This is a genomic window from Parabacteroides johnsonii DSM 18315 (assembly GCF_025151045.1).
Classification (GTDB): Bacteria; Bacteroidota; Bacteroidia; order Bacteroidales; family Tannerellaceae; genus Parabacteroides; species Parabacteroides johnsonii.
This window is the reverse complement of the sequence record NZ_CP102285.1, coordinates 3,229,604-3,344,946: the sequence shown is the minus strand read 5'-3', so window position 1 is coordinate 3,344,946 and position 115,343 is coordinate 3,229,604. Positions and strand designations below refer to the sequence as shown.

93 protein-coding genes and 1 tRNA gene (2 of these 94 running past the window's edge) are annotated in these 115,343 nt (G+C 45.8%); 64 read left to right on the top strand and 30 right to left on the bottom strand.

Annotation, left to right across the window (positions count from 1 at the left end; all coding sequences use genetic code 11):
* The 4 genes from NQ564_RS14005 to NQ564_RS13990 form a co-directional block, all read left to right on the top strand.
* Positions 1 to 1,275, top strand: partial view of a TonB-dependent receptor gene (locus NQ564_RS14005; RefSeq protein ID WP_227963162.1) — the end only. 2,037 nt of this gene lie to the left of the window's left edge; 1,275 of the gene's 3,312 nt are visible here — the last part of the coding sequence; its start codon lies off the left edge, out of view; the stop codon is at positions 1,273 to 1,275.
* 17 nt (positions 1,276 to 1,292) lie between these two features.
* The gene (locus NQ564_RS14000) at positions 1,293 to 2,774 is read left to right on the top strand and encodes a RagB/SusD family nutrient uptake outer membrane protein (protein WP_008146203.1); all 1,482 of its coding nucleotides are present in this window, start codon (positions 1,293 to 1,295) and stop codon (positions 2,772 to 2,774) included.
* A gap of 14 nt (positions 2,775 to 2,788) precedes the next feature.
* A complete protein-coding gene (locus NQ564_RS13995) occupies positions 2,789 to 4,168 on the top strand; it encodes an FAD-dependent oxidoreductase (protein ID WP_039848017.1) in 1,380 nt (459 codons plus the stop codon).
* Between the two features lie 137 nt (positions 4,169 to 4,305).
* Entirely contained in the window at positions 4,306 to 7,002 is a 2,697-nt protein-coding gene (locus tag NQ564_RS13990) for a glycoside hydrolase family 2 protein (protein ID WP_008146199.1), read from the top strand.
* 84 nt (positions 7,003 to 7,086) lie between these two features.
* Here the strand turns inward: NQ564_RS13990 and NQ564_RS13985 are convergent, their stop codons facing one another.
* The gene (locus NQ564_RS13985) at positions 7,087 to 8,856 is read right to left on the bottom strand and encodes a T9SS type A sorting domain-containing protein (RefSeq protein ID WP_008146197.1); all 1,770 of its coding nucleotides are present in this window, start codon (positions 8,854 to 8,856) and stop codon (positions 7,087 to 7,089) included.
* Positions 8,857 to 8,928: 72 nt separating this feature from the next.
* On the opposite strand from NQ564_RS13985, the gene hflX reads away from it, so the two are divergent.
* Together hflX and NQ564_RS13975 are read left to right on the top strand one after the other, a co-directional pair.
* Positions 8,929 to 10,140 carry a GTPase HflX gene (gene hflX / locus NQ564_RS13980; protein ID WP_008146196.1) on the top strand — a complete coding sequence of 404 codons (1,212 nt, stop codon included), beginning with the start codon at positions 8,929 to 8,931 and terminating at the stop codon, positions 10,138 to 10,140.
* The gene (locus NQ564_RS13975; RefSeq protein ID WP_008146194.1) at positions 10,137 to 12,134 is read left to right on the top strand and encodes a DUF4954 family protein; all 1,998 of its coding nucleotides are present in this window, start codon (positions 10,137 to 10,139) and stop codon (positions 12,132 to 12,134) included. The genes hflX and NQ564_RS13975 overlap by 4 nt, the downstream gene beginning before the upstream one ends.
* On the opposite strand, the gene xerD is transcribed toward NQ564_RS13975, so the two are convergent.
* Both xerD and NQ564_RS13965 read right to left on the bottom strand, forming a co-directional pair.
* On the bottom strand, positions 12,131 to 13,036 hold the full coding sequence (xerD, locus tag NQ564_RS13970; protein WP_008146192.1) for a site-specific tyrosine recombinase XerD: 906 nt from the start codon (positions 13,034 to 13,036) through the stop codon (positions 12,131 to 12,133). The genes NQ564_RS13975 and xerD overlap by 4 nt on opposite strands.
* Before the next feature lie 103 nt (positions 13,037 to 13,139).
* A complete protein-coding gene (locus NQ564_RS13965) occupies positions 13,140 to 13,271 on the bottom strand; it encodes a hypothetical protein (RefSeq protein WP_021862341.1) in 132 nt (43 codons plus the stop codon).
* Positions 13,272 to 13,349: 78 nt separating this feature from the next.
* Between NQ564_RS13965 and aroQ the strand changes: the two genes are divergently transcribed.
* The 23 genes from aroQ (at position 13,350) to NQ564_RS19375 (ending at position 46,915) form a co-directional block, all read left to right on the top strand.
* Positions 13,350 to 13,769 (top strand): type II 3-dehydroquinate dehydratase, encoded by a 420-nt coding sequence (aroQ, locus tag NQ564_RS13960; RefSeq protein WP_008156574.1) that lies wholly within the window; start codon positions 13,350 to 13,352, stop codon positions 13,767 to 13,769.
* A gap of 293 nt (positions 13,770 to 14,062) precedes the next feature.
* Positions 14,063 to 15,514, top strand: a complete 1,452-nt coding sequence (gene pyk / locus NQ564_RS13955) for a pyruvate kinase (protein ID WP_008146186.1) — start codon at positions 14,063 to 14,065, stop codon at positions 15,512 to 15,514.
* An 84-nt stretch (positions 15,515 to 15,598) separates the two neighbouring features.
* Entirely contained in the window at positions 15,599 to 16,222 is a 624-nt protein-coding gene (locus NQ564_RS13950) for an O-methyltransferase (protein ID WP_008146184.1), read from the top strand.
* A gap of 13 nt (positions 16,223 to 16,235) precedes the next feature.
* On the top strand, positions 16,236 to 16,571 hold the full coding sequence (rbfA, locus tag NQ564_RS13945; protein ID WP_008146182.1) for a 30S ribosome-binding factor RbfA: 336 nt from the start codon (positions 16,236 to 16,238) through the stop codon (positions 16,569 to 16,571).
* Between the two features lie 11 nt (positions 16,572 to 16,582).
* Positions 16,583 to 17,818 (top strand): FtsX-like permease family protein, encoded by a 1,236-nt coding sequence (locus NQ564_RS13940; RefSeq protein ID WP_021862342.1) that lies wholly within the window; start codon positions 16,583 to 16,585, stop codon positions 17,816 to 17,818.
* 94 nt (positions 17,819 to 17,912) lie between these two features.
* Complete coding sequence (locus NQ564_RS13935; RefSeq protein WP_008146174.1) at positions 17,913 to 18,869, top strand: Rpn family recombination-promoting nuclease/putative transposase; 957 nt, start codon at positions 17,913 to 17,915, stop codon at positions 18,867 to 18,869.
* 579 nt (positions 18,870 to 19,448) lie between these two features.
* Entirely contained in the window at positions 19,449 to 22,793 is a 3,345-nt protein-coding gene (locus tag NQ564_RS13930; protein WP_195485474.1) for a DUF6383 domain-containing protein, read from the top strand.
* Between the two features lie 413 nt (positions 22,794 to 23,206).
* Positions 23,207 to 24,139 carry a 16S rRNA (cytosine(1402)-N(4))-methyltransferase RsmH gene (rsmH, locus tag NQ564_RS13925; protein WP_008146167.1) on the top strand — a complete coding sequence of 311 codons (933 nt, stop codon included), beginning with the start codon at positions 23,207 to 23,209 and terminating at the stop codon, positions 24,137 to 24,139.
* Between the two features lie 40 nt (positions 24,140 to 24,179).
* Positions 24,180 to 24,530 carry an FtsL-like putative cell division protein gene (locus tag NQ564_RS13920; protein ID WP_008156584.1) on the top strand — a complete coding sequence of 117 codons (351 nt, stop codon included), beginning with the start codon at positions 24,180 to 24,182 and terminating at the stop codon, positions 24,528 to 24,530.
* Between the two features lie 2 nt (positions 24,531 to 24,532).
* Positions 24,533 to 26,734, top strand: a complete 2,202-nt coding sequence (locus NQ564_RS13915; protein WP_021862865.1) for a penicillin-binding protein — start codon at positions 24,533 to 24,535, stop codon at positions 26,732 to 26,734.
* A gap of 3 nt (positions 26,735 to 26,737) precedes the next feature.
* Positions 26,738 to 28,210 carry a UDP-N-acetylmuramoyl-L-alanyl-D-glutamate--2,6-diaminopimelate ligase gene (locus tag NQ564_RS13910; protein WP_008146162.1) on the top strand — a complete coding sequence of 491 codons (1,473 nt, stop codon included), beginning with the start codon at positions 26,738 to 26,740 and terminating at the stop codon, positions 28,208 to 28,210.
* Positions 28,211 to 28,301: 91 nt separating this feature from the next.
* On the top strand, positions 28,302 to 29,561 hold the full coding sequence (mraY, locus tag NQ564_RS13905) for a phospho-N-acetylmuramoyl-pentapeptide-transferase (RefSeq protein WP_008146159.1): 1,260 nt from the start codon (positions 28,302 to 28,304) through the stop codon (positions 29,559 to 29,561).
* Positions 29,562 to 29,650: 89 nt separating this feature from the next.
* The gene (gene murD / locus NQ564_RS13900; RefSeq protein WP_204246110.1) at positions 29,651 to 30,988 is read left to right on the top strand and encodes a UDP-N-acetylmuramoyl-L-alanine--D-glutamate ligase; all 1,338 of its coding nucleotides are present in this window, start codon (positions 29,651 to 29,653) and stop codon (positions 30,986 to 30,988) included.
* A gap of 14 nt (positions 30,989 to 31,002) precedes the next feature.
* Positions 31,003 to 32,355 carry an FtsW/RodA/SpoVE family cell cycle protein gene (locus NQ564_RS13895; protein WP_008146156.1) on the top strand — a complete coding sequence of 451 codons (1,353 nt, stop codon included), beginning with the start codon at positions 31,003 to 31,005 and terminating at the stop codon, positions 32,353 to 32,355.
* Positions 32,352 to 33,458 (top strand): undecaprenyldiphospho-muramoylpentapeptide beta-N-acetylglucosaminyltransferase, encoded by a 1,107-nt coding sequence (murG, locus tag NQ564_RS13890; protein WP_129650186.1) that lies wholly within the window; start codon positions 32,352 to 32,354, stop codon positions 33,456 to 33,458. Before NQ564_RS13895 ends, murG begins: the two co-directional genes overlap by 4 nt.
* A 179-nt stretch (positions 33,459 to 33,637) precedes the next feature.
* Positions 33,638 to 35,056: a UDP-N-acetylmuramate--L-alanine ligase gene (murC, locus tag NQ564_RS13885; protein ID WP_008146151.1), complete on the top strand. Its 1,419-nt coding sequence runs from the start codon at positions 33,638 to 33,640 to the stop codon at positions 35,054 to 35,056.
* Positions 35,057 to 35,059: 3 nt separating this feature from the next.
* Positions 35,060 to 35,788, top strand: coding sequence for a cell division protein FtsQ/DivIB (locus tag NQ564_RS13880; protein ID WP_008156592.1), 729 nt, complete (start codon positions 35,060 to 35,062; stop codon positions 35,786 to 35,788).
* Positions 35,789 to 35,793: 5 nt separating this feature from the next.
* Positions 35,794 to 37,221, top strand: a complete 1,428-nt coding sequence (gene ftsA, locus NQ564_RS13875; protein WP_008146147.1) for a cell division protein FtsA — start codon at positions 35,794 to 35,796, stop codon at positions 37,219 to 37,221.
* Between the two features lie 26 nt (positions 37,222 to 37,247).
* On the top strand, positions 37,248 to 38,591 hold the full coding sequence (ftsZ, locus tag NQ564_RS13870; RefSeq protein ID WP_008156597.1) for a cell division protein FtsZ: 1,344 nt from the start codon (positions 37,248 to 37,250) through the stop codon (positions 38,589 to 38,591).
* Positions 38,592 to 38,693: 102 nt separating this feature from the next.
* Complete coding sequence (locus NQ564_RS13865) at positions 38,694 to 39,143, top strand: GatB/YqeY domain-containing protein (protein ID WP_008146143.1); 450 nt, start codon at positions 38,694 to 38,696, stop codon at positions 39,141 to 39,143.
* A gap of 121 nt (positions 39,144 to 39,264) precedes the next feature.
* On the top strand, positions 39,265 to 40,683 hold the full coding sequence (locus tag NQ564_RS13860) for a carbon starvation CstA family protein (protein ID WP_008146142.1): 1,419 nt from the start codon (positions 39,265 to 39,267) through the stop codon (positions 40,681 to 40,683).
* 249 nt (positions 40,684 to 40,932) lie between these two features.
* Positions 40,933 to 43,044: a hypothetical protein gene (locus tag NQ564_RS13855; RefSeq protein ID WP_129650184.1), complete on the top strand. Its 2,112-nt coding sequence runs from the start codon at positions 40,933 to 40,935 to the stop codon at positions 43,042 to 43,044.
* Positions 43,045 to 44,209: 1,165 nt separating this feature from the next.
* Positions 44,210 to 46,915: a DUF6383 domain-containing protein gene (locus NQ564_RS19375; RefSeq protein ID WP_008146131.1), complete on the top strand. Its 2,706-nt coding sequence runs from the start codon at positions 44,210 to 44,212 to the stop codon at positions 46,913 to 46,915.
* Between the two features lie 369 nt (positions 46,916 to 47,284).
* Here NQ564_RS19375 and NQ564_RS13845 read toward each other — a convergent pair whose 3' ends face one another.
* Complete coding sequence (locus NQ564_RS13845) at positions 47,285 to 47,983, bottom strand: M48 family metallopeptidase (RefSeq protein ID WP_008146128.1); 699 nt, start codon at positions 47,981 to 47,983, stop codon at positions 47,285 to 47,287.
* A gap of 192 nt (positions 47,984 to 48,175) precedes the next feature.
* On the opposite strand from NQ564_RS13845, the gene gpmI reads away from it, so the two are divergent.
* Complete coding sequence (gpmI, locus tag NQ564_RS13840; RefSeq protein WP_008146126.1) at positions 48,176 to 49,693, top strand: 2,3-bisphosphoglycerate-independent phosphoglycerate mutase; 1,518 nt, start codon at positions 48,176 to 48,178, stop codon at positions 49,691 to 49,693.
* A gap of 74 nt (positions 49,694 to 49,767) precedes the next feature.
* Entirely contained in the window at positions 49,768 to 50,352 is a 585-nt protein-coding gene (locus NQ564_RS13835) for a DUF3109 family protein (protein WP_008146125.1), read from the top strand.
* Positions 50,353 to 50,439: 87 nt separating this feature from the next.
* Here NQ564_RS13835 and NQ564_RS13830 read toward each other — a convergent pair whose 3' ends face one another.
* Together NQ564_RS13830 and NQ564_RS13825 are read right to left on the bottom strand one after the other, a co-directional pair.
* A complete protein-coding gene (locus NQ564_RS13830; RefSeq protein WP_008146124.1) occupies positions 50,440 to 51,411 on the bottom strand; it encodes a GNAT family N-acetyltransferase in 972 nt (323 codons plus the stop codon).
* 13 nt (positions 51,412 to 51,424) lie between these two features.
* Entirely contained in the window at positions 51,425 to 52,249 is an 825-nt protein-coding gene (locus NQ564_RS13825) for a 1-acyl-sn-glycerol-3-phosphate acyltransferase (protein ID WP_008146121.1), read from the bottom strand.
* A 315-nt stretch (positions 52,250 to 52,564) separates the two neighbouring features.
* On the opposite strand from NQ564_RS13825, the gene NQ564_RS13820 reads away from it, so the two are divergent.
* From NQ564_RS13820 to NQ564_RS13785, 8 genes are all read left to right on the top strand, one after another.
* The gene (locus NQ564_RS13820) at positions 52,565 to 54,118 is read left to right on the top strand and encodes a sensor histidine kinase (RefSeq protein WP_008146119.1); all 1,554 of its coding nucleotides are present in this window, start codon (positions 52,565 to 52,567) and stop codon (positions 54,116 to 54,118) included.
* 2 nt (positions 54,119 to 54,120) lie between these two features.
* Complete coding sequence (rprY, locus tag NQ564_RS13815) at positions 54,121 to 54,852, top strand: response regulator transcription factor RprY (protein WP_005634267.1); 732 nt, start codon at positions 54,121 to 54,123, stop codon at positions 54,850 to 54,852.
* 325 nt (positions 54,853 to 55,177) lie between these two features.
* Positions 55,178 to 55,954, top strand: a complete 777-nt coding sequence (surE, locus tag NQ564_RS13810) for a 5'/3'-nucleotidase SurE (protein ID WP_195280909.1) — start codon at positions 55,178 to 55,180, stop codon at positions 55,952 to 55,954.
* A gap of 104 nt (positions 55,955 to 56,058) precedes the next feature.
* Positions 56,059 to 57,192 carry a lipid-A-disaccharide synthase gene (lpxB, locus tag NQ564_RS13805; protein WP_129650182.1) on the top strand — a complete coding sequence of 378 codons (1,134 nt, stop codon included), beginning with the start codon at positions 56,059 to 56,061 and terminating at the stop codon, positions 57,190 to 57,192.
* An 89-nt stretch (positions 57,193 to 57,281) separates the two neighbouring features.
* Positions 57,282 to 58,016: a NigD1/NigD2 family lipoprotein gene (locus NQ564_RS13800; RefSeq protein ID WP_008146108.1), complete on the top strand. Its 735-nt coding sequence runs from the start codon at positions 57,282 to 57,284 to the stop codon at positions 58,014 to 58,016.
* Between the two features lie 279 nt (positions 58,017 to 58,295).
* The gene (locus tag NQ564_RS13795) at positions 58,296 to 58,844 is read left to right on the top strand and encodes an RNA polymerase sigma factor (protein ID WP_008146105.1); all 549 of its coding nucleotides are present in this window, start codon (positions 58,296 to 58,298) and stop codon (positions 58,842 to 58,844) included.
* Positions 58,837 to 59,388 carry a hypothetical protein gene (locus tag NQ564_RS13790; RefSeq protein WP_008146104.1) on the top strand — a complete coding sequence of 184 codons (552 nt, stop codon included), beginning with the start codon at positions 58,837 to 58,839 and terminating at the stop codon, positions 59,386 to 59,388. Before NQ564_RS13795 ends, NQ564_RS13790 begins: the two co-directional genes overlap by 8 nt.
* Positions 59,389 to 59,424: 36 nt before the next feature.
* Complete coding sequence (locus NQ564_RS13785) at positions 59,425 to 60,564, top strand: hypothetical protein (protein WP_008146102.1); 1,140 nt, start codon at positions 59,425 to 59,427, stop codon at positions 60,562 to 60,564.
* 93 nt (positions 60,565 to 60,657) lie between these two features.
* Here NQ564_RS13785 and NQ564_RS13780 read toward each other — a convergent pair whose 3' ends face one another.
* Entirely contained in the window at positions 60,658 to 61,512 is an 855-nt protein-coding gene (locus NQ564_RS13780) for a 3-keto-disaccharide hydrolase (RefSeq protein WP_008146099.1), read from the bottom strand.
* A 23-nt stretch (positions 61,513 to 61,535) separates the two neighbouring features.
* Positions 61,536 to 63,023: a Gfo/Idh/MocA family protein gene (locus NQ564_RS13775; RefSeq protein ID WP_008146098.1), complete on the bottom strand. Its 1,488-nt coding sequence runs from the start codon at positions 63,021 to 63,023 to the stop codon at positions 61,536 to 61,538.
* A gap of 287 nt (positions 63,024 to 63,310) precedes the next feature.
* Between NQ564_RS13775 and NQ564_RS13770 the strand changes: the two genes are divergently transcribed.
* The 7 genes from NQ564_RS13770 (at position 63,311) to NQ564_RS13740 (ending at position 68,696) form a co-directional block, all read left to right on the top strand.
* Entirely contained in the window at positions 63,311 to 63,538 is a 228-nt protein-coding gene (locus tag NQ564_RS13770; protein WP_008146096.1) for a DUF4492 domain-containing protein, read from the top strand.
* Between the two features lie 12 nt (positions 63,539 to 63,550).
* Positions 63,551 to 65,101: a cytochrome ubiquinol oxidase subunit I gene (locus tag NQ564_RS13765; RefSeq protein ID WP_129650180.1), complete on the top strand. Its 1,551-nt coding sequence runs from the start codon at positions 63,551 to 63,553 to the stop codon at positions 65,099 to 65,101.
* Between the two features lie 98 nt (positions 65,102 to 65,199).
* Positions 65,200 to 66,348, top strand: coding sequence for a cytochrome d ubiquinol oxidase subunit II (locus tag NQ564_RS13760; RefSeq protein WP_008146090.1), 1,149 nt, complete (start codon positions 65,200 to 65,202; stop codon positions 66,346 to 66,348).
* Positions 66,349 to 66,644: 296 nt separating this feature from the next.
* Entirely contained in the window at positions 66,645 to 67,559 is a 915-nt protein-coding gene (locus tag NQ564_RS13755; RefSeq protein ID WP_008146089.1) for a ribonuclease Z, read from the top strand.
* Between the two features lie 165 nt (positions 67,560 to 67,724).
* On the top strand, positions 67,725 to 67,976 hold the full coding sequence (locus NQ564_RS13750; protein WP_008146085.1) for a hypothetical protein: 252 nt from the start codon (positions 67,725 to 67,727) through the stop codon (positions 67,974 to 67,976).
* Positions 67,973 to 68,299, top strand: a complete 327-nt coding sequence (locus NQ564_RS13745) for a type II toxin-antitoxin system RelE/ParE family toxin (protein ID WP_008146084.1) — start codon at positions 67,973 to 67,975, stop codon at positions 68,297 to 68,299. The genes NQ564_RS13750 and NQ564_RS13745 overlap by 4 nt, the downstream gene beginning before the upstream one ends.
* A gap of 67 nt (positions 68,300 to 68,366) precedes the next feature.
* Positions 68,367 to 68,696 (top strand): T9SS type A sorting domain-containing protein, encoded by a 330-nt coding sequence (locus tag NQ564_RS13740; RefSeq protein WP_008146082.1) that lies wholly within the window; start codon positions 68,367 to 68,369, stop codon positions 68,694 to 68,696.
* A gap of 6 nt (positions 68,697 to 68,702) precedes the next feature.
* Here the strand turns inward: NQ564_RS13740 and NQ564_RS13735 are convergent, their stop codons facing one another.
* Positions 68,703 to 69,056, bottom strand: a complete 354-nt coding sequence (locus NQ564_RS13735) for a hypothetical protein (protein ID WP_008146080.1) — start codon at positions 69,054 to 69,056, stop codon at positions 68,703 to 68,705.
* A gap of 225 nt (positions 69,057 to 69,281) precedes the next feature.
* Positions 69,282 to 69,791 carry a glucosaminidase domain-containing protein gene (locus NQ564_RS13730; RefSeq protein WP_008146078.1) on the bottom strand — a complete coding sequence of 170 codons (510 nt, stop codon included), beginning with the start codon at positions 69,789 to 69,791 and terminating at the stop codon, positions 69,282 to 69,284.
* 73 nt (positions 69,792 to 69,864) lie between these two features.
* Between NQ564_RS13730 and NQ564_RS13725 the strand changes: the two genes are divergently transcribed.
* A complete protein-coding gene (locus NQ564_RS13725) occupies positions 69,865 to 70,089 on the top strand; it encodes a DUF4248 domain-containing protein (protein ID WP_005634231.1) in 225 nt (74 codons plus the stop codon).
* Between the two features lie 97 nt (positions 70,090 to 70,186).
* Here NQ564_RS13725 and NQ564_RS13720 read toward each other — a convergent pair whose 3' ends face one another.
* Positions 70,187 to 70,627, bottom strand: coding sequence for an HU family DNA-binding protein (locus NQ564_RS13720; protein WP_008146074.1), 441 nt, complete (start codon positions 70,625 to 70,627; stop codon positions 70,187 to 70,189).
* 186 nt (positions 70,628 to 70,813) lie between these two features.
* Here NQ564_RS13720 and NQ564_RS13715 point away from each other — a divergent pair, with 186 nt between their 5' ends.
* From NQ564_RS13715 to NQ564_RS13700, 4 genes are all read left to right on the top strand, one after another.
* On the top strand, positions 70,814 to 71,134 hold the full coding sequence (locus NQ564_RS13715; protein ID WP_008146070.1) for a hypothetical protein: 321 nt from the start codon (positions 70,814 to 70,816) through the stop codon (positions 71,132 to 71,134).
* 5 nt (positions 71,135 to 71,139) lie between these two features.
* A complete protein-coding gene (locus NQ564_RS13710; protein WP_008146069.1) occupies positions 71,140 to 71,772 on the top strand; it encodes a hypothetical protein in 633 nt (210 codons plus the stop codon).
* A gap of 135 nt (positions 71,773 to 71,907) precedes the next feature.
* Positions 71,908 to 72,174, top strand: coding sequence for a hypothetical protein (locus NQ564_RS13705; RefSeq protein ID WP_008146065.1), 267 nt, complete (start codon positions 71,908 to 71,910; stop codon positions 72,172 to 72,174).
* Positions 72,165 to 72,494, top strand: coding sequence for a type II toxin-antitoxin system RelE/ParE family toxin (locus NQ564_RS13700; RefSeq protein WP_008146064.1), 330 nt, complete (start codon positions 72,165 to 72,167; stop codon positions 72,492 to 72,494). Before NQ564_RS13705 ends, NQ564_RS13700 begins: the two co-directional genes overlap by 10 nt.
* A gap of 139 nt (positions 72,495 to 72,633) precedes the next feature.
* Here the strand turns inward: NQ564_RS13700 and NQ564_RS13695 are convergent, their stop codons facing one another.
* The 3 genes from NQ564_RS13695 to NQ564_RS19370 form a co-directional block, all read right to left on the bottom strand.
* A complete protein-coding gene (locus NQ564_RS13695; protein WP_008146062.1) occupies positions 72,634 to 74,898 on the bottom strand; it encodes a DUF3987 domain-containing protein in 2,265 nt (754 codons plus the stop codon).
* A gap of 184 nt (positions 74,899 to 75,082) precedes the next feature.
* Complete coding sequence (locus tag NQ564_RS13690) at positions 75,083 to 75,427, bottom strand: hypothetical protein (RefSeq protein ID WP_008146057.1); 345 nt, start codon at positions 75,425 to 75,427, stop codon at positions 75,083 to 75,085.
* Between the two features lie 969 nt (positions 75,428 to 76,396).
* Positions 76,397 to 79,234: a DUF6383 domain-containing protein gene (locus NQ564_RS19370; RefSeq protein WP_278737004.1), complete on the bottom strand. Its 2,838-nt coding sequence runs from the start codon at positions 79,232 to 79,234 to the stop codon at positions 76,397 to 76,399.
* Between the two features lie 687 nt (positions 79,235 to 79,921).
* Here NQ564_RS19370 and NQ564_RS13680 point away from each other — a divergent pair.
* The 7 genes from NQ564_RS13680 to NQ564_RS13650 all read left to right on the top strand — a co-directional run bounded on the left by NQ564_RS13680 (position 79,922) and on the right by NQ564_RS13650 (position 87,451).
* Complete coding sequence (locus NQ564_RS13680) at positions 79,922 to 80,242, top strand: type II toxin-antitoxin system RelE/ParE family toxin (protein WP_039847979.1); 321 nt, start codon at positions 79,922 to 79,924, stop codon at positions 80,240 to 80,242.
* A gap of 8 nt (positions 80,243 to 80,250) precedes the next feature.
* Positions 80,251 to 80,571 carry a HigA family addiction module antitoxin gene (locus tag NQ564_RS13675; RefSeq protein ID WP_008146047.1) on the top strand — a complete coding sequence of 107 codons (321 nt, stop codon included), beginning with the start codon at positions 80,251 to 80,253 and terminating at the stop codon, positions 80,569 to 80,571.
* A gap of 501 nt (positions 80,572 to 81,072) precedes the next feature.
* Complete coding sequence (locus NQ564_RS13670; protein ID WP_008146044.1) at positions 81,073 to 81,837, top strand: ParA family protein; 765 nt, start codon at positions 81,073 to 81,075, stop codon at positions 81,835 to 81,837.
* A gap of 79 nt (positions 81,838 to 81,916) precedes the next feature.
* Entirely contained in the window at positions 81,917 to 82,804 is an 888-nt protein-coding gene (locus NQ564_RS13665) for a ParB/RepB/Spo0J family partition protein (RefSeq protein ID WP_008146042.1), read from the top strand.
* Entirely contained in the window at positions 82,801 to 83,559 is a 759-nt protein-coding gene (locus tag NQ564_RS13660) for a DUF5683 domain-containing protein (protein WP_008146040.1), read from the top strand. The genes NQ564_RS13665 and NQ564_RS13660 overlap by 4 nt, the downstream gene beginning before the upstream one ends.
* Before the next feature lie 4 nt (positions 83,560 to 83,563).
* Positions 83,564 to 85,069 (top strand): lytic transglycosylase domain-containing protein, encoded by a 1,506-nt coding sequence (locus NQ564_RS13655; protein WP_008146038.1) that lies wholly within the window; start codon positions 83,564 to 83,566, stop codon positions 85,067 to 85,069.
* Positions 85,070 to 85,156: 87 nt separating this feature from the next.
* Positions 85,157 to 87,451 carry a RelA/SpoT family protein gene (locus tag NQ564_RS13650; protein ID WP_008146036.1) on the top strand — a complete coding sequence of 765 codons (2,295 nt, stop codon included), beginning with the start codon at positions 85,157 to 85,159 and terminating at the stop codon, positions 87,449 to 87,451.
* Between the two features lie 93 nt (positions 87,452 to 87,544).
* On the opposite strand, the gene NQ564_RS13645 is transcribed toward NQ564_RS13650, so the two are convergent.
* The 3 genes from NQ564_RS13645 to NQ564_RS13635 form a co-directional block, all read right to left on the bottom strand.
* Positions 87,545 to 87,940: a DUF3127 domain-containing protein gene (locus NQ564_RS13645; RefSeq protein ID WP_008146034.1), complete on the bottom strand. Its 396-nt coding sequence runs from the start codon at positions 87,938 to 87,940 to the stop codon at positions 87,545 to 87,547.
* An 87-nt stretch (positions 87,941 to 88,027) separates the two neighbouring features.
* Positions 88,028 to 88,384, bottom strand: coding sequence for a MerR family transcriptional regulator (locus NQ564_RS13640; protein ID WP_005634196.1), 357 nt, complete (start codon positions 88,382 to 88,384; stop codon positions 88,028 to 88,030).
* A gap of 15 nt (positions 88,385 to 88,399) precedes the next feature.
* The gene (locus NQ564_RS13635; RefSeq protein WP_008156653.1) at positions 88,400 to 89,383 is read right to left on the bottom strand and encodes a M23 family metallopeptidase; all 984 of its coding nucleotides are present in this window, start codon (positions 89,381 to 89,383) and stop codon (positions 88,400 to 88,402) included.
* Positions 89,384 to 89,480: 97 nt separating this feature from the next.
* Here NQ564_RS13635 and alaS point away from each other — a divergent pair, with 97 nt between their 5' ends.
* The 3 genes from alaS to NQ564_RS13620 all read left to right on the top strand — a co-directional run bounded on the left by alaS (position 89,481) and on the right by NQ564_RS13620 (position 93,455).
* Positions 89,481 to 92,108: an alanine--tRNA ligase gene (alaS, locus tag NQ564_RS13630; RefSeq protein ID WP_008146026.1), complete on the top strand. Its 2,628-nt coding sequence runs from the start codon at positions 89,481 to 89,483 to the stop codon at positions 92,106 to 92,108.
* A 172-nt stretch (positions 92,109 to 92,280) separates the two neighbouring features.
* Entirely contained in the window at positions 92,281 to 93,345 is a 1,065-nt protein-coding gene (gene aroB, locus NQ564_RS13625; protein ID WP_008146024.1) for a 3-dehydroquinate synthase, read from the top strand.
* A gap of 35 nt (positions 93,346 to 93,380) precedes the next feature.
* Positions 93,381 to 93,455, top strand: a tRNA-Pro gene (locus tag NQ564_RS13620).
* 73 nt (positions 93,456 to 93,528) lie between these two features.
* Here the strand turns inward: NQ564_RS13620 and NQ564_RS13615 are convergent.
* The 3 genes from NQ564_RS13615 to NQ564_RS13605 form a co-directional block, all read right to left on the bottom strand.
* On the bottom strand, positions 93,529 to 93,804 hold the full coding sequence (locus NQ564_RS13615; protein ID WP_008146023.1) for an HU family DNA-binding protein: 276 nt from the start codon (positions 93,802 to 93,804) through the stop codon (positions 93,529 to 93,531).
* A gap of 116 nt (positions 93,805 to 93,920) precedes the next feature.
* Positions 93,921 to 94,796, bottom strand: a complete 876-nt coding sequence (locus tag NQ564_RS13610) for an AraC family transcriptional regulator (protein WP_039847978.1) — start codon at positions 94,794 to 94,796, stop codon at positions 93,921 to 93,923.
* Positions 94,797 to 95,135: 339 nt separating this feature from the next.
* On the bottom strand, positions 95,136 to 95,525 hold the full coding sequence (locus NQ564_RS13605) for a response regulator (RefSeq protein WP_008146019.1): 390 nt from the start codon (positions 95,523 to 95,525) through the stop codon (positions 95,136 to 95,138).
* Between the two features lie 287 nt (positions 95,526 to 95,812).
* On the opposite strand from NQ564_RS13605, the gene NQ564_RS13600 reads away from it, so the two are divergent.
* Positions 95,813 to 96,076 carry a hypothetical protein gene (locus NQ564_RS13600; RefSeq protein WP_008146018.1) on the top strand — a complete coding sequence of 88 codons (264 nt, stop codon included), beginning with the start codon at positions 95,813 to 95,815 and terminating at the stop codon, positions 96,074 to 96,076.
* Positions 96,077 to 96,163: 87 nt separating this feature from the next.
* On the opposite strand, the gene rpsA is transcribed toward NQ564_RS13600, so the two are convergent.
* From rpsA to NQ564_RS13585, 3 genes are all read right to left on the bottom strand, one after another.
* Complete coding sequence (gene rpsA / locus NQ564_RS13595; protein ID WP_008146017.1) at positions 96,164 to 97,957, bottom strand: 30S ribosomal protein S1; 1,794 nt, start codon at positions 97,955 to 97,957, stop codon at positions 96,164 to 96,166.
* 153 nt (positions 97,958 to 98,110) lie between these two features.
* Positions 98,111 to 98,470 (bottom strand): hypothetical protein, encoded by a 360-nt coding sequence (locus tag NQ564_RS13590; RefSeq protein WP_008146016.1) that lies wholly within the window; start codon positions 98,468 to 98,470, stop codon positions 98,111 to 98,113.
* Between the two features lie 2 nt (positions 98,471 to 98,472).
* On the bottom strand, positions 98,473 to 99,030 hold the full coding sequence (locus tag NQ564_RS13585; protein ID WP_008146015.1) for an RNA polymerase sigma factor: 558 nt from the start codon (positions 99,028 to 99,030) through the stop codon (positions 98,473 to 98,475).
* 150 nt (positions 99,031 to 99,180) lie between these two features.
* Here NQ564_RS13585 and NQ564_RS13580 point away from each other — a divergent pair, with 150 nt between their 5' ends.
* A complete protein-coding gene (locus tag NQ564_RS13580) occupies positions 99,181 to 99,597 on the top strand; it encodes a DUF6249 domain-containing protein (protein ID WP_008146014.1) in 417 nt (138 codons plus the stop codon).
* Between the two features lie 148 nt (positions 99,598 to 99,745).
* Here NQ564_RS13580 and NQ564_RS13575 read toward each other — a convergent pair whose 3' ends face one another.
* The 7 genes from NQ564_RS13575 to NQ564_RS19365 all read right to left on the bottom strand — a co-directional run bounded on the left by NQ564_RS13575 (position 99,746) and on the right by NQ564_RS19365 (position 113,583).
* A complete protein-coding gene (locus NQ564_RS13575; protein ID WP_008146013.1) occupies positions 99,746 to 100,834 on the bottom strand; it encodes an NAD(P)H-dependent flavin oxidoreductase in 1,089 nt (362 codons plus the stop codon).
* Positions 100,835 to 101,178: 344 nt separating this feature from the next.
* The gene (locus NQ564_RS13570; RefSeq protein ID WP_008146012.1) at positions 101,179 to 101,997 is read right to left on the bottom strand and encodes a phosphate ABC transporter substrate-binding protein; all 819 of its coding nucleotides are present in this window, start codon (positions 101,995 to 101,997) and stop codon (positions 101,179 to 101,181) included.
* An 81-nt stretch (positions 101,998 to 102,078) separates the two neighbouring features.
* A complete protein-coding gene (locus NQ564_RS13565) occupies positions 102,079 to 103,374 on the bottom strand; it encodes a porin family protein (RefSeq protein WP_008146011.1) in 1,296 nt (431 codons plus the stop codon).
* Positions 103,375 to 103,458: 84 nt separating this feature from the next.
* The gene (locus NQ564_RS13560; protein ID WP_008146010.1) at positions 103,459 to 105,360 is read right to left on the bottom strand and encodes a beta-N-acetylhexosaminidase; all 1,902 of its coding nucleotides are present in this window, start codon (positions 105,358 to 105,360) and stop codon (positions 103,459 to 103,461) included.
* Positions 105,361 to 105,405: 45 nt separating this feature from the next.
* A complete protein-coding gene (locus NQ564_RS13555) occupies positions 105,406 to 105,969 on the bottom strand; it encodes an ORF6N domain-containing protein (RefSeq protein ID WP_008146009.1) in 564 nt (187 codons plus the stop codon).
* 186 nt (positions 105,970 to 106,155) lie between these two features.
* The gene (gene purL, locus NQ564_RS13550; RefSeq protein ID WP_008146008.1) at positions 106,156 to 109,848 is read right to left on the bottom strand and encodes a phosphoribosylformylglycinamidine synthase; all 3,693 of its coding nucleotides are present in this window, start codon (positions 109,846 to 109,848) and stop codon (positions 106,156 to 106,158) included.
* A gap of 420 nt (positions 109,849 to 110,268) precedes the next feature.
* A complete protein-coding gene (locus NQ564_RS19365; protein WP_008146006.1) occupies positions 110,269 to 113,583 on the bottom strand; it encodes a DUF6383 domain-containing protein in 3,315 nt (1,104 codons plus the stop codon).
* Between the two features lie 1,002 nt (positions 113,584 to 114,585).
* Between NQ564_RS19365 and NQ564_RS13540 the strand changes: the two genes are divergently transcribed.
* On the top strand, positions 114,586 to 115,343 hold the 5' end (the start) of the coding sequence (locus NQ564_RS13540; RefSeq protein ID WP_008146001.1) for a sulfatase family protein. It continues 781 nt past the right edge of the window; the window shows 758 of its 1,539 coding nt (coding positions 1-758); the start codon lies at positions 114,586 to 114,588; its stop codon lies beyond the right edge, outside the window.

Sequence of the window (115,343 nt, the reverse complement as noted above, 5' to 3'; positions counted from 1 at the left end):
TGGGGATATTTCCCTTCTGCGGCTTTGGCATGGAGAGCTTCTGAAGAACCTTTTATTAAAGATTTGAATATCTTTAGTAATTTGAAACCTCGTGTAAGTTTCGGTATCACAGGTAACCAAGATGGAATTGGTACTTATCCGGCGTATGCTTTATTGGGCTCGAATGGTTATGTGGCAGGTGGAGATAAGGTGACTGGCTATTATCCGTCGCAAGTTGCCAATACGAATCTGAAGTGGGAAACAACTTCCCAGTTCGATGCCGGTATCGATTTCGGTTTCTTTAATAATCGTTTGACTGTAGTTATCGATGGTTATTACAAGAAAACCCGTGACTTGCTGTTGAAAGTGAAAGTGCCGGGGTCTTCAGGTTTCTCTTCTGGCCTGAAAAATATTGGAGAAGTCGAAAATAAAGGTTTTGAATTGGCTATCAATGCAACACCGATTGAAGGTGATTTTACTTGGAATACGAGTTTAAACCTTACTTATAACAAGAATAAAGTATTGGATTTGGGTGATGTCTCGTTTATTTATCCAAGCCAGCCGGGCCAGGATGAAACCGGAATACATTTAGGACGTATCATACAGGTCGGACAACCTTTAGGAACGTTCTACGGATATGTGTATGACGGACTTTTCAGTACGACGGATGATATAGCTTCTTCTGCCCAGCCGACCGCTAAACCGGGTGATATTCGCTATAAAGATATTAGCGGCCCGGATGGCGTTCCTGACGGAGTGATCAACGACCTTGACCGTACGATTATCGGTTGTGCACAGCCAAAACTCTTTGGAGGATTCAATAACACATTCTCTTACAAAAATTTTGATTTGAATGTAAATACGATTTTTACGATCGGAAATGATGTTTATAATGGTACGAGAGTTACTATGGAGAATATGCAGGGATCAACAAATATGTTTGCTTCAACAATGAATTATTGGACGCCTGATAATCAAAACGCTCCGTTGCCACGTCCGCTCCGTTCAAAGGCTGTGATGCGTGTTTCCAACCAATATGTGGAAAACGGTTCTTATTTGCGCTTCCAGAATATTACGTTAGGTTATAATGTACCTGCTGAGTTTTTGAACTTTACAAAGTATGTATCGGGATTACGGGTGTATGCGTCTTTGCAGAATTTCTTTACAATAACAAGCTATTCCGGTGATAACCCAGAAGTTAGTAAATATGGTCAAGATAACTTGGGAGCCGGATATGATGCATTCTCTTATCCATTTGCAAAATCTGTATTGTTTGGTTTGAATGTTAAATTCTAAAAGAGTCTAAGTAGTTTATGAAAAAAATAGCATTTATAATATTGAGTTCGCTCATGATGAGCTCATGTACGGATATGGATCTGATACCGGAGTCCAATCTGAGTCCTGAAAACTTCTTTAAATCCGAAGAAGATGCAACTGCTGCTGTCTATGGAACGTATTCTGTTTTTACTGATAATGATATTTATAATCAGTTTTGGGAAGTATTGCAAAGCCAGGGAACTGATGATTGCGAGTGGAGTGGTGGTCGCACAACGACCAACCTGGACAAAAATGCTTTAGATAAATTTGAGTATGATGGAAATACGAATTTGGTTTATTCCGTTTGGATTAAGCACTATGTCGCAGTTAATCGCTCTAATTTCGCAATAGAAAATATTTCGAATATGGGGAACGACCAGATAAAGGATGATGCCAGAAAGAGACTGATTGGAGAAGCTAAATTTTTACGTGCATTAGCCTATTTTAATTTGGTCCGCGTATACGGAGGAGTTCCTTTAGTATTGAAACAAACTACTTCGTTGGATGGTTTGGAAGTTCCCCGGAATACAGTTGACGAGTGTTATGAACAGATTATTTCAGATTTGCAAGAAGCGAAATCTGTTCTTCCTACTATCGATCAACTTCCGGAAGGATACTTAGGACGGGCAACGAAAGGTTCCGCTTCTGCTATGTTGGCAAAGGTGTATTTGACTCGTGAAGATTACCAAAATGTAGTGAAGGAGACATCTGAAGTAATGCAGATGGGTTATAAACTATGGGATAACTATGCTGATAACTTTGATGTAGAAAAAGAAAATGGACAGGAATCTATTTTTGAAATTCAGTTTAAACGAAATACACCGGGTGTGTCTGGTAGTAATTATAACGGATATTACCGTCCTCCTTTCGTAAATATAAACGGATGGGTAGGATATGGTGATGACCCTGTGACCCGTAATCATTATGAATGTTACGAGGAAGGTGATTTGCGTCGGGATATAAATGTTCGTCTTTATACGAAAGAAGAGTATCCGAATATGTCTTCCAACTATGAGTTTCCTTGTTATGTAAATAAATTTCAGGATCCTTCGCCGTTGGCTGTAAGATCTCAAGGAGGGGAAAATAATTATCCGATATTACGTTATTCGGACGTCTATTTAATGCGTGCGGAAGCCTTGAATGCAATTAATACTTCTGATGCAGAGGCGTATGAGTGCTTAAATGTCATACGTCGTAGGGCTTTTGGACTTAATATGAACGAGGCTTCTGCTATTGATATTAAGCCTGGATTGAGTAAAGAAGATTTTTTGGATGTAATTCTTTTGGAACGTCGTAAAGAATTTGCATTTGAAGGACAACGTCGTTTTGACTTGGTACGTACGCATAAGTTGAAGGAAGCCATGATGGCACAGAATCCGACTATTGGTGCTGTGGTAGAGGAAAAACATTATCTGTTGCCTATACCTGTGACAGAATTGGATGCAAATAAGTTATTGGAGCAAACTCCAGGATGGTAAATAAGTATTATTATATGAAGAGAAGAAATTTTATCAGAAACATAAGTTCTTTAGGCTTGGCATCTGTAGCGATGGGAACATCTTTTGCTGCAGAAAGTCCCCAAAATAGCGACTCTCCGGGAAAATCGAAAATACCGGTATATGATGAGTGGGACGTGATAGTTGTGGGAGGAGGACCTTCGGGATGTGCTGCGGCTACGGCTGCGGCACGCGAAGGTGCCAAAACCTTGTTGATAGAAGGAACTGGTGCTTTAGGTGGAATGGGGACTTCTGGCTTACTGAATGCGTGGTGCCCTTTTACGGATGGTGAGAAGATTATTTATAAAGGAATTGCGGAACGGGTTTTTTCCGAATCAAAGAAAGGTGTTCCTCATATTCATTATGATAATTGGGTGCCTATAAATGGTGAATATCTGAAAGTCGTGTATGATGATTTGGTAACCACTGAAGGCGTATCAGTTCTCTTTTTTACAACAATGGCTGCTGTCGAAATGAAACGTAAAGGTGTTGTCGATGCGATAGTTGTTGCCAATAAAGCCGGATTGTCAACTTACAAGGCGAAAGTTTTTATAGATTGTACGGGTGATGGTGATCTCGCGGCTTGGGCTGGTGCTGATTTTGTAATGGGAGATGAAAGTGGTTCCGTACAAGAAGGTACTCTATGTTTTACCTTGTCGAATGTCGATCCTTATGAGTTTTCTTTAATAGGAAATGTTCATACTAACCGAGCGAATAGCCCGATTCATTCTATTTATGGTAATCCCAAATACCCGTTGGTGAAGGATAAGCATATGAATGACAAGTTGATCGGACCAGGTTTCTTAGGGTTTAATGCAGGGCATGTGACTGTCGATAGTACTGATCCTGCTTCTTTGACTGAAGCTATGATGAAGGGGCGTAAGCTGGCTCGACAATTGCATGAAGGATTGGTTGAGTTTGAACCAAAGTCATTTGGTGCTTCTTTTTTGGCAAGCACGGCTAATTTGATGGGAATTCGGGAAAGTCGCCGAATAAAGTGTGATTATACATTCACATTAGAGGATTGGCTGGCTCGTAAGGAATTCGAAGATGGAATTGGGCGCAACTGTTATTATATTGATGTCCATAAACAGGATGCAACCGTGTATCCTCGCTATAAGAAAGGAGAATCTCATGGAATCCCCTTTAGTTGTCTGACTCCTGCAGGTTTGAAAAATGTTATGGTTGCAGGACGTTGTATCTCGACGGATTCCTATGCTCATGGTAGTCTGCGTGTGATGCCACCGTCGCTTGTAACAGGCGAAGCAGTTGGTGTTGCTGCCGGTCAGATTTGTAAATCCAAATCTCCTGATATTCACAATGTCGATATTCAGCAGTTGAGAAAAAGGTTGAAAGAAGTCGGTCAGTTGATCTGATGTAAGTTGGATACCCGTCTGTTATTTCCTGGTTTAAAAGGATCGGCAGACGGGTATATTATGTCTTGGATCGAGGATATATATCGATAAAATATTTGTACATACTGTTTTAAAGTTTTAATTTGACTATTGTAAATATGAAACAAATCGTTCTGATTCTATTTTTATGTATTGCAGGCTGTTCTTTTGTATGGGGGCAGGATGTGAATTATTATCGTAATCCTGATAGGATTTATCTGGATTCAAAAGATGGACACCAAGGTGCATTCCTTTGGAAAATGAAGAAGGCCGGAGATGTTACAGCAGGTGCGGAAGCTGTGTCGAAGCCCGGATATGAGACAGGTGACTGGATGCCGGCGGTTGTTCCGGGTACTGTACTTAATTCTCTTGTATATAACAAAGTATATCCCGAACCTTATTATGGATTGAATAATAAACTGACAAGTAATGTCATTCCGGACTTGTCTGTTGCCGGACGTGATTTTTATACTTATTGGTTCCGTACCGATTTTGTCGTTCCTGCTGATTATAAGGGGAAAGTCGTTTGGTTGCAGTTGGACGGGATTAATTATCGGGCGGAAGTCTGGGTGAACGGTCATTTATTGAGTAATATTTCCGGTATGTTTATTCAGGATTATGTGGATATAACAGAGTTTGCTCGTATTGGCGAAACGAACGCTTTAGCTGTGAAAGTCTATCCAGTCGATATGCCTGGAACTGTCAAACAAAAACAGTGGGGAGCTGTTGGAGAATTTCATAACGGTGGTGACGGGAATATCGGGTTGAACACGACGATGCTGATGTCTGTCGGTTGGGACTTTACTTTCTTGGACGGCATACGTGACCGAAATACCGGTATCTGGAAGAGTATATCGTTGTATGCAACCGACAAAGCTGTGATCCGCAATCCGTTTATTCGTTCTGAGCTTGCCAAGCCGGGATATGATAAAGCTGAGGAGACTGTCTCTGTTGAGGTTACCAATCCGACGACAGGTTCGGTCAAATGTGTTGTAGCGGGTGAGATTACAGGTGAAAACATTCGTTTTTCAAAAGAGATAAATCTTTTCCGTGGAGAAACTCGTGAAATAGTCTTTACCCCGGAAGAATTTCCGCAGTTGAAAATTAATAATCCCCGGTTGTGGTGGCCGTTGTTTAAAGGTAAACCGGAATTGTATGAATTGAAGATGACAGTTTCAGTTAAGGGGCAAGTTTCGGATTCGTTGAAGACTCGTTTTGGTATTCGCGAGATTACATCGGATCAGAATACACCAGACAAATCCCGTCAGTTTTATGTCAACGGTAAGAAGATCTTTATCCGGGGAACAAACTGGATACCGGAAGGAATGTTACGGCATTCGGATGAGCGTACTTATGCAGAATTACGCTATACCAAACAATCCGGCGTTAATTTGGTACGTATGTGGGGAGGCGGTATTGCTGAATCCGACTATTTCTTCCAATTGTGTGACGAAATGGGACTGCTGGTCTGGCAGGAATTTTGGCTGACAGGTGATACGAAGCATCCGCACGACCAGGCTCTTTATCTGGCAAATGTGGAATCGACGGTAAAACGTTTGCGGAATCATCCTTCCTTGGCTTATTATGTTTCTTCTAATGAAAGTACGGAAGTGGCAGGCGCAAAGGATCTGATTATGAAATTGGATGGTACACGCGGTTATCAGATGCAATCGGAATGTGATGGTGTGCATGATGGTAGTCCCTACAAGCAAGTGAATCCGATGCAGCATTATGAAAATACAGCCTCGCCGCGTGGAAGCCGTGTGGATGGTTTTAACCCGGAGTATGGAGCGCCAACATTGCCGACCCTTGAAACTCTACGGGAAGTGATGGATGAAAAGGATTTATGGCCGATCAACAAAGAGGTCTGGGATTACCACGATGGAGGAGGCTTCCATTTAATGTCCACCATGTATAAGGATCTTGTCAATAATTACGGATCTTCGCAGTCGATAGAAGAGTTTGCTAAAAAAGGCCAGTTGGTGGGAGCAATGAATTCAAAGACAATTTGGGAAGTTTGGAATTATAATAAGCTGGACTATGGAGATCGCTATTGTTCAGGGTTGTTATTCTGGTATCATAATTGTCCGGTACGCCAGGTATGTGCCCGTATGTGGGATTGGTCATTGGAGCCGACGGCTTCACTATATCATACTCAGAATGCATTGGAACCGTTACATGCGCAGTTCGATTATCTGAAGAATACGGTTTCGGTGTGCAATGATTATTATCAGTCTTTTAAAAATTACAAGGTCAAGGCTGATGTATATGATTTGAACAGTAAGAAGGTCTTTTCCTATTCTCAACGGATTGATATCGGTGAAGATGAGGTGCTGAATGACCTGTTTAAAATTGATTTTCCTTCGGATATAACACCTGTACATTTTATCCGGCTTGGCTTGTCGGATGAAAAGGGGAAAGAAATAGCATCTACGTTCTATTGGCGTTCTAATGCGGCCTATGAAGGAAAGGAAACATTGACAGGGCCAACGTCTTCCGGTTTTGAGTCTTTGAATGATATGCCAGCAGCCCGACTTCAGACTAAGTACAAAACGAAGAAGGTGGATGGACGGTATTATATCGAAGTCTCGTTGAAGAATACTTCTTCCCGGATTGCATTTTTTACACAACTTCAGTTCCTGGATAAAGCGGGCAAGCCTGTTCGCCCTTCATTCTATACGGATAATTTCTTCTCGTTGTTGCCAGGTGAAACAAAACAGGTACTTATCGATACGTCTGTGGATAAAGTTACAGAAGGCGAGTTCTCGTTAACTGTCGGTGGATGGAATGTACAACAGAAAAAATATAAATTGTAATATTTTATATTATACAGAATTATAGGGTAAAGGCAGAATTAAAAGTGCTCCATCTCGACACTTTACATTCTGCCTTTGTCGCATTTATGGAAGGAGCACTTTATAGCGTTTTTGATAGTTGGCGGAATGTATTTGTAAAATGTATATTCCGGAAAGGATGGTAATTGGAATCATCTGTGAACCTTGTCGTATTCTCTTTTGAAGCATGCAGTGCCCCATCATGTTAAAAATTTTGATATATCCTGCTTCCGGGATGTTTTGTAGATGCAGTTGCCCGTCTTTTATGAAAAAATGGAAATCCTCAGCATTGGGGGACTTTATTTCTGTGCTTTGTTTATCGGGATGGGGTTCGGTTATGCTTTTGCTTATAGGGAAGTTTGTTGGGATTATGTTTATTGCTTTTGTTGAGGGGCTGTTGGATGGTATTCTCAATTCGGTCGGTGAGGATGCTTTTACGAAAAAGGCGGCGAAAGGAGGGAGAGCATAGTTGCTGTTGAGAGAATAAGTTTTATAACCGCTTCCGTTATATACATAGATGTTTCCGTCCAAAACAGTATTTTCTTCTATTTGTGATAATACGAGTGGGGAAGGGAATGGATTACCGCATAAATACCAGCCGTAATTCTCTTGATTGCCTGGAGTCACGTTAGAACTTGGAGGGATTGCAATAACTCCTATATTGGCAAAGTTTTCGGGGATGTCGCCGGATCGAGATGAAAAAGATAAGGTTTGGTTTGTCGTTTTCTCATCTAATGCGATCAGGTAGCCTTTGTTCTTTTCGAACAGGGGGATATCGTCGGGACGAACAGGTACGACTTCCCAGTTTCCGGCAGATTGATTGGATGATGCCCGTTTATCGCCATTGTAGGATTGGACATAAAAATAGTTGCCTCCGTCGTTAGGTGTCGCATCCTTTTGTTCAAAGCGGGGATCGATACCGGACGGATAAACGTCGAAAGGAAATGAGATAAAATACCATTTGCCTGATTCTTCAAAAGTTTTATGGAGGGTGACACAGCCGGAAAGAAGTATCGTCCCTTCTGAATTGAGATACGCCTTATTTTCGTATAAGTCCAGATCCTGTAGGATAAATCGATTACCAGGATTGATTTTCAGTGAACCTGAATGGATGGCGATATCTTTGCAATAACTATCCGTCGTTATAGTTACATCCCCTTTTATGAGCGCATTCCTGTGGCGAAGTGGAGGAAGATGCGACCAAAGGATCGTATCATTCCAGTTTCCCATACCGGAGAATAGAGAATATGAAGGGATGTCGCCGTAAGCAAAAGCATATTGCAGGCAGTAATAACCTTCCGTGTTGGAAGAACTGGAAGCAGAAAATAGATCGAATCTTAAAGGTGTTCTTGTTATAGATAGTAAATCGTATTTGCAAGAAGTATTGTCTTTAGATACAGAGAAAAGGGGGCTAACAGGACTTTCATCCTCCCGGTAGATGCGAATGCTCAAGTTGTTACCTTTATTGAGATATCGTCCTCCAAAGAATATTTCGGCTTTGACATCTGTGTATAGAGTCGGGGTATATTGCATAAAGTTGATTCTACTTCCTAAAGACATCCGTAATCCCATTTTCCCTCCTAATTTATCGATGTTGACAGAGGATATATCTTGAATTTGTGTAGCTCCACTGGTCGTATATTCCCAATTATCCCATTCTGAATCCCCGAATGTCTGCAATCTGAACGTATCGGAAACAAGCCTATTCTCATCGCTACCGACAAAACTTTCCCATGAAGACGGATTGGAAATCTGTGCGTGGAGTGGATAAACGGCACCGAAGAATAAAATCTTTATAAGTGCATACTGAACAAAGTGTATGACTTTCTTTTTCATAGTTAATACTATTTTGGATTGATATTATGCGTACAAATATACATAAATAATTGAATTTACTATCTTTGCCGTATGAAAGAATTTATTATATCTGAAGCACAGACAGAAAAGGCAGTTCTCGTAGGGTTGATTACCCCTGAGCAGAATGAACAAAAAGTGAAGGAATATCTGGATGAATTGGCTTTTCTGGCCGATACGGCAGGTGTCGAGGCTGTGAAGCGTTTTTATCAGAAACTGGATTATCCGAACTCCGTGACCTTTGTAGGTTCCGGTAAGTTGCAGGAGATAAAGGAATATGTGGTGGAAAATGAGATCGGGTTGGTGATATTCGATGACGAACTTTCCGCCAAGCAACTGCGTAATATCGAGAAAGAGTTGCAGGTGAAGATTCTGGACCGTACGAATCTGATTCTGGATATCTTCGCCCGACGTGCACAGACAGCCCATGCGAAAACGCAGGTGGAATTGGCTCAATATAAATATATGTTGCCCCGCCTGACCCGTTTGTGGACACACCTGGAACGTCAACGCGGTGGTGTCGGTATGCGTGGGCCGGGTGAAACTCAGTTGGAAACGGATAAGCGTATCATCCTGGATAAGATATCCAAGCTGAAACGGGATCTGGTCGAGATCGATAAGCAGAAAAGCGTTCAACGGAAAAATCGCGGAAAGATGGTTCGCGTAGCTCTGGTCGGTTATACCAATGTCGGAAAGTCCACATTGATGAACCAACTTAGTAAGAGCGATGTGTTTGCCGAAAACAAATTGTTTGCGACACTCGATACGACTGTCCGTAAGGTGATTGTCGACAATCTGCCTTTCCTACTGTCCGACACGGTCGGCTTTATCCGTAAGTTACCGACCGAACTGGTCGAATCTTTCAAATCGACTTTGGATGAGGTACGTGAGGCGGATTTGTTGGTACATGTCGTTGATATTTCTCATCCGACGTTTGAGGAACAGATCGAGGTCGTGAACCGTACCCTGTCCGAAATCGACAAGGCGGAGAAACCGATGATTATGGTATTCAATAAGATCGATGCTTTCACTTTTGTCCCGAAGGATGAAGATGATCTGACTCCGCGTACGCGTGAGAATATCGACTTGGACGAACTGAAACGCACCTGGATGAATAAGATGCAGGATAATTGCATCTTTATCTCGGCTAAGGAACGGACGAATATCGATGCACTCAAAGCCTTGCTGTACGAGCGGGTGAAACAGATTCATATTACCCGTTTCCCTTATAACGATTTCCTTTTCCAACAATATGATGAAGAATGAGTGAGGAATATTTTTTTAGGCATCTGCAATCGGAAGAAATTGTAGATTTGGAGATGAACGGCTGTACAGCCGATAATTGGGAAAACGTAAGGGTTGCCAGTCCTTTTCATGCCGAACACGTTTGCAACGTCCATTTTTCGGGGAGTGTGGCATTGGGCCTTTTTGAAAAGGAATTTACTCTTCCGGGAGGAGTGAAGAAGCATAGTGGTATCCGGAATGCGACTTTGCATAATTGTAAGATCGGCGACAATACGCTGATTGAAAATGTGCACAATTATATCTCCAATTATTTCATAGGCGATGATTGTTTCATACAGAACGTGAATGTGGTGTATGTGGAAGGCAGATCATCTTTCGGTAACAATGTCGAAGTATCTGTCCTGAATGAGACAGGAGGCCGGGAAGTTCCTATTTATAACGGCCTGTCCGCATCATTGGCCTATCTTATAGCCTTGTACCGTCATCGTCCGGCCTTGATACATCGTTTGCAGGCTATGATTGCCGACTTTGCCGACCTGCAGACTGGTAGCTATGGCTTTATCGGTAACCATGTGAAAATAATCAATACGGGGACTGTGCGCAATACTGTAATTGCCGATTATGCGACGGTCGAAAACTGTACTCGTCTTGATAACGGTACGGTCAATAGTAATGAGAATGCCCCGGTATATATTGGCGACAGTGTTATCGCAGAGGATTTTATCATTTCTTCGGGGGCTGTGGTTGCCGATGCCGCCAAGATTATCCGTTGCTTTATCGGGCAGGCTTGCCATGTGACACATAACTTCTCTGCGCATGATTCACTTCTGTTCAGCAATTGCACTTTTGAAAACGGGGAGGCTTGTGCCATCTTTGCAGGGCCTTTTACAGTGTCGATGCATAAGAGCAGTCTGCTGATAGCTGGTATGTATTCGTTCCTGAATGCCGGAAGCGGTTCGAACCAGAGCAATCACATGTACAAGTTGGGGCCCATCCACCAGGGAATTGTGGAGAGAGGTTCCAAGACGACCAGTGATTCCTATATCTTGTGGCCTGCACGTGTCGGAGCTTTTTCTCTGGTAATGGGACGTCACCACCATCATAGTGATACGTCGGACTTGCCTTTTTCCTATCTGATAGAGAAAGACGATGAGACCTATCTGGTTCCCGGTGTGAACCTGCGTAGCGTCGGTACGATTCGAGATGCGCAGAAATGGCCGAAACGTGATAAGCGTACCGACCCGGAACGGCTGGATATGATTAACTACAACTTGCTGAGTCCGTATACTATTTATAAGATGATGAAGGCTGTCGGAATCTTGAAGAACTTGCAAGAACTGGTGGGCGAGACATCCGAAGTCTATTATTATCAGAATACCCGTATCAAAGGTTCCTCTTTGCGTACGGCTCTCGACCTTTATGGCATGGCAATCAATAAATTCTTGGGGAACTCCTTGATCAAACGTTTGGAGGGAACGGATTTCCGTTCTATGGATGAAGTCTGGGCGCAGTTGAGACCGACCTCTTCGGCTGGTCGTGGGGAATGGCTGGATCTGTCAGGGTTGATCCTTCCTCGTGAAGAATTGGACGGGTTGATTGAGAAGGTTGAGGAAGGTGAAATCACTTCACTTGACGCGATAGGAGAGTTCTTTGCAGCCATGCATTCCAATTATTATGATATGGAATGGACATGGGCGTATGATATGTTGGAAGAATATTATGGCGTGAATCTGTCATCTATATCGGCAGCACAGATCGTTGACCTTGTCCGTCGTTGGCAGGACTCGGTGATCGGATTGGATAACCTGCTTTATAAAGATGCAAAGAAAGAATTTTCCCTTACCTTCATGACCGGTTTTGGCGTGGACGGTTCGGATAAGGAGAAACAGGAAGATTTCGAAGGCGTGCGCGGTGCATTCGAAAGCAACCCGTTCGTCACGGCTGTCAAAGAGCACATTGTTGTCAAGAGGGCTTTAGGCGATGAACTGATCGGGCGCATGGAACGGCTGCTCTAATCCCGCGGCTTGCTTCTCGGATGATGTTCCAGTATCTCTTTCCGTAGGAACTGGCGATCGATGTGGGTATATATTTCGGTTGTGGTGATTTTCTCGTGTCCCAACATTTCCTGGATAGCGAGCAGGTTGGCGCCGCCTTCCAACAGATGGGTGGCGAAGGAATGGCGGAACGTATGCGGGCTCACGTTTTTTTTGATACCGGCCATTTCCGTCTGTTGCTTGATAATATGGAAAACCATGATCCGCGATAAAGCCGTTCCCCTCCGGCTCAGGAACAGGATATCTTCGAATCCCTTTTTCACCGGGACATGGTTGCGGTCATACAGGTAGTTTTTGATTTCTTTGATGGCAGTTTCCGAGATGGGAACCAGGCGTTGTTTGCTCCCTTTTCCTTCCACTTTGATAAATCCTTCGTCGAAATAAACGTCCGTGAAGCGCAGCGAGACCAGTTCCGACACGCGCAGTCCGCAGCTATACAAGACTTCGAGCATCGCCCTGTTTCGCTGCCCTTCCGGCAATGTCAGGTCGATCGTGTCCAGGATGCTGTTTATCTCGTTGACAGTTAGAACTTCAGGTAGTTTCAGGCCGATCTTGGGCGATTCTAACAATTCGGTCGGATCAGTTGTTATATAATTGTCCAGGAACAGGAACCGGTAGAAAGATTTGATCCCTGAAATGATCCTTGCCTGTGAACGTGGGTGAATGCCGATATCATGTAGGCGGGCAACAAACTGTTGCAGGTCGTCATATGTGACATCAGCATACTTCTTGCCTTCGCTTTCGACAAAATTTGTCAGTTTGTCAAGATCCGTCAGGTAAGCGTCGATAGAGTTGGCCGAGAGCGCTTTTTCCAGGCGGAGATATGTTTTGTATCGTTCTACTTTATCGTTTTCTTGGTGCATATTTTGATGTATGATTTTAGAGTTATGATGTATGATTGGCGGAAGGCGTTCGTGGGGCTTTGGAAAAAAGTTTCACAGGGCTTCCGGAGTTGAAACAAAAGTTTCAACTGTTTCCTTTGGACGAAACTTTTGTTTCATCCGGGGAAACTTTAGTTTCACTGGCGGGAAACAAAAGTTTCATGCCGATGGAACTTCCGTCAGGTAGGCGGGGAACGAAGGCGGAATCATACTTCATAATTCATAAGTTTTTACTATCTTTGCCGGATATTTCCTGTCCGTAAAAGACAGGGCAAAGGTAATAAATTACGGCAAAATGAAGAAAATTCAGATTATCAACGGCCCCAATCTTAATCTGTTAGGCAAGCGCGAACCGACAGTGTACGGAAATACTTCGTTTGAAGGCTATCTGAGTGAATTGCGTGCCCAATATCCACAATGTGAAATTGCTTATTTTCAGAGCAATGTGGAAGGTGAGATGATAAACAAGATCCATGAGGTCGGCTTCGATTACGACGGGATTATTATGAATGCAGGCGCTTATACGCATACGTCCATTGCTCTCCACGATGCAATAAAAGCTGTAACGACTCCGGTTGTGGAGGTACATATTTCAAACGTACATGCCCGTGAATCTTTCCGTCACGTGTCCATGATTTCCGCTGCTTGCAAAGGAGTGATCTTAGGATTCGGGTTGGATTCGTACCGGTTGGCGGTGGAAGCGGTGATTCAATGAGGAGAGTGTGTCAAATATCGGTATTCATGGGACGCAGACAACCCAGAAGAGCGCAGATTAACGCAGATATTATTAATTATTAGCAAAATAAATCTGCGTCCGTCTGCGTATTCTGCGTCATCCGCGTCCGGTAATATCACTTTGACACACCCTCTTCATGGACAATTAGGAAGGTTTAGAATTTGTTTAGGTAAAAAGAAGTTTAATAAAGGTTTGGCTTTTGGAGTTGAGGATTGGCTGTTTTTTAAATTGTCAATTATCAATTGTCAATTGTCAATTTAAAAAAGGGTTATATGTTAAAGCATACGAAGATTGTTGCTACAGTTTCCGACCAGCGTTGCGAGGTCGAGTTTATCGACGCGTTGTACAAGGCAGGAATGAATGTCGTGCGCCTCAATACGGCTCATATGGCGGAGGAAGGTTTGACCAGAGTCGTTAATAATGTCCGTACGGTATCCAATCGTATCGGTATTCTGATGGATACTAAAGGGCCGGAAGTACGTACGACTACTGCACAGGCTCCTATCCCGTTTAAGACCGGGGAAATTGTTAAGATCATGGGAAACCCGGAAGGAGAGACTTCGCATGATTGTATTTGTGTCTCTTACCGGAATTTTGTCAATGACTTGGGCGTCGGTAGCGATATCCTGATCGATGACGGAGATCTGGAATTGAAAGTAATCGAAAAGAAAGAGGATTTTCTGGTTTGCGAAGTGGAGAACGACGCAACCTTGGGAAGCCGTAAGAGCGTGAACGTGCCGGGTGTACGCATCAATCTGCCTTCCCTGACAGAGAAAGACCGTAAAAATATCATATGGGCGATCGGACACGATCTGGATTTCATCGCTCACTCTTTTGTCCGCAACAAGCAGGACGTGATGGATATCCAGCGTATCCTGGACGAACACAACAGCCCGATCAAGATTATCGCTAAGATCGAAAACCAGGAAGGGGTCGACAATGTGGAAGAGATCTTGGAAGTCGCTTACGGCGTGATGATTGCCCGTGGTGACTTGGGTATCGAAGTGCCGGCCGAGAAGATACCGAGCATCCAGCGTATGTTGATCCGCAAATGTGTCGAAGTGAAAAAGCCGGTGATCGTAGCTACCCAGATGCTTCACTCCATGATCAACAATCCGCGTCCTACCCGCGCCGAAGTGACGGATATCGCCAATGCCATCTATTACCGCACGGATGCCCTGATGTTAAGCGGTGAAACGGCTTATGGAAAATACCCGGTCGAAGCTGTCCAGACGATGACGAAGGTAGCCCGCGAAGCAGAAAAGACAAAGCTCTCTGCCAATGATATCCGCGTCCCTATCGAAGGAAACGATCTGGATGTGACTTCTTTCTTGGCCAAGCAGGCTGTAAAGTCGTCCTCCAAGCTGCATGTGAAAGCTATTATTACGGATAGCTATACCGGACGTACGGCACGTTACCTGGCTGCATTCCGTGGTACTTCCACTGTGTTCTCGATCTGCTACAATCCCCGTGTCATGCGTATGCTGTCCCTTTCTTACGGCGTATGGGCTGTTCACCAGCCTTATAATGACAGCCGCCGTGGCTATTTCTACGATGCGCTGAACGAGTTGATCAAGAGCGGACGTATCACCCGTAACGATATGGTGGCTTATCTGAGCGGTAGTTTCGGTGAAGGTGGCGGTACGAGCTTCCTTGAAATCAATAATGTAGGGAAGGTGCTGGATGCCGGAAGTAATTATCAGTTACCGACGTTTAAGGAGTAAACAAAGATTTATGGTTTGTGATTTATGATTTATGTCCCAGCTGGCAAGTCATAAATCATAAATCATAAATCATAAATCATAAAGATGACAATAGACGAATATATCCTTTCCCATAGCGACGAAGAAGGTGCGCTGCTCTCAGCCCTGAACCGGGATGCGAATGTGAACCTGCTTCGTCCGCGTATGTTGTCGGGGCATTTGCAAGGGCGGATATTGAAGATGTTTTGCCGGATGCTTCGTCCCCGCCGTGTGCTTGAGATCGGTACTTATACGGGGTATGCGACTCTTTGTATGGCGGAAGGGCTGGAAGAGGGCGCTCTGATCCATACGCTTGAGATCAACGACGAGATGGAGGATTTCATCATGAAATATCTGAGACAGTCGCCCCATCAGGATAAGGTACGGGTGCATTTCGGAGATGCCCTCGATATTATCCCGGCGCTTGGTGAAACCTTCGATCTGGTTTTTATCGATGCCGACAAGCGGCTTTACTCGGAATACTTCGACCTTGTTTTCCCGATGGTGCGTGCCGGTGGATTGATTCTTGCCGACAATACGTTGTGGGACGGTCATGTGATAGAAGAGCATCCCACGGATAAACAAACACTCGGTATTCTTAGTTTTAATGATAAAATCAAAGAAGACCCGCGTATTGAAAAAGTTATCTTACCTTTGCGTGACGGCCTCACAATGATCTGGAAAAAATAAAAAGCAAGAAATTATGGAAAGTACAAGACTAAGTAAAATAGAACGTCTCCTGCAGAAGGAGTTGAGTGATATCTTTCAGAAACAGACACAGGCTATGCATGGCATCCTGATCTCTGTCAGTGTGGTACGCGTAAGCCCTGACTTGAGTGTGGCACGTGCTTACCTGAGTATCTTCCCGTCTGAGAAGTCGAAGGAGATGCTTGAGAATATCCGGGCGAATACGAAGGCAATCCGCTTTGACCTCGGACAGCGCATCCGGCAGCAGGTTCGCAAGATTCCTGAACTGACTTTCTTTATCGACGATTCCTTGGATTATATCGAGAACATTGATAATCTGTTGAAAAAGTAAAAAATACTGCGTTGAACTTCCCGTTTTATATAGCCCGGCGTTACCTTTTTTCGAAGAAATCCCACAATGCCATCAATATCATTTCGATGGTATCTGTTTGTGGAGTGGTTGTTGCTACAATGGCTTTGGTATGTGCGCTGTCTGTATTGAACGGGTTTGTCGGACTGGTTTCTTCCATGCTCAGCAACTTCGATCCGGAGTTGAAGATTCAGCCTGTGCAGGGAAAAGTTTTCGATCCGACTCTTCCGGCTGTCCGGGAAGTGAAAGAACTGCCTGAGGTTGCTTTGTTTTGTGAAGTGTTGCAGGACAATGCGCAGGTTCGCTATCGGGACCGCCAGATTACTGCTACAGTGAAAGGTGTAGATGATACTTTCGGGCGCCTGACGCGGATAGACAGTATTTTGGTCGATAGTCGGGAAGGCCGATTTGTCCTGTCCGACGAAGTGGCCAATTATGCTAACTTGGGTGTCGGAACGGCTTTCTCCTTGGGGGTGCGTCCTAATTATGCCGATCCTTTGGAAATTTATGCTCCCAAGAGGAATGAGAAAGTCAATCTCTCTAACCCTGTTGCTTCCCTGAATTTGGAATATGCTTTTGTAGGTGGTGTATATGCCACTAACCAGCAGATGTATGACGAAAACTTCATCCTGCTGCCTTTGTCGATGGTCCGCTCTTTGTTCAGTTATGAGAAGGAAGTTTCGGCGATAGAGTTGTCATTGGTTCCCGGTGCGGATATCCATTCGGTCAAAAGCCGTATAAAATCGCTTTTAGGTGATAATTTTTCGGTCAAGGACCGTTATGAACAGCAGGAAGCCTCTTTCCGGATGATGCAGGGGGAGAAGTGGATGATCTTCCTGATTCTGTGTTTTATTCTGATCCTGGCTCTGTTCAATGTGATCGGTTCGCTATCCATGCTGATGATAGAAAAGAAAGAGGATGTCCGTACTTTACGGAATATGGGGGCGGACGACCGTCTGATCCGTCGTATTTTCCTCTTCGAAGGTTGGATGATTTCCGGGCTCGGCGCTCTGATCGGTATCGTTATTGGATTGGTTCTTTGTCTGTTGCAACAGGAATTAGGTATTATCAAATTAGGCCAGGCAGCCGGCTCCTTTATTATCGATGCTTATCCGGTCCGTGTCGAAGCCGGTGATATCCTTATTGTCTTTATAACTGTCCTCACCATTGGCTTCCTTGCCGCTTGGTATCCCGTCCACTATCTGGGGAAGAAATGGCTCACCCGATAATTATTGGAAGATAAGATATTACAAAAAGATTACGGTTCGTTGTCCATTCATAAATAATATGTATATTTGTGGATGAACTAATAAAACAGTAACTATGAAAAAGGAAGGGTCAGATCTGAAAATCATGGAAGAGATGGAAAGAAAAAAGTTGCAGGACAGGTATATTCGCTTCGACTGGGCCATCAAGCGTTTGTTGCGCCAGAAGGCCAATTTCGATGTGCTCGACGGTTTCCTGACCGTCATGCTGAACGAAGAAATTAAGATCGTTGAAATCCTCGAAAGTGAAGGCAACCAGGAAAGCGCCGACGACAAGTTCAACCGCGTCGATATCAAAGCCTTGAATAGCAAGGGCGAAATCATCCTCGTCGAAATCCAGAACACACGCGAACTGCACTACTTGGAACGCATCCTGTACGGTGTCGCCAAAGCCATCACTGAACATATCTCGATTGGCGAAGGTTACGAGAAAATCAAGAAAGTCTACTCCATCAGCATCCTTTATTTTGATATCGGCATCGGTACAGACTATATCTATCACGGCCAAAATCATTTCGTCGGTGTACATACGGGAGACCATCTGCGTGTCAACACGCGTGAACGGGATGTGATCGTCTCGCATCTTCCCGCCGAAATCTTCCCCGAATATATCCTGGTCCGGGTAAATGAGTTCGACAAAGTGGCTCTCACCCCTTTGGACGAATGGATCGAATACTTGAAAGACGGCACGATCCGTCCCGACACGACTGCACCGGGTCTGAAGGAAGCCCGTGAAAAGTTGAAATACTACTCGATGTCGCCCGAGGAACGCCTTATCTACGACCGCCATATCGACGCTATCATGATCCAAAACGACGTGATCGGCACAGCCAAATTAGAAGGGAGAATAGAGGGAAAAGCAGAAGGAATCGCCGAAGGTGAGGCGAAAGGGAAAGCGGAAGGTCTTGCCGAAGGCATGCGTCAAGTCGCTTCGAAGATGAAAGATACGGGTGTAGATGTTGCTACCATAGTAAAGTGTACCGGCTTAAGCGAAGAAATAATTTTGTCTTTATAAGGGGGCTGTTCATCTCTCAAGCTCTCATGATTTGTACGCAGAAGGCTCGGATATAAGAAAAACTGAACCAAATTGCCTTCACTCTTGTATGATATGATAATCAAAAGGTTTCAAGGTCGGGTGAAGCTGAAATGATTCATATTTGCCAATATGTGAACTTCAATGGTAAATTAAAAACAACCATCATATCATCATGTTTCTTGTGTGAGGATTGGTAACATAATATACAGGTATGACAGCTGTTTTCCGTTATACCATATAGAGATCGATTCGGGTTATATTTTTAATGTACGCACGTACATTAATTTCAGACATGTAGGACTTTGGAGTAGTTCCTCTATAAATACCAGAGTTTGTCTTGTAAATAAGCATTTTCGTACGGGATAACTTATCTTGTTGATAAGAAAGAATATAGAAAAGGAAAAAATATTAAGGAAAAGGATTGTCGGTTTAAAAGTTATGCGTATTTTTGCCAAGAGAAAATCGTACGCAATGGTATTTGATTATAAGATTTAGAAGACGTACGTGTTATTTGATTGATTTATTTACACTTTAGTATTAATATTAAATTATTTGATTATGAACAAAAAGTTTTCTACACTTTGTGCCGGTCTTGTGCTGGCAACTGTAGGAGCTAGTTCTGTTTCGGCTGTAGAGTTGAAAGCAGATGGTGCCTACAATGAAAAGTTGTATCAGATTGCGGCTGGAGCAACAGGAGATTCTGTTGTCTATATGACCAACCGGATTGATGGCAACGACTCTCTTTATGTAAAGGCTATCTCTGATGTTCCTGCAAATGAATTGGCAAACACTTTGTGGTGTGTGGCTGTTACTAAACCTGCTGTGCAAGGTCAGTCTTATACTTTTGACTTTTTGAATAAAGCAACAGGTAAAAAGTTAGCTGTTGACGTGAAAGATGTTTTGGCCTCTGGCTGGACTGCAACGACAGGTCTTCCTGTTGGTACAGAGATTGATGGATGGGCTTTTTCTATGAAAGCAGGCGAAGGTGAAGCTATAGAAGAAGGTATGCCTCTTTATTCTTATATTCCGGGTGAGAACAAAGTTGCTGCGTTAGCTTTTAATGCTAATGGGATCACTGCTAATCCGAATATTTCATCTATGACTGGTGCTGGACATATGACAGCGGTAGAAATGGATGCAGAAAGTGCTTCTAAACCACAAATGATTACTAATGGTTGGATTTTTACAGTCAAAGTACCACAGCGCCTTTCTTTGAATGCAAAAGCATTACATACAATTTTAGGTTCTCGTGACTCTGCTGCAATTAACTTGGATTTTTATAAAGTGATTGGTTCTAAAGAGCAGAAATTAGATCACAAAAAGATTCAAAATAATGTATTTGCACAGGATCTGGTTGCAGAAGATGGAACTAATGGTAGTGTCTATTTGATGAAAGCTGATAAGAGTGCCTATCTGCGTATAGATACAGCTTATCAGAATAAAGCAGGTGAAGATTTCTTGACATTTACTGATACTACAAAAGCTGCAACTTTCAATATTGATGAAGCTGCTGGTAGAACTGGTATTTATTCGTTCTTCTTTACTTATGCACCGGAAGGAGACAGCCTGTTTATTAAGATGGATACAGCTATCTATAGTGCAAATATAGGTAAAGGTCCATTTGATGTTTATAGATCAGGTGATGATAGCACTCATGTAGTTCTTCAGGATTTGATTCCTGGTCAGGAATGGGCTTTGACAGTAGGCAAAGATACAATCCGTACACGTATTGGTTTAGGTTTCGGAACATGTGAAGCTTCTGCTTCTAACAAGGTATCTGTGGCTAATGGTCTGTATACGATCAAAGATAAAACAACAGGTAAATATTTTGCTTATCCGTTGTATCAGAATGGTGCAAACAGATTATGGGTTGAATTTGATGAAGAATCTCAATTGGCTGCTCATATGCCTGCTTATCAGTGGATCATCCGTAAGACTCAGACTGTCGAATCTTTAGCTGAAACATCAAGTATTACAATTGAAAACCGTGAGTATCCGGGTAATACAATGACTGTTCAGTTGTATAAGGATGCAGAAGGTAAAATATTTGTCTCTAATGGCGAATTGGCAAATGCAGATCTGGAAATTGTTGAAATCGATAAGGAAACATATCCTGAAGCTTATAATGATCCTTATTTAGGATATTTCCATATGGATCCGGCTGCTATCGAATACAATGTAAATAAATATAAGTTCGAATATTATCATCCATATGCAACAGGTGAGAATGCTCGTTATTTATCTGTAGGTGGTGAAAAAGATACATTATTGTATGCTAAAGAATATAAAGCAGGTGCTAGTTCATTTGAATTGAGAGCTTCTGATAATGAATACAAATATGGTGTTGTTGTTGGTACTGCTGCTACAGATCCATACAAGAAGATTGGTATTGTGCAGTTGAAGAGAACTCCGTATATCATTGCTCAAGGCGAAGCTGTAATGGATTCTATTACGAACCACAAATATGCAATGGCTAAGGGTGTTTTGGGTGCTGCTATAGATAGTTTCTATTTTAAAGAAAATAATCATTATGATGGTGATGACTTCTTTGCAATATTGAAGGCTGTTCAGACTAATGTTGCATTGGATTCTGTTAAACCTATGTATTCTAAAGCTGGTGTTTCTGATAATAATTCAACCTCTCCTGTTGGTGTTCAGAACTTGACAACAGAAGAAAGAACTTCTGCATTTGCAATTAGCTTGGATGATACACCTTTGTATCGTCGTTTCAACAATGCTAATATTAACGAAGTTGAAACAGGCGTTGACAGTTTGATCTTCTGGGAGAGATATCGTAACGAGTACTTGATGGATGAAACAAACGAGAATTTCTTACATGAAACAGTAGATTATCTTGGTATTTGGAGTAAGGATAAAGCTGATGGAAAATTGGCGTTTGTTGTTGACTCTGCTTGGATTGTACGTGGTCTTGGTAATGGCATTAAACCACAGTATTTAATTTCTGTAAATCGTAATGATTTTGCAGGTAAGGCTGGTGAAGCTTGTACAGAAGCTGGTCCTCACGTAGATATTGATGGTAATATTATAACTGATCCGTATCAGTGCGTTCATGCTCATAAGGCAATTCCTGCATTCCAGAGAGGTAAATATTTGGTAAGTTTTGCAGATTCTGTTGCTAAACTTGGTATTTCTTCTGAAGAGGCTCTTCCTTATTTGGATGATGATCATGCTTATACTCGTGTCGGTTTTGTTGAAGCAATCAGAAGAGGCGATAGCTTGTATGTCTTACCGGATGCTTACAAATCATTGAAAAATGAAGAAATTAATTTTGAACTTCTTGAAAAAGAAAATGCAGAATTGGTTAAGAAAAACAGTAAATATCCGTGCCCATTCATTATTAATTTGAAAGGTGATGCTCATAAAAATGTAACTTGGTCATTCCGTTATGTATACCCTGATAAAGCATTGGAAGTAACAGAAGAAGGTAAAGATAATTCTTTCTTGATCGAATCTATGGCTTATCCTGAATTAAATGGTGAATATAATGCTGCTGGTCAAAAATTGGCAATTGCTCCTAATGTTGCTGCATGGTTGAAGAACCAGAACGGTTGCTTGGTATTGACAAATGAAAAGTCAACATTTGCAAATGCTGTCACTGGTGGTGACCCTGCATTGAGATTCAATATTGACCGTAAGGGTGCTGATGATGAATATGCAACAGACAACGAAGAAATCGCAACATCTGAAGTAGCTGTAATCGCTCAGGAAGGTGCTGTAAGAATTGCTAATGCTGCCGGTAAGAAAGTAGTTGTAACTAACATCTTAGGTCAGACAGTGGCTAACACAGTTATCACTTCAAGCGACGCTACAATCGCTGCTCCTCAGGGTGTAGTTGTAGTTGCTGTTGAAGGCGAAGAAGCTGTTAAAGCTATCGTTAAATAATTCGATGCATTTATTAATTAAATAAATCGACTGCTCCTCTTTTCGTGAGAAAAGAGGGCAGAAAACAAACAAGCCTTTCCGGTAGAAATATCGGAGAGGCTTTTTGTGCATATATATGAATGTACAGATTAGGGGGATTTGAAGAATTGGGACTGCTTATCCTCCGGAGAATACGATATTTGAAAACAATCCTGTATAATCGTCCAAATACACGATTCTGACAGGGTTTAGGGCCGCCATAATATAAGTATTTTTCTGACCTGTTGAAAACTTTTTGTTACTTTTCTCTTATATTTCTTGGCGGTTAAATTAGGAAATGTGTACTTTTACCCTCCAATAGGGTGATGTGTGTGCTAATCAACCAACTACAGGCCCTTATTTTAAGGAAAAGTTTAACATGAAGTAGCGAAGAAATGGAAGAAAAAGAAGTCTGTTATCATGTGCCGGTAATGCTTCATGAAAGTTTGGAGGGACTGGGCATTCAACCTTCCGGTGTGTATGTCGATGTCACCTTTGGAGGTGGAGGACATTCACGTGAAATCTTGAACCGGCTGGATAACGAAGGGACACTTTATGGATTTGATCAGGATGCCGATGCTGAGAAAAACATTCCGGCGGATTCCCGTTTTGTATTTGTCCGCAGTAATTTTCGTTATTTATATAACTTCATGCGCTATCATGGTGTTGCTGGTGAGGTCGATGGACTGTTGGCAGATTTGGGCGTTTCTTCCCATCATTTTGATGACAAGGATCGTGGGTTTTCTTTCCGTTTCGACGGGGCGTTGGATATGAGAATGAATACCCGGGCAGGACAAACTGCTGCGGATATTGTTAATACATATACGGAAGAGCAGTTAGCCGACTTGTTTTATCTTTACGGAGAATTGAAAGTGGCACGCAAACTGGCATCCGTGCTGGTACGTAGCCGCGAAATAAAGAAGATAGAAACGATCGCCGACTTTTTGGAAGTGATAAAGCCTTTTACGGGAAAAGATAAGGAAAAGAAATTCCTGGCTCAGGTATTTCAGGCCTTGCGTATCGAGGTGAATGATGAAATGCGTGCTTTGCGCGAGATGTTGCAACAAACGCTGCAAGTGTTGAAGCCCGGTGGTCGTCTGGTTGTTATCACTTACCATTCTTTAGAAGACCGGTTGGTGAAGAATTTCCTGAAGACGGGTAACTTTGAAGGGAAGGCGGAGCAGGACTTTTTTGGGAATATCAAATCTCCGTTCCGTCTGGTAAACAATAAGGTGATTGTCCCGTCGGGCGAGGAGATCGAACGGAATCCCCGCTCCCGGAGTGCAAAATTAAGAATTGCGGAGTTGAATAATGAACATAAAGTCTAATAACTTTCAACTCTCAACTCTCAACTTTCAACTAAAAAGTATGGCTGTGGACACGAAACAGAAGAAAAAGAAGAAGGAGAACCGTTTCTCTTTTTTGTATATATTGGGCGGTGGGATCTTGAAAGAAGATTTCATCGTCAAACATACGAAGATGATTGTTCTTGTCGTTATGCTGATATTTATTTTTATCGGTAACCGATATGTCTGTATGCAACGGCTACGTGAGATCGATCGTCTGCAACAACAATTGCGCGATGTACGATTCGAGGCGTTGTCCATTTCTTCGGAATTGACGGGCAACAGCCGCCAGTCGCAGATCGAACTATTGATAGAAGAACAGGGTATAGAATTGGAAGCGGCGAAGAATCCGCCGTATGAATTGTATAGGTAAAGATGGCTGAAGATATCGAACCAAAAGAATTTGCTCCTAAGAGTAACCGGATTATATTCTGTTACTTCTTCATCGTGTTCCTGCTCGTATGTGTAGCAGGTAGCGTGTTGATACGAGCTTCCCAAACCGCTTTTGTCGAGAGAGACTATTGGTTGCATCTTGATTCGATACAAAAACGGCCGGACCGTTTGGTCTATCCCAGCCGGGGAAACATCTTTTCTGCTGATGGCAAGCTGATGGCGACCAGTGTTCCTTGCTATTACCTTTACATAGATTTCGCAGCCGATTGCTATTCAAATAAGACAAAGAAATGGAGCAGTTTGGATACATTCTTGTATAGTAAGCACAACGGGGTCGACTCGCTTTCTGTCTACCTCTCCCGTAAGTTGAAAGACCGTACACCGGCCGGTTATAAGAAATATCTGTTAAGTGGTTTGAATGCGAAAAAAAAGAGCCGCCAGTTCCCGATTTGCCGGGATAAGGTGTCCTATTCGGATTTGAAGGAAATCAAGAAATTCCCTTTCCTCCGGTTAGGAGTGTTCAAGAGTGGTTTCTATACACGGGAAATGGTTGAACGCCAAAAGCCGTTTGGCACATTGGCCTCCCGTACGATCGGAGACACGTTCCGTGATATCGATCCTAAAACGGGACTGACCAAGGGAAAGAATGGGCTGGAATTGCAATACGATACTTTGCTTCACGGTGTAGCCGGCTTGAATTCCGTGCGACGTCTCGGTGGAGGGTGGACGAATGTCGTGGAAGTGGAACCGGTGGAAGGAATGGATATCCGTACGACAATCGACATCAATATCCAGGATATAGCAGAGAAGTCGTTGCTCGACATGTTGAAAAAGATCGATGCCGCATCGGGTACGGCTGTCGTAATGGAAGTTGCGACAGGTGAGGTGAAGGCGATTACCAACATGGGACGTATCCGTGAAGGCGTCTACGGCGAGGACACCAACCATGCCGTAGCGGATGAAACGGAACCCGGTTCGACCTTTAAGGTCGCATCTATCATGGTTGCGCTTGAAGACGGTGTCTGCCAGCCCGGCGATACGGTCGATGTTGGCAACGGTATCTATATGTATAAAGGGGCCCGTATGACGGACCATAATAATAATAAAGGCGGTTATGGTCGTATCTCGGTGGAACAGGCTATTTGGTATTCGTCTAATATCGGGGTTGCCAAGACGGTCCTGAAAGGATACGAAAAGAATCCGACTAAGTTTGTGGAAGGACTTTACCGCATTGGTTTGAACGAAGACCTGCGTCTGGAAATTCCCGGAGCCGGTCGTGCTAAAATCCGCCGACCGGACGACACGGTACGTTACTGGTCGAAGACAGCTTTACCTTGGATGTCTTTCGGATATGAAACCCAGATTCCGCCGATCTATACGCTTGCTTTCTATAATGCGATTGCCAATAACGGGAAGATGGTGCGTCCGATCTTTACGAAAGAAATCTTGCACAACGGCAAGACCGTGCAGAGCTTCTCTACCGAAGTGGTGCGGGAATCCATCTGCTCGGAACGTACGCTCAATATGATAAAGGATATGTTGTTAGGAGTCGTGGAGAAAGGTACCGGTAAGGCTGTCCATTCCGACTTTGTCCGTATTGCCGGCAAGACCGGTACGGCTCAGATCGCTTCGGGAGGTGTTTACCGGCAGGCAGGGCACCAAGTTGCCTTCTGCGGCTATTTCCCTGCCGACGAACCGAAATATTCCTGTATTGTCGTGATCCGTCAGCCGCGCAACGGCTATCCTTCGGGTGGTACGATGTCTGGTGGTGTAGTGAAGGCGATAGCCGAGAAGGTATATGCCAGCCATATGTCTTTTGATATCCGCGACATGGAGAAGGACTCACTGGCTGTAATGTTGCCGCAACCGAAAGCAGGTGAACGGGATGCGTTGGAATATGTTTTGAACAAACTCGATATAGAGGCCGATAACGATAGTATCGAAACCAAATGGGTGACGGCTAAGCGTGAAGACGGCAGGGAAGATGTGAAACTGAAAGATATCCCTATCCGCGAAGGATTGGTGCCGAACGTAGTCGGCATGGGAGCGAAAGATGCCGTTTATTTGCTGGAAAGCGTCGGATTACAAGCGTCGTTGAATGGTATGGGGCGTGTATCTTCTCAATCCATATCTCCCGGTTCGCGAGTTTCGAAAGGACAAACCGTTTCATTAACATTAAAATAGGCTATGGAACTAAAAGAACTTATTCATCCGTTGGAAGTGCTTGAGGTTGTCGGAAACGCCGACGTGGAGATCTCAGGCATCCAGTCTGATTCCCGTAAAGTGGAAAAAGGCTTTTTGTTTGTAGCGGTTCGGGGTACTGCCGTAGACGGTCATGCTTATATCCAAAGTGCGATCGAAAAAGGTGCTGCCGCAATCGTCTGCGAGGAAATCCCTGTCCTTCCGGATGAAAATATGCAGGTATCCGAAAGCAAACCGGTTTTCATCCGGGTGAAAGATTCGGCGGATGCTTTAGGTAAATCGCTTTCCGCTTGGTATGAGAATCCTTCGGACAACCTGATACTGGTGGGAGTGACCGGAACAAACGGAAAGACAACGATTGCGACGCTCCTGTACGAGATGTTCCGGAAGATGGGGCATAAAGTGGGGCTGCTCTCTACCGTCTGCAACTATATCGATGGCGAGGCGATTCCGACCGACCATACGACGCCTGACCCTGTCACCCTCCATAACCTGATGGCCCGGATGGTGGATGCCGGTTGCGAGTATGCCTTTATGGAGGTTAGTTCGCATTCGATCGACCAGAAGCGTATCAGTGGTTTGTCCTTCAACGGGGGCATCTTTACCAATCTGACGCGTGATCACCTGGATTATCATAAGACAGTCGAGAATTACTTGAAAGCCAAGAAGAAATTTTTCGATGATCTGCCTGCTTCGGCTTTCGCACTTACGAATGCGGATGATAAATCCGGCCTTGTCATGCTACAGAATACGGCTGCTAAGAAGCTGACTTATTCGCTGCGTACGTTGGCAGATTTCAAAGGAAAGATCTTGGAATCCCATTTCGAAGGAACCGAAATGCTGGTTAACGGTCGTGAGGTGATGACACGTTTTGTCGGTCGTTTCAATGCCTATAACTTGTTGGCAGTGTATGGGGCGGCTGTCTCGTTGGGCAAGGACCCGGAAGAAGTGTTGGTCGTGTTGAGCGATCTGCATTCGGTTTCCGGTCGTTTCCAGACGATCCAGTCTCCGTTGGGATATACGGCAATCGTGGATTATGCCCATACGCCTGATGCATTGACGAACGTGTTGAGCGGCATTCATGAGGTGTTGGACGGCAACGGCCGTGTGATCACAGTCGTAGGCTGTGGCGGCAACCGCGACAAAGGAAAGCGCCCGATCATGGCGAAGGAAGCGGCCAAGTTGAGCGACCAGCTGATCCTGACCTCCGACAATCCCCGTTTCGAGGAACCGGATGAGATCATTAAAGATATGGTGGCCGGCCTGAATGCAGCCGATATGGAACGTACACTCTGTATTACAGATCGTGCGCAGGCGATCAAAACGGCCACTATGCTGGCCAGGAAAGGCGATGTGATCTTGGTTGCCGGCAAAGGCCATGAAGATTACCAGGAAGTAAAAGGCGTAAAGCACCATTTTGACGACCGGGAACAGTTAAAAGAAATATTTAAGAGTTGAAAGGTGAAAGGTGAAAGTTGAAAGTTAAATGCTGCTGAACATAACTTTCAATTTTCAACTCTCGACTTTCAACTGAAAAACGAAGTTTTTTATGTTGTATTATTTGTTTAATTATTTGGATCAGCTCGATTTCCCGGGTGCCGGTATGTTCAAGTATGTATCATTCCGTTCCGCTTTGGTATTGATCCTGTCATTGTTCATCTCGACGGCTATCGGACGTCGCATCATCGACAAGCTGCAACTATTGCAGATCGGCGAGACGGTGCGTAACCTCGGTTTGGAAGGGCAGATGAGTAAGAAAGGGACGCCGACGATGGGAGGTATCATCATTATCATTGCGATCGTGGTGCCGACCTTGCTCTGTGCGAAGCTGACCAATATTTATGTGATCCTGATGCTGGTGACGACCATCTGGTTAGGGGCATTGGGATTTGCCGACGACTATATCAAAGTGTTCCGGAAGAACAAGGAAGGGATGCATGGCAAGTTCAAGATCATCGGACAGATCGGTCTGGGGCTGATCGTCGGCCTGGTACTTTTTATGAGTCCGGATGTGGTGATCAAGGAGAATATGGAAGTGCGGCATGACAATGTGATCGAGGAAGTACGCTTCCATACGGTTGAAAAGAAGTCGACCAAGACGACGATCCCGTTTGTGAAGAACAACAATTTCGATTACGCCCAGTTGGTTAATTGGGCAGGCGAATATAAAGAGGAAGCCGCCTGGCTGGTCTTCGTCCTGATGGTGATCTTCGTAGTAACGGCCGTATCGAACGGAGCGAACCTGACAGACGGCCTGGACGGACTTGCGGCGGGAAGCTCGGCGATTATCGGGGTGGCGCTCGGAATCCTTGCATATATGTCGTCGCACTTCGAGTTTGCTTCCTTCCTGAATATCATGTTCATTCCGGGAGCGGAAGAACTGGTGGTATTTGCGGCTGCCTTTATCGGGGCGACAGTCGGATTCTTGTGGTACAACGCTTATCCGGCACAAGTGTTTATGGGAGATACGGGTAGCTTGACGCTGGGCGGTATCATCGCCGTATTCGCAATCATTATCCGGAAGGAATTGTTGATCCCGATCCTGTGTGGCATCTTCCTGGTAGAGAATCTCTCCGTTCTTATGCAGACGTTCTATTTCAAATATACGAAGAAGAAATACGGTGAAGGGCGACGCATCTTCAAGATGGCTCCTCTCCATCATCATTTCCAGAAACCCGGTAATGCGGGAATACAGGCTTTGATACAGAAACCGTTTAACGTGGTGCCCGAATCTAAGATCGTGGTCCGCTTCTGGTTGATCGGTATCATCCTGGCAGTTGTTACGATTGTGACATTAAAGATGAGATAAAGTGATTTATGATTTATAATTTATGATTTATTATCGACGCATAAATCATAAATTATAAATCATAAATGAATAAAGAAATCATAAATCAAATGAAGAAAAGGATTGTTATCTTAGGGGGTGGTGAAAGTGGCGCAGGTGCCGCTGTGCTGGCGAAGGCGAAAGGACTCGATGTGTTCGTTTCCGATTTTTCGTCTATCAAACCCAAATATAAGGATATGCTGGATGCTCACGAAATCCGTTGGGAAGAGGGCCGGCATACCGAAGCCGACATCCTGAATGCCGACGAAATTATCAAGAGCCCGGGTATCCCCGACAAGGCTCCCATTATAAAGAAACTGAAGGAGAAGGGTACGCCTATCATCTCCGAAATAGAATTTGCCGGACGGTATACGGACGCCAAGATGATCTGTATCACCGGGAGTAACGGCAAGACGACGACGACCATGCTGACCTACCACATCCTCCGACAGGCGGGAGTGGACGTGGGGCTTGCCGGAAATGTCGGGAACAGCCTCGCCCTTCAGGTGGCCGAAGATCCTCACGCCGTTTACGTGATCGAACTGAGTAGTTTCCAGCTCGACAACATGTATGACTTTAAGGCGGACATCGCCATCTTATTGAATATAACGCCCGATCATCTGGATCGTTATAACTACGAGATGCAGAACTATGTGGATGCTAAATTCCGCATCCTCCAGAATCAGACGGCCGAAGATGCTTTCATATTCTGGAACGACGATCCTATTATTGCCCGCGAAATTGCCAAACGGCATCCCGAGGCAACTCTCTACCCGTTCGCCGAAACTCACGAAGCTGGCGTAAAGGGCTATACGGAAGATAAAAAGATAAGAATTGAAACCTCAAACGGAACGTTTACAATGGAACAAGATTTATTAGCATTATCGGGAACGCATAATCTGTATAATTCGCTGGCTTCTGGTATCGCATCCAAACTGGTGGATATCCATGATGAAAATCTGCGAGCTTCGCTGAGCGACTTTACCGGGGTGGAGCACCGCCTTGAGAAAGTGGCACGTGTGCGCGGAGTCGATTATATCAACGACTCGAAAGCTACGAATGTAAACTCCTGCTGGTACGCCTTGCAGAGTATGACCACTCCGCTGGTCCTGATACTCGGCGGAACGGATAAGGGAAATGATTACTCCGAAATAGAAGAGCTGGTGAAGAAAAAGGTGCACGCCCTGATATTTCTCGGTGTGGACAATACTAAGCTGCACGCTTTCTTCGACGGGAAGGTGCCCGTTATCGAAGATGCCCGTTCGATGGAAGAAGCGGTGTCGAAAGCGTATAAACTGGCTGAAAAGGGAGATACCGTCTTGTTGTCACCTTGCTGTGCCAGCTTCGACCTCTTCAAAAGCTATGAGGATCGAGGCGACCAGTTCAAAGCCTGTGTGCGTAACCTGTAAAGAAAAACGGAGAGATGAATTTAGCAAGTAAATTGTTCAAAGGCGACCTGGTGATCTGGATCATCTTCATGTTCCTTTGCCTGATTTCGGCAATAGAGGTGTTTAGCGCGAGTAGCACGCTTGCCTACAAGAGCGCGACGCATTGGGAGCCGATTGCAGATCATGCCACCTTCCTCTTGGGAGGATGTGTGCTCGTCTTGCTCTTGCACAATATCCATTGCCGCTGGTATGCCTTGCTTGCCGGAGGGGCTGTGGTTTCAGCCATTCTGTTACTCCTTTTGTTGACGAGGATACCGGGATTGGTGGTGGTAATAAACGGCGAACCTCGTTGGATGAATATCGGCGTGACGTTTCAGCCGTCCGAGATCGCCAAGATCACATTGATGGTGTATACCGCTTTCATCTTGAGCAAACGCCACTGGTTTACAGATAAGCAGATGTTCTGGTGGATACAGGGAGCTGCCTTGGTGATCTGTGGCCTGATTTTCTTTACAAACGGCTCTACGGCGATCCTGCTCTTCTCCGTTATTCAGATGATGGCATTCTTCGGGCAGATCTCATTGCTTCGTCTGTTGAAGTTTTGGGGGAGCTTGTTACTTATACTGATCTTTGCGGTGTCGCTCCTCTATTTTGCTCCGGAGCCGGTGATGAAGCGGATGCCTGAGCGTGTACATACTTGGAGGGCGCGTATTGAACGCTTCGTCGACGGTACGCCTCCCGTTAAGATAGAGTCGGGCAAGGCTGTCCATATTGACGGAGATGACTACCAAGTGGTGCATGGCAAGATCGCCATTGCGCGTGGTGGTCTTTGGGGCAAGTTTCCCGGACACGGCCAGCAGCGTGACTTCCTGCCACAGGCATATTCCGACTTTATCTATGCTATTATTATAGAAGAGATGGGAATGGTTTTTGGGGGAGCTTTCGTCCTCTTCCTTTATATCGCCCTGCTTGTCAGGGTGGGGATGATCGCCCGGAAATGCGACAAACTATTCCCCAAGTTCCTTGTTTTGGGATGTGGCTTGATGCTTGTTGTCCAAGCATTGACCAATATGGCAGTCGCAGTCGATCTCATACCGGTGACGGGGCAGCCATTGCCGTTGGTCAGCCGTGGCGGAACGTCGACCGTCATCTCTTGTGCCTATATCGGGATTATCCTTAGTGTGAGCCGCTTCGGAGCCAATATGGGAAATGAAGAGGAGGAAGAGGAACCGGCGGCGGATGAAAATCCCGTAGGCATCGAACCGGATACGGATGGGCATCCGATTGAAAGCGGACTGGCATCCGTTGAAAACGTAGACAGTGACATAAACCCGCTCGAAGCCGTAGCCGAGCTGAAAGAAGAAACAACAACAGAAAAGAATATATGAAACAGTACCGAATCATCATAAGCGGCGGTGGAACCGGAGGACATATCTTCCCGGCTATCTCTATCGCCAATACCTTCAGGAAACGTTTTCCGGAGGCGGAAATACTGTTTGTGGGAGCTGATGACCGGATGGAAATGGAGAAAGTGCCTGCCGCCGGTTATCGTATCGTGGGATTGCCGGTAAGCGGCTTCGACCGTGCCCACCTAGCTAATAACATCCGTGTCGTAGGCCGTCTGCTCAAAAGCCTCCGGCTTGCCAAAAAGACGATACGCGAGTTCAAACCCGATATTGCCGTAGGCGTAGGCGGTTATGCCAGCGGACCGACGCTTTGGATGGCCGCTTCTTTAGGAATCCCTACCTTGATACAGGAGCAGAATTCCTATGCGGGTGTCACGAATAAGCTTCTGGCAAAGAAAGCCAGCAAAATATGCGTTGCCTACGAAGGCATGGGGAAGTTCTTTCCGGCCGACCGCATCGTCGTGACCGGCAACCCGGTCCGCCAGGATTTGGAAGAGGCGTTGGGCAAACGTGAGGAAGCCTTGAAGTTCTTCGGCCTTTCACCGGATAAGAAGACGATCCTGGTGGTGGGCGGCAGCTTGGGAGCCCGGACGATCAACCGCAGCATACAGGGCGATTTAGACAAGCTCTTCGCTTCGGATGTCGACGTACAAGTGATCTGGCAAACCGGACGCTACTATCATGAAGAGGCTTTAAAGCATCTGAAGGCTTACAGGGGAATGCCGGTCTGGTGTTCGGATTTTATCACGCGCATGGACTATGCATATGCGGCCGCCGATCTGATTATCTCTCGTGCGGGAGCCAGCTCTATCTCCGAACTTTGCCTGTTGAAGAAACCGGTGATCCTGGTCCCTTCTCCCAATGTGGCAGAAGATCATCAGACGAAGAATGCCTTGGCTTTAGCGGGTAAAGATGCTGCTATCATGGTGGCCGACAAAGATGCCGAACAACAATTGGTCCCGAAAGCCCTCGAAATCATCCACGACGATGAACGCCTCCGTACCTTGAGCCGCAACATCGCGACACTGGCCCACCATGAGAGCGCGGAACGCATCGTGGACGAGATCGTCAGGATCATCGAATAGGCCTTGTCCCCGCGTCAAGCGCGGGAACAGGCTATGACCTTTCGTTGGAAAACCTATGGTCTTTTTTCAAGAAAGCTATAGCCTTTTGCCGCAAAAGCTATAGTCTTTTCCGAAGATTATAGCAAATACGATAGGAAGATAGTATCTTTGTAATAAAGAATAGTAACGAATAAGAAAATATGGATATAAACAATATAACGGCTGTCTATTTTGTTGGAGCCGGCGGGATCGGGATGAGTGCCTTGATCCGCTATTTCCTTTCGAAGGGAAAGAAGGTGGCCGGTTACGACAAGACCCCTTCCGGTCTGACGGAACAGTTGAACTATGAAGGAGCCGTCATTCATTATGAAGACAATGTGGACCTGATCCCCGACGACTTTACCGATCCGGCAAAGACGCTAGTCGTCTATACCCCTGCCGTCCCAGAAGACCATTCGGAGCTCTGCTATTTCCGGGGGAATGGTTTCGAGGTGATGAAGCGTGCCCGTGTATTGGGTGAGATTACCGACTGTAGCCGGGGACTGTGTGTGGCCGGTACGCATGGCAAGACAACGACATCCTCGATGGTCGCCCACCTGCTGAAGCAGTCTCATGTGGATTGTAATGCCTTCTTAGGTGGTATCCTGAAGAACTATAACAGCAACCTGATGCTTTCCGCAGAGAGTGATTTGACTGTGATAGAAGCGGACGAGTTCGACCGTTCCTTCCACTGGTTGAAGCCCTATATGGCTGTTATTACGTCGGCCGATCCCGATCACCTGGATATCTACGGGACTCCGGAAGCCTACCGTGAAAGTTTCGAACATTTCACTTCGCTGATCCGCCCGGACGGTTGCCTGCTCATGAAACAGGGTATCAATGTCACTCCTCGTCTGCAAGAAGGCGTGAAGTTTTATACTTATACCGGCGCTCTCGACACAAAAGAACTTTCAATTTCCAACTCTCAACTCTCAACTTTCTACGCCGAGAACGTCCGTATCGGAGGAGGCGAGATTTTCTTTGATTTTGTCGGCCCCGATGTCCGTATCCCCGATATACAGTTGGGTGTGCCCGTGAAAGTAAATGTCGAGAACGGAGTCGCCGCTATCGCCCTTGCCTGGCTGAACGGTGTGACGCCGGAGGAGATCAAGCACGGTATGGCGACCTTTGCCGGTCCGCGTCGCCGCTTCGACTTTCATCTCAAGAAAGAAAATATTGTTTTGATCGACGACTACGCCCATCATCCTGCCGAGTTGAAGGCAAGTATCCTTTCTGTGAAGGAACTGTATGCCGGGCGCAAGGTGACCGGTATTTTTCAGCCGCACCTCTACACCCGTACGCGTGACTTTGCCGCCGACTTTGCCGCCAGCCTCTCGCTTCTGGATGAACTGATATTGTTGGATATCTACCCGGCACGTGAGGAACCGATACCGGGTGTCACTTCACAGATCATCTTCGATGCCGTAACTATCGCCGACAAGCGGTTGATCCGTAAGGAGGAACTGTTGGAGGTGGTAGCTGCAGAAGCCGGAAAGCTCGAAGTCGTCCTGATGGTCGGAGCCGGTAATATTGAACTGCTGGTAGACCCGGTAAAACAAATATTGGATAAAAAAGAATAAATCGTGATCCGTACCGTATCCATAATCGTTGCAACACTGTTGTTCTGTTACATTGTGTTTGTCTCCTTCTTCTTTCGGGAAAGTAGGCAGAAGGAATTGTGCCGTGACCTCCAGGTAGTGGTGGTGGACAGTCTCGACAAGCATTTTGTGAGCGAGAGCGATCTGGTGCATATCCTCAAGAAGGCTGACTTGAACCCGATCGAGAAACCGATGGATGAGGTCAACACCGACCGGATTGAAAACGAACTGCTGAAAAATGAAATGATTGCCCGCGTGGAAGCCTACAAGACTCCTTCCGGCATGATTAAATTGGAAGTGGAGCAAAAAATCCCTATCTTGCGTGTGATAAGTCCGAGAGGCAACTATTATGTGGATAATTTGGGAAGCACGATGCCTGTCAGCCGCCGTTATGTGGCGCACGTTCCGGTGGTGAGCGGATATGTGGAAAAAGAGCTGGCGGTAACCGACTTATACAAATTTGCATTATTTTTGCAGGAGAATGATTTCTGGAATAATCAGATAGAACAGATTTACGTTCATCCTGATAACGAGGTGGAACTGATCCCGCGGGTCGGTAACCACCGTATCGTGCTGGGCTCCTTTGTAGATTTCGAGGAAAAACTGGACAATCTCCGGCTCTTCTACGAGAAAGCGATCCCGAAGGTGGGATGGGAGAAGTACAGCATTATCAGTTTAAAATATAAGGATCAGATTGTTTGTACTAAAAGATAGAGAATATGGCATACACAGACTTTATAGCGGCCATCGACCTTGGCTCTTCTCACATGGTCGGTATGGTAGGTACGAAAGGCCCTGCGGGGACTCTTTCCATTATTGCCTACGAAGTGGAAAACTCCGATACCTGTATACGAAGAGGATGTGTATATAATATAAAAGATGCGGCCGGCAAGATCGTGCGGTTAATCCGCAAACTGGAAAACAAGTTGGGCGGTTCCCGTATCGGTAAGGTTTATATCGGGGTGGGAGGCCAGTCGCTGCGTTCGATCAACCATGCAGTGTCGAGAGTGCTCGGTAGCGGTACGGTGACCGAAGAGGTACTGAAGGAACTGGATCAGGAATGCCGGCAGTATCGTCCCGATATGCTGGACGTGCTGGATATCGCTGCTCCCGTTTATTATCTCGACAACCAGCCGGAAACTCATCCGGTAGGTCTGGGTTGTTCGCGTATTGAAGCCCGCTATAAGTTACTCGTCGGCCGTCCGTCTCTCCGTCATGCCGTAACCACGAATATGTCGGAACAGATCAAACTCGATGTGGCAGGTGCCGTTGTCGCGCCGTTGGCGTTGGCGGACCTGATCCTGACGGAACAGGAGAAGCTGAAAGGGTGTGCGCTGATTGACTTTGGTGCAGGTGTTACCTCTGTCACGATGTACAAGGACGGCAGTCTGGCCGGTCTGTACGTTATCCCGTTGGGCAGCCATCTGATCACCCGCGACCTGACGTCCTTAGGCATGCCGGAGAAGGAAGCGGAGCGTGTCAAGCGCACGTACGGCAATGCTATCTGGGAAAAAGACAACGAACAGCAGATGGTCACGGTAGACCTGGCTGACGGACAGCATTCGAGCGAGATCAAACTCTCGGATATCAATATGGTGGTGGAAGCCCGCAGCCGTGAGATCATCGAAAACATATATGCTCGCCTGGAAGATACAGGAGTGGCGAAAGAACCCGGTTACAGCATCGTGATTGCCGGTAACGGGGCCGCGCTGAAGAATATGCGCGAAGCCCTCAGCGAACGTTTCAAGATGGATGTCCGTTATGCATCTGTCCGCAAAGACTTGATTGCCGACGGCGAGATGATAGCCAACAATCCCGAATATACGACCGCAGTCGCCCTGTTGCTGAAAGGCACGGAAAACTGCGCTCTTTATACCGCTCCCGAACCGGAGAAGCCGAAAGTGGTGGAACCGAAGATCGAGCCGAAAGAAGAATCCGTAATCGCTGAAGTAGAAGAAAAGCAGGAAGAAGTACCTGTCGAACAGCAGGTGGCGGCTTCGGCTACGACGACTAAGAACCGCAATTCAGGGACAAAGAAAGAGGAAGAGAAGAAAAAAGGCAAGAGCTGGGGAATCTTCGATCTCTTCGATAAGGCTGTGGATAAGATGGGAGAAGGTATTGACAAAGCCTTGAAAGATGAGCAATAATCGGTAACAATAAAAGACAGACGACAATGGACGATAATACATACGATTTTGATTTGGCAAAAGCGCCTCAGACAATCATCAAGGTGATCGGTGTCGGTGGCGGTGGTGGTAATGCGGTCAGCAATATGTATCGCGAAGGTATCCGGGATGTATCTTTCGTATTGTGCAATACCGATAACCAGGCGTTGCAGAAGTCGGAAGTACCCAATAAATTACTGATCGGACAGAATACGACGCATGGACTTGGTTCGGGGAATGTCCCGGAAGTTGGAGAAAAAGCCGCCTTGGAAAGTAAAGAAGACATCAGCCGGATGTTGGATGACGGTACTCGTATGGCCTTTGTTACTGCCGGAATGGGAGGTGGTACGGGAACTGGAGCCGGACCGGTAGTCGCTAAGATCTCTAAAGATATGGGGATTTTGACTGTCGGTATTGTTACGATACCTTTCGTCTTTGAAGGACGGCCGAAAATCGTGAAAGCGCTCCGTGGTGTCAGAAATATGGCGCAGAATGTCGATTCGCTTTTAGTGATTAACAATGAGCGGTTGAGGAATTTTGCCGATATGCCGGTTCCACAGGCGAATCGTAAAGCGGATGAAACATTGACAATCGCGGCCAAGAGTATAGCCGAAATCGTGACGACCGATTTGGAACAGAATGTCGACTTTGCCGATGTCGACACAACGATGCGTAACAGTGGAGTCGCTTTGATCAGTATCGGTTTCGGAGAAGGAGAAGGCCGTTTGCGACAAGCGATAACGGAAGCTTTGGAGAGTACGTTGGTCAACGATGTGAACAATATTTTCAATGCTAAGCGAGTAGCGTTTGTCATTTATTATAGTCATGAAGACGAACTTCGTATCAGTGAAATGGACGATATACATGATTTCATGTCGCAATTCAAGACTGAATACGAGGTGAAGTGGGGACATGGTTATGATGATAGTTTGGGTCATAAGATCAAGATTACGATCTTGGTGACCGGTTTCGGATTGGAAGATATCCTGACCAAGACGGAGCAGCAGGAGCTTGTCACAGAAGAACAACTGCGCGAAATGGCAGAGAAGGAAGAAGCGGAAAGGAAAAGACGAGCCGAAGAAGATGCCTTGATGGGACGTTATTACGGTGAATATATCGACTCGCGTCCGAATGCCGAAATCGTTGTCTTTGCCGTCGACGAATTGGACGATGACGCCCTGATCTCTTTCATGGAAGATAAACCGGCCTATAAACGGACTGTCAAAGACATACAGCAGATACGCCGGAAAGGAGAGGAACCGGTACGTACCCAAGGTATGTCGTTCACCTCTTCTACTGCTAACCAGGGCAAGAAGCCTAAGTCGGGCGGCACAGTTATTAGTTTTAGATGATGGATAATGACTAATTGATAATTAATAATGAAAAATTAATGATGAATAGTTGGAGACCTGAAGGTTTGATTATTCATCCTTAATTCTTTAATTTACAAAACTATGGATTTGTTCGAAAGAGTCAGCGAAGACATTAAAAACGCAATGAAGGCGCAAGATAAAATCGCCCTCGCCACATTGAGAAACGTGAAGAAGTTCTTTCTCGAAGCGAAGACCGCTCCGGGAGCCAACGATACATTGACCGATGCTGATGCATTGAAGATCATGCAGAAGCTCGTCAAACAGGGTAAAGATTCCGCCACTATCTATGTGCAGCAAGGACGTCAGGATTTGGCAGACGACGAGTTGGCACAGGTTGCCGTTATCGAAAAGTACCTGCCGAAACAGATGTCGGCTGAAGAACTGGAAGCCGAGTTGAAGGCGATCATCGCGCAGGTAGGTGCTGCCGGCCCGAAAGACATGGGTAAGGTGATGGGAGTCGCTTCCAAAGCATTGGCAGGGAAAGCTGAAGGACGTATGATCTCGGAAGTCGTTAAAAGACTTCTGAATTGAAACTTGAAAATGGAAAATTGAAAGATAAAGAAGAAATACTTTACTTTTCAGTTTTCCATTTTCTTCCTCTTGTTGTCTCCTTATTAATCTAATTTTCAATTTTCAATTCTCAATTACCGGTATGATTACTTTTGTTTGTTGCCTTATTGCACTCATCGTAGGTTATTTCGTCTACGGTACATTCATTGAACGTATTTTCGGCATAGATGCCAAACGGCAGACTCCTGCCTACACACATCAGGACGGCGTGGATTATATCCCGATGCCTACCTGGAAAGTCTTTATGATCCAGTTTCTGAACATCGCCGGATTGGGACCGATCTTCGGCGCCATTATGGGGGCGAAGTTCGGAACCGCCTCTTTCCTGTGGATCGTGCTGGGTAGTATCTTTGCCGGTTCGGTACACGATTACCTGTCCGGGATGTTGTCCTTGCGCCATAACGGGGAGAGCTTACCTGAGATTATCGGCCGCTACCTGGGGGTGAACTTCAAACAGTTTATGCGCGGGTTTACGGTGATCCTGATGGTGCTGGTCGGCTCCGTGTTTGTGGCCGGACCTGCCGGTCTGCTGGCTAAGCTGACACCGGAACATCTGGATACCACTTTCTGGATCATTGTCGTGTTCCTCTATTATATCTTGGCGACCTTGTTGCCGGTCGATAAGATTATCGGGAAAATCTATCCTTTGTTTGCTGCCGCTCTGTTATTTATGGCGATTGGTATCCTGGTGATGTTGTTTGTCAATCATCCGCCGTTGCCTGAGATCACGGATGGGATGCCGAACACTTATCCCGGTCATCTGCCTATCTTCCCGATCATGTTCGTCAGCATTGCCTGCGGTGCTATTTCCGGTTTCCACGCGACACAAAGTCCGTTGATGGCCCGTTGCATCAAGAATGAGAAGTACGGACGTCCTATATTCTTTGGTTCCATGATTACGGAAGGTATTGTTGCATTGATCTGGGCGGCTGCCGCTACTTATTTCTATCATAACAACGGTATGGGTGAAAACAATGCCGCCGTTGTCGTCGACAGCATTACGAAAGAGTGGCTCGGTACGGTAGGCGGCGTGTTGGCTGTCTTAGGTGTGATCGCCGCCCCGATTACTTCCGGTGATACGGCGTTTCGTTCGGCCCGTCTGATCGTAGCGGATTTCTTGCACCTCGAGCAGCGCAGTATCTCCAAGCGGCTCATGATCTGTGTACCTTTGTTCTTGGTGGCTATCGCTCTTTTGCTTTATAGTCAGAAAGACAAGGATGGCTTCGATATGATCTGGCGTTATTTTGCCTGGAGTAACCAGACGCTCGCGGTGTTTACTTTATGGGCGTTGACTGTCTATCTGGTAATATCGAAGAAGCCTTATATCGTTACACTGATCCCGGCCTTGTTTATGACAGCCGTCTGCTCGACATACATCTTTGTCGCTCCCGAAGGCTTAGGCATGGAAAACGGCATTTCACAAATTATCGGCTTTGCCATAACAATCGTTGTTTTAGCCTTTTTCCTGGTTTGGAAGAAGAAGAGCAGCAAGATGATATAATATGGAGGTTATACAAATGATCATCGTCCCGTAGGGGCAGGGCTCTGCTCTGCCCTTTGAAATCCGGCAAGGCGGACGCTATTTTCATTGGGTGGAGTAGAACCCCGCCCCTACGGGACATCATTATTTTATTGTGTATCCATAAACCATTATTTCCCAGAAATCGAAGGAAAAATATCAGAACTGTAAACTGAGGCTTGGGGGAATCTCTTATCTTTATCCACAGAAACATATAAAAGGATAACCACCATGAAAAAACTGATAAGTTTAGTCTGCCTCTTTTGCCTGTCGGCCTTTTTGCCTTTGTCTGTTATGGGGGAACCCATTGACCGGGAAGCTGTTGTCAAGCGGCATCGTGTATGTACGACCGGGACACTCCTGAAAAGTCCGGCACAAGTAGGTAACGGCAAGTTTGCCTTCGGGATGGATATAACCGGATTGCAGACTTTTGTTCCTTTTAATACCCTGTCCGACTGGAGCTGGCACAGTTTTCCCCTCCCCGAAGGAATGAAAGCCGAAGATTACCGTCCGGTTGTCGTGGAGACGCATGGCAAAAAGATCGCCTACGAGCTCCGTAACCCCGACCAGCCTGAACTGTCCGAATGGCTGACCAAGAATCCCCACCGCTATAACCTGGGCCGTATCGGTTTCCGCCTGCTACGCGAAGACGGTACGGAAGCGCAGGAAATCGATCTTGGCAACGCACGCCAGGAGATCGACCTGTGGACAGGTGTCGTTTACAGCCGTTTCGAACTGAACCGCAAGGAGGTGAAGGTGCGCACGGTCTGCCATCCTGATAAAGATATGATCGGTGTCAGCATCGAGTCCGAACTGTTGAACGATGGTAATATGAGCATCTATCTCGACTTTCCTTATCCTGACGGACGCTATTTCAAGCATTACATAGGACGCTATGATACGATATCGGGCCATACCTCCACCTTCGAGAAGTTAGCTCCGAACTCGGTCCGTATCGCCCGTACGATGGATGATACTCATTACTATGCTACTCTTGACTGGACCGGCCCTGCTACTTTCTGCCGTGAATCTGAAAAGGCGCATAAGTTCCTCCTCCAGCCCCAGCATACCTCCACTTTCTCTTTTACCTGCTGCTTCTCTCCTGAGCCGGTCATCAATGTGACCGAGTCGGTTTCCTCTATCGAACGGAAGAGTGCTGTCAGTTGGGAGAAATATTGGCGTTCGGGAGCCGCCGTCGATCTTTCCGGCAGCAAAGATCCCCGCTGGTTGGAATTGGAACGGCGTATTGTCCTCTCGCAGTACTTGATGCGTGCAAATGAAAGCGGACTGTTCCCACCTCAGGAATCCGGTTTGGTGAATAACGGCTGGTTCGGCCGTTTCCACTTCGAGATGATTTGGTGGCATGGCGTGCACTACGGGTTGTGGAACCGGATGGAATGTTTTGATAACTATCTGAACGTCTATAAGGACTTTATGCCGAAGGCCCTCGAACGCGCCAAGAGCGAAGGCCGCAGTGGTGCACGTTGGCCGAAGTGCACCGGAAACTTCAACCGCGAATGGCCTGGCAGCGCCCATGCCTATCTGATCTGGCACGAACCCCATCCGATCTACTTCGCCGAGATGCAATACCGTCAGAAACCTGTTCCCGAAACATTGGAGAAATGGGAAGATATCGTGCTGAACACAGCCGATTATATGGCGGATTATCTTTTCTATGACAAAAAGACGAAACAATATGTCCTGGGTCCCCCTGTTGTTGTCGTTTCCGAGAATACGGACCCGTTGCAAACTATCAATCCGATTTTCGAGTTAGGCTATTTCCGCTACGGCTTGCGCACGGCATTGGAATGGGCGGACCGTCTGGGCCTATCGGAAAAAAGAACGAGGAAATGGAAGGAAGTACTTTCGAAGATGGCTCCCCTTCCCGTTGCCGACGGTGTCTATACCACCTACGAGGGCATTCCCGATATGTGGACAAAATATACCTACGAGCATCCGGCCCTGACCGGTGTCTACGGCATGTTGCCTGGTGACGGGGTAGACCAGCCGACTTTCAAGCGCACGTTGGAGAAAGTCAGCAAAGAATGGCAGTTCAACCGCATATGGGGCTGGGATTTCCCGATGTTGGCAATGGCTGCCGCCCGTACGGGACAGCCAGCGTTGGCAATCGATATGCTGATGCACCCTTCCGCCGGATTCCAGTTCGACGAACATGGCTTGGCGACAGGCGGTCCGTTTCCTTATTTTCCTTCCAACGGAGCGTTGCTGACGGCAGTCGCCATGATGTGCGGTGGTTGGGACGGTTCGGAGGGAGAGGCTCCCGGTTTCCCGAAAGACGGGAGCTGGACGGTTCGCTACGAAGGTTTTGTACCGATGCAGTGACAATCCGGCTATAACTCTTTTCGAAAACAACTGTCATACTATCATAATTTGTTCTCAATCTATTATAAATCAATGAATATATAGAATGATTGATCGTATGACGGTTGTTTTTCTCACGATCATACTATCATAAAAACAAACACATTTTTCTTGAAAGCATGTAGCTTATTTTCAAGTAACTACCTATATATTCCCTTGAACACCCGGGTGTTGGTGCTTGTGACACCCGGATCTAAAGACCGTGCAGACGGGGATCAGAATCGAGCTTGAATGGGAGTATTGGTGAAAAGTCCTGCCTGCTTTGTGTTAAATTTGTCCATAGATTCCGGATCAATCTAAGGGTGACAGACAAACTATGATAGTTGCATGATAGTTGAATCTTGTACTATCATTCTTCATCTGTATTGATATTCAATGGATGTATTCGAAATCATGATAGTATAACAGTAACTTTTGAAAACTTATATAACGAAAAGGCTCGCTTTCTGCCGGATTTGGACTGATCTGTGCAATTGGCTTCATTCTTGTGTTTATCCCTAATAATTACCGGGTGAACTGTTATTCCCGAATAACGAAAGCAGGTAGTAAGTTGAGACCGTGTAGTGAAGTGGAAGGAATTTTGATGTTTTTTGCTGCTTTTTTAGGCTAAATCCAGTAAAACTAAAAAAATGAACGAACAAGCATCGGGTGAAAAATAAATAAGTATCCCCTTGAAAACCTGTGGGCATCAAGGATTTCCTTGAAAAGGACCGATTTTTGGACCAAAACGGGGTTGATGAATTTTAAGACTTGATGTTCGGAGAATAATTTACTGGTAATCAAGTGGTTGGTGGGATGAAAAATGACTAAAAAAAACGATCGTTTAAATTCGTCATTTTTCCGAGACAAAAATACGCATTCCTTTTTAAACCACAACTCTTTTCTGTAAAAAATTTCATACCCCTATATCCTTTCTTATCAATTAGATAGCAATTGGAGTACAAAAAACCACCTTTCCAATACGAACTTTGAAGATAGGCAAAAAAAATGACTAAAAAAAAGGATCGTTTTTGCTATCAAAGTACAAATGTTAACACGTGTACATTATATATGCGTGTACATATGATAGTAAGAAGTAAGAACTGATATTTCAATTAACTGTATTATTAATATTAAAATTTAGATTATGAACAAGAGATTTTCTACTCTCGTTGCTGCGTTCGCAGCAATTGCTACTGTCTCTTATGCACAGATCGGTGACAAGTATGTGCATTTGAAGGCTAGTAGTACTACTAATTTCCTTACGGTTACAAAGGAGAATTCGGCAAAAGCTGACTCTGTAAAACTTGAATCTTCTGCGAATTTGACAACTAAAGCTCAAAAAGACTCTGCTTTGTGGTTGCCGAAGTTTGTTGAGAAGATGGTTTCTGGAGATTCTGTATTCCAGTTTGTAAACAAAGCTACAAAGAAGAATTTGTCTTTTGCAGTGAAGAAAAATGGTGCCGGTGCATATGGTACTATGATTGCTCCGGGTGTTGACAAGTTTGTCTTCAAGACAGGCGTAGCTGGTGGTTCTGAAATCTATGCAGCTTATGGTCAGGATTCGATTGTGTCTATTAGTACTACTCCTGGAAAGCTGAATGTAGGAACTTCATTGCCGGGTGAAAAGTTTGAAGTTGCAGCTCCTGCTTCGATCTCTTTAGCTACTGTCGCAGATTTGGCCGGTAAACTTTCTACTTTCAAATTTGAATTCAAAGGAAAAGACGGTGGAATCTTCACTGCTACGGATTTGATTCCGGTTCCGGTACAGGTTGCTGGTGTTGATAAATATCGTTTCCAGGTTGTAGGTCAGGAAAAGAGCACAAAGGGTACGAAGAAGGATCAGTATATCACTATCGATACTACAATGATCGGTTCTACTACTTCTATTCAGGTAGCTGCTTTCAAATTGGATACAATCGTTGCTGCCGGTGGTGCACAGTACCAGGGAGGTAATGAAGGTTTGCAGACATTCAAATTGTCAATGGATTTGGGTAACGACTCAATCAGTATGACGACAGATTCTATTGTCCGTTTTGTAAATGGTAAATACGAAGTTGCTGTTCATGGTGGTGCTACATCTACCTATATCGTTGGTTACAAGACTTTCAATGGTGCGCCGGTATTATGTATCGACTCTGCTGCTATTGAAGCTCCGTTTATCACACTTGCTAAAGGTACTCCGGTTAAATTGGCTGGTGGAACAGGTGTTTACTCTTTGCAATTGAAGGCTAAGGGTGGCAATTCTGAGGTTGCTAATAATGACAAGTATTTGGTAGGTGATGGCTCTGCATATGTAGCAGCAGCTTCTGCCTATATTCCTTCTACCCAGTTCTATGTAAAAGAACATGAAGATGGCACTTATTCTATCCAAGGTCGTGAAGCTACTTCTATATCAACTAAGACGGGTTCTAATGGCGAAACTTATGGTGAAGCAATTGCTTCTTCTTTGCTTTTGGACGAAGAACCGTTATATGCTGTTGATGTAGCAAATGGTGTTTATCACTTAGGTAAAGGTGCTGACACAGATACTCTTGTGTTCAAGAAATTGGATGTAGATTTGACAAATGAACATATCGGTTACAAGTACTATACAAAAGAAGAAATGGGTTATGGCGCTGTTAAGTTCAACTTAGCTTCTGCTGCTGCCGATGATATCTATTTGTCTTTGGTTCAAGATTCTGTGATTGCTGGTGCTAAGGGGGCTGAAAAGGCACTTGAATTGCGTTTAGTTGAAGGTGCAGAGATCGCAAAAGACACTGTTTATTATGGTGCTCAGGCATTAGGTGATACGTTGGTTCGTGTTGCTTATGCATTGGAACAGGCTTATGATGCAGAAGGGCGTTTGGCTCACGAACCTGTCAACAGTGTTGAAGTTGTTAAGTTGAGCAAAAAAGCCAACTTGCAAAATCAGCGTTTCTTCTTTGTAGCAGGTCCTGCTGAAGATTCTTATAAGATCGTTGAAGCAACGACTACTAATAACGATATACTCACATTGAACATCTCTAACTTGTCTGTGACTTATGATGAACCGGTTGCCGGTGTTGAGACTTATTTCAACATCGAAGGTGCTGAAGCTCCTGTTTACAAGAAGATGGAAAGCGGTCACTACAATATCGGTAACGGTCTGGAAATGTTGACAGCTTCTGCCGGTGTAGCTAAAATGTTGCGCGTTGGTGACGAACTGAAGGCTGCTTCTACTGCTGATGACTTCTCTCTGTATGTTGACTCTGCTTATGTAAACCGTGGTGAAGACAATACGGAATATGGTTACTACATCTACAAAGGCGCAGAAGTTAAGAATGACACGATCATTGGTTCTGTTCTGTCTGCTAAGGGTAAATTCGCTGCTGACGCTGCTAAGGGTGACAGCGCTATCTTCCGTTCTGCAACAATTGTAAAGGATACTATTGCTTATGAAGGTGATTTGAAAGATGGCAAGCAGAATAAGTATAAAGTGAGAGATGCTAAGAACACTTCTCTTGTAGGTTTCAAAGTGGTTGAAGAAGGTGGCTTCGAAATCGTTGCTTTGAACTCAAACAAGAAGTTGGCCGTAGTAAACGGTGTCGTTATCTTCTCTGACAACGTTGCTCCTTTGACATTCACAACTGAAGCAACTGAAGCTCCTACAGCAAACGAAGATGTTGAAGTTTCTGAAGTAACTGTTATCGCTGGTAACGGTAATGTAACAGTAGCAGGTGCTCAGGGCAAGAAGGTTGTTATCTCTAACATCCTTGGCCAGACAGTTGCTAACACGGTTATCGCTTCCGACAACGCAACTATCGCTGCTCCTCAGGGTGTAGTTGTGGTTGCTGTTGAAGGCGAAGAAGCTGTTAAAGCTATCGTTAAGTAATTGACGAAACTGATAAAATAATAATAGTATTTCTGTTTCTCCTCTTACGGGGAGGAACAGGATGAAATTAAAATCAAATAATTCTAAGATTCATCGTGCGGTATTCCCGGAACATCAGCTTTTACAGCTCCCTGTCCGAATTGACCAACTACCCCGTGAGGGCGAACAAGCGGTGAATATTAATACTAAAGTAATGAAATTAAAAAAAGTTCATCTGCTCTCCCTCTGTGAAGACCGAAGCAGACAAAAAACAATCCCTTGCAGTCATTGATTGCAGGGGATTCGTTTTTATTGGAAAGACATCGGAAAGATAATTGTGAAGATTCAACTTAGAAGTGCAACTTCGCAGTGTGTCCGATATTCACCTCCTTACAACATATGATACTTCTTTAACTCTTTCCTCAGCTCTAACGCTTTCCCGTCTGTGACCTTGTCCATAAGTGCCCAAAAACGGTCGCTGTGGTTCATCTCGATGGTGTGGCAAAGTTCGTGGAGGAGGACATAGTCGATCAGGTGCCAGGGCAAGAGCATCAGGGAGAGGGAGAGATTGATGCTGCGTCGTGGTGTGCAACTTCCCCAATGACTTTTGCTGTTGAAGATCTTTACACCCGTACAGGTGAAGTTGTGCCGGGAAGCCAGATCAAGCAACCGTGTAGGCAGGAGGCGGCGGGCCTCGTGACGGAGAGCCTGCTCTAAGAAGTCTTTCAGGAGTTTTTGTACACGTTCGTCGACAAAGTCTGTTTGTGTGGGGCAGGCAATGTGCAGGATGCCACCCTCTAATTTCATATAGAAGTTAGCCCGGTCGGTACGGAAGATATGGAGGCGGAACGTTGCGGTCTGCATCTCTGTCTCATCCGTCAGGAGCGGACGGGCGGGATGTTTGGCAAGGGCTATGAGGAGTTTTTTCCTGTTTTCGCGGATAAAAGCCAGCATACGCGCTTCATCGCCTCCCGGGGGCATGGTTGCCGTAATTGTCCCTTTGGAGATTTTCAACGTGTAGTGGATAGCACGGGGACTGGTGCGGAGAAGGATGGTTCCCAACTCCTTATCTTGTATCGTCTTTTCCATATCGTTTACAAAAGTAATGTTTTCCAGGCAAACAATATATGTCCGGAATTGCTTATCTTTGCCCTAAAGGCGAAGATAAGCGGCACTTGGGCATAAAAAATGAACAAGTTCGTTTTATTCTGCTCTTGGTTTGCATTATCTTTGCGCCCGGATAACGAAAATGAGTATAAACAATATAATAATTAAGCAATCATGAGCAAGAAAGCCCTTTTAATGATTCTTGACGGCTGGGGTATCGGCGATCAAGGTAAAGACGATGTAATCTTTAACACTCCCACTCCTTATTGGGACAGCCTGCTGGCCACTTATCCTCATTCACAGTTACAGGCAAGCGGCGAAAACGTCGGGCTGCCTGACGGACAAATGGGTAACTCTGAAGTCGGACACCTCAATATCGGGGCCGGACGTATCGTTTACCAGGATTTGGTGAAGATCAACCGTGCCTGTGCCGACAACAGCATCATGAAGAACCCTGAAATCGTTTCTGCCTTCTCTTATGCCAAAGAAAATGGCAAAAACATCCATTTCATGGGGTTGACCTCCAATGGTGGTGTACACAGTTCTTTCGATCACCTGTTCAAACTTTGCGATATCTCCAAAGAATACGGAATCGACAATACTTTCATCCACTGCTTCATGGACGGTCGCGATACAGATCCGAAGAGCGGTAAAGGATTTATCGAACAATTGACGGCCCATTGTGAACAGTCGGCCGGAAAGATCGCATCCATCGTCGGTCGTTTCTATGCAATGGACCGTGACAAACGTTGGGAACGCGTGAAAGAAGCCTATGATTTGTTGGTTGAAGGCAAGGGCAAACAGGCTACCGATATGGTTCAGGCCATGCAGGAATCGTATGATGAAGGCGTGACCGACGAGTTTATCAAGCCGATCAACAACGCTACTGTAGACGGTACGATCAAAGAAGGTGATGTCGTGATTTTCTTCAACTACCGTAACGACCGTGCAAAAGAGCTGACTGTCGTGCTGACTCAGCAGGATATGCCGGAACAGGGCATGCATACGATCCCCGGCTTGCAGTTCTATTGCATGACTCCGTACGATGCTTCTTTCAAAGGTGTTCATATCCTGTTCGATAAGGAAAATGTCCAGAATACATTGGGAGAATACCTGGCTGAAAACGGGAAAACCCAGCTTCATATCGCTGAAACGGAAAAGTATGCTCACGTGACTTTCTTCTTCAACGGTGGTCGCGAAACTCCATACAAGGCTGAAGAGCGCATCTTGGTTCCGAGTCCGAAGGTTGCCACTTACGACCTGAAGCCGGAAATGAGCGCTTACGAAGTAAAAGACAAATTGGTGGAAGCTATCCATACACAGAAGTTCGACTTTATCGTCGTAAACTATGCTAACGGCGACATGGTAGGCCATACCGGTATCTACAGCGCTATCGAGAAGGCGGTAACTGCTATCGACAACTGTGTGAAAGACACTGTCGAAGCTGCTAAAGCCAACGGTTATGAAGTGATCATCATCGCCGACCACGGTAATGCCGATCACGCACTCAACGAAGACGGCACTCCCAACACGGCCCACTCTCTGAACCCTGTTCCTTTTGTATATGTGACAGAAAACAAAAATGCAAAAGTGGAAAACGGTGTCCTGGCCGATGTGGCTCCGTCTATCCTGCACATTTTGGGTATGGCACAGCCGGCTGATATGACAGGAAATGATTTGATTAAAAACTGAAGATTTATGATTTATGATTTATTGTCGATGCATAAATCATAAATCATAAATCATAAATCATAAATTCTTTCATCGTGATACAAATCGACAATACCCTGGTCAGCCTCGACGTCCTCGAACGTCAGTTTTTATGTGATCTGTCGCATTGCAAAGGCATTTGCTGTGTGGAAGGTGATTCCGGCGCACCCCTGCTGGAGGAAGAGGTAGGCGAACTGGAAAAAGCTCTTCCGGCTATCTGGGACGATCTGGCGCCGAAAGCTCAGGAAATCATCAAGAAACAAGGCGTTGCCTATATTGATGAAGAGGGAGACTTGGTGACTTCTATCGTGAACGGGAAAGACTGTGTTTTTACCTGCTATGATGCGGACGGAACTTGCAAATGTGCGGTGGAGAAGGCTTATCGCGAGGGGAAGCTCTCTTTCTATAAACCGGTTTCCTGCCACCTGTACCCGATACGTGTGGAAAAGTACGATACGTTCGAAGCTGTTAATTATAATCGCTGGAATATCTGCAAGGCCGCAGAGATATTGGGTAAGAAAGAAAAACTCCCGGTCTATAAGTTTCTGAAGGAACCGCTGATCCGCCGTTTCGGAAAGGAATGGTACGAGGCTCTTGAGGAGATTGCCGGAGAGTGGGAGAAACAGAAGAGCGAAGAGTAAAAAGATAGGGCTTTCTTCCGGAAAGCCTATACCCTTTGAGGCAAAAGCCTATATCTTTTTTGAACAAAGGATATAGGCTTTTATCTTTTAGATGTCGGTCTTGCGTATCAGGTCAGCCGATTTGCCTTCCTCGTTCAGATAGGTCTCGATATGACGCTTCTTTTTGTCTTCGAGAATCTCGTCGATAGCGATCAAGATGCCGGTTTCTTCCACTTCCCCGAATTCATGGTTGATAGCTGTGCCGAATACGCGCATCTTAGGGGAAAGGCTCATATAAGCATTGACCAGCGGCGGCACATTGATGCCGAACTTGCGAACTTCTTGGTTCAACACTTTATAATTGTCCTTGAAGTTGTCATACTTGAAAAGCTCCTGCATCTTTTTTAGGTCCGTGTCTGTTTCCAAAGGACAAGCCGGAGTGATCAGTTTCTCCGGATCGGGGAAGTGCATGTTCAGGAAATACAGGATCATGTTGCGGGCTTCGGAATTGTAGGTGTTATACATCGTTACCTTCCCGAAATAATACTGCAAGCTGGGATCTACCACGGAAAGAGCCCCCAGGCCATCCCAAAGATTGTCCAAAACGAACAGTCCCTTTGCGCTGCCACTACGGGTTGACTGGTATTCCAGCGTCACGAACGAACGGCCCAGCTCGACCGTGTACGGTAAATATTCTTTATTGAACTTATCGGAAAAACTAAACAGATGGGAAGTTGCTAAAACAGGTTTGCCGGTTTTGTCGAACTTTACGTCCGAACCGCAGAGGAAGCGGTAACCACCCAAAATTTGTTCATCTTCAGGACTCCATACGATAAGTTGGCGGTAAGCATCGTCCATCGTGTCGTATTCGTCGATATCGACCGGAAAGCCGGTCCCGCCTCCATAATATCGGAAAGCGATTTCCCTGAGTCGTCCGATTTCCTGCATCACGTTGGGAGAGTCGTGGGCTGTGACAATGTATATCTCATTATTGGATTTGTTGGTTCTCCGCAGCTTCTTGTCCCCGGTCAGTTCAGCTTTCAGGAGAGCACGGTCAATCGGTTTGATAATGTCTTGCATATAATAAAATCAATTATTTCTTTAGATTATAGACGACCTCCTTCATCCATTCTGCCCACTCTGCCGGTTTACGGCTACTGTCGAAGGTTTGCCAGGAAATCGGCTTCCCGAAATGGATGCGGTATGTCTTGTGTTTGCTTTTAAACATCTCGTCGGGCAGGTAGATCATTTCGTAATTCATCTTTATACCCAATGCTTTCCGCACGTTGGCGAGACGGTAGAAAAAGTTGGAGTTACGTCCTTCGAAAAACACCGGTACGATGTCCCGCCGGTATTCCACGGCCTTTTGGATAAACGACTTCTTCCATTCGGGATCCTGTATCTTTCCGTTTTGTTTGCGTGAGCATAAGCCGGCAGGAAATGTGATGATCTGGTTGTCCGAAGCATAAGCCTTTTCGATCAGTTCGGCGTTCTTTTTCCCCTGCGCCCCATGTTTGTTGATGGGGACGAAGATCGATCTCAGGTTGGACAGGTAGAGCAGCAGGTCATTTACCAGGTAGCGGATCTTCCCGTCGAAGCGTCCGCCGATAATGGCCGACAGGCAAATTCCGTCCAGTCCGCCCAGCGGGTGGTTGGAAGCGAATATGTACCGCCCTTCGGAAGGAATATTCTCCTCGTTTACCAATTCCAGGTTCAAGTCAAAATATCCGATCAACTCCTGCATGAACGCTACCCCGTCTTTATCGTGATACCGGCGGAGGATGTCGTTCAGTTCCTCCTGATGAACAGTTCGGATCAGATAGCGGACTATAAAGCCGGGAATCTTACGGACGGCCGAAGGCGCCTTTTGCCGTAATACCTGTTGGATGTCTATCTGTGTAATACCTTCTTGTGTCATTTCACGTAATTCTTACGAGAGGCAAAGATAGAGTTAATAATTAAAAGTCAATGCTTTCGGGAAAAGTTTTTAAGTGTCGGCTGCAACAATTCACCTTGTATAGCTGTTTTTATTAGTTAGTACGGAATGTATAGGATATGATAATACGCCTGTGGAGAGGTGTAAGGTGTTAGTTTAAAAATAGATAGGAAGAGAATAGCGGTCCTTTGGTAATGCATTTTTAACACTTAAGGTGTTTTGTTTTTACCTTTTTTGTGTGAATATTAAATTAAAAGGCGCGTTATTTGTGACATTAAAAACGAGAGATTTATTGATATGAGGAAGTCTACGATTTGGTTGCTTGCGGTGGTGATGGCTTTTGCCTTTGCCGGTTTGCTCTTTTTGCAGGTGAAATATGTAAGTATCATACTCAAGAAAAGTAGCGAGCAGTTCAATGAAACTGTCAAACGATCGATGCACCAAGTCTCGAAGAATCTGGAGCTTGACGAAACGGCCCGGTATCTGGAAGAAGATCTCAGCCGTGACGAGGCCAATAACTATCTATATCAGAACGGACAGAGCAGCCTCGGCGGTGGGATCATCACCGAGAAAAAATATAAGATGCAGTTCACCAATGCCGACGGAACCGTAGAACATATCGAGTTTCATAGCGACATCCGGACACGCAAGTTCGAACCGCTTCCTTCGCTGGGCAGCAATAAAGTACCTAACAGCATCGTTAGTACGTCAAAAGATTTGCAGCAAACGCTGAAACGCCGTTACCAGTACCAAAGCGGGTTGTTTAACGAAGTGATCTTGAATATCTTGCACACGGCGAACCTGAAGCCGATCGAAGAAAGGATAGATTTTAAAAAGCTGAATAATTACTTAAAATCAGAATTTGTTAACAACGGATTGAACCTGCCGTTCGTCTTTGCTGTTATTAACAAAGACGGAAAGATCGTCTATCAGAACGGGGATATTCCTCCTGTATCAGACGTGATTCAACAGGTGCTGTTCCCCAACGATCCTCCTTCGAAGCAGAACTACCTGAAAGTGTATTTCCCGACGAAGGGTGATTATATTTCAAGTTCTGTAACATTTATTGTACCGTCGATCATCTTCTCGCTGATACTTTTGGTAACGTTTATCTTTACCATTTATATCGTATTCCGTCAGAAGAGACTTTCGGAAATGAAGAATGATTTTATCAACAATATGACACACGAATTGAAGACACCGGTTTCGACCATTTCGCTTGCCGCGCAGATGCTGAAGGACTCGGACATCACGAAGAGCCCCGATGTGTTCAAGCATATATCTGGCGTGATCAACGACGAGACGAAGCGATTGGGCTTCCTGGTGGAAAAGGTGCTGCAAATGTCGCTGTTCGAGCGCCAGAAAGCGGCCCTCAAGCTGAAGGAGGTAGATGCGAACGATTTGCTGGCAAGTGTTGCCAACACATTTGCCCTGAAAGTCGAGAAGTATGACGGCACGATCGATATCGACTTGCAGGCGGAAGATTCGGACATATACGTGGATGAGATGCACATCACGAATGTACTGTTCAATCTGCTGGACAACGCTGTCAAGTATCGCCGCCTCGAAGTACCGCTCACACTGATGTGCCGCACTTGGAACGAGAACGGCAAGTTGTTGATATCGATCGAGGACAACGGTATCGGGATCAAGAAAGAATACCTTAAGAAAGTATTCGACCGCTTCTTCCGCGTACCGACAGGAAACGTACACGACGTGAAAGGGTTCGGGCTCGGACTTGCTTACGTCCGTAAAATAGTAGAGGACCATAAAGGCACAATCCGTGCTGAAAGTGGTTCCGGAAATGTAGGAACAAAATTTATTATTACTTTACCTCTTATAAAAAGTTAGTTATGGAAGAAAAACTAAAAATCTTCTTTTGCGAAGACGACGAGAACCTGGGTATGCTATTAAGAGAATACTTGCAGGCAAAAGGTTATGTGACTGACCTCTTCTCCGATGGAGAAGCCGGTTACAAAGGTTTCACCAAAGGCAAATATGACCTTTGCGTACTTGACGTGATGATGCCGAAAAAAGACGGCTTTACACTGGCTCAGGAAATCCGTTCCATCAACCCTGATATCCCTGTTATCTTCCTTACGGCCAAGACTATGAAGGAAGATATCCTGGAAGGTTTCAAAATTGGTGCAGATGATTATCTGACAAAACCTTTCAGTATGGAAGAACTCTTGCTCCGTATCGAAGCGATCCTTCGCCGCGTGAAAGGCAAGAAAATGAAAGATATTCCTTTCTACAAGTTAGGAAACTTCTTGTTCGATACCCAGAAACAGACACTGGCTATCGGCGATAAGGTCACGAAGCTGACAACTAAGGAATGCGAACTTCTGAGTCTCCTTTGCGCACATGCAAATGAAATTCTGGAACGTAATTATGCACTGAAGACAATCTGGGTAGACGATAACTATTTCAATGCCCGTAGCATGGACGTATATATCACGAAACTTCGCAAACTGTTGAAGGATGATCCGGGAATCGAAATCATCAACATTCACGGTAAGGGCTACAAGCTGATCACTCCTTCAGGAGAAGAAGCTGCCCGTGAAGAAGGTATCCAGGTTCTTTAATCGGAGCTTGACCGGACGCAAATTACGCGGACGAGCGCAGAGTAACGTAGAGAGGGGTATTATCTATAGAAGATAAGTCCCCCCCCTCTCTGCGTTAGTCTGCGCTTTTTGCTTGACTATTGCCGATGGAAGCGGGATTCGCCTGTTATTCCGGTATTGTGACATACCGTTGGCATGGATGTTCCCTCGGCATGGCACAGGCGTTTCCTGCCGTTGGCACAACTGTGCCATGCTGGGGAAACGGGTGTGCCAAGCAGAGGAAAATGTTTTGGCACACGGGGAACTCAGAGAAATTGCTTATATTTGTGTACAATTAAATAAAGATATGATGAACGATAGACCGCTTATTCTGATTACAAATGATGATGGTGTTGAAGCCAAGGGGATAAAAGAGCTCACCGAGTGCCTCAGGGATCTGGGGGATATTGTGGTTTTTGCTCCCGACGGACCCCGTTCGGGAATGGCAAGTGCAATCACTTCGCTCGTGCCGATCAGATATACATTGGTGAAGAAAGAAAAAGGACTGACGGTTTATAGCTGTACCGGGACTCCGGTCGATTGTGTGAAACTGGCCATCAACGAGGTGCTGGAACGCAAGCCTGACCTGTTGGCCTCCGGAATCAATCATGGAGGCAACCATGCCATCTGCATCCAGTATTCCGGTACGATGGGAGCAGCTGCCGAAGGATGTGTGTTCGGCATTCCTTCGATGGGTGTGTCGCTTTTGGATCACCGTGCGGATGCTGATTTTACCGAGAGTTGCCGCTTAGGTCGTATGCTTGCACGGCGGATCATAAAAGAGGGATTGCCTCATGGCACTTATCTGAACCTGAACGTCCCCAATGTCCCGAACGTAAAAGGAATGAAGGTCTGCCGGCAGGCGGACGGACGTTGGACCAATGAATTCAAACGGTCGGAAAATGCAGCGGGTGAACCTGTCTTCTGGCTTGCCGGTGCATTCGAGAATGCCAAGCCGATCCATGCCGACAACGACACATTGGCACTCGACAGCGGCTACGCTTCGCTTGTCCCTTGCAAGATAGATGTGACGGACTATGATTTTTTAGCTGTGCTAAAAAATCAGTTGAAAGTTGAGAGTTGAAAATTGAAAGTTGGAAATAGATAACGTGAAATTATCCCAGTTTCCTACTTACTTTATTCTCTTGATCTTTTCAACTTTCAACTCTCAACTTTCAACTGAAAAATATGAAATATTTTTTAATCGCGGGTGAAGCCTCCGGTGATCTGCATGCCTCCAACCTGATGGCAGCACTGAAGGAGCAGGATGCGGAAGCGGATTTCCGTTTTCTGGGCGGTGATCTTATGCAGGCAGTCGGAGGGACGCTGGTGAAACATTACAGGGATATGGCTTTCATGGGCTTTATCCCCGTACTGCTCAATCTTGGTACGATCTTGGACAACATGAAAGCTTGCCAGGAGGAAATCCGGCAGTATAGGCCCGATGTGGTGATTCTGATCGATTATCCGGGATTCAATTTGAAGATAGCCAAATATGTAAAGAAGCAGTTGGGGGTGCCTGTCTACTATTATATCTCTCCTAAGATATGGGCTTGGAAGAAGTATCGTATCAAGGATTTCCGTCGCTATGTGGACCGTATGTTCTGTATTCTGCCTTTCGAAGTGGAGTTTTTCCGAAGCCTTGACTACCCGGTGGACTATGTGGGTAATCCTTCGGTCGATTCGGTTGCCTACTATAGGGAAAAACAGATGGTCGGCCCTGATACTTTCCGCGAGGACGAAGGGCTGGACTGCCGTCCCGTACTGGCGCTGTTGGCGGGTAGTCGCCGCCAGGAAATCAAAGACAACCTTCCGACCATGCTGAAGGTGGCAGCCGCCTATCCGGGCTACCAACCCGTAATTGCCGGTGCTCCCGGCCTGGAACTGGGATATTATAAGCAATATATCGGTGATGCGGATGTCAAGATCGTGTTCGGCAAGACCTATCCTCTCCTCAGCCATAGTGATGCGGCACTGGTCACGTCAGGGACGGCTACGCTTGAAACAGCGCTTTTCCGTGTGCCTCAAGTCGTCTGCTATTATGTTGCGGCCGGCCGGGTGGCAAGTTTTATTTTCCGCCATTTCTTTCATACCAAATATATTTCGCTGGTTAACTTGATAGCCGGTCGCGAAGTGGTGCAGGAATTGTTTGGTGTCCGATTTTCATACAGCCAGATACATGACGAGTTGGGGCGTGTCTTGAACGATCCTGCTTACCGTAACCGTATGCTCGACGGCTACGACGAGATGATCCGTCTGCTTGGAAAACCTGGCGCTTCCCGCCGTACAGCGGAGCTTATCTATCAATCACTGAAGCATTAACATCTTTTATCAGCCTTCTTTGCAGCATTTATAGAGTGTTTATCATCTTCCTTTTTAGAAAGAAAAAATAAACAAATTAGATACATGTTATGAAGACGTTGAAAAGTTTTATGCTATTGGTTGGAATCTTGTTAGGTTCTACTGTTTTTTATTCTTGTTTGGATGATGACGATGCTTACAGTGAGTTTTGGAGAGATAGTGTCCAGGCGATTGTAACGGTAAAGCCATTGAGTGATAATTCTTACTATATGCAGCTCGACGACAGTACGACGCTGTTCCCGACAAACTCATATATGCCTGAGAATTTGAAAGAAATCCGTGCGTTCGTTATATATAAGAACGACGAGAAGAAGACCGAAGGCTATGACCAGTCTGTTCAATTGCTAAGAATGGACACTCTTCTGACAAAACAGGTTGCCCCTGATCTGGGAGCGGAAAACGACTCTTACTATGGGACGGACATGCTGGCCTTGAATGGAGGTAGCATTTGGTCCAAGAGCGGTGTGTGGATCGAAGACGGATATATCACGTTCGATTTCTATATCCAAAGAGGGTATAACGACAATGTCAAGCATTTCATCAACTTGGTACAGACAAACAGTGCCGATCCGTATGAATTGGAGTTCCGTCATAATGCCTACGGCAATATCGATTCATCCCTCAGACCTTCGGCCGGCCTGGTTTCCTTCAAGCTGGATAAGTTGCCGAGTACGGAAGGCAAGACGGTGAAGTTGAAGATCAAATATAAATCTTTCGTTTCGAACGACTATAATACCGTAGAGTTGGATTACAAATCAAAAGATACGGAAGATACAGAAGAATAATAACCTTCCCACATAACTTTTATTTTTATCATTTAGTTCAGGGAGAGAGGCATCGGGATGATGCCTTTCTTTTTGTGTGGAGGGTGTGTCAAATTGATATTACCGGACGCAGATGACGCGGAGCACGCAGACTGAGTCGTCTGCATCCCATGAATACCGATATTTGACACACCCCCTTTTTCTTCAGAAGTTATAGGCTTTTTCCGGAAATGTGCTATCTTTTTTTGCTTTTCTTTCCGGAAAGATGCAACGTTCCTCCGTTCACCTTCGTTTATATATATGAAAATGGAAGAAACAAATGCACATCTGATCGAGGGGTGCCGACGTGGTAACCGGACCGCACAGCTTGCCCTTTACAAGCAATTCGCAGGGCGGTTGTATGTCGCCTGCCTGCGTATTGTCGGTAACACGTCAGAGGCGGAGGAAGCGATGCAGGATGCTTTCCTGAAAATATTCACCCGTCTGGACCAGTATCAGGATGGACAGTGTTTCGAAGCATGGATGCACCGTATAGCCGTCCATACAGCCATTGATTACGTGCGCCGACAGACACCCGACTGGGAAGAACTCTCGGATAACTACACCGAACCCGACGACGACGGGCCGGACGAGGAGGAAATCCGTTATTCGGTTGCCCAAGTGAAAGAGGCCTGTAAGAAATTGCCGGCCGGCTATCGCGTGATCCTCTCGCTTTACCTCTTTGAGGGATATGATATGGAAGAGATTGCCTCCATCCTGAAGATCCAGCCGCCGAGTGTGCGCAGCCAGTATCTCAGGGCAAAGCGCAAATTGTTGGATATAATAGCAGCAAATAAAGAAAATGGATAAACTGAAAAATTTCATAGACACGAACCGGGAAGCCTTTGAAGATGACCTGTTACCTGAAGGCCACTTCGAACGCTTCGAGCAGAAGCTGGCTGTTCCGCGCAAGAGCCGGGCTATGTTATATAGCCTTTGTGCTTTTGCTGCGGCAGCTTGCATCGCCCTACTGTTTCTCTTCAAGCTGCCGGGTGGAACACCTTTGCATACGCAGCCCGGACAGGTAGCCACAGGCCAGCCTACCTGCGAAGTGAAGGAGGAGATAGAAGAACTTCGTCTCTACTACAATATGCAGATGAGCGACATCATCTCGCAGATGCAGGTGATGTACAAACAGCAACGGATTCCGGGGACGGAGGAACTCTTGAAAGAAACTAAACGTGTCCTGACTGACAATTATATGTTTGAAGAAACAGTCCTTCCGACCCTTCCTTGCTCCAATGCCGGTCTCTATGCCATGAACTTGCATTACAGCACCAGCTTGGAAAGTCTCAACATCATGTTGAAACAGATGGAGAGTATGGAAGATTTCAACAGGAATAGTAAACAATAAACACGTTAATCAACACATAAAACAATTTATCAACACATGAAAACAGCTTATCAACACACCGAGAAGGGACAATCCTGCTTTTTACGGGCCGGCCTGTTGATGCTCCTGGTTTTGTTTTGCAGCGTATCCGGTTGGGCTGCCAAACAGGAAAGCATCAAGAAAAAGGAAATCAACAAAAGCTTCAATGTCGGTAAAAACGACATCTTGCAAGTAGACAACCGTTACGGGAATATTACGGTTACGCACTGGAGCAAAAGCGAAGTTTCCATCCGTGTCGTGATAGAGGCGAAAGCCCGCAACGAGGAAAAGGCACAGGACATCATCGACCGTGTCAACATACGGATGGAAAAGATGGGCAATACGGTTTCTGCCGTTACCAGCCTGAGGTCGCAAAACGGGAATAACGGGGGCAACCAATCGTTTACAATCAACTACTATGTCAATATGCCGGCTGAACTGACCTGCGATCTGACACAGAAGTACGGTAATATCATCATGCCGGAAAACAATAAGGGAAAATGCAGCCTGTATGTCAAATACGGTAATCTCAATGGAGGGAATTTCACGGGGCCTCTCAACATCGACGTGCAATATGGCAATATGGAGATCGCCGATGTCGGTAACGCGAACTTGGACCTGGCCTATTGCAGCAAAGCCAAAGTCGGCAACGGTTCACAACTGAATATCGATAGCAAGTACTCCAACCTCAATCTTGGAAATGTCCTGAAGATGAACACTGAAGCCAAATATGGCGACATCCATATCAACAGGCTGGACAACGGCTATATGGAACTGAAATACGGGAATTGTAAGATCGACGAGCTGAAACAAGGTATCAACGTCGATGAACTGAGCTACAGCACGCTTACCATCAAGGACCTTGCCAGCAACTTCGACAAAGTCAATGTGGATGCCAGTTACGGTAACTTGAACATTTATATCGACGTGAACGCCTCCTTCCGTGTTGTTGCCAACAACATGAAATATGGCAATTGCAAGATTCAAGGAGGATTCAATATCCAACGTCGTAACCAAGACGAGAACTCGGTCGGTTTTGATAGCCGCGATAACCAAAAGAACAAAAACAACTATATCCTCGATGTCAACAATGGTAAAAACGGCCGTATCAATTTCGAAGGAAACAGTTATAGCAACATAAAGGTGATGGCAAAATAAAACCTGCCGTCTGTATCGGACAAATGAAAGAAGCCCCAGATCGTCAAAAACGATACCGGGGCTTTCTTATTAGAATAAAAGGGATGATTTTGCTTAGTCAAGTTCTTTAATCGTGATGTTACGATACCAAACATCGTCTCCGTGATCCTGGAAACCGATGAAACCTTCTTTGTTTTCACCACCGCAATTCAGCAACAGTTCGTAAGCCAACGGCCATTTGTCTTTGCTGAATTTGCTGTTATCCAACATTTCTTTCCACTGCTGTGTCCACAAATGATATTCAACAACCGGTTCGTCATTCTGATAGTGAACTACCGTACCTTTGTAGCACATGATCTTACCCTTGTTCCATTCACCGAACGGTTTAGAGTTCTGAGGCTTAGCCGGGATCATGTCATACAAGGAAGCAGACTGGCGGTTGCCGTCTTTACCCAACTTGGCATCCGGATGGTTTGCATTGTCGAGTACCTGATATTCAGGAGCAGAGATATAAGAGGGCTGTCCTTCGACTTCCTGGATCATATACAGTACGCCGGAGTTCGAACCTTTACCTACTTTCCATTCAAATTCAAATTCATAGTTTTTGAATTTGTGAGCGAAAACCAAGTCGCCACCATCTTTAGCACCAGCTTCACCTGCTCCGGACCCTTTAATATGGATTGTACCGTCTACCACTTCCCAGGCAGCGGGTACATCCGTACGGTCGTAGCCTCTCCAGCCATTGAAAGATTTACCGTCGAACAAAGTGACTTTGCCATCGGCATCTTTCGGGAAAGTAGACAGATCAACAGTAGGCAGGTCGTTCATGAGTTTGTATTCAGGAACGGCAGCTTCTGTCTTTGCCTCTTCTGCAGGAGCAGCAGCTTCTTCTGTTTTTTTACCACCACCACAAGATGTGAAATAACACATCATAATTGCGGCACTTGCTAATAATACTGACTTTTTCATTCTATTTATTTGTTTAAAACTAATTATCTCGGCATATCAGGCAGCTTCCAGCCCTGACGATAGTTATGCTTGATCAATTCGTTTGCAAACTGTTTAGCATTGACAGGGTCTGTCCAGTCTTTGTTAAACGAAGGATGGCCGTCTTTGATCGTGAAACCGTCTTTGATACAGATCTTGATCTCTTCGTTGTCCTTGATATTGGTGAACTGCATGTTCTGGCCGTCCCATTCCAGTGTCTTGTTCAGAGCCTGCAAACGAACTGCCAATACACCCATCACAACCATTTCGTTGAACGGACCGGCTTCCAAGAAGTTAGACTTTGTCTGAACACGGCTGGATGCGCTTTCTTTACATGCACGGATCCAATCTTGTTCGTGACCGCCACTCATGGCGTTTGCTACGCGGCGACATACCTTCGGAGCGTTAGGCACACGACCGGACAGCAAGAACGGTTCCTGACCATAGCAACCACAGATCAACGTATCTTTTGTTCCGTGGAAGATTGTCAGACCACCACCAGGACCCATCAGTTCTTTGCCTTCGGGGAAACCTTTCGGACGATCCGGCATCATGCCACCATCATACCAGTGAACTTCCACTTCCGGCATGGCAAGTTTCGGCATATTTTCACGAGCCGGGAAAATGAACTTCACGTGTTGTGCATTAGGAGCACAATCGCGGAGCAACAAAGTGGATGAAGCTTCTACTCTTGTCGGATAACCTAACTTTAAGGCTTTGAACGGCTGGTGCATGATGTGGCAAGCCATGTCACCCAAAGCTCCCGTACCGTAAGCCCACCATCCGCGCCAGTTCCAAGGATGATAAATATGGTTGTATGGTTTTACTTCTGCCGGACCGGAGAACAAATCCCAATTCAGTGTGGAAGGAATTTTGTCTGCCTTTTCCGGTGTGTTCAATCCCTGCGGCCAGATAGGACGGTTAGTCGCACATTCTACCTTATATACATCACCGATTTCACCATTCCAGATCCATTCGCAAACCAAGTCGGTACCTTCAGCTGAAGAACCCTGGTTACCCATCTGAGTGGCAACACCTGTAGAGGCAGCTAATTTTGTCAGCAAACGAGATTCGTAAACTGAGTGAGTCAACGGTTTCTGTGTATACACGTGTTTACCCATTGTCATGGCATCAGCAGTGATCATGGCATGAGTATGGTCAGCTGTCGCGATCAGTACGGCGTCGATGGATTTACCCATTTCGTCATACATCTTGCGATAGTCCCAATATTTCTTTGCATTCGGATGACGTTCGAATACGCCTTTTGAATATTTCCAGTCGATATCGCAAAGAGCTACGATATTTTCTGTTTTCTCCATATTCTTAAGATTGGCATTACCCATACCGCCGATACCGACAGCGGCAATGTTCAACTTATCAGTCGGAGCTACATATCCGTGAGATTTTCCAAGGATGGAACCCGGAACGATAGAGAAAGCTGCAGCAGCTGCGGCTCCTCTTTGAAGAAATGATCTTCTTGAAATGTTCGACATAGTAATAATTTTTTATAGATTAGCACTTAATTATAATATTCGATGTGATTTCTCGTCTTATAAAAACACAAACTGACGCAAATATAGCCAATGCGAAAGTAACGGCAAGTCTTCCTTTCGGCTTTCTTCTTTAAAATAGTTTTTTTTAACAGAGGTTATAGATAAAGTCTATTTTTTCATAAATAATATCTATACTTTTAGGGGAAAACATTTTGACGCTTTCCCTATATTTGTATAGGAAGAAAACTTATTCATCCAATCTCTTGTTGTTAAAGTACGATACCGATATGAAAAGAGAGCCTATATACATACGAATATATCATTTTTATCTGGAAGGATTTCGCGAAATGAAGCTGGGTAAAACGCTGTGGCTAATCATATTGGTCAAGCTCTTCATTCTATTTTTTATCTTAAAACTGTTTTTCTTTCCTAATTATTTAGGAAAGTTTGATGAAGATTCGGCTAAGGCAGAACACGTTTCGGATGAATTGACGGGCAGAGCAATTACTCCTTAAATTATATAATTTATGATCGCAAGCATTGACACTTCTTTGATTGACTGGTCAAGAGCGCAATTCGCTCTCACTGCCATGTATCACTGGCTGTTCGTGCCCCTGACATTGGGACTCGGCGTTATACAGGCCATCATGGAGACCATCTATTACAAAACAGGTAACGAATTCTGGAAAAAGACAGCACAATTCTGGATGAAACTGTTTGGTATTAACTTCGCTATCGGTGTTGCCACCGGGCTAATCCTCGAATTCGAATTCGGGACGAACTGGTCTAACTACAGTTGGTTTGTAGGAGACATCTTCGGAGCTCCCCTCGCTATCGAAGGAATCTTGGCATTCTTTATGGAAGCGACTTTTATAGCCGTGATGTTTTTCGGTTGGGACAAGGTGAGCAAACGCTTCCACTTGGCTTCCACCTGGTTGACGATCATAGGAGCAACTCTTTCCGCTCTTTGGATTCTGATCGCCAACGCATGGATGCAAAATCCGGTAGGTATGCATTTCAATCCGGACACTGTGCGCAACGAGATGTTTGATTTCTGGGCGGTGGCCTTATCGCCTGTCGCCATCAACAAATTCTTCCATACCGTACTCTCCGGATGGATTACGGGAGCCGTCTTCGTGATCGGTATCAGTAGCTGGTATCTGTTGAAAAAGCGGGAGACGAAATTCTCGCTCGAAAGCATCAAGGTCGGTGCTCTTTTCGGGCTTGTCGCTTCTGTCCTGATTTTATGGACGGGTGACGGTTCGGCTTATCAGGTTGCTCAGAAACAGCCGATGAAGTTGGCCGCTATGGAAGGCTTGTACGAAGGGGGGAACGGAACGGGTCTGGTTGCCATCGGTTTGTTGAATCCCGACAAGACAAGTTATAAAGATAATGTAAACCCTTTCATCTTCGATATAAAGATTCCGAAACTGCTCTCCTTCCTTGCTGAACGCGATGTGGATGCTTATGTTCCGGGTATCGTCAACCTGATAGAAGGTGGCTATGAGACCAATAAAGGGACGGTAGCCCTTTCTGCCGCCGAGAAGATAGAAAAGGGACAGATTGCCATTCAAGCTCTTGCCGATTATCGTAAGGCGGTAAAGGACAAAGACCAGGTGGCCGCGGGGCAAGCCCGTACTCTGTTGGACGAGAACTTCGCCTATTTCGGCTACGGATATATCAAAGATCCTGCCGACCTGGTTCCTCATGTCGGCCTCACTTTTTATTCATTCCGCGTCATGGTGATCTTGGGCGGATATTTTATTCTGCTATTCATCGTTGCTTTGATCTGGAGCAAAAAGAACAAGTTTGCCGATGCCCGCTGGCTGCAATGGGCGAGTCTGTGGACGATTCCGTTGGCCTACATCGCCGGACAGGCGGGTTGGATCGTCGCTGAAGTGGGACGTCAGCCCTGGGCTATCCAAGACATCCTGCCGACAAGCGCATCCGTCTCCAAGCTGGCAACTTCGTCGGTACAGACAACGTTCTTTGTCTTCCTATTCCTCTTTACCGTCTTGCTTATTGCCGAGATAGGCATTATGGTGAAGGCCATTAAGAAAGGACCGGAGAGAGGGTGAAGGATTTATGATTTATGATTTATTATCGACGCATAAATCATAAATCATAAATCATAAATTACAAGTCATAAATCACAAATCACAAATCATAAATCATCATGACCTATATATTATTACAGCATTACTGGTGGTTCCTTGTTTCCCTTTTAGGAGCACTATTGGTTTTCCTGCTTTTCGTGCAAGGTGGGCAGTCTTTGCTTTTCACGATCGGCAAAACAGAATTACAACAAAAAATGTTGCTAAACTCGACCGGACGCAAATGGGAGTTTACGTTTACGACCCTGGTCACTTTCGGAGGTGCGTTCTTCGCCTCTTTCCCGTTATTCTATTCGACCAGTTTCGGCGGAGCCTATTGGGTGTGGATGCTGATATTGGCTTGCTTCGTCCTGCAGGCCGTATCGTATGAATACCAGTCGAAGAAGGGAAATCTCTTAGGTAAAAAGACCTATCAGGCATTTCTGCTGCTGAACGGTATCTTGGGGCCGATCCTGTTGGGTACGGCTGTCGGTACGTTTTTTAGCGGAGCCGAGTTTGTCGTCAATAAAGGACAGCTGACCGATGTTGCCATGCCGGTGATCTCCACCTGGGCGAACCCTTGGCACGGGCTTGAAGCGGCTTTCGTGTTCTGGAACATATGTCTCGGACTGGCGGTGTTCTTCTTGGCACGCATCCAGGCGTTACTTTATTTCATCAATAATATCGACGATGCCGAGATTGTAAAACATAGCCGCAAGCATTTGGTGATCGAGACGGCGTTGTTTTTGGTTTTCTTCCTTGTCTTCCTGATACATCTGCTGTTTGCTGATGGGTTCGCCGTTGATCCGGTGACTCAAGAGGTGTATATGCAGCCCCATAAATATTTTATAAACCTGATCGAGATGCCTGCCGTATTGGTTGTGCTGTTAGCGGGCGTGGCCGGTGTCTTGTATGGCATTGTCCGTACGATCTTGTCGGGGACATGGAAAAAGGGTATCTGGTTTAGCGGGGCAGGTACGGTGCTTACGGTGCTGGCGCTGTTGCTTTGTGCCGGTTGGAACAATACGGCTTATTATCCTTCGGTAGCCGACCTGCAAAGTTCGCTGACGATTGCCAATAGCTGCTCCAGTCCGTTCACACTGAAAGTGATGAGCTATGTTTCCATCCTCGTACCTTTCGTCTTAGGCTATATTTTCTATGCTTGGCGTGCGTTAGATCTGCGGAAGATAGATGCGGAAGAAATGGAAGAGAAAGATACACATGCCTATTAAGAAAACCAATCATGAGGCGAAAAAATCAAAACAGTATCTAAAAAAGGAAACGGCGAAGCTCACGCTTGGCCGTTTCTACATTTAACCGTTTTAAACAAAAAGAAAAAGTTAGTTAAGGCTTAGATGAAAATATCTTAAGTCTTTTCTACTGACTCTAAATAGCTTCCATAAGGACAGCAAACAAATATATAGAATACCTGTGACCTTCGGAACAATCTTCCCGCTTTTTTTGTTATTTTTCACAGTATGCCAATGCTTTTGTATTATCTTTACACCCAAATTATCCGAAGGACCTTATGGCAGAATTTAACATAAACATATTGGGATGCGGTTCGGCGTTACCTACCACGCGGCATCTGGCAACTTCACAGGTAGTAGATTTGCGGGATAAATTATATATGATTGATTGTGGGGAAGGTACCCAAGTTCAGATGCGTAGGATGCGTCTCCATTTCGGCCGTCTCGCCCATATCTTTATCTCGCATTTGCATGGCGACCACTGCTTCGGCTTGCCGGGGCTGATCTCTACGCTCGGCATGTTGGGTCGTACCGGCGAGCTGGTCGTGCACGGTCCGAAGGAGGTCGAGACGTACCTGCGTCCCATAATGGATTTGTTCTGCCGGGGTATGGGGTTCGAAGTGCGTTTCAATCCTGTCGATACCTGCAGCCATTCGTTGGTGATGGAGGATCGGTCGTTGTCAGTCTACTCCATCCCGCTGAAGCACCGGATTCCTACTTGCGGCTATCTCTTCGCCGAAAAGCCGAAAGAGGCGCATATCATCCGCGAGATGACGGATTTCTACCAGGTCCCCGTCCGCTGCCTGAAGGACATCAAACAAGGGCAGGACTATGTCACGCCCGAAGGTGAGGTCGTTCCCAACTCCCGCCTGACGCGTCCGGCTGCTCCTCCCAAACGGTATGCGTTCTGTTCCGATACGGCCTATAACCGCTCGATCATCCCGATTATCGAAGGGGTGGACTTCCTCTACCACGAAGCGACTTTTGCCGAATGCGACCTTGCCCGTGCCAAAGAAACCTTTCATTCTACCGCACGCCAGGCAGCGGAAATAGCCCGTGACGCCCAAGTGAAACATCTCATTATCGGCCATTATTCCGCTCGCTACGAAGACCTGACCCCGCTTCTCAGGGAAGCAAGGGCGGTCTTTCCTCATACGATAATGGGAAAGGAGGAGATGGTAATACCGGTTTGATGCAATTTTCAAAGGATAATGGACAATAAAACGGTCCGTAGAGGCGGGGTTCTACTCCGCCCAATAAGAAATACCGTCCACCTTATTATTTCTATTCCAAAAGATTATCGTACCTTTGTGAAGATATCAATACATATATAATATAAAGAAAGAGAGGATATAATCATGACAGCTATGGAATTGGAATGTAAAAAAGACGAACTCCGGGAAATGATCGATATGATTGAATCCGAAGAGACGGCAAATCGCGTAGGAAAGTACCTCAAACGTATGCTTACACGTGAACAACCCCCTTGCCAATACACCATCGAGGAACTGAAAGAGCGTTTGGAAGAGGCAGAGGAGGATTTCCGGATGGGGCGGTATTATACGACAGAAGAAGTAAGAGCTTATTTTCATCAAAAATACAATATATGAACCTGAAATTACATTGGTCAACCAAAGCCATACAAGACCTTGACAAAATTTACAGCTTTTACTCCAAAGGAAATGAGAAAGCAGCAGTAGACTTATATAATGCCATTCTTGATGCAATAGAACTCTTATGTTCTTTTCCGGAGATGGCTCCCATAGAGCTGTCATTGGAAAAGTGCTCGAGGCAGTACCGGGGACTTATGGTCAGAAGAAATTTCAAAATTATATATTATATAAGGAATCGGACGATATATCTTGTAGCCGTATGGGACTGCCGGCAAAGTATTAAAAAACTATGGAAACGATTTAAGCTATTTAATCACTAATAATACAGAACTTTCTACATTATCTGAAAAAATATTCCTACATTTGTACGATCTTAGGGTTTGGCATATGAAGGTATTAATTACAATCGTTTTGTTGCTGGCTGTATGGGCCGGTTATCCGCTTGAGGTGATGGCACAGCAAGCGAATACGGCTATATCCCGGGTGGCCACCCCAAAAGACAAGGAAAAGGACTCTGTGGAGATCAGCGCCTATGATAACAAGATCGTTGTGGAAAATGCTCCGGCCGGTAGCAAGCTCGAAATTTACAGCGTGGTAGGCATCCGGGTGAAAGAGATACCGATGAAGCAACCCTCCGGCGAATATACGGTGGATATTGCCAAAGGGTACTACATCGTCCGGATTGGCGACACGGTTCGTAAAGTGTCCATCCGCTAACATTCGTCAGGCTCCCCAAAAAGACATCCCGACTGCATACGAAAACAACGTCCATCCTACGAAGGAGGCGGCTTGTCGTGTGTAGCCCGTCCGTACTCCGAGAGTGTCAAGAGGGCTCCTATACATCCCAGTACCACCTCTGAACGGTCCGCCCACAGGGCCATCATCCCCAAGGCGGCCAGATACAATGCCAATACCTTCCTGAGGCACATCATCCGGCACCTCGTCCGGCAACTCTCCCGGTATCGGGTGAGCAGGCTTTTCATTTTTCTCATCTTTTTTCTTCTTTCTCTTTTTCAAGTTCAACAAGAGGCCTAACAAGGCTCTGATAAATTCAAGGATTTGTCTTAGTTTGTTCATGGTGAATTATGTATTTGATAGTTGATAACCGTTGGGGCGGGGTCCGCCCGGTAGTAGTGGCGGGGTCTGCCCGCCATTACCACCGTCCGTCCCCCGTAACGGCGGGCAGACCCCGCCGTTACGGGGTCCGCCCGGTAGTAGTGGCGGGGTCTGCCCGCCATTACCACCGTCCGTCCCCCGTAACGGCGGGCAGACCCCGCCGTTACGGGGGATTGTTTTATATTTTCATGCTGCAAGAATCGGGCGGGCAGACCCCGGGCGGGCAGATCCCGCCCCTCCCCAATCCAACAACCTCCCGATGTCCGCTTCGAGCGCGATGATGTTGCGGCGGTACAGGTCGCGGTTGTCGCCGTTTTGTTCACTGATGTAAGGGCTGTAGGCGATCTCTTTTGCATAGGCTTCGGGTTGGAAGCTGAAATGATAGGCGCGAGGATAGGCGGAGCGGATCAGGCGGGCGAAGTCGAGGAAAGAAAGGCGTGTTGCTTCGTAATGTCTGAAATGATGAGTCCCATAGGCCGTCTCGAATGTGGCCCGCTGCCCATGCCAATACGCATTCGAAGTGCCATAGCCCATCAGTCCGAAGAAGTTATGATGTTCCGTCGCAAGACAGGAACTCCCCCAGCCACTCTCAAGCGCACCTTGTGCAAGAATGATCCGGGCGTTTATGCCGAACGGCTTTTCAGCCTCGGCAGCAGCCTGCCGGCAAGTGTGTAAAAAGTTGATTTTTTTATCCATGATATATTGGTAGTTATTTGTATTTCAGGTTGATAATGCTTATATTTACATATTCTAATCAAGTAGAAATACAATGGAAAATTCACTGAATCAAAACAAAGTCTGGGGATGGGGCGAGCTGGCCCTGATGTACTTCCCGAATATCTCACAGAAGAGCGCGACCATGCAATTGTTGAAATGGATACGCGTCAGTGACGAACTGGTCGGACAACTGGAAAAATCAGGCTGGCATCCGGGCAAGAAATACCTCACCCCCAGGCAAAAGGATTACATTGTGGGACATCTCGGAGAACCCTGAAGAGCTTTGAGAGTTGAAAGGTGAAAGTTGAAAGGTGAAAGTTATTTGTACGAACGCGAAGCATCACTTTCAACTTTCACCTTTCAACTTTCACCTCTCAAAGTTCTCCCGGCCGGTCATCTTCGCCCCCTCCCTCGTCTGGAGCACCGGAAGCGATCTTTTCGAACGTATAGTTCTTGACGGCTTCTTTCAGTAATTTGCCGGGACGGAAGACGATGCGGCGGCTTTTGATTAGCACCTGGTTAAACTCCTTCTCGGTCACCGTGCCGGTACTGCCGAACTGTAACTGGAAGCTGCCCAATTCACCCACTTTGACGACCTCGCCTTTGCCGAGGTTGCGGCGCATCACGTTGACCAATTCGTCGAGGATCAGTTTCACGTCACCGGACGAGGCGGTGGACTGGGCCGAGATCAGGTCGCACAATTCATACACATCGCACGTGCCGGTCGTATTGGCACTGGCGTAATACAGTTTCGAACCTTCAGCAGCATCTTTGCGCATATCCTTGCGCAGGACCAATTTGTACTTTGCTGGCATAACATCTGGATTTTAAGGTAAAACATTCATTTCTTAATCACATAGCAAAGATACAACCGCCCCCGGCGCCCATGCGGAATGTGGCGGAACGGTGCGGAAAGAGAGGGAGGAGAGGGGAAAAACGGGGAAAGTTGTATGTTTGTCCATAATCTTTCGTATATTTGTGAATATTAAAGAGGTTGAACAATGGGAAAGCTAACGGACAATGAATTCTCAAAATCATTTTTAAGCCGGATGCAAAATCGTCAGGGGCAGGTCAATCATATGGATATCAGTAAACAGGAAATCCAAAGATGTTGGCAACGGCAAATCCCGTATTTGTATAAAGATAATCAAAGGATTCGAAAAGACAACCGTTTTATTCGTGCTAATGCCGATGGTAGTGAAGATGTCGTTGAACTGGCGAATCTGGAACGTGCCCTGTATAGTCAAGACATAAAATTCAAGAAAATAAGAGCCTCTCGTCCTGCAGGAGAAGGGGTTCTGTTCCAACAGATCAAAAAATAATCTCCATGAATCCCATCCTGCATATTGTCATGGGTCCCAATGGAGCCGGTAAAAGCACTTTCGGCTCTTTGTACACGGATGGTATACCTGTATATGATCCGGATAAAAGAGGAATGGAAATTAGGACCTATATAAAGAATCTGAGCAAATCGCAACGTAAGCAGTTGTATCCGGCCTATACAAATGATATGTTTGAGGAATTATTTGACGAGTTGACAGCTGATTATCAATGGGAGGAATACGACGAATTACGGAAACATTGTATTGCGGATTCTATTGATTTTGCGTTAGAAACACCGTTCGCGGATAATTTTGGGTTGAACCAGGTTTTGTATTTCAAGGCTCATGGATATCATATTCATGGTATTTTCTTTGGGTTGAATACTGTGGCGCAAAGTATCGCGAATGTTAGTCTGAGAGTCAAAAAAAAAGGGCATGACCTCCCTTTGCAGTCCATCGAGTGGAACTTTAATCAATGCTACGTCAATCTCAAAAAATATATGGGTCTGTTTGAATCTATTCTTTTTATGGATGCCCAGAATCCGCTCAATAATCCTGTTTTAGTTGCACAGTATAAGGATAATCGGTTTATGAACATATTGCCGGGAGAGGCTGGATGGTTACGGCGTTTGACATGACCCGTCATATCCCCCGATGCCGGTGCGGAAAAAGAGGGAGGAGAGGGGAAAAACGGGGAAAGTCAGTAAATATACTCTACATTAAAATAAAAAAACTATCTTTGTCTCAAATATTTATATAACGACATAAGAGAAATGACGACAATTGAACTGGAAGCCAAGAAAGCTCTGTTGGTAAAAGAAATACTGACGGATATAAATAGCGAAGAGATGATAGAAAAGTTGTCTCATTACTTGAAACGTATCAAAGGGCAGCTCATGGAAAAGGAGAATCCTGCTCCTTGTCAATATGCCGTAGATGAGCTAAAGAATATTCTCGCCCAACGGCAACAAGAAAGCCATTATTACACTCAAGAAGAAGTTAAAGAACGATTGCATAATCTTGTGGCATCGTGGAAGTAAATAGTATACGTTGGAAAGACGGTGCTTTGGATGATTTGACAACCATAGCTCAGTGGTACTCTAATGATGACAGACCTCAGGTAGCTGAAAAAATTGTTGCAGAGATTCTGCATAGTATCGATTTGCTTATGACTAATCCCTGCATGGGAAGAGTCGATATTTTATTAAGTGACGATACAATGCGTTATCGTTCTTTTGTGGCACATCCGTATTATAAAATCATATATTATACAGACGATACGAATCATGTAGTGCATATAATGGCTATATGGGATTGTCGCCGGGATATTGCATCTATGAAAGACCTGTTGAGCCGATGAAAACCTATACCCCACAGGGCAAAACCCTATACCTTTTTTTCCCGGAAGCTATGGCTTTTTGGGGGATAGGGTATAGGGTTTTTCTCTCTTGAAAACGGCTCGGAGGGGGAAAAGGACAAAAAGGGGCTAAAAAGGCATCCTATGTTTTTTCAGGGTCAGGGAGGTCTGTCTTTTGGTATTCGCCGTGAGCTATTCTTTTGATATATAAAGGAATGAGCTTGCTGATGAGCCGTCTCACCTCCCTTTCTGCCATGCCTTCCGCCTCGCCTAAGCGGTAGGCTTCCTGCAGGGTAAATTCGTGCGGCAACCGGGCTAAAAGGTTGCGCCCTTTGCGAGGGTAGGAAAGCTCCGGGACTTCCTCGTCGTGGCGGAGTGAGGTCAACAACAGGCGGCTGTGTTCGAGGCAGGTCGAGGTGATGGCGAGGGCAGCCCGGAAATGCTCGTCGGTGCAAAATTGCTTGTCCATCCCATAGCCCGCCGTACCGCACCGCAATGCGGTGAAGACCATGCAGAGGCGGAACGTGATCAGCCCGTAGCGTTTCACGACGCTGAGGAACTCCTCACCTCCGAAAAGATCCGCTTCGTGCAGCCATACCGTGAAACGTTGGTTCAGTTCTCGCCATTGCACCGCCGTCAGGCATACCTGCAACGGGCGTTTGCGGAGTGTCAAAGCGATATCCATCACCTGTTCGGACAGCTCGGCCAGCTTCTTTTCCATCTCCATCCCGCTGCCATCGGGCGAGACATCCTGCCAGACGGCCTCATTGCGGCAGGTGTAGAGCAAGAGGCGGCTCACAAGGCCGCTTTCGCTGTCGGGGATCAGGCGGGGGAATTGTCCGGGCGTGCCGGAGAGGAGCAACGCCAGGCGCGGGCGTTCGATGCGGATCAGTTCGTTGTCCGTCTTGCGCGATGAGGCGACCCGTTCGTGGTGGAACGCCTTGCGGAGCAGGTCGTCGAACATACCGAAGTCCAACTTGCTCGCCGATACGATCGTGTCGATCTCGCTGTCAGCCATCAGCCCTCCCATGCTGCCGTTGTCGCGCAGGTGGATGAGCAGCTTCGCCTTGGTGATCTGTGTCGGGATGTTCAGGTAGGCCGTTGCAGCGGGGATGGGAGCGTCTTTCACCGAGACGGTCCGGTGGTTCTTGCGTGCCTCCGCCTTCTTCAGCTCCCAGTCTTCGAGGGCCTGCCGGTATTCCTCTTCGGCACGTCCTGTTTCCACCTCGACCAGGTTCGCATAGTGGTCGGCCAAGTGACGCATATCGTTGATGCACCCCTTCCCGTTGGCGGCAGGGGCGATTTCGACCGTGAAGATGTGGGGGTAGACGCGCTTGCGGTGATAGACGCCCGACACCTCCGGAAGGCAGGCGCTCAATACTGTGCAAGCCCCCAAGAGAGCCATGTCGCGCTCGCGGCGCTGCGGGTAGAAGGAGACGGCTTCGCGGATCAGGGGCGGGAGCAGCTCGTATAGCTCTTCGGGCAGGAAAGGGGTCTGTTCGCGGAGTGTTTCGCCTGAGTTTTCGGGGTCCGGTTCATACCCTCCGGCGTTCTGATTTGTAGCGGATGCCTTTTTTGCCCTTCTGTGTCCTTTTCTGTCGGCGAAGGTCGCGTGTTCTGATGCATTCCCTTGATAAGCAGAATATAACGTCTGCTCGATTTCTGCCGGAGTGAAGTCATCTGCTTGCAGGCTGAGCGTGCAGCAAGCGACTGTTTCGGCATACGAAAAGCCCCTCCGGTTGGCCTCGCAGCCGAGGCGGTAGACCGTCTGGTTGCGCGATCCGGCAAGTGGCGGGTTACGGTCGAGGAAACGGGTGACAAACGCATCGACACCCTCTTCGGCCGACTGCTCTTCGGGGATGTGGAAGACCGTGGCATCCGGGTTGTAATACGCTTCCGGATCGTCGCTCACGTAGCAGCAACGGCTGATGTCCTTACACTTGGCATCGCTCGCCATGCCGCCAGCCTTCTCGAAGAAGGCGGCGACCTGCAGGTAGGCCTCTCTGTGGCGTCGGGGCGGGCAGTCTACGCGTACGAAGACCTTCAGCCCTTCTCCACTGGGGCTGACGAACATCGCCAGCGTGAAGTCCAGCATCCGGAAGATGAGGATCAGTGCCGCAAGGTCCTCCACATGGTCGAAATCCAGCCCGACAACTTGACTGTACGTTTCGATCGCACTTGCCTTATGCCCTCCCTTGAATACCCCCGAAGGGGTGAATCCCGGCAATCCGCCTTTCAGACGGCGGGCCTCTTCGGAGCGCCCTTCTGCGAGTGCGGTGCGGTAGGCGATGATTTCACGTTGCCACCGGCGGCGCCGGATCAGGATAATGATTTCTTCAAGAGTTAAGACTTGGCACTCGGTCCGGAACAGGCTGGCATAAAAAGAAACAAGTTCTTGTTTTTTCATGATATTATTAATTTAAGGCAAAAAAGATTGCCGGTTGATGATGACCCAAAGGTAGGGGGATCTTATCATACCGGCAATCATATAAAAAGTATGTTATCTGAATTGTAAATCTTTTTATATCAATTATATAAAGAAATTTATTTCGGCATAATATATTATTTTGTCGCTTTTAATTTGTTGAAAATTAACATTCTTGCCGATTTCTTTTATCTCTTGAATAATAATAAGTGGACAGTGTCGTGACGGCGACGGCGAATCCGAAGATGACTTGCATGGCTTTGAAGAGCCCTGTTGCCTTTTCCGTGTCTTTTTTGAACTCCGGCAGGTAGCGTATCCCGCTGAAATATTCGACGAGCGTGCGTGCATCGTCTATCGGGATCTGTGTTTCTTCGAGCCCGTCGGCTTCACTGAGCAGTTCGCGTATGCGCTTGCGTGTGTCCCGGACGGCATCGGTCGTGTAGCGGGTTGTTTTCACTCCTTCCGTCTGTTTCGACTTGAGGTTTTCCAGGCGGGTGTATAGTTCCGCCATTTCTTGTGCTTTCGGTGAAAGCGTTCGTTTTTTTTCATTATAAATTTTTTTATTTGATTGTTCTGTTACTTTTGGCTTGAAAGAAAAGTAACCAAAAGTTCAAGATTGTTCTGTTACTTTTGGCTTGATCCAAAAGTAACCAAAAGATCAAGGCTTAAGCTGCTTCGCTACTCCGTTCCCTTCGTTCGCTGTCGCGTCTGAAACTCGCTTCGCTCAAACAGCAGACGCTCCGGACGCTCACTCCGGTCACTGCGCTTAACGCTCACCAGCTTAGGCCGGAAGTAGAGCCTGACGGCTCTTTGGGGATGGCCGATACCGCCTGCTTCTTTGTGATCCCGCATCAAGTGTGGGAACGGGTTTGTCCCTGTGCTTGCCTCCGTGCTGCTTCTGTGTTTGTCGGGCTTGTCTCCGTGTTTGTCCTCGCACTTGTGAGGGTGTCTCGAAACTATCCTGTTCCCGCGCCCCGCGCGGGATCGCAGAAGAACGGTCGGCATCGGCCATCCCAAGAGAAAGCGTAGCTTTCTAAGAAAGGCCTAAGCGGATGGGCGTCAAGCGAAGGGCAAAGACGGAGCGTCCGGAGCCTGCGCTGTCTGAGCGAAGCGAGTTTCGCAGGCGACAGCGTAGTCTTTGACCGGAGTAGCCCAGCCGGTTAAGCCTTGATCTTTTGGTTACTTTTGGATCAAGCCAAAAGTAACAAGTGATTATGATAAACAACGAAGCCCCGACAGTTTTCGTACACTACCGAGGCTTGTTTTTTTGTATGCCTTCGTCCTTCGCAGGGGGAAGACAACTTGAACTTTTAAATTCAATATACTTTAGTATTATTAATATTAAATCCGGCCACTTATTCGCCTCTCGCAGGGTAATTGCCGTTTTACGGGCACGCAGCCGAAGAATTATTTGATTATAAAATTTTGTCTGTCCGTAGGGGCGGGGTTCTACTCCGCCCTTACAGAATGGACAGTGTTCTTATTTTACGATAGCTTTAACAGCTTCTTCACCTTCAACAGCTACTACGACTACACCCTGAGGAGCTGCGATGGCAGCGTTGTCAGAAGTCAGAACTGTGTTAGCAACCACCTGACCGAGGATGTTAGAGATAACAACCTTCTTGCCGGCAGCACTTGCGATTGTTACTTGACCTTCGCCAGCGATCACCTTTACTTCAGATACTTCTACGCCTTCGTTGGCCGTAGGAGCTTCTGTTGTTACTACATTTACTGCGATAGCTTCTTCTTCTTTAGAAGTCAAAGTCACATATTCGTTGATGATACGCAGGTATTGGTTGTTTTCGTTCTGAACGTAAACAGCGCCCTCTTCACCGTCGACGAACGGGAACTTGAACTGGTACGGTTTAACAGCATCGTTCTTTAATGCCTTTTCCGTAGAAGCGATAACCAAAGTATCTTTTGTTGCAACACGTTTAGCTTCAACAAACATGACAGAGTCTGTACGATATGCACCCAAGAAATTACCGGCCAATGTGTCTTCTTCGTAGGCTGCGCCCTTCATGATGAAGTAAGTCGGTACGTTCAGCGGAGTTTCGCCAGCGTCAAACTTGGCTGTATCAATCCACAATGCAAATGATTCTTTGTTGTAATCAGATTTCAAGTCAGAAGTGATACGACGGAAGATGGCAGCGCTGTCAGCACCCATTGTCAACATATCTTCGCGTCCGTCTGTCTTGATCGTATAGTGGCCCGGAGCAACTGTCAGGTATTTCGGAGCGGCAGGAGCTTCCAAAGTGAAACGATCCTGGCCTTCCGGACAGCCTACACCTGAAACATACTGCATATAGTTGTCTGTAGCTTGAGCATTCAGATACCAAACTGTTTGTGTAGTTTGAGAAGCCATTGTACCTGTCAAAACATTGTATACTGCAAAGTATTCACCGTTACCTGCATTCTTGAATGCAAAGATCACAGGATATGCTCCTTCTTCTTCATCAATGATCAATTGGCCTTTTGCATTTCTGGTTAAAACTTTACCATCTTTTGTCTTGAATGTATAAGTTTCAGCAACCAATTCATCGTTTACACCGTATTTCTTTGTTTCCTTAACTGTCGGATAAAGCAACAGGGAAGCATCGTCAACCTTAACGCCTAATACAGAGTCAGCCACAGTTGTCACATAGATGTTTTCGCCGATACCGTTCACCAAGCTCAAAGCGAACTTCTTGTATTCAGGAGTTTCGATCTGATAATAGTCTACGCCACCTTTCTTGATGTCTTCGATAGCTTCGATCTTGAATGTATCCAACTTGCCTGTTGTGTACAGACCTTCGCCGGCTTCGAACAGGATCAAAGAGAAGTCTTCGCCTGTGTAGCGGTTCTTGATCGTCATGTCCTTGCCTTCGCCTTCTACTACCCATACATTGTAAGAGTTGTCAGCCGATACTTCGTCTACAAATTCTCTGTAGCTGTTAACTGCTGTACCGCACAAGCTGTTTACGATATACTTGTCAGCTGTAGCCTTGTTGGTAGACTGGAAGAAGTAGTAACCTTCAGCGATTTCCGGATAAACAGGAGCTTCGAATGCGTAAGGCATCAAAGTACCTTCTTTTCTTGCATTGTTATCTTTTACAACCGTAGAAACCAACTCTTTGTCATCCAATACGGCTGCACCTAAAACAGTAGCACCTGATGCGTTGTCAACGATTTTAAAAGTCGCAGCAGCGGCAGCTGTGGCAGGCACATATTCAACAGCAGCGGCCGGAGTAAATGTCACACTGTCAGGATATCCTACCAAGTAAGACATAGAGAACACCTTCAAGCCATTTCTTTCTTTTGTTGCTGCTTTCGTAATGATCGTATCAGTGCCCAAACCGTAACCAAATACATTGTCTTGATGTACACTTTCCAGTCTGTAACGAGTTGTGTCGATTGTGAAGTATTCTGGATTCTCAACACCGATCTGTGAAGCCGGCAAGAATGCAAACTGAGTAGCAGCGTCTGCATCTTCTGCTGCTCCATAGAAAGTGATGTCGCCACTTGCATAACTCTTAACAGGAACTACCTGAAAGTTAGCCAATCCCGGAATATTTGTAGACTGGATAACCGGCAATTTAAGATCGGCATAAGTCATGTTGATCAAAGTGTTCTTTAAAGTCTCAACACCATCTTTATCCAACTGCCAATGCGCAAAAGAAGCAATCTGAATAGTAGCAGTCGCTCCAACAAGACCGGCCAAAGCGTCTCTCATACTCTGATCTTTCGCTTTTGCCAAACGAGCTGAACGAACCATGTAATCTTCTCCATTAGCGAACCAACGATAAGATCCCAAAGCAACGATTGAATCACCTGCTTCTGTTGTATAACGATAAGCAAGCGTGTACATTTTTTCTGTGTTGCCATCACTATATGCATCTAAAGACCACCAAGCATTAGCGTCAGTCGCTGTTACTACTTTTGCAGAATCGGTAGAAGCCTTGATCTCAGTATATCCTGCATAATCAACAGTCTTGGCCGGAGCATCATAAGCCAACTTAACACCGGTTGCAACGTTTTCAAAAGCATAATCTTTCAGGCCACCTGCATTTTCACGAACTGTCACTTTCCAACTGATTGAATCTATATCAGCTGCGGTTGCAGGTTTAAAACTACTTTGTTCAACCGGGACAATTCCTTTTTCACCTTTCGCTTTTAGATAAGTAGGCCAAGGATGATCCCCTTGTGGCCCTTGGGTAATACTATTCTTTACAAGAACAACATCACCAGTCTTTAATTCATCAGGTGCAGTTTGTGCGAACGCCCCGACACTACCGACCAGTAGGACACCGGCCAAAAGAGTAGAAAACTTTTTGTTCATAATTCTAAAATGTTTAATTAATAAATAGTATATCTGTATATTTCTTTCTTTTCTCAAACCTCTTGTTTTACAAGAGTTAACCAAATTCCTGTATAATGACGAGAGAAAACGTACGTTTTTTTTAGTCATTTTTTCGGGACTTTCGGGAGGGTTCGTATCAGAAAGAAGGTTTTTCGTACAGGTTAGGCTATCTAATTGATAAGAAAGAATATAGAAAAGGAAAATTTATTGGGAGAAAGGATTGCAGGTTTAAAAAGTAGTTGTATTTTTGTAGCTGAAAAATGACGAATCTAAACGTACGTTTTCATTAGTCATTTTGAAAATCACCTCTATCTTTTTTATATCCAACTACTTATAAATATAAAAACGCTCTAAAACAAGGTTGAAATCCGTTTTTTTATATAATGTATATATGTACCTTATATAGTTGTGTAAGTCCAAGTTTGTCAATAATATACATGATATCTTCAATCTGCCGGCCTCTATTGCTATAATAGCCTGAATCTGCCGTTTTCTGGAAAAAGCCACTTCGTATCGTTCCACTGTTGTTAACAAAATCTAAATGCCAACAAGGCGGAAGTTTCTTTCTCCCCTATTGCCCCGATGGTTGTTTGGCATAAAAATAATTCCCTATTTTTGCGAATTGTCTTATGTATTCTTATCTTTGTGCTAATTAAGAACATATACATGAATGTAGAATTTGAAAGAAAGTATTTGGCCGAACTTTATGCAAAAAGGAAAACTGATGATAAAAAACATCGCTTTCAACCGCAAATAATTAACGGTTATCTCAAATGTGTCAAAGCTTTGTTGAATGCCTCTAAGATGGAAGAATTGTATCAATACAGATCTTTGAACTACGAGAAATTGATCGGTGGTAAGAAGGAACTTTCCTCTCTTCGAATCAATGACCAATACAAGCTTGAATTTCGGGAAATAACAAATGCCAATAATCAAACAACCGTGGAAATATGTTCTTTAGTTGATATTACAAACCATTATAAATAATATGTCATATGGAACTGACTGATAATAGCTTACACTCCTTCCGCCCTTATCATCCAGGAGAATTGGTAAAGGAAGAGTTGGAATGCAGAGGTATCAGGCAAAAGGCTTTTGCAAAAAAATTCGAGTTGTCTTATTCTGCTTTTAACGAGATTTTAAATGCAAAACGTCCTATAACAACAGAGTTTGCGCTGCTGTTGGAGGCTGCATTAGGTATCAATGCCGATCTGCTTGTAAGAATGCAGACGGATTATGATATACAAATGGCTCGTAAGAATAGTTCCTTGCTTGAAAAGTTGAACGATATAAAAAAGATAGCTGCTGTATTCTGATGGTAGAGCTTTGAGTGTACGTTTGTATTTTCAACTTTGAACTATAGGTTATCTGTTTGAGAGCCTGTCTCTTTGTAAAAATGGAATTTTATTATGGATACGACAATACAAGGTTTTTTATTTGAACATTCCTAAAGCTGATGTTAAGTTTTTCCGGCAATTGGCAAAAAAATGGGATGGTCTGCGTCTACTAAAGAAAGTATGTTGGACCGGTATGTCAAGTCTCGTCCTAAAGATGTTGAACTGTCTGACGATGATATTTTATCGGAGTTGAATGCCGTAAGATATAGTAAATGAAAATAGTTGTAGACATGAATATTCGGATATCTAAAAAATACCCTCCATCTCGCTCATTTGAAACAAGTTATTAAATATTCTGTTTATATTTGCAAGTTATCAACAGATAAGGTGACTTTTCAACAAAACGGACATTGTTTTGTTTGAACTGGTTTGTGTTAGGTTTTTAATGTTTAGTTTTGCTCCCGAATAAATAGACAAAGTATGGGAAAGATTATCGCTTTAGCAAATCAGAAAGGTGGGGTAGGTAAGACTACCACTACGATAAATCTGGCTGCATCGCTGGCTGCACTTGAGAAAAAGGTGCTGGTGGTCGATGCGGATCCGCAGGCAAATGCTTCGTCGGGATTGGGTGTGGATATCCGCAGTGTGGAGCAGTCGATCTACGAATGTGTGGTGAATGGCGACGATCCGAAAGGGGCTATTACCAATACGGAAGTGGAAGGGCTGGATATTATCCCCTCGCATATCGACCTGGTAGGTGCGGAGATTGAAATGCTGAACATGGAGAACCGGGAGCAGATATTGAAACAAGTGCTGGTTCCGCTGAAAGATCGGTACGATTATATCCTGATCGACTGTTCTCCCTCTTTGGGGCTGATCACGGTCAATGCCTTGACAGCAGCCGATTCGGTGATGATACCCGTGCAATGTGAGTATTTTGCGTTGGAAGGTATTAGTAAACTGTTGAATACGATAAAGATTATCAAGTCGAAGCTGAATCCTGCTTTGGAAATCGAAGGCTTTCTGCTGACCATGTACGATTCGCGTCTTCGTCTGGCCAACCAGATATACGAAGAAGTGAAACGTCCGTTCCGGGACTTGGTTTTCACGACCGTTATTCAGCGTAATGTCAAATTAAGCGAGGCTTCCAGCTACGGCAAACCCGTACTGCTTTACGATGCCGAATCGAAGGGAGCTTTGAATCACATGCAGCTTGCACAGGAGCTGATAGATAAAAACAAATAGATTTATGATTTATGATTTATGATTTGTTTGTCTTTTCAAATCATAAATCATAAATCATAAATCATAAATTCGAAAGTTTATGGTAATGAAAAGATCGGCTCTTGGCCGTGGATTGGATGCTTTGATAACGATGGACGACCTGAAAACGGGCGGTTCGTCGTCTATTAGTGAAATAGAGCTGAGTAAGATCCAGCCCAATCCGGATCAACCCCGTTCTGTTTTTGAGGAAGAGACGCTTGAGGAACTGGCAACTTCCATCCGTTCATTGGGTGTCATTCAGCCGATTACGCTGAAAGAGACGGGAACGGACAAATATATGATTATCTCCGGTGAACGCCGGTATCGTGCCTCCTTGATGGCAGGCTTGGAACGGATTCCCGCCTATATCAAAACCGCAGCAGACGAGAATGTCGTCGAAATGGCTCTGATCGAGAATATCCAGCGTGAAGACCTGAACTCGATAGAAATTGCTTTGGCTTATCAGAAGCTGATCGACAGTTACGGCCTGACGCAGGAAAAGCTGAGCGAACGCGTCGGCAAGAAGCGGGCGACGATTGCCAATTATCTCCGCCTCTTGAAGCTCCCTGCCGAGATACAGGTAGGGCTGAAAGACAAGAAGATCGACATGGGGCATGCACGTGCACTGCTTCCTGTCGAGGACCCGGAAGTGCAGTTGGCTCTTTACGAGCAGATATTGGTGGATGGACTGTCTGTCCGTAATGTCGAAGAAATAGTACGTGGTGGAGTGGATGCGGCAGCTCTCGAACAGGCTAAGAAGGAAAAGCCTGCCCAGAGGAAACCGAAACTTCCTGAGGAATTCAACTTACTGAAGGATCATCTGTCCAGTTTCTTTAATACGAAGATCCAACTGGTATGCAACGAAAAAGGAAAAGGTAAAATAACGATCCCCTTTGCATCTGAGGATGAATTGGAAAGACTGATCGGCTTGTTGGATAAGTTGAAATGAGAAACGGGAAAGCGATTTTATGGATAATAGTCCTGCTGTGCTGTTCGGTATGGTCCGGCCACGCGCAAGGGACGATAGTGGCCAAGCAGGATACGGTGATATCTTCCGATTCGACCGTTACGGCTGTGGTTCCCGGAGAAACAGCTAAGGCCGATTCGACGGTGAAGGCTGTGCTTTCGGCAGCCGACTCGCTTCCCCAGCCGAAGGTGAAGTTGAAGGAATTCAAACCTGATCCGAACAAAGCGCTGCTTTATGCCTTGGTGCCGGGTCTGGGACAGATATATAACAGGAAGTATTGGAAGCTTCCGTTGGTATATGGAGCCTTTATGGGTTGTATGTATGCCATCACCTGGAACAATAAGAATTATAAGGACTATTCGACTGCCTATTTCGATATCATGGCGGATTACCAAAAGGTATTGGCGGCAGAGAAGGAGGGAAAAGAATATAATGGCCCCTGGCAGGATAGCTGGACGATCTTTGTCAGGAATGGGGAAGAGAGTTCATATGTCTCGAACACCCAGTTCCAGGACAACCTGAAGCGTCGGAAAGATTACTTCCGCCGTTACAGGGATTTGAGTATTATCATTACAGTCGGGGTGTATGCGATCAGTATTATCGATGCGTATGTGGATGCCCAACTGTTCGACTTTGACATTTCTCCGGACCTGAGTATGCACTGGTCGCCGGAGGTAACTCCGAAGACCCGCTATACGCCGGGCTCGTATGGATTGAATTGCAGTTTTAAGTTCTAACATCATGAATAAAAACCTACTTATCCTATTCTGCCTGTTCTGCCTGATGCAGGTCTCCCGTGCACAAGACCCTATATTCGGCGAACCGCAGCATTCGACATTATCGGCAGACTCGCTGTCTGACGTAGTGGGCCTGATACCTGAAAGCCTTGATGCAAACGTGGATAGTTTGCTTCATTCCTGGCATGTGCAATACTTTTCGAAAGTGGATGAGTATTGTCACGATGATGCGGAGAATGTTTATTTTCCCGATTCTGTTTACGAAGAACGCTTGGAACGTCTGCCGAGTGTGATCCGTCTGCCTTACAACGAGGTGGTGAGGGATTGCATCGACCTGTATGCGGGACGCAAACGTGATCTGGTACGTTATATGTTAGGTATGGCGGATTTCTATTTCCCCATTATCGAACAGGTGCTCGACAAGCATAACCTGCCTTTGGAGCTGAAGTATTTGGCTGTCGTCGAAAGCGCTCTGAATCCGGTTGCCCTTTCCCGTGTGGGAGCTTGCGGGTTATGGCAATTCATGCTTCCGACCGGTAAGATATATGGTTTGGAGATCAACAGCTTGCTGGACGAACGGCGTGATCCGGAAAAGGCGACTGAAGCGGCTTGTAAGTATTTTGAAGATATGTATGCCATTTATGGCGACTGGAACCTGGTGCTGGCTTCCTATAACTGTGGTCCGGGCAATGTGAATAAGGCAATCCGCCGTTCGGGAGGAAAGACTGATTTCTGGGAGATCTTCCGCTACCTGCCCCGTGAAACCCGTTCGTATGTGCCGCTGTTTATCGCTGCCAATTATATCATGAATTACTATTGCGATCATAATATCTGCCCGATGCAGACCAGCCTTCCATTGGCGACTGATACAGTTATGGTGAACAGTATGCTTCACCTGCAACAAGTTTCCGATGTGCTGGGGATCGACATCGAGCAGCTTCGTGCGCTCAACCCGCAATATAAACGCGATATTATACCGGGGAATACGGAACCTTCCGTATTGAAACTTCCGGCATCGCAGACGTATGCGTTTGTCGACAAGGAGGATTCGGTCTATACACATCGTATAGAGGAGTTATTGGGGGGCTGTGTGCCGGTCAATGCTGCCGACGGATCGAAGAATCTCACGCTTGAGAAAATAACTCATGTGGTAGCTTCCGGTGAAAATATCTATACCATCGCGAATCGCTATGGCGTTACTCCGAAGGATATCCGTAAATGGAACGGGCTCGGTTCTAACCGTGTTGCCAAGGGCCGCCGCCTACGTCTGCATGTCGATAACGGAGGTGTCGCATTCGCTTCCGCCAAGATAAAGAAGACCGAAAAGACTGGGACTGTTCCCGTTCGCGCTTCAGGTAAAAGTTTGACTTATAAAGTACAGTCCGGTGATTCCCTTTACTCCATTGCCAAGAAGTATCCGGGAGTCTCCACAGACGACTTGCAGAGAGCTAACGGGCTGACAAGCGCCGATATCCGACCGGGCCAGGTCCTGAAAATTCCGGTCGTTTAACTTTTTCTGTCGCTTTCGGGAATATATAAGCAAATATTTATATATATTTGCCTACATACACGTTTAAAATACGGAAGGGCATTCGATATGAGCGACATAAATGATACAAAAGACACAACGGATATGCAGCCTGCCCAGGAGGTGAAACCCGTCCTCTCGGCCGACGAGCAGATGATTCAGGACGGCTTTAACGCGCTGTTGCAGGATTACCTTAAATCAAACCATCGCCGCAAGGTGGAACGCATAACCAAGGCGTTCAACTTTGCCAATCAGGCACATGCCGGCGTGAAGCGTCGTTCGGGAGAGCCTTACATCATGCACCCGATAGCCGTAGCACGTATCGTTTGCCGCGAGATGGGACTGGGTTCCACTTCCATCTGTTCGGCCTTGTTGCACGATGTGGTGGAAGATACCGAATACACGGTTGAGGATATTAAGGATATGTTCGGCGAGAAGATCGCCCAAATCGTGGATGGCCTGACGAAGATTTCCGGTGGTATCTTCGGTGAGCAGGCCTCGGCACAGGCGGAAAATTTCCGTAAGTTGTTGCTGACGATGAGTGACGATATCCGGGTGATCCTGATCAAGATAGCCGACCGTCTCCATAACATGCGTACGTTGGGTTCTATGTTGCCCGCAAAGCAATTCAAGATAGCCGGTGAAACGCTTTACCTCTATGCTCCTTTGGCACACCGTCTGGGGCTTTTCTCCATCAAGACGGAACTGGAAGACCTGAGCTTCAAGTATGAGCATCCACAGGAATATGCCTTTATCAATCTGAAATTGACATCTACGGAAGCAGCCCGTAACACTTTGTTCGAGCATTTTGCCGTACCGGTAGACAAGAAGTTGAAGGAGATGGGGCTCAACTACGAAATGCGTGCCCGTGTGAAATCCGCCTATTCCATCTGGAACAAGATGGAGAGCAAAGGTGTTAGTTTTGAAGATATCTACGATATATATGCTGTCCGTATCATCTTCGACCCGCTGCCGGGTGTGGATGAGAAGAACCAATGTTGGGATATCTATTCCGCTATTACGGATATCTACCGTATTCGACCGGACCGTATCCGCGATTGGGTGAGCCGTCCGAAAGCCAACGGTTATCAGGCGTTGCACCTGACCGTGATGGGACCTGACGGGCAATGGGTGGAAATACAGATCCGTAGCCGCCGTATGGACGAGATTGCCGAGAAAGGCTTTGCCGCCCACTGGAAGTATAAGGAACATAATATAGAAGAAGATACGGAACTCGACAAATGGTTGCAGACCATTACTGAGATATTGGAAAGCCCGGACCCGAACGCTTTGGACTTTCTCGATACTATCAAGCTGAATCTTTTTACCTCCGAGATATTTGTCTTTACCCCGAAAGGCGACATCAAGACTTTGCCCCAGGGAGCTACGGCTCTGGACTTCGGATATGCCCTTCACTCGGATATCGGAAACAAATGTATCGGTGCGAAAGTCAACCATCGTTTAGTGCCGCTCAGCCATCAGCTGGCAAGTGGTGACCAGGTGGAGATCCTGACCTCCCGTTCGCAGAATCCGCAACCGGAGTGGTTGAATTTCGTGACGACAGCAAGGGCACGTGCTAGAATCGACGCTTACCTGAAAAAGATCCGTAAGGAGGCCGCAAAAGAAGGAGAAATAAAGGTGATCGATGCTTTCAAACGCAATAATTTGGAGGCAAACACGTCCAATATCGACAAATTATGTATGTATTTCGGCTTCTCCAAACGTGAAGAATTCTTTTATGCGGTAGAGAAAGGAGATGTGATTCTACCTGAAAACATTCATAAGCTGTTGAAGGAGAAAACGGACAATGTCCTCTTCAAATACGTCAAACAAGCGCTTCGGGTAGCAACGAAAGCGACTACGGGCAAGAAAGAGGAAGAAGAACAACCGAAAGAAAAGCCGAAATATGACAAGAAGAAACCTTATATCCTGAAAGAGGAGGCTTTCGAACGCAATTATGTCATTGCTGATTGCTGTAAACCGATTCCGGGGGATGAATCGCTAGGCTTTATCAATGATGACGGCAACGTCGTAGTCCATAAGCGTTCCTGTCCGATCGCCATGCGCTTGAAAAGCAGTTTTGGCGAACGCATCCTGAATACGGAATGGAGCAGCCATCATTCTTCATTCGAGGCGACGCTTGAGATTAAGGGGATCGATTCGATTGGTGTATTGAACACGATCACCCGCACGATTTCCGATGACTTCAATGTCAATATCATCCGCCTGCTGATCGAAGCAAAAGACGGTGTGTTCGAAGGAAGGGTGAAGATGAAAGTCCATGACGTGGAGGATATCCAGCGGATGTGCGTAGTCCTTTCTAAGATAAAGAATATCCAGTCTGTTGCTCGTGTGGCGGACTAAATTGAAAAAGCTATACCTCTTTGCCCTAAAAGGTATAGCTCTCGGACAAAAAGGTCATAGTCTTTCACGGAAAAGCTATGACCTTTTTGTTTATTAGAAAGGCAGGTCGTCGATCGGGTTGGCCGGACCGAAATCAGGAACGGCAGATGCTGCAGGTGCGGATGCCGGCACTACGTTTTCAGGAGTCATAGCTCCCGGTGCTGACTGGGGAGCGGCGGCCATTGGGCGTTCCACTTTCCATGCACTGATATTCGTGAACCAACGTCCTTGATATTCACGGCTGTCTATGTCGAAAAATACTGTAAGTTCTTCTCCGGGCTGTATGGCTGCCTGGTCGATACGGTCTGCACCGAAAATCTGGAAGCATACTTTCTTAGGGTATTGGTCATGTGTTTCCAGGACATATTCCTGCTTTTTCCACTCGTTTCCGTTTTTGCTGATACCGCCTTGAACTGGCAGTACGGCGATGATTCTTCCCGTAATTTCCATGTCTCTTGTTTTTATTAAATTGCTGCGAAGGTACGATTTTCCGGCGTAACAAGCTAATTCTTTAAAGTCGTTTTTTATCGGTGAGAGCTATTTGGAGGCTTCCAGCGCTTCGAATGCTTCCTTCATGGCGAGCAGCTCTTCCTTGATCTGCTTCAACCTGTTTACGATCTCTTCGTGACGTATTGTTGTTTCCGGGTTCTCTTTCAGCTTTTGCCGGGCGCCTGCCAGTGTCATTCCCCTTTCTTTCACCAAGTGGTAGACCAGACGTATCGCGTCGATGTCTTCCTGCCGATAGGAGCGGGTCCCTTTGCCCGTCTTGCGTGGACGTATTTGGTCGAATTCCTTCTCCCAGAAGCGCAGGGTCGACTCGTTGACGTCAAACATCTGCGCCACCTCGCTGATGGAGAAATAGAGCTTTAGATTTTTATCTTTATTTAATGCCATCGTATTAAACAATGTTTAATCCATTACCTGGCCGTGATTTTCGGCAATCTGTATCATACGGTCGTATTCTTCCGGAGTCAGGTCCATATAGTAGTATTTGGACGGGTTGTCGTGTTTGCCACGGACAATCACTTCGTAGTGAAGGTGAGGGCCGGTTGATTTTCCTGTATTTCCCACTTCTCCGATCACTTCTCCGCGCTTTACTTTCTGTCCGACACGTGCCCGGAACTTGCTCATGTGGCCGTAAAGCGTCTGGAATCCGTGCCCGTGATTGATCATCAGACAGTTTCCATATCCCTGTTTCCAGGCGGCAAAGGTAACGACTCCGTCGCCGGTTGCGTAGACTTCCGTGCCCACTTTGGCGGAAAAGTCCATGCCTGAGTGGAAACGGGGAGTACGGTAGATCGGGTCGATACGCACACCGTAACCGGATGCCGTACGTTTCAAGTCCTTATTGGCAATCGGCTGTATGGCGGGAATACATTTGCTTCGTTCTTCCTGGTTCTTACCCAATGTGATAAGCTCCTCCAGCGAGTTGGATTGGATATAGAGCTGCTTGCTCAGCATATCCATCTTCTGGGTGGTCGAAACGACCAGTTCGGGATTGGACAGGCTCATCAGGTGTTCATACCGATTGGTCCCGCCGAAGCCGGACTTACGGACGGATTCGGGGATCGATTCCGCTTGGAAGATCGCGCGGTAGAGGTTTTCGTCGCGTTGTTGTATGTCATCCAGGACTTCCAGCGCATTGTTCAAGCGCAACGAAAGCACTTCGTATTGCGTTTGCAACAACTTGTTCTCCTTCTTTAAAAGCGACTCGACCGGTGAATCGAACGTGCGTGAAAAGATAAAGAAAATGCCGACACCGATCACGATACCGATACTCAGGTGGCGAAGCACGCCGAAAAAACGGTCTTTGGCGGAGGGGTAAACGCGCTCGTAACTGAGCGTGTTGGGGTTATATAAGTAATATGTTTTTCTGCTTTTAAATAGTTTCATCAAATATTTTCTTGCTTGGATACGTGCAAAAATAATAATTTGCTGTACTTTTGCAAATTGTTTTTCAGAATATTAACGAGACTATATAGAATAGATTATGTTGACAGCAAAAGAAATCCGTGAATCATTTAAAGACTTCTTCGCTTCCAAGCAGCACCAGATTGTGCCTTCTGCTCCGATGGTTGTGAAGGGAGACCCTACATTGATGTTTACCAATGCAGGTATGAACCAGTTCAAAGATATAATCCTGGGGAACGTACCCCGTAAATATCCACGTGTCGCGGATTCACAAAAGTGTCTTCGTGTGAGTGGCAAGCATAACGACCTGGAAGAGGTAGGACACGATACTTACCACCATACCATGTTCGAAATGTTGGGAAACTGGTCGTTCGGCGACTATTTCAAACAGGAAGCGATCAATTGGGCATGGGAATACCTGGTTGATGTGTTGAAACTGAATCCCGAACGTTTGTATGCAACCGTGTTTGAGGGAAGTCCTGCCGAAGGCCTTTCACGTGACGACGAGGCTGCCGGTTACTGGGAGAAGTTTCTGCCGAAGGATCATATCATCAATGGCAACAAACACGATAACTTCTGGGAAATGGGTGATACAGGCCCTTGCGGCCCTTGTTCCGAAATCCATATCGATCTCCGTTCGGAAGAAGAACGTGCCGCTATCCCTGGTCAGGACATGGTGAACAAAGACCATCCGCAGGTGATCGAAATCTGGAACTTGGTGTTCATGCAGTACAACCGCAAGGCCGATAGCTCGCTCGAACCGCTGCCTGCCCGTGTGATCGATACCGGTATGGGATTCGAACGTCTCTGCATGGCTTTGCAGGGTAAGACATCCAACTACGATACAGACGTTTTCCAGCCGATCATCAAGGTGATTGCCGATATGGCGGGTACTTCTTACGGTAAGGACAAACAGCAGGACGTGGCTATGCGTGTAATTGCCGACCATATCCGTACGATTGCTTTCGCGATTACAGACGGGCAGTTGCCTTCTAACGCAAAGGCTGGTTATGTCATCCGCCGAATCCTGCGTCGTGCTGTTCGTTACGGCTATACGTTCCTGGATCGCAAAGAATCCTTCATGTATAAGTTATTGCCCGTACTGATCGAAACAATGGGAGATGCTTATCCCGAACTGATCGCGCAGAAGACGTTGATCGAGAAGGTGATCAAGGAAGAAGAAGAATCTTTCCTGCGTACGTTGGAAACCGGTATCCGTTTGCTGGATAAGAAGATGGAAGAAACAAAGGCAGCCGGAAAGAACGTGATCAGCGGCGTAGATGCCTTTACACTATATGATACATACGGATTCCCGTTGGATTTGACCGAGTTGATCTTGCGTGAAAACGGTATGGAAGCCAATATCGATGAATTCGACGTCGAGATGCAGAAACAGAAGGACCGTGCCCGTAACGCCGCTGTTATCGAAACCGGTGACTGGGTGGTGCTGAAAGAGGGCGGATGCAATTTCGTAGGCTATGATTTGTTCGAATGTGATGCCGAAATTCTGCGTTATCGCCAGATCAAGCAGAAAAATAAGGTATTATATCAGATCGTTCTGGATCAGACTCCGTTCTATGCAGAGATGGGTGGACAGGTCGGCGACACCGGTTGGTTGATTGCCGATGACGAGACGATCGACGTGATCGATACGAAGCGCGAAAATAACCTGCCTGTACATCTGGTAGCTAAATTGCCGAAGGATGTAACGGTAACTTTTACCGCCAAGATCAACGAGAAGAAACGTATCCAGTGCGAATGTAACCACTCTGCTACTCACTTGTTGCACGAGGCGTTGCGTGAAGTTTTGGGAACACATGTCGAACAGAAAGGTTCATACGTTTCTCCCGACTCTCTGCGTTTTGACTTCTCCCACTTCCAGAAAGTGACGGACGAAGAAATCCGTAAGGTGGAAAAGCTGGTAAGCGAAAAGATCCGTGCCAACTATCCGCTGGAAGAACATCGCAATATGCCGATTGCCGAAGCGAAAGCATTGGGTGCCATGGCTCTGTTCGGTGAAAAGTATGGTGATGAAGTCCGTGTGGTTAAATACGGTAACTCTATCGAGTTGTGCGGTGGTACGCATATCCCTGCAACCGGCATGATCGGTTCCTTGCGTGTGGTTGGCGAAAGCTCTATCGCGGCAGGTGTACGCCGTATTGAAGCGGTAACGGCCGAAGGTGCTGAGAATTACACCTTCATGTTGCAAGATTCCCTGCGTGAACTGCGTGCGATGTTCAACAATGTGCCGAATCTGTCTCAAACCATCAAGAAGGCCATCGAGGAGAATGCCGAACTGAAAAAGCAGGTAGGCGATTATCTGAAAGAAAAAGTTCAGCAGTTGAAGAAAGATTTGATCGCCAAAGCGGTTGAGCGTAACGGCGTTAAAGTTGTCGTATTCCGGGGTGAGGCCAATGTCGATGCTATCAAAGACTTGGCTTTCCAAATCAAAGGCGAAAGCAATACGGACGAAAAGGTCTTCTTTGTGGCAGGAATCAAAGACGGTGAGAAATGTGCGTTGATGGTTATGCTGAGCGAACAGTTGGTATCCGAAGGCTTGAATGCCGGCAAACTGGTGAAAGATGCAGCGAAACTGATACAAGGTGGCGGTGGCGGTCAGCCTCATTTTGCAACAGCCGGGGGCAAGAATGTGGCCGGACTGGGCGAAGCTGTCGAACACATCTTGGACGCAGCCGGTCTGAAATAAGAAGAAAGAGATGTTTCCCCCAGCAAGAAATGATAGTTTCATGCTGGGAGAACTTTTGTTCCATGCCTATGAAACTTTAGTTTCATGCGCATGGAATTTTCTTTTCCTTGTTTTGATAATCGAATAACATATAATACCTTTGCCATCACGATTATAATAAAAAAAGGACATTATGGCCGCTCAAAAAGTAGTAATCAGCAAGGATCTCAAAGCCGATTTGCAGGCGTTCTTTGCTTCCATGAGTTATGATAGACTCTTTATCCTGACCGATACGAACACGCAAGAAAAATGTTTTCCGCTGGTAAAAGATATCCCTGCCTTGCAGGATGCCCCGATCATTACCGTAAAAGCGGGCGATACTCATAAAGACATCGAACAGGTCGCCTATATCTGGTCGCGTCTCTCGAATGAAGGGGCTTCCCGAAATTCTCTTTTAGTCAATCTGGGCGGCGGTATGATTACCGATATGGGCGGTTTTGCCGGTGCGACTTTCAAACGTGGGCTGCGGACCGTCAATATCCCGACTACCTTGATGGCCTCTGTCGATGCGGCTGTAGGAGGAAAGACCGGGGTTAACTTCAACGGTTTGAAGAATGAGGTCGGTTCTTTCTATCCTCCCGAATGCGTCTTTATCGATTGTGAGTTCCTGCGTACGCTCGATCGGGACAACCTGCTTTCCGGCTATGCCGAAATGATCAAACATGCACTTATCAGTTCGATGGACATTTACGCTTCCGTCATGTTGTTCGACCTCGATGCGAGGATCGATTATGCTTTCCTGAACAGGATGGTCGCCCAGTCCGTAGCCGTAAAAGAGCGTATTGTGGAAGAAGATCCGAAAGAGCATGGCATCCGTAAGGCACTGAACTTCGGCCATACGATCGGTCATGCTTACGAAAGCCTGTCCTTTAAGAAGAACCGTCCTTTGCTGCACGGACATGCTGTTGCCGCCGGTATTGTCAGTGAATTGTACTTGTCTCATAAAGTATGCGGCTTCCCGATGGAGAAATTGAGTCAGGTTGTCTATTATCTGAAGGAGTATTATCCGGCTTTCGTGTTCGATTGCAAGGACTATGATACCTTATACGAGTTGATGATGCACGATAAGAAAAATGAAGCGGGTATCATCAACTTCACCCTGCTTTCTCAAGTGGGTGATGTTCAGATAAATCAGCAGGTGAGCAAGGAGAAAATTCTCGAATCCCTGGATTTTTATCGTGAAAGCTTTGGAGTATAACGAAAAATATTTACCTTTGCAGCCGTAAAACAAAGCGGGGTGTAGCTCAGCCCGGTTAGAGTACGCGTCTGGGGGGCGTGTGGTCGGAAGTTCGAATCTTCTCACCCCGACAATAGCTGAGTAAATAAAAAAGAGACTTACTTCTAAAAGTGAGTCTCTTTTTTTGTCTCTTTTTTTGTCCCTTTATTTGTTCATTAGCTCCAGCAGATGGGGAGCGCATTTGAAATGGATGATAGTCCTGGGAGACAGTTGTACGGCTGTTCCGCTTTTCGGGTTTCGTGCAGGACGACTGGATTGAAAACGTGGTTTGAACGAGCCGAAACCATGCAGGCAGATTCTTTGACCTTCTTTGACTTCCTGGACAATTAGTTTTTGCATTTCATCGATTGTCCGTTTGACATCTTTTTTGTCTAATCCTGTTTTCTTGGACAGGATATTGATAAGCTGACTTCTGTTCATATTCGTATTATATCGCTAATTATAAATTAATAGAAAGGAAATTTCGCTTAGTGGATCTTATCCGGTTGATTTGCTATTCAAATTCTTTTTTGTTTGTTTAATTGATTATTTGTTTGTTATTGATTCTGTTTCCTGTAATCCGAAGGAGACAATCCCGTATGTTGCCTGAAAAACCTACCAAGTGATGTCTGGTTGGAGAAATGTGTCCGGATAGCGATCTCCTGGACGTTCAGGGACGAGTTTTTTAACAGGAACTTGATCTCCTGCAGGATGTATTCGGTTATCCAGTCTTTGGCCGACATCCCGCTCACTTCCTTGACCACCATTGTGAGATATTTGGGAGTGATATGTAGTTTGTCGGCATAGAATGCTACGCTTCTGTTCTCTTTGTAGAACTTCATGATGAGCAGAAAGAAGCCGTGGGTCAGTTCTTTCTTATGATTGTCGAACGTCTGCTTTCCGGTGTGCGAATTTACTTTATATATATTGTAGAGATCCAGATAGAAAATCCGCATGAGAAGGACGATCGAATCTTTACGGTATAAGTTTTCGGGAGCATTCACCTTGCTGTAAATCAGCTGGAAAAAATTGATATACTTGGACGTTTCCAAGTCCGAAAGCTTATAATGATAATGACTCCTCATATAAAAGAAGAAATGGGGTGAAAAGCGGCGTATACCGCTAAGCACATCGTTATAAAGATTGAGAGACAATGAAAAATAGCTGACTGTGAAATCTTGGCTGATTTCAGACAAAGAGACCAGCTGACCTGGAAAAATGACAACAAGTTCCCCTTTAGTGAATGAATGCTCATACCCGTGCACATCCACTTTTGCTCTTCCTTCCGTACAAAAGGCAACAACAGCCCTATGGGAATAAGAAGGGTATAAGGGAATAGAAAATTTCGTTGAATTCCTGAAAATCTTAAAATCGTTTCCTAAAGAATGAGAAATCTCCTTGTTATCAGATGTCCTTTTATTTTTGTCTGACATGTTCATTTTAGTTTCGTTTGTAAAAGTATAATTTCGTTCTATATGAAAATCCATTAGTGCCGGTTTGGTATAGTTTTCCGGAAATATGATCCCTAATCACGGACACTTTTTTGTGAAAAATAAATTTACCCACCTCTTAAACCGGAGGTTTAATGTTTTGTTTAGGCGGAGTTTATAAAGAAAATTAATGTGGATATCTCCGTAAAATGAGAGGTTTTTGATAAAAATGAAAGGGAGAGTTTGCCGGTTAAGGTGTCTGTGAAAAAGCAAAAAAGTGGAATAGCCATAACGATTGTTATAGCTATTCCACTTTTTTATAATATGTCGTCTTTCAGCCTCTTACCAGGTTATCTGCGGCAAGAATTTGGAAATCGTTTTCTTCAGTTCGACGATATTGATGGGCTTGGTGATAAATCCGTTGCTTCCGGCAGCACGGGCGGCTTCCATGTCATTTTCGAAGGCATAGGCGGATTGCATGATGATCGGAATGTTCGTGTCTTTTTTCCTAATCTCTTTCAGCGCTTCTATACCGTTCATCTCCGGCATTTTTATATCCAGCAAAATCATATCGGCTCCTTTTTCTGCAAAGACTTTCAATAGCTCCAAGCCGGTTCTGGCTTGCAGAACGTTACAGTGTCTTTTTAAAATGGTTTTTAATAGCAGGAAATTGCTTTCCTCGTCTTCTGCGATCAGAATAGTTACATTGTACTTGTCTTCGTTCGTGCCCATATCTTTTATATTATCTGTGAACAAATTTCAGCATTAATTTTTACATGACCAAATAGAATAGAACTTATTCTATGTTTGGAGATCCGATTCTCCTTGCCCATCATGAAATATCGTGAAGCCGGGATCGGATTCGTTTTTCATGTTTATTGAAAATAAAAGGCCTGAAAGGTTGAAAGATCCGAGGATGTTTGTATATTTAGTGCATGAAACGAAGCAGCGAGATTAAACTTACCGCTTTCGGGAATGGTTATTAATGAAGAACAAGTATAACTTTAAAATCAAACATCATGGGAAAGAGTCAATTAATTCACAACAATGAGTTTCATTTGATTAGTAAAGCTGAAATTCGTAAGGCTACAGGCAAATTGGTAGAATCGTTGAATCTGGCAGCGGGTTCAACAGACGGATTCGATATTTATAAGGTAGTAGATGCTTATTTTACGGACTTGGACAAGCGTCATGAAATGAATGCTTTGTTGGGTATCGGCGAAAGTTGCCAATATTACGGTGAACAAGAACAGGTAGAGGAAGCGATCAAGGAGATAGACTGATAAAGCTTTCTCTATTCTTTTTTCAAGCAATAAAAAAGGAGATATCCGGGTGGACATCTCCTTTTATTTTATCTGAAAAGGCGGTAATTATTTACCAGCCAATTTTTCTTTCAGAGCAGCGAGTTCTTCAATGTCACCCAGTGTAGTCTTTTCAACCGGACCGGTTACCATTGCAGATTCTTCTTCTTTCTTGCCACCGCGTTTTGCAGATGATTTCTTTTCGCCAGCTTCTTTCTTGGCGCCTTTCTGTTCATCTTCGAAGATACGGCTGTGAGAAAGGATGATTCTCTTAGCTTCCTTGTTGAATTCGATTACCTTGAACTGCAGTTTTTCGTCTACAGCAGCCTGAGAACCGTCTTCTTTTACCAGATGTTTCGGAGTTGCGAAACCTTCTACGCCGTAAGGCAGAGAGATTACAGCACCCTTATCCAGTACTTCGATGATTGTTCCTTCGTGGATAGAACCTACAGTGAAGATTGTTTCGAATACATCCCAAGGATTTTCTTCCAGCTGTTTGTGGCCTAAGCTCAAACGGCGGTTTTCTTTGTCGATTTCCAGAACCTGAACTTCGATTTCAGCACCGATCTGAGTGAATTCTGACGGGTGTTTGATTTTCTTTGTCCAAGACAGGTCAGAGATGTGGATCAAGCCGTCTACGCCTTCTTCGATTTCTACGAATACACCGAAGTTAGTGAAGTTACGAACTTTAGCAGCGTGGCGAGAACCTACCGGGAAGCGAGATTCGATATCTTCCCATGGGTCGGCTTTCAGCTGTTTGATACCCAGAGACATCTTACGTTCGTCGCGGTCCAGAGTCAGGATGACAGCTTCGATTTCGTCACCTACTTTCATGAAGTCCTGAGCAGAACGCAAGTGCTGTGTCCAAGACATTTCAGAAACGTGGATCAAACCTTCTACGCCCGGAGCGATTTCGATGAATGCACCGTAGTCAGCCATAACGACAACTTTACCTTTTACTTTGTCACCAACTTTCAAGTTCGGGTCCAAAGCATCCCAAGGATGCGGAGTCAGCTGCTTCAAGCCGAGAGCGATACGTTTCTTTTCATCATCGAAGTCAAGGATAACCACGTTGATCTTCTGATCCAGCTGAACGATTTCTTCCGGATGAGAAACGCGGCCCCAAGACAGGTCTGTGATATGGATCAAACCGTCTACGCCACCCAGGTCGATGAATACACCGTAAGAAGTGATATTCTTAACCGTACCTTCCAGTACCTGGCCTTTTTCAAGTTTGGAGATGATGTCTTTCTTCTGCTGTTCGAGTTCAGCTTCGATAAGAGCTTTATGAGATACAACAACATTTTTGAATTCCTGGTTGATCTTCACGATCTTGAATTCCATTGTCTTACCTACAAATACATCGTAGTCGCGGATCGGTTTTACATCGATCTGAGAACCCGGCAAGAATGCTTCGATACCGAATACGTCAACGATCATACCGCCCTTAGTACGACATTTAATGTAACCTTTGATGATTTCGTCTTTTTCAAGAGCTTCGTTTACACGATCCCAAGAACGTGTAGCGCGTGCTTTCTTGTGAGACAGGATCAGCTGTCCTTTTTTGTCTTCCTGGTTTTCGATGTATACTTCTACTTCGTCACCAATTTTCAGATCCGGGTTGTAACGGAATTCTGCCATAGATACAACGCCATCTGATTTGAAACCGATGTTTACTACAACTTCACGTTTGTTCATTGCAGTTACAGTTCCCATAACGACTTCTTTGTCCTTTACAGTGTTCAAAGTCTCGTCATACGTTTTTACAAGATCGTCCTTGCTTACTTCACCGTAAGAATCGCCCTTTTCAAGAGCATCCCAGTTGAAATCTTCAATGGGCTGAATGTTCTTTAAATTTTCCATTCTCTAATTGTTAATACTTAAGTTTGTTTTAATTAGTAAGTTAGACATTATGTTGTCATCTCTCAAAAATCGGGGGCAAAGGTAATGCTTTTTTCTGACTTGCAAGACTTTTTACATGGAAAAAACAATCTTTTTAGCTTGTAATACCGCTACTTACATCTTTTCTTTCTGAGACATTTGCCTCCTTTTGTATATTTGTCTGAACTTGTAATCGGCTCCTAACAGGATGAGGGCAAGTATGCCGATGTAGGCATAGAAAGGGAATGTACTCATATCGGGTATCTGTACGGATATTTTGGGAATACCCATATAAAGGAATGAGGCGATTGCGATACCGATCATAAGCAGCGAGGCGGCGATGACGGCAATCCATCCCCAACGTTCGCCCAGTTTGCGCCTGCGTTCGGCTTCGGCCATGATCTGCTTCATTACGTTGGTACGGAACGAAGCGGGAAGCTCCTCTTCCGGCATCCGGCTAAACAGGTCTTTCAATATGTCATTCTTCTCGGTCATTTTTATTGTTCCTCCATTCCTTTTAATACAACAAACAGTTTCTTTCGTATGCGATGCAATTTCACTTTTATGTTAGAAGCAGTCAATCCGGTGATCGTTGCCACTTCGTCGATCGTCTTTTCTTTCATGTAAAAGAGCAAAATGATCGCCCGTTCATCGGGTGGTAATTGGGCGAGGGCTGCATCGAGCATCTGTATTTGGTCGGAGCTGTCTGTCCTGCCAAGCGCCTCGGCCACTTCTTGTTCCGATACGTTGTTAATAACCGATTCCTCGATCGCCAGAAACTCGTGTTTCTTTTTCCTGGTCTCCGAGATAGCTGTGTTGTAGGCGATCCGGTAGATCCAGGTGGAGAAACTGCATTCTCCTTTGAACGAAGAGAGGTTTTTGAATACCTTCATAAACACATCCTGCGCCAGCTCTTCCGCATCTTCCCGGTTTCTGACCACCTTTAAGATTAACGAATGAACAGGACGGCTGTATTTATCCAGAAGGCAGGCAAAGCATGTCGTATCTCCCGCTTGTATCCTTTGTATATAATATGTGTCGGTATACAACTCCATCGTATTATAATGGACGCAAGCCGGGCGAATAGGTTACAACTTGCATCAACAAAAATAAAAATATTTTTTTCTTTCCTCCTTGTAACCTTTCGGAAAGAGGTGCGTCAAAAGTAGCAAAGAAATTAATGAATCATTTAAAATAGTACGATTATGATGGATTTTATTATGGTCCCACTGACGACGGGGATTGTTTTTGCAGCTATTTACGGTTTGTTTGAATTGTTCGTGCGCCGGAAAGAACGGTTGGCGATTATCGAGAAGATTGGAGAGAAATTGGATGCTTCGGCTTTTGAGGGCAAGATGCGTCTGCCGTCTTACGGAGGGACGCGCTTCTCGTTCAGTTCCTTGAAGGCAGGTTGTCTGTTGGTGGGGATCGGTTTGGGAGTGCTGGTCGGTTTCTTCTTGAATATTATGGTGGTCGGTGGTGGATTGTCTGAATTGCGCCATTTTGAAGAGGAGCGGTTGATCGGTGCAGCCTATGGCGCGTCCGTTCTTTTGTTCGGCGGTTTGGGGTTGATTATCGCGTTCGTTATTGAGACGAATATGAAGAAAAAAGAAGATAAGTAAAAGGCTTTCGCATCTTTTCTAAGGTTGCACAAAAAGTTCCATCGGTGTGGCACAGTCGTTCCCTCGGCATGGCACAAGAGTTTCCTCGGCGGGAAACGAGAGTTTCATTATAGGGAAACTCTTGTTCCATGCCGAGGAAACTTTTTGTTTATCGTGAGGAAAGAGTCGGTTGGTCGGAACGTTTCCACTCGTTGATCAGCTCGCTGATCGTTTCCTTTACCGACATGATGCGGGTTGTCCGCCAAGCATTACTTCCTGCGAAAGCGTAGCCGTTCTCAAAATTTCCTTTGAAAGCGTTATACAAGGCAGTCACGATGCAATAGGGGCTTCGCGAGATGTCGCAAGTCTTGATGCAGTTGAAGGGACAAACTTTCGGTTGCTTCAAGCCGTCTTTCACTTTCTGCAAGAAATTGCAATGGATGGCTCGTCCCGGCATACCGACAGGACTCTTGATAATCTCGATATCCTTTTCTTCCGCTTTGATGTAGCTCTCTTTGAAAGCGTCGGAAGCGTCACACTCGGTAGTGGCGACGAAACGGGTTCCTAATTGAACGCCCGATGCTCCCAGGTCCATCACGCGTTTGATGTCTTCACCCGTATAAATGCCTCCTGCTGCAATTACCGGGATTCTCTTGTTGTATTTTTCTTCGAAGTGGGAAACTTCTTCCACTACCTGAGGCAGCAGTTCTTCGAGTGAGAAATGCTCGTCTTCCAGTTGGTTCTCCTTATATCCTAAGTGGCCGCCGGCTTTCGGGCCTTCCAGCACGACAGCATCGGGAAGGTAGTCGTAGTTGTTTTTCCATTTCTCGCAGATGATGCGGACGGCACGTGCGCTGGAAACGATAGGAACCAGCTTCGTCACGCTGTCTTTCTTCAGGAAAGACGGCAAGTCCAAAGGAAGTCCGGCACCACTGAAAATGATGTCTACCTTTTCCGCAATACTGGTTTTTACCAGTTCGGCGAAGTCCGATAGTGCGACCATCACGTTCACACCGATAATGCCTTTAGCCTTTTCGCGGGCTTTCCGGATCTCGGCGGCAAGGCCCAGATTTCCGGCTTCGGTGTAGTTGGGAGAAAGTTTCTTATATAAGAGACCGAGACCGGCGGCGGAGATAACGCCAATCCCACCTTCATTTGCAACGGCTGAGGCTAAGCCGGAGAGAGAGATTCCTACGCCCATTCCACCCTGGATGATTGGAATGCGGGCTTTCAGATCCCCGATTGTTAATGTCTTCATGTAAGTAAAATGTGTAAATAAAAAATATATGTGGCAAAGGTAGCACAATAAACCAAAGAATGTGCAGAATTGGCTAATATTATTGCACAAATAAATAATAATTGTGCATCTCATTCTTCTTTCTTCCACGTTTGACGTCGGGATACAAAAAAGAAGGAGGTGTGTCGAAACTATCCTGTTCCCGCGCCCCTCGCGGGATCGCATTAAAACCGACCTATAAAAATCTGATTGATAAGGTCTGTCCTTTTGCGGTCCCGCATCAAGTGTGGAGACAAGGGGATTTTGACACACACCCTTTCTTTAACACGATCCTGCGTCGGGTGCAGGAATTGGATGGTTTGAACTTATTTGACAGGGATATAACCGACTTGTTTAACCGTTGCTTGTCCTTCAGCCGATAAGATGTAATCGATAAAGGGTTTCACTTTGCCTTCATTTTTTACATCGTAGTAATAGAACAACGGACGGACGATCGGGTATGCCTTGCTTTTTGCATTTTCAAAGGATGGCTCGGTGAATGTTTTGCCTGCATCGTAAGAGACATGGATCGGTTTTACTTCTTTGTTGATGTAAGCTAATCCTACATAACCTATTGCTCCTTTCGTCTGGCTGACGGACTGGATGATGGCTCCTGTTGCGGGCATACTGAGGATGCCGTTCATATAGTTCTTGTTCTTCAGAACGCTTTCCTTAAAGAACTCGTATGTTCCGGAAGAAGTTTCGCGCGAGTAGGCAACGATCTTCATGTCGGCGCCACCTACTTCTTTCCAGTTCTTGATCTTTCCAGTGAAAATGCCTTCCAGCTGCTCACGCGTCAGGTTGGATATTTTATTGGACGGGTGTACGACTACCGCCAGTGCATCATAAGCGATCACCACCTCTTTGGTGCTTTTCTTCGCTTCCTGGAGTTTGACCTTTTCGTCGAATTTCATCTTACGGGAAGACATGGCGATATCGGTTGTCCCTTCCATCAGGGCTGAGATGCCAACGCCGGAACCGCCTCCTGTCACGGTTATCTTAGCCGATTTATTTTTGTTGATGAAGTTTTCTGCTTCCGTCTGGCTTAAAGGAAGGCAAGTGTCGCTTCCTTTGATTTTCTGTGCAAACACATTTGATACAAACATACAGGCGGCCATTGCGGCCATAACAATTGTCTTTTTCATTACTCTGTTTTGAATTAATTTTCTGTATGCAAAGTAAATACAGGAGTATTGCAAGAGTGTGAAACAGATATTACGTTTGTATTAAAACTTATATTGCAGACGCAAGGTGAATACGTCGTCTTTCCTATCCTTTTCATATCCCTTTACGAAGTCGCTCTTTTCGTTGAAGTTGAATTCGTAATAAGCTTGCACGCGGATATGTTTGTTGAAACGGTACAAAGCGCCGATGCCGAGTGTGCTTTGGGCGAGGTCGGTCTTGGAGGTCAAGCTGTTTTCAACGCCGATCTCATTTCCTTTCAACTTGGTGTTGGGATCATAAGCATCGTATTTCAGGACGGCAGAGAAAGGAGTGGTCCCGATGTCGTGCACCAAATAGAAAAAATAGCCGATGAAAGGACGTTTGAACAGGGAGTTTTCCGGTTCGTTGGCCGGACGTGTCCCTGTGTTGGGGCTTTTGCTGCTGCTGGCGATACCCGGTTGTGTTCCTAACAGTCCTTCACCGCGCAGAGTGGTCGTTCCCCAGCTGTTTTTGAATGAGAACTGTGCGTCCAAGCCGATGTACTCACGTTTCATGTATGTACCGGTTTCTCCTTTGTCGATTGCGATGAATTTTTTACCCTGGAGTTCGTAAGCTGTGGTGGTCGGGTTGTAAACCCCGCCGTTATAGTAGGAGGCGCCTAATCCCCATTTTCCCCAGTTACCGATTTTCTTTTCGGCTCCTAAGCGGCCGATGAAGTCTTTGCGACTGTCGGTTTCGCGATTGATGCTGTTACCGGCGAATAGTCCGGCGTCGAGACGGAGAAAGCCGATCGGGCTTGTCTCTTTGGCTCGGAGCGTCAGCATGGCACCTAAATCGCGTTCGTCCGGGAAGAAGTATTGGATGATGGTGGCACGTTCGGGAGATTCCAATCCGCTTGTCGAGTAGCCGATTTCGTGACCGAAAGGACGGTTGAAAACACCCGCCATCAGTTGGCTCCGTTTTGTCCAGGGATCTTTTATACCGATGTAAAGGTCGCGAAAACTGACGCCTTTGTCGTTGGCCTCGATCTGTACGGCGCCGGTTCCGATACCGTCGTTATATTCGAATTTCAACCGTCCGCGGCGGATACCGAAACGGTTGAAACCTTTGTCTTCATGTTCGTTCTTGTCGCCTACTTTCAAGGTGGCATCTTCCTGGCCATATTGGAATTGCCCCTGGATATAAGCGGATACTTTGAACTTGCTGAGTTTCTGGACGATTTTATCCAGAGTCGTCGTTTCCTGCGAAAGTGAATCGACACGAGCATTCAGCTTCTCTATTTCCTGAGCTTCCTGTGCCTTCATCGCAAATGGAAGCAGCGCCAACAGGCCAAGCGCAATAATCTTTCCTGATTTCATTCCTAACTTTTTGGACTCTATGATTTTGTTTGCAAAGGAACGAGAATGCTGTTTCGCATTTACGACATATATGTTACATTTGTGTTACAAGTTGCCGACGACATGGCGGGTATTTTCCGCACGCTTTTCAAGCTCTTTGATTGTCAGTGTGATGACTTTACCAATCGGCTTGTTGTCCCGATAAGTGACAATACGCAACCAAGTCGCATTCTTGGGTATCCGGAGCGGAGCTTCATACTTCGAAGTGAAGTTGTCGGGATCCGTATTGTCGAATGTATAGTGGATGTCGAGGTTGCCCGGTTCGCTATCCAGTTTGATCTCTAAGGCTCCGTCTTCAGTATAGTAGGGAGTGACGATTGCATTGTACATGCTGCGTGCATAGTTGATTTGTGCCAGGTCTGCACGAACGAAATGTTGTTCGACACGTGGCCAGAACCGATCCCAATCTGTCTTGGATGGTCCGGTCCAAAGGACTTCGGCAAGCGCCCATCCGCGTGGCCAGGTCATATATTCAGCATGTCGGAAAGTGGGGACGGATTCAGCCCAGAGATTGCCTTGTCCTCCTAATATCATCTCGGCCGGCACACTGTCGGGAACTGGGTTGAAGCTGTAGGAATCTTTCAGGCGGCACATGAAGTAGGTATCTGGTTCGACAGACGGCTCTCCTTGCCAGAGGTCGATGTAACAATGTTCGGTCGGTGTCATAATCACATGATGACCGGCTTTTGCCGATTTGATTCCGCCTTCCATCCCGCGCCAGCTCATAACGGTAGCATCGGGAGCCAGGCCGCCGTCGATAATCTCGTCCCAGCCGATCAGCTTTTTCCCTTTCTCTTTCAGAATGCTTTCCATACGATGGATAAAGTAACTCTGCAATTCGTTTTCGTTCTTCAGGTTTTCCGCTTTCATGCGAGCTTGGCAACGCGGGCATTTGTGCCAAAAACCTTTGAAACATTCGTCGCCCCCGATATGGACGTATTCATCCGGAAACAGGGCGGCTACTTCTGTCAAGACCTTGTCCATAAACTCGAAAGTTGCATCTTTGCCGACACAGAGCGTGTTTTCGTCTTCGCCGTAAAACTTGTTGCCGACCCCGACAGCCGACGGTGCTTTCATACACGCCAGATCAGGATAGGCGACAAGTGCAGCCAGGCTATGTCCCGGTACGTCTATTTCAGGGATGACGCGCACGTAGCGTTCTGCAGCGTATGCCAGCACTTCCTTCACGTCTTCCTGTGTGTAGAAACCTCCGTAGGTCGTTTCTTCTCCTGGTTGTTGTGGTTCGCGTTGCCACCATTGTCCGACACGTGGAGCACGCCAGGCGCCAACTTCCGTCAGGCGTGGCAGGGATTTTATCTCCAGACGCCATCCTTGATCGTCGGTCAGGTGCCAGTGGAATACATTCATTTTGTATTCTGCCAGCTCATCGATGTATTTCTTCACTTCCTCTTTGGTGAACCAGTGACGGCTGACGTCAAGCATAAGTCCGCGCCAGGCAAACTGAGGTTTGTCGGTGATGTCGGCGCAGGGAATCGTCCAGTCGATACCTTTTTGTTCCCGGCTGCTTTTTATTTCGGGGGGAAGCATCTGCAATAAAGTTTGTACCCCGTAGAAAATCCCGGCCGGCTGATGGGCGGTGATGATGATATCGCCATGTTTTACCTGCAAGCGATATCCTTCTGCGCCGAGAGCGGTATCGTCAGTCAACTTAAATTCAATATTGCCATGCTTCTCAACCGGAATCTCAAAGCCTGTTGCGGAAGTAACCTTATTGTTGAAATACCGAGCTATCCCCATTAACTGAGGATTGGAGGTGTCGAGTGTGATAGCTGCCCGGCGAGTCAGTTTGAAGTGATCCGCCCCTACCTTCATTTCTTGGGGCTGTGGGATCAATGTCAGTGCATTATTCGGAATGTCTTTGTGGGAACAAGAGCTAAATCCCAGTATAAGACCTGCTGTAAGGAGGATAAATAGCAACTTTTTCATGAATCAGTGTACTTGTTTATTGTTTAGGCCGCGAAGATAGAGATTCTATTTCACAAAGCCAATCCTTGGCCGTAGTTTATCGTTGAAGGCTTTTTTACTTTGCAGTTCGGCAATCGTTTGGTTGATGAGTTCCAGTTGCATACGCGTGTCTTCGTTGATGTCGTTGTAGTCGGTAAAGGCTTCTTCGATGTATTCTTTCAGTTCTTTTATTTCTTGCTGGATTTCTGTTATTTTGTCTGTCGGCGGGGTAGATACAAGTTTCCGGATGGCGACAAAAGCGCGGGTGATTAGAATGCTGGTTTGTATGGCAATCTCGCTTCTTAATACGCTTGCGAGCATGATGACGCCATGTTCCGTAAAAGCGAACGGTAGAGCAGATTTGGGGCGTTTGGCTTTTAATGTCATCACATTTTGTGATGACATGATGTCTAACTCTGTATTTGTCAATTGAAACATAAAGTCTTCAGGAAATCGTGCAATATTGCGCTTTACGGCTTGGTTCAATACACGGGTTTCGACCTGATATATTTCTGCCAGATCGAAGTCTAACATGACTTTCGTACCTCTGATCTCATAAATCTTGTTCTGGATAACTTGTAATTCTTCCATTTCTCGTAAATTTCAGTAAAGGTTTATATTCTTTTGCGAAGATAGGGATTAATCCGGGAGAAATGTATAGGAAAGGAACTTAATTGTCGTCCCAGCCTGAAAATAAAAAGGGACAGGTATTCGAACTCCATTCGATGCCTGTCCCTTTTCTAATGAATGCCTGTCGGATGATGATCCGATAAGCGCTTATTTCTTATGCTCTTCTATCCACTTCCGTGCGTTCACGAAACCTTCGATCCAAGGAGTGACTTCGTCGCTGCCTCGCCGATCTTCAGGATAGTAACCGCATTGCCATGGGAACATCGCACGTTCCAAGTGAGGCATCATAGCCAGATGGCGTCCGTCGTGCGAGCAGACACCGGCAACCGACCAAGGCGAACCGTTCGGGTTGGCAGGATAGCCTTCGTAGTTGTATTTAAGTGCGATATGGTATTCTTTTTCTTCATACGGGAAAGAGAATTTGCCCTCGCCGTGAGCCACCCAGATTCCTAATTTGGAACCGCTTAACGAGCCGAACATGACAGAATGGTTTTTCGGGATCTCAACCGAGATGAAGTTCGATTCGAACTTGTGCGAATCGTTGTGCAACATTTTGTGTTTCTTTTCATGTTCCGGATAAACAACCCCTAACTCGGCCATCAGTTGACAACCGTTGCAGATGCCTAAACTCAAGGTGTCAGGACGTGCATAGAAGTTGTCCAGCGCTTTCTTGGCTTTCTCGTTATATAAGAAACCGCCGGCCCATCCTTTGGCAGAGCCCAAAACGTCGGAATTGGAGAAACCACCGCAGAATACGATCATGTTTACGTCTTCCAATGTTTCGCGTCCGGATGCCAAATCGGTCATGTGAACATCTTTTACATCGAAACCAGCCAGATACAAAGCGTACGATGTCTCACGTTCGCACTGGCAACCCTTCTCTCGGATTACAGCGGCACGAATTCCGCTCTTTCCTTTTCGATCGGCAGTCAGGCCGTAAGAAGACAACTTTCCGGTGAAACTCTTCGGATACTTGAATTCCAACGGTTGCATTTTGTAGTTCTCGAAGCGGTTGCCTGCGCATACGTTACCGCTCTGCTTGATATCCAGTTTATAAGAAGACTCGTACCATACGTCGCGCATATAGTCGATACCGAAATGGTACTGGACGCCTTCTTTGGAAACCAGAATGTGGCGTTCGGAAGTGGGCTTGGCAATAATGGCAAAACCTACACCTGCCTCTTCCATCAACTTTTCGAATGCTTTCTTGTCTTTCACCTGGACCAGGATACCCGGATTTTCGGCGAACAGAATCTTGACAATGTCCTGTTCCGACAGTTTGTCGAGGTTCACTTCCAGACCGCCTTCCACATTGGCAAAACACATTTCAAGCAATGCTGTGATCATACCACCGGCTGAAATGTCGTGTCCGGCGAGAACCAGACCTTTTTCGATGGCATCCTGTACAGCGTTGAATGCGTCGGCAAAATATTCGCTGTCTTTTACCGTTGGGACTTCATTGCCCAATTTGTTCAGAACCTGTGCAAGAGCGGAACCGCCCAACTTCATTGTGTCGAACGAGAAGTCGATATAATATATGTAAGAATTCTTTTCATGAGCCAATACCGGAGAAACGATCTTGCGGATGTCGCTGACTTCCGCACCGGCGGAAATAATCACCGTACCCGGAGCAATCACTTTGTCGTCGCCATATTTCTGCGTCATGGACAGAGAGTCTTTACCGGTCGGAATATTGATACCCAGTGCACAAGCGAAATCAGAAGCTGCCTGGACCGCTTTGTACAGACGGGCATCCTCGCCTTCGTTACGGCACGGCCACATCCAGTTGGCACTCAAAGATACGCCTGACAGCTTATCGGACAGCGGAGCGAAAACGATGTTTGTCAATGATTCGGCAATCGCCATGACAGAACCGGCCGCCGGGTCGATCATCGCCACCTGTGGGGCATGGCCGATGGAGGTAGCGATACCAGCTTTTCCACGATAGTCCAAAGCGACTGCACCCAAGTCGCTCAACGGTAACTGCAATTCGCCTTGGCATTGCTGGCGTGCAACTTTGCCTGTCACCGAACGGTCCACTTTGTTGGTCAACCAGTCTTTACATGCAACAGCTTCCAACTGAAGCACGTTTTCGAGGTAATGATGCAGTTCGGATTCTTTATAAACGACCGGAGCGTATGCTTCTTCAACCGTATGGTCCTTCATGATCGTTCTTGGCGGTTTACCGAACATATATTCCAACTTGATGTCGATCGGTTTCACACCGTCAGCCTGTTCGAAGACAAACTTCATATCGTTGGTCGTTTCACCTACCACGTACATCGGCGAACGTTCGCGGTCGGCAATGCGCCGTACGCGGGCTACATCTTCTTCTTTCATCAGCAAGCCCATACGTTCCTGGCTTTCGTTCCCCACGATTTCCTTGGCAGACAGTGTCGGGTCGCCTACTGGCAGTTGGCTCATGTCGATATGTCCGCCGGTTGCTTCCACCAATTCGGAGAGGCAGTTCAAGTGTCCGCCTGCACCGTGGTCGTGGATGGAGATCACCGGGTTGTTGTCCGATTCGGCAATCGCACGGATCACGTTGGAAACACGTTTCTGCATTTCCGGGTTGGCACGCTGTACGGCATTCAACTCGATACCGCTGGTATATTGGCCTGTGTTTACGGAAGAGACGGCACCGCCACCCATACCGATACGGTAGTTGTCACCCCCTAACAGGACTACTTTTTCGCCCGGTGCGGGATCGCCCTTCAATGCATCACACATATTGGCATAACCGACACCTCCGGCCAGCATGATCACTTTGTCATAAGCGTATTTCTTCTTGTTCTCTTCGTGTTCGAAGGTCAGGACCGAACCACAGATCAGCGGCTGTCCGAACTTGTTGCCGAAATCGGATGCACCGTTGGAGGCCTTGATCAGGATTTGTTCCGGAGTCTGGTACAGCCAAGGGCGCGGGTCGAGAATCTTTTCCCATTCGCGTGCCCCTTCCGTACGCGGATAAGATGTCATATAGACGGCTGTTCCGGCAATCGGCAGAGATGATTTTCCGCCACCCAGACGGTCACGGATTTCGCCGCCCGATCCGGTAGCTGCACCGTTGAACGGTTCGACTGTTGTTGGGAAGTTGTGGGTTTCTGCTTTCAGCGAGATAACCGATTTGATTTCCTTTACTTCGTAGAAGTCAGGTTTGTCACCGCTTGCCGGAGCGAATTGTTCGATCACCGGGCCTTCGTTGAAAGCTACATTATCTTTATAGGCGGAGACCAATTTGTTCGGGTTTTCCGCCGATGTTTTCTTAATCAGGTTAAAGAGAGAACTTTCTTTCTCTTCTCCGTCGATAATAAATGTTCCGCCGAAGATTTTGTGACGGCAGTGTTCCGAGTTCACCTGTGCAAAACCGTACACTTCGCTGTCTGTCAGCCGTCGTTCCAGCTTTTGGCTTACTTCGTTGAGGTAAGCTACTTCTTCATCGCTCAATGCCAGTCCTTCCTGTTTATTGTAGGCTTCGATATCCTCGATGTAAACAATTGGGTCCGGTTGTTTGCTGATCGTGAAGATGTCCTGGTTCAGACCGTTATAGATACGCTGCAACATCGGGTCATGTTCTGCTTCGCCGGAAGAAACAGGGAAGTATTCCTCGATGCGTGAGATACCGGTGAGTCCCATGTTTTGGGTGATTTCCACGGCATTCGTACTCCACGGGGTGATCATTTCCCGGCGTGGACCAACATACCAGCCTTCCAATGTTTCAGCCTGGAGAGGTTTTGCCTCGCTAAAAGCCCAAACTAATTTTTCTACATCTTCAGGTGAGAAAGCGTGTGCAGCCTCCACAGCTAACACCGTCTTTGTTGGAGATTGAAAGAATAGAATCATATCGTCGATTTATTAATGGTATTCCGTTCATACGGGGGATAATAAAGGATCCCCTCGTTTCAAAGTGCAAAGATAGTGCTTACTAACCGAATTTCCCCTAAATCTGTTGAAGAAAATAAATTTGTCCCAACGATGACCTCTGTCGGTTAAAAACGAAACCCCGAAGATGGCATTCACCTTCGGGGCTTGTTTTTGTATGCCTTCGTCCTTCGCAGGGGAAAGGCCACTTGAACTTTTATTTCAATACACTTTAGTATTATTAATATTAAATCCGGTCGCTTGTTCGCCTGTCGCAGGTTAGTTGAAGGATTTCGCCTCCGCGCAACCGAAGAATTATTTGATTATAAAATGTCATCTATGGCGGGGGCGAACTTCTACGTCCGCCTTCCGCGTTTCAGTATTGTATTGTTTTAGTATCAATTACTTAACGATAGCTTTTACAGCTGCTTCACCTTCGATTGCAATTACAGCTACACCAGCAGGAGCAGCGATTGTAGCGTTGTCGGAAGCGATGACCGTGTTAGCTACCACCTGGCCCAAGATGTTGCTGATAACAACCTTCTTGCCCTGAGCACCTGCGATCGTTACGTTGCCTTCACCCGCGATAACTTTCACTCCTGAAACTTCTACGCCTTCGTTGGCTGTCGGAAGTTCTGTCGTTTCTACGAAGAAGCGAGTTGCACCGGCACGATCAGATGTAACTGTCAGTTGGCCATTGATAGCAATCACGTATTTGTTGTTCGCTACGCAACGGACCACGTATGAATCGTCACCATCTTCAGAATCGATCACACGGAACTTGAAGTTCTTCAGACCACCCAAGATACCTTTGGCTTTGTTAGCCTTTTCGGCAACAGTCTTGATCTGGCCGTCAACAGTAGTAGTCAGGGAATCACTGCTTTCGTTCAATTCGGCAGCTTTAAAGATAACGCGAGTAGTCTTAACGCCATTTCCGTCTTCGAATGCATATTTTTCCCAGTTTGTCAGGCGATAAGAATCAGCCGAGTCTTTTGCGAAATACATGAAGTTGCCTTCGTTAGCGATGAAGAAAGAAGGTACGTTTGTCTTCACGTCAGCCGGAGTCAGGTCAAATGACATTACTTCCGGTTTCAAGATACCAACGTTGGATTCGTTCCTGAACAGGTAGTTTAAGCCACTTTCGAACGTAGTTGTCTGTTTAACCGGATTCAATGTACCGTAAACCGGTTCGTCTACCATAAAGGTCTTGACCATCGCGTTGGCAACGGAAGTCAGGTCATAATAATGAGCCCAATTTTCACTCCAGGCCTTTTCGCCGACATTGTCTTTTTCAGTCGGATTACCTTTGATAGCAGACTTGTAGTAAGCAGCATTCGGGTTTGGCTTCTTGTCAAAGAAGATGAAAGGATTGTTCTGTGTGAAGTTATTGTTGTCCCATTCATTCTCGAACAAAGCGACAGAACCATCCTTGTTTTCTTTGATTACGAAGAATGCCGGCCATGTTGTCAATTTAGTATCTGTCAGATACATATCAGCTTCATCCGGATTGAACAATTTCACTACATAAGAATAGAAGGCTACCGTATCCTGTACCGTAGGAGAAGTGACGATGTTGCCGTTTGCATTGATATACTTGAAGTCGTTCGTGATGTACTGGTACTTGTCTGAACGGATCAATTCAAATTGGTCAGTCAGCTCTTCACCTGTAATGATGGAAGCCCAGTGGTTGTTAACGATGATTTCACCTTTGTTGTCACCTTTTGCGTATCTGTTTGCAGCAGCATACAATCTGTCTCCTGATTCTTCAGTTTTTGCGAACTGGAAGGAAACCAGGCCGTCATAGCTTTCACGAGATTCGAATGTTGCGAATTTGTCTACACTTTCCTTCTTATTGAATTTGACAGTCTGGCCTTTTACATTGTAGTAATTCCAGAACCATTTTCCCTCATTCTGCAACTCTTCGCCATCCCATGAGTTTTCAGCGAAAGAAATAGACTTAGTCATTGCTGTCGGATAGATGATATATACATCTTCTTCAGTCGTGTTGTACAGTACGAAAGAAACGTCTTCCTTTGTCTGACGGTTTGTCAAGGTGATTGTTTCGTATACCGGAACTTTCGGATCTGCATTCTTCACTTTATCTTCAACGTTGCTGACAACGAACTGATACATCGGATCGTCTTCGTTTACGAAGATGCTCGGCATAGTTGCCGCTTCAAAACCGTTTTTGCTGCGGTTTGCCTGTGTTGTCAGGAACTGGCCGTCAGCCTTGCCGCCGATGAATTCCAATGTGTAGATAGCCGGAACAGGAATTGCGCCTTCGTTCAGCAATGCTTTTGCGTCAGCTTGAGAAGAGGAAGGAACGGCTGTAACGGTGATTGCGTTACCTTGTGTCGTCAGGTAGTTGTTCTTGGCTACTTCGTCATTGTCGTTGTTAGTATTATTGGTCGTACCAATGTATACATTTTCCACATCGGCATGTACATCTTCCTGCTTTGCATCTGTAGCCAGACGGACTTCTTTTAACTCCAGCTTGTAGTTATCGTTCAAAGTAAGAGGATTCTCAGCTGTGATTGTGAAGCATGCGTTGCCTACGAACACTTCAGCGTGAGATGAAGCCTGGTTGGCTTCATAGCCCTCTTCTGTGTACTTGATCGCATAGAAATTCATGTCAGCACCTTTTACTTCACCCAAAGCAAAGCCATGACCATTTGCACGAGTCGTGTTTGTCAAGTCAACGAACTCTTGCGGAAGCACAGCTATGAATGTTGCTTTCTGGAACTCTTCTACTGTAGAAATAGTGTTGAACTTCAATGTGTTTTCGCTCAGATTGCTCCAATCGGAAGCCAAGTAGATACCTTTCGGAATCATGAATATGTTGCCTCTACCATCTTTACCCCAAGCTATTTCTGGTACATTGAATGCTCTCAAATCTTTGTTATCAAATACGTTTTTCGATACTTTATCGTCATCTTTGAAAGAGAACTGGAAACCTTCACCACCCTGGATGTCATTCAATTCTGTAACGAAGTCGACTTCTCTTTCTTCGGCTGTAGCAAGGAGGATACCGACTTTCCAATTACTTTCAACTTTGGCAAAATGAACCTTACCAGTAGTATTGCTATTAGTAGGTTCGTCCATGATCAATCCGCTGTTTCCATTCTGCGGCCAAGCCAAGAATAATACGTTACCCTTGTTATTAGCAGTAGTTGAAGTATTATCATACTTAATTACTCCATCAGCATTGTCCCAAGCTGTTTTGAAATAAGCATACAGGTTATTTGCAGGATCTTCTTTAGACTTATCTGCCTCTGTAATAACAGTAGGTGTAACTGTTTGACCTGCAACAGCAACTCCTGTACCAGCTAATGGTTTTCCTGTTGCATGATTGATTAGTTGATAGAACCATCCTTGAGCTGCACTGCTTCCTGGAGTAGTGCTCTTCGTTTCTGTAAAGTCCCAAATGGCTTCTTCTTGGTTTTCAAGTACGATGTTGCTCCAATTGTTGAATTTTCTTGTCTCATAAGTGATCGTACCATCATTCTTTTTCGATGCTGTCATAATAATGTCTCCGGCATCAATTTTGCCGTCATTGTTGACATCGCGAACGACAACAACATCTTTGTAGGTGTTCTTTCCCCCCGCTTGGAAGTCGATCTTTTTCAATTTCAGACCGTTCAAAGTTTGGGCGTCAACGAATGACGAGCCTGCGACCAGCATACCCGCCATCATAAGCGTAGAAAACTTTTTGTTCATAATTCTAAAATGTTTAATTAATAAATAGTATATCTATCTGTTTCTTTCTATCCTATAAACTCCTGTTTTTACAAGAGTTAACCAAATTCCTGTATTTTGACGAGAGAAAACGTACGTTTTTTTTAGTCATTTTTTCGGGGCTTTTGGGAGGGTTTGTATCGGAAAAAAGGTTTTTCGTACAGGTTAAGCTATCTAATTGATAAGAAAGAATATAGAAAAGGAAAAATAATTGGGAGAAAGGATTGCAGGTTTAAAAAGTAGTTGTATTTTTGTGCAGTGAAAATGACGAATTTAAACGTACGTTTAAATTCGTCATTTTGTTTTTGCCTTCTATAGTTCTTATATCCAGTAAATTAAATAGTCAATACCCCGCATAAACCAACCCGAAAAACCGCCTTTACCACATTGCAGACAAACATTCAAAAAACTATCGTAAATGTAAGACAATCAATTTTATACAGTGAAATCTCCCGATACCCGCATCGAGATGTAAAAACGGCCGAAATGGCCTGTCGCACGGTTCTCGTTCCGAAAGTCTTCCCTCTTTAGTTAAAGATATACAAAAAAAGAAGTCGGCTGTTCTGCCGATAATAGCGTCAGGACTTGCAAAACCTTACATTATTATGTATCTTTACCTATATAATAGCCATCCGATAGACACATGATCTCGTAAAACCCGTAGCCCCTCCTGGAGCGCACTGCGACTTATGCAGTGTTACCCATAGAGGGAATAATTGTTTCCTGCCTATGGAACGACCGTTTCCTGCCGGGGGAACGGCTGTGCCATGCTGAGGAAATTGTAGTGCCAAGCAGATGTAATTTTTGTAGCACTGCTGTTTCTTGAAATAAACTCTTGCGTGTGTAGCAGCATGGGCCGATACGGAAGGTTCGGACAGAAGTGTCGATGGAAGGAATCCGTTATTGGGACTTGCTGCGTTGGGGTATTGCATATGAAACATTAAATGGCGATATTTACGTCATTCTATACATAATCTTGTTATCATGAAATCAACAATCGTATTAGGAATAGGGGCTACCTTACTGGCCTCCTGTTCCGGAAACAAACAAAAAACGGAAGAGAAAGTAACACAGCAGCAGAAGCCGAACGTTATTTTCCTGATAGCCGATGATATCGGTTATGGTGACCTTAGTTGTAACGGATCGAAAACGATCCATACGCCGAATGTGGATAAACTGGCGGCACAAGGTCTTCGCTTTACGGATGCACATTCGGTGGCTGCGACCAGTACGCCTTCACGTTATTCTTTGTTTACCGGACATTATGCCTGGCGGCGGAATGATACGGGGATTGCGGCGGGAAATGCCGGAATGGTCATTCGGCCGGAGCAACCGACAGTTGCAGATATGTTTCGTGAGTGCGGCTATACGACCGGTGCTATAGGCAAATGGCATTTGGGATTGTCTGACAGGACGGGAGGACAGGATTGGAATGGCTTTATCACGCCGGGACCATCCGATCTGGGATTCGATTATTCTTATATCATGGCTGCGACAGGTGACCGTGTGCCTTGTGTATGGGTTGAGAATCAGCGTATAGTAAATTTGGACCCGAACGATCCGATTGAAGTGAGTTATGAAAAACCGTTCCCTGGCGAACCGTTGGGTAAAGATCATCCGGAATTGCTTACAAAGTTGAAACCAAGCCCAAATCATGGACATAACCAGGCGATCGTAAACGGAATTTCCCGTATCGGTTACATGAAAGGTGGCAAGCAAGCATTGTGGGAAGATGAAAATAT

Coding starts and splice junctions, on each gene's coding strand:
- aroB (WP_008146024.1), top strand. CDS start 92,281: ATGGCCGCTCAAAAAGTAGTAATCAGCAAGGATCTCAAAGCCGATTTG.
- xerD (WP_008146192.1), bottom strand. CDS start 13,036: ATGCACCAAGAAAACGATAAAGTAGAACGATACAAAACATATCTCCGC.
- NQ564_RS13635 (WP_008156653.1), bottom strand. CDS start 89,383: ATGAAACTATTTAAAAGCAGAAAAACATATTACTTATATAACCCCAAC.
- NQ564_RS19370 (WP_278737004.1), bottom strand. CDS start 79,234: ATGAACAAAAAGTTTTCTACTCTTTTGGCCGGTGTCCTACTGGTCGGT.
- NQ564_RS13845 (WP_008146128.1), bottom strand. CDS start 47,983: ATGGAAAAGACGATACAAGATAAGGAGTTGGGAACCATCCTTCTCCGC.
- NQ564_RS13750 (WP_008146085.1), top strand. CDS start 67,725: ATGACAGCTATGGAATTGGAATGTAAAAAAGACGAACTCCGGGAAATG.
- NQ564_RS13720 (WP_008146074.1), bottom strand. CDS start 70,627: ATGCCAGCAAAGTACAAATTGGTCCTGCGCAAGGATATGCGCAAAGAT.
- NQ564_RS13575 (WP_008146013.1), bottom strand. CDS start 100,834: ATGAAGACATTAACAATCGGGGATCTGAAAGCCCGCATTCCAATCATC.
- NQ564_RS13965 (WP_021862341.1), bottom strand. CDS start 13,271: ATGAAGTATGATTCCGCCTTCGTTCCCCGCCTACCTGACGGAAGTTCC.
- rpsA (WP_008146017.1), bottom strand. CDS start 97,957: ATGGAAAATTTAAAGAACATTCAGCCCATTGAAGATTTCAACTGGGAT.
- rsmH (WP_008146167.1), top strand. CDS start 23,207: ATGGAAGAAAAAGAAGTCTGTTATCATGTGCCGGTAATGCTTCATGAA.
- NQ564_RS13605 (WP_008146019.1), bottom strand. CDS start 95,525: ATGGGCACGAACGAAGACAAGTACAATGTAACTATTCTGATCGCAGAA.
- NQ564_RS13610 (WP_039847978.1), bottom strand. CDS start 94,796: ATGTCAGACAAAAATAAAAGGACATCTGATAACAAGGAGATTTCTCAT.
- NQ564_RS13930 (WP_195485474.1), top strand. CDS start 19,449: ATGAACAAAAAGTTTTCTACACTTTGTGCCGGTCTTGTGCTGGCAACT.
- NQ564_RS13725 (WP_005634231.1), top strand. CDS start 69,865: ATGGAAAATTCACTGAATCAAAACAAAGTCTGGGGATGGGGCGAGCTG.
- NQ564_RS13830 (WP_008146124.1), bottom strand. CDS start 51,411: ATGCAAGACATTATCAAACCGATTGACCGTGCTCTCCTGAAAGCTGAA.
- NQ564_RS13735 (WP_008146080.1), bottom strand. CDS start 69,056: ATGAACAAACTAAGACAAATCCTTGAATTTATCAGAGCCTTGTTAGGC.
- NQ564_RS13985 (WP_008146197.1), bottom strand. CDS start 8,856: ATGAAAAAGAAAGTCATACACTTTGTTCAGTATGCACTTATAAAGATT.
- NQ564_RS13920 (WP_008156584.1), top strand. CDS start 24,180: ATGGCTGTGGACACGAAACAGAAGAAAAAGAAGAAGGAGAACCGTTTC.
- NQ564_RS13670 (WP_008146044.1), top strand. CDS start 81,073: ATGGGAAAGATTATCGCTTTAGCAAATCAGAAAGGTGGGGTAGGTAAG.
- NQ564_RS13660 (WP_008146040.1), top strand. CDS start 82,801: ATGAGAAACGGGAAAGCGATTTTATGGATAATAGTCCTGCTGTGCTGT.
- NQ564_RS13785 (WP_008146102.1), top strand. CDS start 59,425: ATGAAAACAGCTTATCAACACACCGAGAAGGGACAATCCTGCTTTTTA.
- NQ564_RS13690 (WP_008146057.1), bottom strand. CDS start 75,427: ATGGCGGAACTATACACCCGCCTGGAAAACCTCAAGTCGAAACAGACG.
- NQ564_RS13895 (WP_008146156.1), top strand. CDS start 31,003: ATGAATTTAGCAAGTAAATTGTTCAAAGGCGACCTGGTGATCTGGATC.
- ftsZ (WP_008156597.1), top strand. CDS start 37,248: ATGGACGATAATACATACGATTTTGATTTGGCAAAAGCGCCTCAGACA.
- NQ564_RS13795 (WP_008146105.1), top strand. CDS start 58,296: ATGAAAATGGAAGAAACAAATGCACATCTGATCGAGGGGTGCCGACGT.
- rprY (WP_005634267.1), top strand. CDS start 54,121: ATGGAAGAAAAACTAAAAATCTTCTTTTGCGAAGACGACGAGAACCTG.
- NQ564_RS13790 (WP_008146104.1), top strand. CDS start 58,837: ATGGATAAACTGAAAAATTTCATAGACACGAACCGGGAAGCCTTTGAA.
- NQ564_RS19365 (WP_008146006.1), bottom strand. CDS start 113,583: ATGAACAAAAAGTTTTCTACGCTTATGATGGCGGGTATGCTGGTCGCA.
- NQ564_RS13910 (WP_008146162.1), top strand. CDS start 26,738: ATGGAACTAAAAGAACTTATTCATCCGTTGGAAGTGCTTGAGGTTGTC.
- NQ564_RS13585 (WP_008146015.1), bottom strand. CDS start 99,030: ATGGAGTTGTATACCGACACATATTATATACAAAGGATACAAGCGGGA.
- NQ564_RS13730 (WP_008146078.1), bottom strand. CDS start 69,791: ATGGATAAAAAAATCAACTTTTTACACACTTGCCGGCAGGCTGCTGCC.
- NQ564_RS14000 (WP_008146203.1), top strand. CDS start 1,293: ATGAAAAAAATAGCATTTATAATATTGAGTTCGCTCATGATGAGCTCA.
- NQ564_RS13765 (WP_129650180.1), top strand. CDS start 63,551: ATGATCGCAAGCATTGACACTTCTTTGATTGACTGGTCAAGAGCGCAA.
- NQ564_RS13645 (WP_008146034.1), bottom strand. CDS start 87,940: ATGGAAATTACGGGAAGAATCATCGCCGTACTGCCAGTTCAAGGCGGT.
- NQ564_RS13695 (WP_008146062.1), bottom strand. CDS start 74,898: ATGAAAAAACAAGAACTTGTTTCTTTTTATGCCAGCCTGTTCCGGACC.
- ftsA (WP_008146147.1), top strand. CDS start 35,794: ATGGCATACACAGACTTTATAGCGGCCATCGACCTTGGCTCTTCTCAC.
- NQ564_RS13570 (WP_008146012.1), bottom strand. CDS start 101,997: ATGAAAAAGACAATTGTTATGGCCGCAATGGCCGCCTGTATGTTTGTA.
- NQ564_RS13780 (WP_008146099.1), bottom strand. CDS start 61,512: ATGAAAAAGTCAGTATTATTAGCAAGTGCCGCAATTATGATGTGTTAT.
- pyk (WP_008146186.1), top strand. CDS start 14,063: ATGTTAAAGCATACGAAGATTGTTGCTACAGTTTCCGACCAGCGTTGC.
- surE (WP_195280909.1), top strand. CDS start 55,178: ATGATGAACGATAGACCGCTTATTCTGATTACAAATGATGATGGTGTT.
- NQ564_RS13825 (WP_008146121.1), bottom strand. CDS start 52,249: ATGACACAAGAAGGTATTACACAGATAGACATCCAACAGGTATTACGG.
- NQ564_RS13755 (WP_008146089.1), top strand. CDS start 66,645: ATGGCAGAATTTAACATAAACATATTGGGATGCGGTTCGGCGTTACCT.
- NQ564_RS13650 (WP_008146036.1), top strand. CDS start 85,157: ATGAGCGACATAAATGATACAAAAGACACAACGGATATGCAGCCTGCC.
- NQ564_RS19375 (WP_008146131.1), top strand. CDS start 44,210: ATGAACAAGAGATTTTCTACTCTCGTTGCTGCGTTCGCAGCAATTGCT.
- aroQ (WP_008156574.1), top strand. CDS start 13,350: ATGAAGAAAATTCAGATTATCAACGGCCCCAATCTTAATCTGTTAGGC.
- NQ564_RS13665 (WP_008146042.1), top strand. CDS start 81,917: ATGGTAATGAAAAGATCGGCTCTTGGCCGTGGATTGGATGCTTTGATA.
- gpmI (WP_008146126.1), top strand. CDS start 48,176: ATGAGCAAGAAAGCCCTTTTAATGATTCTTGACGGCTGGGGTATCGGC.
- NQ564_RS13855 (WP_129650184.1), top strand. CDS start 40,933: ATGAAAAAACTGATAAGTTTAGTCTGCCTCTTTTGCCTGTCGGCCTTT.
- lpxB (WP_129650182.1), top strand. CDS start 56,059: ATGAAATATTTTTTAATCGCGGGTGAAGCCTCCGGTGATCTGCATGCC.
- NQ564_RS13915 (WP_021862865.1), top strand. CDS start 24,533: ATGGCTGAAGATATCGAACCAAAAGAATTTGCTCCTAAGAGTAACCGG.
- NQ564_RS13745 (WP_008146084.1), top strand. CDS start 67,973: ATGAACCTGAAATTACATTGGTCAACCAAAGCCATACAAGACCTTGAC.
- NQ564_RS13715 (WP_008146070.1), top strand. CDS start 70,814: ATGGGAAAGCTAACGGACAATGAATTCTCAAAATCATTTTTAAGCCGG.
- NQ564_RS13710 (WP_008146069.1), top strand. CDS start 71,140: ATGAATCCCATCCTGCATATTGTCATGGGTCCCAATGGAGCCGGTAAA.
- NQ564_RS13935 (WP_008146174.1), top strand. CDS start 17,913: ATGAAAAAGGAAGGGTCAGATCTGAAAATCATGGAAGAGATGGAAAGA.
- hflX (WP_008146196.1), top strand. CDS start 8,929: ATGAAAGAATTTATTATATCTGAAGCACAGACAGAAAAGGCAGTTCTC.
- NQ564_RS13555 (WP_008146009.1), bottom strand. CDS start 105,969: ATGGAAGAATTACAAGTTATCCAGAACAAGATTTATGAGATCAGAGGT.
- NQ564_RS13865 (WP_008146143.1), top strand. CDS start 38,694: ATGGATTTGTTCGAAAGAGTCAGCGAAGACATTAAAAACGCAATGAAG.
- NQ564_RS13705 (WP_008146065.1), top strand. CDS start 71,908: ATGACGACAATTGAACTGGAAGCCAAGAAAGCTCTGTTGGTAAAAGAA.
- NQ564_RS13860 (WP_008146142.1), top strand. CDS start 39,265: ATGATTACTTTTGTTTGTTGCCTTATTGCACTCATCGTAGGTTATTTC.
- NQ564_RS13775 (WP_008146098.1), bottom strand. CDS start 63,023: ATGTCGAACATTTCAAGAAGATCATTTCTTCAAAGAGGAGCCGCAGCT.
- NQ564_RS13770 (WP_008146096.1), top strand. CDS start 63,311: ATGAAAAGAGAGCCTATATACATACGAATATATCATTTTTATCTGGAA.
- alaS (WP_008146026.1), top strand. CDS start 89,481: ATGTTGACAGCAAAAGAAATCCGTGAATCATTTAAAGACTTCTTCGCT.
- NQ564_RS13820 (WP_008146119.1), top strand. CDS start 52,565: ATGAGGAAGTCTACGATTTGGTTGCTTGCGGTGGTGATGGCTTTTGCC.
- NQ564_RS13600 (WP_008146018.1), top strand. CDS start 95,813: ATGGGAAAGAGTCAATTAATTCACAACAATGAGTTTCATTTGATTAGT.
- NQ564_RS13950 (WP_008146184.1), top strand. CDS start 15,599: ATGACAATAGACGAATATATCCTTTCCCATAGCGACGAAGAAGGTGCG.
- NQ564_RS13800 (WP_008146108.1), top strand. CDS start 57,282: ATGAAGACGTTGAAAAGTTTTATGCTATTGGTTGGAATCTTGTTAGGT.
- NQ564_RS13990 (WP_008146199.1), top strand. CDS start 4,306: ATGAAACAAATCGTTCTGATTCTATTTTTATGTATTGCAGGCTGTTCT.
- NQ564_RS13590 (WP_008146016.1), bottom strand. CDS start 98,470: ATGACCGAGAAGAATGACATATTGAAAGACCTGTTTAGCCGGATGCCG.
- NQ564_RS13740 (WP_008146082.1), top strand. CDS start 68,367: ATGAAGGTATTAATTACAATCGTTTTGTTGCTGGCTGTATGGGCCGGT.
- NQ564_RS13995 (WP_039848017.1), top strand. CDS start 2,789: ATGAAGAGAAGAAATTTTATCAGAAACATAAGTTCTTTAGGCTTGGCA.
- rbfA (WP_008146182.1), top strand. CDS start 16,236: ATGGAAAGTACAAGACTAAGTAAAATAGAACGTCTCCTGCAGAAGGAG.
- murC (WP_008146151.1), top strand. CDS start 33,638: ATGGATATAAACAATATAACGGCTGTCTATTTTGTTGGAGCCGGCGGG.
- murG (WP_129650186.1), top strand. CDS start 32,352: ATGAAACAGTACCGAATCATCATAAGCGGCGGTGGAACCGGAGGACAT.
- NQ564_RS13560 (WP_008146010.1), bottom strand. CDS start 105,360: ATGAAAAAGTTGCTATTTATCCTCCTTACAGCAGGTCTTATACTGGGA.
- mraY (WP_008146159.1), top strand. CDS start 28,302: ATGTTGTATTATTTGTTTAATTATTTGGATCAGCTCGATTTCCCGGGT.
- NQ564_RS13640 (WP_005634196.1), bottom strand. CDS start 88,384: ATGGCATTAAATAAAGATAAAAATCTAAAGCTCTATTTCTCCATCAGC.
- NQ564_RS13615 (WP_008146023.1), bottom strand. CDS start 93,804: ATGAACAGAAGTCAGCTTATCAATATCCTGTCCAAGAAAACAGGATTA.
- NQ564_RS13675 (WP_008146047.1), top strand. CDS start 80,251: ATGGAACTGACTGATAATAGCTTACACTCCTTCCGCCCTTATCATCCA.
- NQ564_RS13975 (WP_008146194.1), top strand. CDS start 10,137: ATGAGTGAGGAATATTTTTTTAGGCATCTGCAATCGGAAGAAATTGTA.
- NQ564_RS13580 (WP_008146014.1), top strand. CDS start 99,181: ATGATGGATTTTATTATGGTCCCACTGACGACGGGGATTGTTTTTGCA.
- purL (WP_008146008.1), bottom strand. CDS start 109,848: ATGATTCTATTCTTTCAATCTCCAACAAAGACGGTGTTAGCTGTGGAG.
- NQ564_RS13655 (WP_008146038.1), top strand. CDS start 83,564: ATGAATAAAAACCTACTTATCCTATTCTGCCTGTTCTGCCTGATGCAG.
- NQ564_RS13680 (WP_039847979.1), top strand. CDS start 79,922: ATGAATGTAGAATTTGAAAGAAAGTATTTGGCCGAACTTTATGCAAAA.
- NQ564_RS13565 (WP_008146011.1), bottom strand. CDS start 103,374: ATGAAATCAGGAAAGATTATTGCGCTTGGCCTGTTGGCGCTGCTTCCA.
- NQ564_RS13760 (WP_008146090.1), top strand. CDS start 65,200: ATGACCTATATATTATTACAGCATTACTGGTGGTTCCTTGTTTCCCTT.
- murD (WP_204246110.1), top strand. CDS start 29,651: ATGAAGAAAAGGATTGTTATCTTAGGGGGTGGTGAAAGTGGCGCAGGT.